The organism is Streptomyces sp. NPDC031379 (genome assembly GCF_055569615.1).
Genome location: NZ_JBVIIT010000003.1, coordinates 278,119 through 368,967 on the forward strand (window position 1 = coordinate 278,119; position 90,849 = coordinate 368,967).

At 71.9% G+C, this 90,849-nt stretch carries 73 protein-coding genes and 3 pseudogenes (1 of these 76 only partly in view); 39 read left to right on the forward strand and 37 right to left on the reverse strand.

Features of this window, described 5'->3' with window-relative positions; all coding sequences use genetic code 11:
* The 3 genes from ACZ5CW_RS06170 to ACZ5CW_RS06180 all read right to left on the reverse strand — a co-directional run.
* Positions 1–607, reverse strand: the 5' end (the start) of a protein-coding gene (locus ACZ5CW_RS06170) for an AfsR/SARP family transcriptional regulator (RefSeq protein WP_468598834.1). The gene continues 1,682 nt to the left of window position 1, outside the view; 607 of the gene's 2,289 nt are visible here — the first part of the coding sequence; it begins with the start codon at positions 605–607; its stop codon lies off the left edge, out of view.
* A gap of 470 nt (positions 608–1,077) precedes the next feature.
* Positions 1,078–2,679 (reverse strand): M4 family metallopeptidase, encoded by a 1,602-nt coding sequence (locus ACZ5CW_RS06175; RefSeq protein ID WP_468598836.1) that lies wholly within the window; start codon positions 2,677–2,679, stop codon positions 1,078–1,080.
* Between the two features lie 146 nt (positions 2,680–2,825).
* A complete protein-coding gene (locus tag ACZ5CW_RS06180; protein ID WP_468598837.1) occupies positions 2,826–3,806 on the reverse strand; it encodes a LysR family transcriptional regulator in 981 nt (326 codons plus the stop codon).
* 862 nt (positions 3,807–4,668) lie between these two features.
* Between ACZ5CW_RS06180 and ACZ5CW_RS06185 the strand changes: the two genes are divergently transcribed.
* Positions 4,669–5,910: a L,D-transpeptidase gene (locus ACZ5CW_RS06185; RefSeq protein WP_468598838.1), complete on the forward strand. Its 1,242-nt coding sequence runs from the start codon at positions 4,669–4,671 to the stop codon at positions 5,908–5,910.
* Positions 5,911–6,141: 231 nt separating this feature from the next.
* On the opposite strand, the gene ACZ5CW_RS06190 is transcribed toward ACZ5CW_RS06185, so the two are convergent.
* The 10 genes from ACZ5CW_RS06190 to ACZ5CW_RS06235 form a co-directional block, all read right to left on the reverse strand.
* Entirely contained in the window at positions 6,142–6,603 is a 462-nt protein-coding gene (locus ACZ5CW_RS06190; RefSeq protein ID WP_468598840.1) for a hypothetical protein, read from the reverse strand.
* Complete coding sequence (locus ACZ5CW_RS06195) at positions 6,590–7,870, reverse strand: Hsp70 family protein (protein WP_468598842.1); 1,281 nt, start codon at positions 7,868–7,870, stop codon at positions 6,590–6,592. The genes ACZ5CW_RS06190 and ACZ5CW_RS06195 overlap by 14 nt, the downstream gene beginning before the upstream one ends.
* On the reverse strand, positions 7,867–10,065 hold the full coding sequence (locus ACZ5CW_RS06200; RefSeq protein WP_468598843.1) for a dynamin family protein: 2,199 nt from the start codon (positions 10,063–10,065) through the stop codon (positions 7,867–7,869). The genes ACZ5CW_RS06195 and ACZ5CW_RS06200 overlap by 4 nt, the downstream gene beginning before the upstream one ends.
* A 6-nt stretch (positions 10,066–10,071) precedes the next feature.
* Complete coding sequence (locus ACZ5CW_RS06205; protein ID WP_468598845.1) at positions 10,072–10,650, reverse strand: hypothetical protein; 579 nt, start codon at positions 10,648–10,650, stop codon at positions 10,072–10,074.
* Positions 10,647–11,468, reverse strand: a complete 822-nt coding sequence (locus tag ACZ5CW_RS06210; protein WP_468598847.1) for a C39 family peptidase — start codon at positions 11,466–11,468, stop codon at positions 10,647–10,649. Before ACZ5CW_RS06210 ends, ACZ5CW_RS06205 begins: the two co-directional genes overlap by 4 nt.
* Entirely contained in the window at positions 11,465–13,168 is a 1,704-nt protein-coding gene (locus tag ACZ5CW_RS06215) for a dynamin family protein (protein ID WP_468598849.1), read from the reverse strand. The genes ACZ5CW_RS06210 and ACZ5CW_RS06215 overlap by 4 nt, the downstream gene beginning before the upstream one ends.
* 4 nt (positions 13,169–13,172) lie before the next feature.
* Complete coding sequence (locus ACZ5CW_RS06220) at positions 13,173–14,432, reverse strand: hypothetical protein (RefSeq protein ID WP_468598850.1); 1,260 nt, start codon at positions 14,430–14,432, stop codon at positions 13,173–13,175.
* Positions 14,429–15,268 (reverse strand): PP2C family serine/threonine-protein phosphatase, encoded by an 840-nt coding sequence (locus tag ACZ5CW_RS06225; RefSeq protein WP_468598852.1) that lies wholly within the window; start codon positions 15,266–15,268, stop codon positions 14,429–14,431. The genes ACZ5CW_RS06220 and ACZ5CW_RS06225 overlap by 4 nt, the downstream gene beginning before the upstream one ends.
* Positions 15,269–15,355: 87 nt before the next feature.
* Positions 15,356–16,138, reverse strand: a complete 783-nt coding sequence (locus ACZ5CW_RS06230) for a vWA domain-containing protein (protein ID WP_468598853.1) — start codon at positions 16,136–16,138, stop codon at positions 15,356–15,358.
* Positions 16,139–16,246: 108 nt separating this feature from the next.
* Entirely contained in the window at positions 16,247–17,314 is a 1,068-nt protein-coding gene (locus tag ACZ5CW_RS06235) for a hypothetical protein (protein ID WP_468598855.1), read from the reverse strand.
* A gap of 386 nt (positions 17,315–17,700) precedes the next feature.
* Here ACZ5CW_RS06235 and ACZ5CW_RS06240 point away from each other — a divergent pair, with 386 nt between their 5' ends.
* The 4 genes from ACZ5CW_RS06240 (at position 17,701) to ACZ5CW_RS06255 (ending at position 25,642) form a co-directional block, all read left to right on the forward strand.
* Complete coding sequence (locus tag ACZ5CW_RS06240) at positions 17,701–21,348, forward strand: CHAT domain-containing protein (protein ID WP_468598856.1); 3,648 nt, start codon at positions 17,701–17,703, stop codon at positions 21,346–21,348.
* 1 nt (position 21,349) lies between these two features.
* Positions 21,350–23,293 (forward strand): caspase family protein, encoded by a 1,944-nt coding sequence (locus tag ACZ5CW_RS06245; RefSeq protein WP_468598858.1) that lies wholly within the window; start codon positions 21,350–21,352, stop codon positions 23,291–23,293.
* A gap of 248 nt (positions 23,294–23,541) precedes the next feature.
* Entirely contained in the window at positions 23,542–24,336 is a 795-nt protein-coding gene (locus ACZ5CW_RS06250; protein WP_468598859.1) for a Crp/Fnr family transcriptional regulator, read from the forward strand.
* The gene (locus tag ACZ5CW_RS06255; RefSeq protein ID WP_468598861.1) at positions 24,326–25,642 is read left to right on the forward strand and encodes a hypothetical protein; all 1,317 of its coding nucleotides are present in this window, start codon (positions 24,326–24,328) and stop codon (positions 25,640–25,642) included. The genes ACZ5CW_RS06250 and ACZ5CW_RS06255 overlap by 11 nt, the downstream gene beginning before the upstream one ends.
* Before the next feature lie 157 nt (positions 25,643–25,799).
* Here the strand turns inward: ACZ5CW_RS06255 and ACZ5CW_RS06260 are convergent, their stop codons facing one another.
* Together ACZ5CW_RS06260 and ACZ5CW_RS06265 are read right to left on the reverse strand one after the other, a co-directional pair.
* On the reverse strand, positions 25,800–26,912 hold the full coding sequence (locus tag ACZ5CW_RS06260; protein ID WP_468598863.1) for a catalase family protein: 1,113 nt from the start codon (positions 26,910–26,912) through the stop codon (positions 25,800–25,802).
* Between the two features lie 189 nt (positions 26,913–27,101).
* Complete coding sequence (locus ACZ5CW_RS06265; protein WP_468598864.1) at positions 27,102–28,775, reverse strand: sigma-54-dependent Fis family transcriptional regulator; 1,674 nt, start codon at positions 28,773–28,775, stop codon at positions 27,102–27,104.
* 293 nt (positions 28,776–29,068) lie between these two features.
* Here ACZ5CW_RS06265 and ACZ5CW_RS06270 point away from each other — a divergent pair, with 293 nt between their 5' ends.
* The 12 genes and pseudogenes from ACZ5CW_RS06270 (at position 29,069) to ACZ5CW_RS06325 (ending at position 45,453) form a co-directional block, all read left to right on the forward strand.
* Positions 29,069–30,094, forward strand: a complete 1,026-nt coding sequence (locus ACZ5CW_RS06270) for an NAD(P)-dependent alcohol dehydrogenase (RefSeq protein WP_468598866.1) — start codon at positions 29,069–29,071, stop codon at positions 30,092–30,094.
* 18 nt (positions 30,095–30,112) lie between these two features.
* On the forward strand, positions 30,113–31,714 hold the full coding sequence (locus ACZ5CW_RS06275) for an extracellular solute-binding protein (RefSeq protein WP_468598868.1): 1,602 nt from the start codon (positions 30,113–30,115) through the stop codon (positions 31,712–31,714).
* 81 nt (positions 31,715–31,795) lie between these two features.
* Positions 31,796–32,674, forward strand: a complete 879-nt coding sequence (locus ACZ5CW_RS06280) for a carbohydrate ABC transporter permease (protein ID WP_468598870.1) — start codon at positions 31,796–31,798, stop codon at positions 32,672–32,674.
* Positions 32,671–33,516 carry a carbohydrate ABC transporter permease gene (locus tag ACZ5CW_RS06285; RefSeq protein ID WP_468598872.1) on the forward strand — a complete coding sequence of 282 codons (846 nt, stop codon included), beginning with the start codon at positions 32,671–32,673 and terminating at the stop codon, positions 33,514–33,516. Before ACZ5CW_RS06280 ends, ACZ5CW_RS06285 begins: the two co-directional genes overlap by 4 nt.
* Complete coding sequence (locus tag ACZ5CW_RS06290; protein ID WP_468598874.1) at positions 33,513–34,601, forward strand: ABC transporter ATP-binding protein; 1,089 nt, start codon at positions 33,513–33,515, stop codon at positions 34,599–34,601. Before ACZ5CW_RS06285 ends, ACZ5CW_RS06290 begins: the two co-directional genes overlap by 4 nt.
* A gap of 1 nt (position 34,602) precedes the next feature.
* Complete coding sequence (locus ACZ5CW_RS06295) at positions 34,603–35,682, forward strand: ABC transporter ATP-binding protein (protein ID WP_468598876.1); 1,080 nt, start codon at positions 34,603–34,605, stop codon at positions 35,680–35,682.
* Positions 35,683–35,887: 205 nt separating this feature from the next.
* Positions 35,888–36,220 carry a putative quinol monooxygenase gene (locus tag ACZ5CW_RS06300; protein WP_468598878.1) on the forward strand — a complete coding sequence of 111 codons (333 nt, stop codon included), beginning with the start codon at positions 35,888–35,890 and terminating at the stop codon, positions 36,218–36,220.
* 130 nt (positions 36,221–36,350) lie between these two features.
* Positions 36,351–36,535: pseudogene (locus tag ACZ5CW_RS06305) on the forward strand (transposase); the annotation flags it as partial.
* Positions 36,536–36,696: 161 nt separating this feature from the next.
* The gene (locus ACZ5CW_RS06310) at positions 36,697–39,594 is read left to right on the forward strand and encodes a helix-turn-helix transcriptional regulator (protein WP_468598880.1); all 2,898 of its coding nucleotides are present in this window, start codon (positions 36,697–36,699) and stop codon (positions 39,592–39,594) included.
* 861 nt (positions 39,595–40,455) lie between these two features.
* Positions 40,456–40,971, forward strand: a complete 516-nt coding sequence (locus ACZ5CW_RS06315) for a hypothetical protein (protein WP_468598882.1) — start codon at positions 40,456–40,458, stop codon at positions 40,969–40,971.
* On the forward strand, positions 40,971–43,274 hold the full coding sequence (locus ACZ5CW_RS06320; protein WP_468598884.1) for a bifunctional serine/threonine-protein kinase/ABC transporter substrate-binding protein: 2,304 nt from the start codon (positions 40,971–40,973) through the stop codon (positions 43,272–43,274). The genes ACZ5CW_RS06315 and ACZ5CW_RS06320 overlap by 1 nt, the downstream gene beginning before the upstream one ends.
* Positions 43,275–43,284: 10 nt before the next feature.
* A complete protein-coding gene (locus ACZ5CW_RS06325; RefSeq protein ID WP_468598886.1) occupies positions 43,285–45,453 on the forward strand; it encodes a bifunctional serine/threonine-protein kinase/ABC transporter substrate-binding protein in 2,169 nt (722 codons plus the stop codon).
* A 693-nt stretch (positions 45,454–46,146) separates the two neighbouring features.
* On the opposite strand, the gene ACZ5CW_RS06330 is transcribed toward ACZ5CW_RS06325, so the two are convergent.
* Positions 46,147–46,785 (reverse strand): hypothetical protein, encoded by a 639-nt coding sequence (locus tag ACZ5CW_RS06330; RefSeq protein ID WP_468598888.1) that lies wholly within the window; start codon positions 46,783–46,785, stop codon positions 46,147–46,149.
* A gap of 514 nt (positions 46,786–47,299) precedes the next feature.
* Here ACZ5CW_RS06330 and ACZ5CW_RS06335 point away from each other — a divergent pair.
* A complete protein-coding gene (locus tag ACZ5CW_RS06335; RefSeq protein ID WP_468598890.1) occupies positions 47,300–48,679 on the forward strand; it encodes an MFS transporter in 1,380 nt (459 codons plus the stop codon).
* 54 nt (positions 48,680–48,733) lie between these two features.
* Here the strand turns inward: ACZ5CW_RS06335 and ACZ5CW_RS06340 are convergent, their stop codons facing one another.
* The 5 genes from ACZ5CW_RS06340 to ACZ5CW_RS06360 form a co-directional block, all read right to left on the reverse strand.
* Entirely contained in the window at positions 48,734–50,653 is a 1,920-nt protein-coding gene (locus ACZ5CW_RS06340; protein ID WP_468598892.1) for a helix-turn-helix domain-containing protein, read from the reverse strand.
* Between the two features lie 76 nt (positions 50,654–50,729).
* Positions 50,730–51,551 (reverse strand): 3-hydroxybutyrate dehydrogenase, encoded by an 822-nt coding sequence (locus tag ACZ5CW_RS06345; protein ID WP_468598894.1) that lies wholly within the window; start codon positions 51,549–51,551, stop codon positions 50,730–50,732.
* 54 nt (positions 51,552–51,605) lie between these two features.
* Complete coding sequence (locus tag ACZ5CW_RS06350; RefSeq protein ID WP_468598895.1) at positions 51,606–52,085, reverse strand: NUDIX hydrolase; 480 nt, start codon at positions 52,083–52,085, stop codon at positions 51,606–51,608.
* A gap of 67 nt (positions 52,086–52,152) precedes the next feature.
* On the reverse strand, positions 52,153–53,763 hold the full coding sequence (lnt, locus tag ACZ5CW_RS06355; RefSeq protein ID WP_468598897.1) for an apolipoprotein N-acyltransferase: 1,611 nt from the start codon (positions 53,761–53,763) through the stop codon (positions 52,153–52,155).
* Between the two features lie 462 nt (positions 53,764–54,225).
* Complete coding sequence (locus ACZ5CW_RS06360; RefSeq protein WP_468598898.1) at positions 54,226–54,405, reverse strand: hypothetical protein; 180 nt, start codon at positions 54,403–54,405, stop codon at positions 54,226–54,228.
* 211 nt (positions 54,406–54,616) lie between these two features.
* Here ACZ5CW_RS06360 and ACZ5CW_RS06365 point away from each other — a divergent pair, with 211 nt between their 5' ends.
* On the forward strand, positions 54,617–55,597 hold the full coding sequence (locus tag ACZ5CW_RS06365) for an O-antigen ligase family protein (protein ID WP_468598900.1): 981 nt from the start codon (positions 54,617–54,619) through the stop codon (positions 55,595–55,597).
* Between the two features lie 40 nt (positions 55,598–55,637).
* Here the strand turns inward: ACZ5CW_RS06365 and ACZ5CW_RS06370 are convergent, their stop codons facing one another.
* Both ACZ5CW_RS06370 and ACZ5CW_RS06375 read right to left on the reverse strand, forming a co-directional pair.
* On the reverse strand, positions 55,638–56,180 hold the full coding sequence (locus ACZ5CW_RS06370) for a hypothetical protein (RefSeq protein WP_468598902.1): 543 nt from the start codon (positions 56,178–56,180) through the stop codon (positions 55,638–55,640).
* A 92-nt stretch (positions 56,181–56,272) separates the two neighbouring features.
* Positions 56,273–57,058, reverse strand: a complete 786-nt coding sequence (locus ACZ5CW_RS06375) for a glutamate racemase (RefSeq protein WP_468598903.1) — start codon at positions 57,056–57,058, stop codon at positions 56,273–56,275.
* A gap of 39 nt (positions 57,059–57,097) precedes the next feature.
* Here ACZ5CW_RS06375 and ACZ5CW_RS06380 point away from each other — a divergent pair, with 39 nt between their 5' ends.
* Positions 57,098–58,291, forward strand: coding sequence for a glycosyltransferase (locus ACZ5CW_RS06380; protein ID WP_468598904.1), 1,194 nt, complete (start codon positions 57,098–57,100; stop codon positions 58,289–58,291).
* A 6-nt stretch (positions 58,292–58,297) separates the two neighbouring features.
* Here the strand turns inward: ACZ5CW_RS06380 and ACZ5CW_RS06385 are convergent, their stop codons facing one another.
* Positions 58,298–59,590 (reverse strand): TerD family protein, encoded by a 1,293-nt coding sequence (locus ACZ5CW_RS06385; RefSeq protein ID WP_468599058.1) that lies wholly within the window; start codon positions 59,588–59,590, stop codon positions 58,298–58,300.
* Between the two features lie 294 nt (positions 59,591–59,884).
* Here ACZ5CW_RS06385 and ACZ5CW_RS06390 point away from each other — a divergent pair, with 294 nt between their 5' ends.
* The 4 genes from ACZ5CW_RS06390 to ACZ5CW_RS06405 all read left to right on the forward strand — a co-directional run bounded on the left by ACZ5CW_RS06390 (position 59,885) and on the right by ACZ5CW_RS06405 (position 64,667).
* Positions 59,885–60,325, forward strand: coding sequence for a DUF6643 family protein (locus tag ACZ5CW_RS06390; RefSeq protein WP_468598905.1), 441 nt, complete (start codon positions 59,885–59,887; stop codon positions 60,323–60,325).
* A 44-nt stretch (positions 60,326–60,369) separates the two neighbouring features.
* Positions 60,370–61,194, forward strand: coding sequence for an MOSC domain-containing protein (locus ACZ5CW_RS06395; protein ID WP_468598906.1), 825 nt, complete (start codon positions 60,370–60,372; stop codon positions 61,192–61,194).
* A 197-nt stretch (positions 61,195–61,391) separates the two neighbouring features.
* Positions 61,392–61,997 (forward strand): Rv1733c family protein, encoded by a 606-nt coding sequence (locus tag ACZ5CW_RS06400; RefSeq protein ID WP_468598907.1) that lies wholly within the window; start codon positions 61,392–61,394, stop codon positions 61,995–61,997.
* Between the two features lie 231 nt (positions 61,998–62,228).
* Positions 62,229–64,667, forward strand: coding sequence for a right-handed parallel beta-helix repeat-containing protein (locus tag ACZ5CW_RS06405; RefSeq protein WP_468598908.1), 2,439 nt, complete (start codon positions 62,229–62,231; stop codon positions 64,665–64,667).
* A gap of 106 nt (positions 64,668–64,773) precedes the next feature.
* Here the strand turns inward: ACZ5CW_RS06405 and ACZ5CW_RS06410 are convergent, their stop codons facing one another.
* Positions 64,774–67,101 carry a hypothetical protein gene (locus tag ACZ5CW_RS06410; protein WP_468598909.1) on the reverse strand — a complete coding sequence of 776 codons (2,328 nt, stop codon included), beginning with the start codon at positions 67,099–67,101 and terminating at the stop codon, positions 64,774–64,776.
* Positions 67,102–67,391: 290 nt separating this feature from the next.
* On the opposite strand from ACZ5CW_RS06410, the gene ACZ5CW_RS06415 reads away from it, so the two are divergent.
* Positions 67,392–68,228: a DeoR/GlpR family DNA-binding transcription regulator gene (locus ACZ5CW_RS06415; RefSeq protein WP_468598910.1), complete on the forward strand. Its 837-nt coding sequence runs from the start codon at positions 67,392–67,394 to the stop codon at positions 68,226–68,228.
* Between the two features lie 68 nt (positions 68,229–68,296).
* Complete coding sequence (locus ACZ5CW_RS06420; protein WP_468598911.1) at positions 68,297–68,758, forward strand: SRPBCC family protein; 462 nt, start codon at positions 68,297–68,299, stop codon at positions 68,756–68,758.
* A 400-nt stretch (positions 68,759–69,158) separates the two neighbouring features.
* On the opposite strand, the gene ACZ5CW_RS06425 is transcribed toward ACZ5CW_RS06420, so the two are convergent.
* Positions 69,159–70,283: a PLP-dependent cysteine synthase family protein gene (locus ACZ5CW_RS06425; RefSeq protein WP_468598912.1), complete on the reverse strand. Its 1,125-nt coding sequence runs from the start codon at positions 70,281–70,283 to the stop codon at positions 69,159–69,161.
* A gap of 314 nt (positions 70,284–70,597) precedes the next feature.
* Here ACZ5CW_RS06425 and ACZ5CW_RS06430 point away from each other — a divergent pair, with 314 nt between their 5' ends.
* Complete coding sequence (locus ACZ5CW_RS06430; protein ID WP_468598913.1) at positions 70,598–70,921, forward strand: hypothetical protein; 324 nt, start codon at positions 70,598–70,600, stop codon at positions 70,919–70,921.
* Positions 70,922–71,152: 231 nt separating this feature from the next.
* Positions 71,153–71,578: pseudogene (locus tag ACZ5CW_RS06435) on the forward strand (ATP-binding protein); the annotation flags it as partial.
* Between the two features lie 335 nt (positions 71,579–71,913).
* Here ACZ5CW_RS06435 and ACZ5CW_RS06440 read toward each other — a convergent pair.
* A pseudogene (locus tag ACZ5CW_RS06440) lies at positions 71,914–73,141 on the reverse strand (ABC transporter permease); the annotation flags it as partial.
* Between the two features lie 147 nt (positions 73,142–73,288).
* Complete coding sequence (locus tag ACZ5CW_RS06445; RefSeq protein ID WP_468598914.1) at positions 73,289–73,579, reverse strand: SHOCT domain-containing protein; 291 nt, start codon at positions 73,577–73,579, stop codon at positions 73,289–73,291.
* Positions 73,580–73,757: 178 nt separating this feature from the next.
* Here ACZ5CW_RS06445 and ACZ5CW_RS06450 point away from each other — a divergent pair, with 178 nt between their 5' ends.
* From ACZ5CW_RS06450 to ACZ5CW_RS06470, 5 genes are all read left to right on the forward strand, one after another.
* Positions 73,758–74,348, forward strand: coding sequence for a TetR/AcrR family transcriptional regulator (locus ACZ5CW_RS06450; RefSeq protein WP_468598915.1), 591 nt, complete (start codon positions 73,758–73,760; stop codon positions 74,346–74,348).
* A 5-nt stretch (positions 74,349–74,353) separates the two neighbouring features.
* On the forward strand, positions 74,354–74,749 hold the full coding sequence (locus tag ACZ5CW_RS06455) for a (R)-mandelonitrile lyase (protein ID WP_468598916.1): 396 nt from the start codon (positions 74,354–74,356) through the stop codon (positions 74,747–74,749).
* Positions 74,750–74,777: 28 nt separating this feature from the next.
* Positions 74,778–75,356, forward strand: a complete 579-nt coding sequence (locus tag ACZ5CW_RS06460) for a DUF4865 family protein (protein WP_468598918.1) — start codon at positions 74,778–74,780, stop codon at positions 75,354–75,356.
* Positions 75,353–76,261, forward strand: a complete 909-nt coding sequence (locus tag ACZ5CW_RS06465; protein WP_468598919.1) for a phosphotriesterase family protein — start codon at positions 75,353–75,355, stop codon at positions 76,259–76,261. The genes ACZ5CW_RS06460 and ACZ5CW_RS06465 overlap by 4 nt, the downstream gene beginning before the upstream one ends.
* A 168-nt stretch (positions 76,262–76,429) precedes the next feature.
* The gene (locus ACZ5CW_RS06470) at positions 76,430–76,660 is read left to right on the forward strand and encodes a DUF1272 domain-containing protein (protein WP_468598921.1); all 231 of its coding nucleotides are present in this window, start codon (positions 76,430–76,432) and stop codon (positions 76,658–76,660) included.
* An 81-nt stretch (positions 76,661–76,741) separates the two neighbouring features.
* On the opposite strand, the gene ACZ5CW_RS06475 is transcribed toward ACZ5CW_RS06470, so the two are convergent.
* Genes ACZ5CW_RS06475 through ACZ5CW_RS06485 form a run of 3 tightly spaced genes read right to left on the reverse strand, consistent with a single transcriptional unit; the run spans position 76,742 to position 79,437 of the window.
* Positions 76,742–77,503: an NUDIX hydrolase gene (locus tag ACZ5CW_RS06475; RefSeq protein ID WP_468598922.1), complete on the reverse strand. Its 762-nt coding sequence runs from the start codon at positions 77,501–77,503 to the stop codon at positions 76,742–76,744.
* Positions 77,500–78,738 (reverse strand): ROK family protein, encoded by a 1,239-nt coding sequence (locus ACZ5CW_RS06480; RefSeq protein WP_468598923.1) that lies wholly within the window; start codon positions 78,736–78,738, stop codon positions 77,500–77,502. Before ACZ5CW_RS06480 ends, ACZ5CW_RS06475 begins: the two co-directional genes overlap by 4 nt.
* A 48-nt stretch (positions 78,739–78,786) precedes the next feature.
* The gene (locus tag ACZ5CW_RS06485; protein ID WP_468598924.1) at positions 78,787–79,437 is read right to left on the reverse strand and encodes an alpha-ketoglutarate-dependent dioxygenase AlkB family protein; all 651 of its coding nucleotides are present in this window, start codon (positions 79,435–79,437) and stop codon (positions 78,787–78,789) included.
* A gap of 79 nt (positions 79,438–79,516) precedes the next feature.
* Here ACZ5CW_RS06485 and ACZ5CW_RS06490 point away from each other — a divergent pair, with 79 nt between their 5' ends.
* Positions 79,517–80,650, forward strand: a complete 1,134-nt coding sequence (locus tag ACZ5CW_RS06490) for a methyltransferase (protein ID WP_468599060.1) — start codon at positions 79,517–79,519, stop codon at positions 80,648–80,650.
* Here the strand turns inward: ACZ5CW_RS06490 and ACZ5CW_RS06495 are convergent.
* The 3 genes from ACZ5CW_RS06495 to ACZ5CW_RS06505 are packed head-to-tail and all read right to left on the reverse strand — an operon-like array spanning position 80,637 to position 83,189.
* Positions 80,637–81,410, reverse strand: coding sequence for a helix-turn-helix domain-containing protein (locus ACZ5CW_RS06495; RefSeq protein WP_468598925.1), 774 nt, complete (start codon positions 81,408–81,410; stop codon positions 80,637–80,639). The genes ACZ5CW_RS06490 and ACZ5CW_RS06495 overlap by 14 nt on opposite strands.
* Positions 81,411–81,412: 2 nt before the next feature.
* Complete coding sequence (locus tag ACZ5CW_RS06500; protein ID WP_468598927.1) at positions 81,413–82,273, reverse strand: class II fructose-bisphosphate aldolase; 861 nt, start codon at positions 82,271–82,273, stop codon at positions 81,413–81,415.
* A 34-nt stretch (positions 82,274–82,307) separates the two neighbouring features.
* Positions 82,308–83,189 carry an SIS domain-containing protein gene (locus ACZ5CW_RS06505; protein WP_468598928.1) on the reverse strand — a complete coding sequence of 294 codons (882 nt, stop codon included), beginning with the start codon at positions 83,187–83,189 and terminating at the stop codon, positions 82,308–82,310.
* A gap of 233 nt (positions 83,190–83,422) precedes the next feature.
* Here ACZ5CW_RS06505 and ACZ5CW_RS06510 point away from each other — a divergent pair, with 233 nt between their 5' ends.
* Entirely contained in the window at positions 83,423–84,202 is a 780-nt protein-coding gene (locus ACZ5CW_RS06510; RefSeq protein WP_468598929.1) for a DeoR/GlpR family DNA-binding transcription regulator, read from the forward strand.
* A gap of 244 nt (positions 84,203–84,446) precedes the next feature.
* Here ACZ5CW_RS06510 and ACZ5CW_RS06515 read toward each other — a convergent pair whose 3' ends face one another.
* Positions 84,447–85,229, reverse strand: coding sequence for a TIGR03084 family metal-binding protein (locus ACZ5CW_RS06515; RefSeq protein ID WP_468598930.1), 783 nt, complete (start codon positions 85,227–85,229; stop codon positions 84,447–84,449).
* Between the two features lie 115 nt (positions 85,230–85,344).
* Here ACZ5CW_RS06515 and ACZ5CW_RS06520 point away from each other — a divergent pair, with 115 nt between their 5' ends.
* Positions 85,345–85,677 (forward strand): transposase, encoded by a 333-nt coding sequence (locus tag ACZ5CW_RS06520; protein WP_468598932.1) that lies wholly within the window; start codon positions 85,345–85,347, stop codon positions 85,675–85,677.
* Between the two features lie 41 nt (positions 85,678–85,718).
* Here the strand turns inward: ACZ5CW_RS06520 and ACZ5CW_RS06525 are convergent, their stop codons facing one another.
* A complete protein-coding gene (locus ACZ5CW_RS06525) occupies positions 85,719–86,114 on the reverse strand; it encodes a luciferase domain-containing protein (RefSeq protein WP_468598934.1) in 396 nt (131 codons plus the stop codon).
* 373 nt (positions 86,115–86,487) lie between these two features.
* Here ACZ5CW_RS06525 and ACZ5CW_RS06530 point away from each other — a divergent pair, with 373 nt between their 5' ends.
* Complete coding sequence (locus tag ACZ5CW_RS06530) at positions 86,488–87,699, forward strand: MFS transporter (protein ID WP_468598935.1); 1,212 nt, start codon at positions 86,488–86,490, stop codon at positions 87,697–87,699.
* Between the two features lie 292 nt (positions 87,700–87,991).
* Positions 87,992–88,732 (forward strand): maleylpyruvate isomerase family mycothiol-dependent enzyme, encoded by a 741-nt coding sequence (locus tag ACZ5CW_RS06535; RefSeq protein ID WP_468598937.1) that lies wholly within the window; start codon positions 87,992–87,994, stop codon positions 88,730–88,732.
* A 6-nt stretch (positions 88,733–88,738) separates the two neighbouring features.
* Here ACZ5CW_RS06535 and ACZ5CW_RS06540 read toward each other — a convergent pair whose 3' ends face one another.
* Positions 88,739–89,137 carry a MarR family winged helix-turn-helix transcriptional regulator gene (locus ACZ5CW_RS06540; RefSeq protein ID WP_468598939.1) on the reverse strand — a complete coding sequence of 133 codons (399 nt, stop codon included), beginning with the start codon at positions 89,135–89,137 and terminating at the stop codon, positions 88,739–88,741.
* An 85-nt stretch (positions 89,138–89,222) separates the two neighbouring features.
* Between ACZ5CW_RS06540 and ACZ5CW_RS06545 the strand changes: the two genes are divergently transcribed.
* Positions 89,223–90,713 (forward strand): MFS transporter, encoded by a 1,491-nt coding sequence (locus tag ACZ5CW_RS06545; protein ID WP_468598941.1) that lies wholly within the window; start codon positions 89,223–89,225, stop codon positions 90,711–90,713.
* The last annotated feature ends 136 nt before the right edge of the window (positions 90,714–90,849 follow it).

The window sequence follows — 90,849 nt, forward strand, 5'->3', positions numbered from 1 at the left end:
CGCCCATTCCCGATATGACGGCGACCCTGGGCATCGAGCCCGGCGCCCTGTCGGCGAGCGCGCGCAGGCGTGCCATCTCCTCGTGCCTGCCGATGAAGTCGGGCAGATCATGGGGCAGTTGGCGAGGTACGGCGCTTGCCGTCGACGGAGTCGGGCCGGCCGTCGCAGCGTCAGAGGGGGCGAGCGCCGCGGAGGGTCGATGCTCTTGGCCCGGCGGCTGGACAGGGGCCGCGTTCTCCCGGACACCGGGGTCGCCGCGCAGTATGGCGCCCTCGAGGTCGACGAGTTCCCTGCCGGGGTCCACCCCGTACTCCTCGATCAGCAGAGTTCGTACGGCGCGGATGACGGCCAGCGCCTCCGTTTGCCGGCCGCTGTAGTAGAGAGCGCGGGCAAGTCGCTCGGCCACGTCCTCACGTTCCGGTGACTCTGCGGACAGGGCGGACAGCTCGGGGATCAGGGCAGGACAGTCCCCCTCGGCCAGTTCCAGGTCGGCGACCAGCATGTGCGCTTGGAACCGCTGCTCCCGGAGCCTGACGCGGGCCGACTCTTCACGCTCTGCGGAGTCGAGGTGACGTCGCGCTTCGCTCACGAGCAGGTCGAACTGCATCGAGTCCAGCACCCCTTGCCGGAGGTCGAACCGATAGCCGGCCGACTCCCAGGACAAGTGGTCGGGGGACGGCAGCAGACGACGGACCGCGGAGACGACCGTGTGGACCTGTGCCCGAGCCGTCTTGGGCGGCTTCTCGCCCCACAGCCCGTCGATCAGCGCGTCCGTGGTGACCAGCCTGCCCGTGTGCAGCAGGAAGAAGGCAAGCGCCGCCTGGACCCGAGGGCGGGCCGGCTCGACTCGTCGCCCCTCGACTCGCAACTCCAGCGGGCCAAGAATTCCGTACTGCAACGAGCCCCCCCGGCTACTCACTCCTGCGCGACGCCGGTTGTTGATGTGAGGCGTGGGCGACTTCGAACGGCCGCCAGAATACACAGCCCATGGCCGGAGCCCGGGCGACGGCGAGGGGGTCCTCGTCGTCACCCGGGCCGGCTCTCGTGGATCAGGCGGTGCGTCGGTGCGTCAGTGCGTCAGACGACCTTGACCGCGCTCCAGGCCGCGGCCACGGTGGCGTACTCGGGGCTGGTGGCGCCGTAGAGGTCCTTCGCCGCGTTCAGCGTCGCGGTGCGGGCGCCCTTGTAGTCCGTGGTGGAGGTCATGTAGACGGTCAGCGCCCGGTACCAGATGGCGGAGGCCTTCTGGTTGCCGATGCCGGTGACGGTGGAGCCGTCGCAGGTCGGGCTGTTGTAGGAGACGCCGTTGATGGTCTTGGCGCCGCTGCCCTCGCTCGCGAGGTAGAACCAGTGGTTGCCGACGCCCGAGGAGTAGTGCACGTCGAGCCGGCCGACCGACTTCGACCAGCAGTCGGCGGAGCCGCCGTCCAAGGACGGCTTGTCGAAGCGGCGCAGCCACGGCGGGGTGGACTGGTCGCTGAAGAGGTAGTCGGGGGTGTCGACCGGGTTGGCGGCGTACCACTCGACCATGGTGCCGAGGATGTCGCTGGTGGCCTCGTTCAGGCCGCCGGACTCACCGCTGTAGCGCAGGTTGGCGGTGGCGGAGGTGACACCGTGGGTCATCTCGTGGCCCATGGTGTCGAGGTCGACCTGCTCGGGGTCGGTGGTGCCGTCGCCGTCGCCGGTCATCATGCAGAAGCAGGAGTCCGACCACTGGGCGTTGTCCCAGTTGGTGCCGACGTGGACGAAGACGGTGGCGCCGCGGCCGTCGTTCTTGATGCCGCTGCGGCCGAAGGTCGTCTTGTAGTAGTCGAACGTCTTCGCGGTGTTGACGTGCGCGTCGACGGCGGCGGTGGCGCGGTCGGTGGAGAACTTCCTGCCGTCGCCCCAGATGTTGTCGGCGTCGGTGAACAGGGTGCCGGAGGTGCTTTTCAGGGACGAGGAGGAGAGGTTGTGCGCGTCCTTGGTGATGTGGCCGCGCACCGGGTCGATCAGGGCGAAGGTGCCGTCGGCCTGCTGGGTGGTGTCGATGCCGACGTCACCGGTGTACTCGGAGTGGCCGGTGCCGGTCGCCTCGCGCTCGGCGTCGTAGTTCTCGATCGCCGCTCCGGTGGTGGCGTCGGTGACGAAGACCTCGCCGTGCGGCTGGCCCTTGTCGCCCAGGCCCTGCACGGTGGTGCGCCAGGCCAGGCGGGGGGTGCCGTCGGCGGCCCACACGATCAGCTCGGGGGTGGACTTGGCGTTGCGCACCAGGCCGTGGGAGCGCTTCAGGGCGCCGGCCGCGGTGCCCTTGGCGTCGACGGCGGGAGCGACGGACTTGAGCGCCACCTTGTGGGCCTTGGCGCGGGTGGATCCCTTGAGGGAGCCGTCCGCCTTCTGGTGGACCACGAAGTCGCCGCCGACGACGGGGAGACCGCGGTAGGTCCGCTCGAAGCGGACGTGCTGGGTGCCGTCGGCGTCGATCACGACGTCCTTCGCCTTCAGCGTCTGGCCCGGGCCGAAACCGAAGGTGTCGGCGTGCCTGGTCACGTTGGCCTTGGCCTGGGATATCGCGGTGTCGCGGACGGAGGTGCCGCCCTGCGCCGCGTGGGTCTGCGCGTGCGCCGATACGGCCATCGCACCCGAGGTGATGACGCCGGCGGCGACCATCGCGGAAAGGGCAAGAAGGGGACGGGGCATGACGGGGTGATTCCTTCGCTCGTCGTGGGGTGACGACGTCCTGGGACGTTGACGCGAAGTGTTCACCAGGTGACATGACCCTGACGTGACTCCATCTGGGATATAACCGCGGAGCTATAGGGCACCGGGAACCGCGGCCCGATCGGTCACATGCCCTCGCCGAGGGCGAACTCCTTGCCCCCGTCCTCCCACCAGGCCAGATACCGGGGCCGCTGCCGCACCAGCGACAGATAGGCGGCCAGCAGACGCTCGCACGCCGCGTCGGCGAGTCCGGGCGGAACCGATTCCGTGTTCCAGGCCAGCAGCAGCCGCCGGTGGAACGGGACGTCCACGAGCGGCCGTTGCACGGTGCCGGGGGCGGAGACATCGGCGGTCGGCCACACGCCGCAGACAGCACGCCGGCCGGCGACCAGGATCTGCGCCACGGACAGGTCCGGCGTCACATGAGCGATGCGCGGGGTGAATCCCGCTGCCTGACAGGTGAGATGGAGGTACGCGTGCACACCGCTCTCGTCGGCCTCGGGCATGACCCACTCCTCGCCCGCCAGTTCATGGAGGCTGACCATCTCCTGGCGTGCCAGCGGGTGGTCCTCGGCGAGCAGGACGAAGACCGGCTCGCGCAGCAGTGTGCGCGTCGCCACCGACTCGCCGACCGGAAGGGGGAAGCCGGGGAACTCGCCGAACACCGCGATGTCGCATTTCGACAGGCTCAGCGATCTCACCAGGGTGTGCACGGAGCGGCGGGCATCAATGGTGAGCCGGCGTTCCGGGACGAGTTCGAAGAGGGCGGAGACCAGCAGGGACACCAGCGCGCCGGCGGTTCCGCCCGCCCTCAGCGGCGCGGCGGCCTGTCTGTCCGCCTCGGCCGCCGATCGCGCGTACTCGCGCATCCGGTCGAAGCCGACGACGAGGTCACGGGCGCAGCGCAGGATGTACTGTCCGTTCTCGTTCGGCGTCACCCCGTCGGCGCCGCGGACGAAGAGCGGGCCGCCCAGCTCGTGTTCGATCCGCTTCAGCTGAGCGCTCGTGGCCGGCTGGGAAAGCTGCAGCCGTGCGGCGGCCTTGCGGATGCTGCCGGCCTCGGCGACGGTGAGCAGGACACGGAGGTGCCGGAACTCGAGGTGCATGAACATTCCCCGCTCAACGCGGAGGGAGCCATACACCCCCCGTGACCAGCAGAACCAGCTGCCCGAGGGCATGGTGACCAAGAATCCGACGGACCCGTGGGGGTGGCAACCACGGGACGGTAAAACCTATGTGCGAAGGCGGCGGTGCGTCACCGGCACCAGATCGCGAGGGAGGTCCTGGTCTCGGAGGGCAGCGGCGGTGCCTCCTTGTACCCGCGGTGAGAAGTACGTGCCCTCGTACGCGACCACGAGACGTCGGCAGCCCTCCTCGTTCGTCGGCCAGGTGGTCGGTGCGGATCGCCGTGGCGAACGCAAGGCGTCGATGCTCCGGCGCAGGGTCCGGACGTCGGGCAGGTGGTCGAAGGCGATGCGGACGGGCCGCGTGGTGCCGACGGTGACGGTGAGCAACAGGTCACTGAGCAACAGGTCACTCGGCCGAGCCGGGTCAGTGTGAAGCGACGGTGTGCGGTGCGTTTGCGCAGCGCGCGCTCCGGAATGGTGATGCGTCGAAGGATCTCCCCGGGGGCGAGGGCATCCGCCCCTGTCCTGGCAGCACCCCCCCAGGCCGGCGACCCCCTCCAGGCACTCCGCCGCCCGAACCGCGGGTTCGACGCCGCGCTCATGTCTTCCGGGGCACGAGCAAGGGAGAGCGCAACCGCATCAAGATCCGCGTGCGGACCGCCATCGACTCCCAGGACCAGTTCCAGGCCCGCGACAACCCCGCGGCGTGTTCGACGATGCGTGGCCTTCACCACAAAATGCTCTTTTCTGGGCACAGCCATGCCCATAAGTGGTTAAAGATGGATGGGCGCCTTCGGCGATCAGCACAGGGATACAAAGACCAGCGGCATGGGAGAAGCGATTGATCACGCTGTGTAAACGACGCACCGGCCTGGTGACTACAGCCGGCGTGCTCGGCGGCGTACTCGCAGTCACGGCCCTGGGTGGTACCGGCAACGCCGCCACCAGCGGCAACGACGCCGGGAACCCCCCGCAAGCGCAGGTGCGCGGAAATCAGACAGGCGCCCAGGAAGCTTCCGACGCCCGAATAGAGATCACGCCCGGGCAAGGTGCCTACAACGTCGGGATCGACGACCCGGTCGATGTCACCGTCAGCAACGGCCACCTCACCAAGGTGACCATGATCGCCGTCGCAACCGGTGCCGAGATCCAGGGCACTCTGTCCGCGGACGGCACCTCCTGGAAGCTGAAAGGCCGGCTGGCACGGGCCACCAAGTATCAGATCGCTGCGGAGGCCGAGGACGCCAAGGGCCGCTCCGTCACCGGTAACGCCACGATCACCACGGTCTCCCCGGCCAACGACTTCATCGGGCACCTCTCCCCCCAGGACGGCTCGACCGTCGGCGTGGGCATGCCGGTGACGGTCAACTTCGACAAGGCGATCAGCGACAAGGCCGCCGTGCAGTCGGAGATACAGGTCAGCTCCAGCAGCGGCCAGCGGGTCGTAGGTCACTGGGTCAATGACCACCGCCTGGACTTCCGCCCCGAGCACTACTGGAAGCCCGGCCCCACCGTCACTGTCGATCTCAACCGCGACGGCATCCAGAAGGCGGTCACGTTCAAGATCGGCCGGAGTCAGATCAGCACGGTCGACGCAAAGACGAAGCAGATGACCGTCGTCCGGGACGGCAAGACGATCAGGACCATCCCGATCTCGTCCGGCAGCCCCGAGCACCCGACGTACAACGGTCAGATGGTGATCTCCGAGAAGTTCAGGCAGATCCACATGAACGGTGCGAGCGTCGGCCTCACGGAGAAGGACGGCAAGCCCTCGTACGACATCAAGGCCGTACCGCACGCCATGCGCCTGACCGATTCGGGCACGTTCATCCACGGCAACTACTGGGGTGCCGACTCGGTCTTCGGCAAGGTCAACACCAGCCACGGCTGCGTGGGCATGAAGGATGTCAGGGGCGGCGGCGACGGCAAGCAGCCCGCCGCGTGGTTCTTCGACCACTCGATGATCGGTGACGTCGTGATCGTCAAGAACTCCGAGGACAAGACCACGCTGGCCCCGGACAACGGCCTCAGCGATTGGAACATGCCGTGGAGCGAGTGGGCCGCGGGCAGCCCAACCACCTGACACCACGCCGTCGAAGTGGGCCGGCTGCTCCGCCGCCAGGTCGCAGTCCTCGCCGACGGTGAGCAGGGCGGCGACCGCGGCGGCGTTCAGCACGAGCGTGCCGCCGTCACGCAGCCCGAGCCGGACGCAGCGCTCGACGGGTGCTGTCCCATCCGGGTCAGCGAGAACGCCTGCATCCCCGAGGTGCTCGACATCACCCACCGGCACGTCCAACGCCTGTGTCAGGATCTCTTACAGCCCGAACTCCCGGTGGCACCAGGTGAACAGATCACGAGCTTCGTCGAGCCATCGGTCGGCCAGCGCATCGAACGCCTGCTGGGACAGCGCACAGACCAGTGGCAGCGTACGGATGCCGCTCAGGTACGCGGGTTGGCCGGCGCCGAGGTTGCAGACCGCGAGCATCGGGGCCAGCCGATCGACGTTCCAGGCATTGGCGGCGGCCGCCGCGAGAGCGATCCGGTCCTCTGTCAGATAGCGGTCGTCCGTGACCAGCACCAGCAGCAGTTCGTTGCGTGTCGTCGTGAACGCCACAGTGATCCTCCGCCGGGCGTCCGCGTGGTCCAACCCGACCGTCACAGAACTCGCATCGGCTTCGAGGGGAAGGCCGTGCCGTGCCCCCCACGTGCGCACCAGCCGATGCCAGTGATCGGCCAGCGCGAGCCCGTCGGACGACGGAACGTCAGGTTCGGACACGTCGTACCGCCTGCAGCACCAAACGGTCGGTCAGACCGGCGTCCAGCAGAGTTCTGACCCCTGCCGGGAGCGTACGCACCGGACGGGGCTGTCCCGGCGGCGCGTCGGGAAGGGACGGCGGGGCGGCCACCCGGGCGGGAACCGCGTCCCGGGCGAGCCAGGCCGCCCCCTTGGCCACCGCGAGTTCCGGCTCGGACACATCCATCACCGGCCGCCCGGAGCGGGCGGCCAGCAGTTCACCGACCATCGGAAGCCGGGAGCTGCCGCCCACCGGGACGATGAGGTCGAGATCCGCCCAGCCGAGGCCGTGGGCCCGCAGCACTCGCTCGCACTCCGCGACAGTGTCCGACAGCAGCGGGCGGATGGCCTCCCTCAACTCGGCCTGGGTGATCGTGACCTCAACAGGAGGATCGAGCATGGTGAGCAGATCGGTGTGCTCCGACGAGACGGACAGCTGCTGCTTGAAGGCTGTGCACACCTCCGCGAGCTGCGTCCTGCGACGCAGCACGCCCGCGCCGCGGCCGGAGGACCGCACCGAATCCAGGGCGGCGGCGGGACAGCGGGCCCTTATCAGGCCGAGGACCGCCTGATCGATGGCCAGCCCGCCGACATGGGGCAGACCGCCGGGGGAGCCGAGAACGGTGAGGCCGTCCCGGGTCCCCCGGCCGATCGCCAGGTCGAACGTGCCGCCACCCAGGTCGTACACCAGGATGGTCCGCTCCCGGTCCATCCCGTGGTCGTGCAGGGCGTGGACGGCGGCCGCCACCGGCTCCGTGTGCACTTCCACCGTCCCCCGCGGAAGGCCCGCGGCTTCGGCGGCGTCCACCATGAGCCCCCTGCGGGCTCGCTCCCATGTGGCCGGAACGCTGATCCCCACCCGGTCCGGCTCGGCCCCGACGGCACGGCGGGCCTGTGCCACCAGGAAGCCGAGAACCCGTGCGGTCAGCTCCTCGCTGGTGAAACGGCGCTCGCCGAGCCGGTGCGGGAACGGCTCGCCGAACTCCCGCTTGAATTCGGCCCGGAAATACTCGGGACGTCGCAGGCGCGCGTTCTGGGCCGCCTGCCCCACCACCATGGATCCGTCGGGCAGCAGACACACGGCGCTGCGTACCGAGGTGGCCCCGTGAGCGCTCACGGGGTCGCGCACCGGCAGCGGGGGGTGCCCCTGACGCAGTACCACCAGGGCGGAGGTCCAGGTGCCGAAGTCGATGCCGTAGACCACGCCATGGCGGTGGCCCGCTGTTTCGCTGGTCGTGCCGTCGGTCATGGTGTGTCGAACTGGTCGGGGTCGAAGGACGCGCCGATCTCCGGCGGCAGGGTGGTGTCGACTCCCGCCGGATCCGAAGGGGAGTCCATCCCGGTGACATGGGTTGCCTCCTGGCCGGGGACGGCGATCGCCGTGTCGGCCGGGACGTCCTGGCCCAGCACGTGCAGTGAAGCATCCAGGGCGAGGTCCACCGCGACCTCGCCGGCCATCGCTGCCGCCGTGGCCCCGGCCATGGCGGCAACCCCAGAGGATGTGGCCGGTGCGGCGTGCGGCGGCACCCCTGGCGGCGCCGAGCGCGGTGCCGGTTCCGTCGGCGCGGGCCGCGGTGCGGAGGGTGCTGCCGACCGCGTGGCCAGGCGGTCCACGCGGGAGCGCAGCCGGTCGAGTTCCCCCTGCAGGCGGCGGTAGCGCTCCTGGCGGGTACGCAGTTCACCGCGCCTGTGTGCGTGGGTCTCCTTGGTCTGTCGGCTCGTCTCCTGGAGTCTGCGGCACGACTCGGTCAGCGACTCCTGCTGGGCGGCGAGTTGGGCGTTCAGTTCCTTGACCATGGACTGGGCGATGTCCCCGTACGCCTGTTGAAAGGATTCGGAGGCGTGCCGCCGGTTGGCGGCGATCTCCTGGCAGACCAGCTGGAGCAGCCGCGCATCGCGCTCGCGCTGGGCACGCTCGCGCAGATCCTGTCGGTGGTTGCGGACGCCGTGGACCAAGCCCATCAGGCCCAGCCCGGTCGCCACCACCATGCCGCTGAACGGTTCGATCATGGCGACGCCGGCTCCCACTCCGAGGCCCGCCATTCCTGTGGACCAACTCGCCCGGATCTGGTCGAAGACGCGGGCCGGCCGGACGTTGAGCGGCACGGTCGGGACCGCGATGCTGGGGGTGAAGGGAGGCTGGGGCGCCTCGGGCGACGTGAGGCGGAGACTGGTCAGCCGGGCGAAGTCCTCCATGATCTGCATGGCCACGCCGGCCAGCCGGTCACGTGCCTCGGTGAGTGCCCCGTGCATGCCGGAGGCGACCTCGTCGATCAGCTCGTCGGAGCCCGGGTCGGCTCCGGCGGACACGTTCTCCTGGTAGCGGCGCAGCACCGTGTCGAAGGCGTCCTGAAGCGCCGCGCGGGCCTGCCGGGTGTCCACCTCGAAGCGCCGGGTCAGCTCGGTGCGCCAGCTCGCGCTGCCGGAACTCAACTGCGTGAGCCGGGCGGTGGTCTCCTCGACCTGGCCGCGGATCCGCCGGAGGGACTCGTCGGACTCCAGCGCGGCCAGCTCGTTCACCAGCGGAGATCCCGCCGTCGTCAGGGCGTCGCCCAGTCCGTCCAGCGCCTGCCGAAGCTGTGTGGCCCAACTCGTGGTGGCGAGCCCCTCCCACAGCTCGTGCTCCAGTTCCGGGAATCCCGAGTCGGCGAGCAACCGGTCGTCGGTGCGGTCCCTGAGCCATTTGAGCTTGCGGAAGGAGGACACCGGCACGATCACCAGGTCGTCGGCCGGCCTTCCGGTGCGTACCGCGAGCTTCTCGCGGGCGCCCGCCACCACCGGGCCGGCATCCCGCACCTTGTCGGTCTTGGTGACGGCGGTGACGACCACCTCGCACTTCTCCAGGGCCTCGCCCAGGAAGTCCAGCTCGTACGTGGCGGGCGGCTCGATCGCGTCGCAGACGAACACCAGTCCGTCGGCTCGCTCCAGGAAGGCGCGGGTGGCCGCCGTGTGTTCACCGTTGACGCTGCCGACCCCGGGGGTGTCGACGACCACCAGGCCCTCTTCCAGTCGCGGTACCGGGGCCTGGATCTCGACCAGCCGGACGTTCTTGTGATTGCCGGGGTTGCCCTGCTCCGTGACATACTCGGCAAGCTCCGGGAGCGGCAGCTCCAGCCGCGTGAGGCCCCCGGCGCCCGTGTCCCCGAGGTGCACCACCGCGCGCTCCTTGGCTCCCCACGCCAGCGTGGACACCACACAGGTGGCCACGTCGACATCCACCGGGAACAGACCGGGTCGTTCCACCAGCGCATTGAGCAGGGACGACTTGCCGCGCTTGTACTCACCGACCACCACCACGTGACAGGTGCCGGCTTCCAGGCGTTGCCTGGACCGCGCGAGCAGCTCCCGCTGCCGGGGGCCCAGCTCGTCCAGCAGTTCGTCGAGGACTTTCGGATAGGCGGCCAGCACGTCGGCGCGAAGACGACTGATGGCGTTGTGCCGCATGGTGGTTCACCCTTCGTCGGGCGGATGGTCGCCGGGCAGGTACTGCCGGAGGAACTTGGGCGCGAGTCGCCGGTAGTAGGGGACGAGACACGGCTCCAGCAGCCGGCCCAGCAACGCGCGGAACTCCGCGGTCACCGCCCCGTCGGGCTGCTGCCCGAGCGAGAACGCGGCGAAGAGTTCGTCGTACATGCCGAACAAACGGGTGCGCAGCGCGCGGTACCCGGCATGGGACAGCCCCTCTACGGCGGGATGGGGGAATCGGCCAACGGGGTGCGCCCACTCCTGCCGCGAGCGGTGCGGCTCCTTGAAGCGCAGGTCGGAGTACTCGACGAGGCGCCCGGTGGACCAGTCCAGGGTGGCAGTGGCGAACGGCGGGAAGAGAGCGGCGCCGCCGGCCGGATCGGGGCGCAGGACGAACAGCGGCAGCCGGGCGAAGACCCGCGGCTCGCCGTCCTGGATCACCGCGATGGGAACGGGCCAGGCGATGCCGCACTCCATGGGCGCGACCTCGCGCATGGTCCGTGAGCGGCGCAGTGTCCTGACGAGATCCTCGCAGCGCGGCAGATCACGACCGGTACGGGTCATGCCGGCACCACCCCGGGGGAACCGGCTGCCACCAGCAGGTTGCCGGAGTCCTGCCACGCCCCCAGGAACTCGTCCAACGGGACTTCCAGGCCCTGTCCGTCCGGATGCCCGGAATCGTTGAGGATCACCATGGGGTTGGCCGGGTCGCTGTGGTCGAACCCGGTGACCCACACGGCGTGGTCGGCACCCTGGCCCGGGATGCCCGGCACACCGCCCACGGGGTCGTCGGCCGGGTCGAAACCGGGGGTCCAGATCTCGCTGGAGTCGAGCCCCACGATGGCAGCCCCGCCGCTCGCGACCACCTGTTCCAGCTGCTCCAGGCTCGCCCCTTCGACATGCTCGACCGGGACACCGTGGTGCTCCAGCAGATTCCCCACGTCGTCGGGCGCGGTACCGGATCCGTCGAACCAGCCCATGCTCTCCGCCTCCTGGGTGAGCTGCTCCTCGCTGAACTCCTGTCCGGTGAGATAGGTGAGGACCATGCCCTGCGCGCCGATGGCGCAGGCGTTCTCACCGGTGTGCGGGCGCCACACCTCCATGGCTTCGCCGGGGTTTCCGGAGACCGCCGTCGGATCGCTCTGCTCCGGATCGAAGTTCGGCAGGTCGGGAATGCCGCCGACGGCCGGATCGAGCGCCGGTGCCGCCGCCCCGCTGTCCTCGTGGGGGACCGCCACAGCAGTCGGGTCCATGGGGTCGCCCAGGAGCATCTGATCCGTCAGGTTGATGGGGGACGCCGGGTCCATGTAGTCGGTGAGGTCCACGTCGACCGCGGGGTCGACGCCGGCGCCGGCGCCCGGATCGTCCGGTTCCCAGCTCATCGCGCGGTCCCTTCATCATCGTCGCCGTACAGCAGTTGCCAGGCCCGGCCGATCTGGTCCGCCACCCGCTCGTAGGAACGCAGTACCACCCGCGCCACGGTCAGGGTGGGCCCGTCGACCAGCGGGTCGGAGCACAGGGCGGCCCACTGGGCGGCGTGGCGGCGAGCCGTCGCCAGCAGCGTGTCGACGGGTGCGCCGACGGGCAGTCCCAGCCGGGCCGCGCAGCTGGTGCCGTGTTCGCCGGTGACCGCAAGCAGTTGCGACTCCTGCTCCGCCGTCAGGTCGAGCCCTCCGTCGTAGTACGCGCGCAGCGCGGCCAGTTCCGCCGGCCCCGGATCGGTGACCTGGAGCCGCTCCAGCACAGTGGCCAGCCGGTCCGCCGCGGCGGGCACCGGCCGCCCGGTGAGCTGCGCCGTGGCCCGAAGCCGGGACACCTCGTCGGCGATCTCGCGGCGGCCGTGGTCCAGCTTGATCAGCCCGGCCCGGTTCCCGAAATGCCGCAGCACCAGATCCCGCAGAGCGAGCACACCACTGCTCTCGAGCAGACTCCGCCGTACCGCGTCTTCTCCCAGACCCTCGCGCAGCAGGCCACAGGCCAGAAAGACCCCCCATGCCCCCATCCGGCCGACGAGATCGGCACGGACGACGGCCGGGACCGGTAGTTGCGGATGGTCACGGCCGCAGAAGTGACCGACGTCCTCCATGAGGTCCGCGAGGTGCCGGGGTGGCACCTTGGCCAGTACCGACAGCGGACCGAACGCCTCGGAAGGCATACGCTGGGCGGCGATGCCGAGGAGGCCGGCGACGGGCACGACCGTGCGGAACACGCGTCGCACGGCGGGCCGTCTCGCGTACGAGTCGGCGATGCGGCGAGCGGTCTCCATCGGGTTGTGGTTCAAGGGGTCGGCGGGCATCCCGTCGCGACCGGTTTCGCCGATCGGCGGCCAGTACTGGTCGCTGCGCGACAGCACCCCGAACGCCTTCAGTGGGCTCACGACCGCCCCGTACGCCCCGGCGAAGCTGTCGACCGCCTGCTGGTCGGCCCGGCCCAGACCACGGCTGAACACGAAGACGACCGCGTCGGCCCGGTCCATCTCGGTCGCGCTCAGGTCGTGCACCGACCGGGCGTCCCGGCCCAGTTCCCCGAGCACCCGGGCGGCGTCCTCGCGCTCCACCGGATCGTCGATGCCGAGGAAGGACAGCGTGTTGTCGGCATCGGTGCCGTGTACGCTGCCGAGCCCCGGAGTGTCCACGATCCGGAAGCGGCGCAGCAGCGCGCTGGGCCGGCCCACCTCGACCTTGCGAATGGCACGCAGTTGCCGCAGCCCCGCGGCGTCATGGACCGTCAGCCGCGACAGCGCATCGGGGGGCCACTCCTCGGCCGGACGTCCGTCCTTGAAGTGGACCAGCAACCGCGGCCGCTCCGCGTGGTGGAACTCGGCGACGTTGAAGGTGAGTTCCAGCTGACCGGTCTCGCAGACTTCCTCGCCGAGCAGGGCGTTGACCAGTGTCGACTTGCCGCGCTTGATCTGGCCGGCGACCGCCACCCGCATGGGCTGTGTCATGCGGATCCCCGCGGCGCGGAGGATGACGGGGAGGTTGCCTGCCTCCGGGCCCGTGGGGCCGAGCTCCTCGGCGATTCGGTCGAACACCCCGCTGTGGGGCCCTTCGACGGACGGTGGAAGGAGAGTGTTCGTCATGCCGTCACACCCTCCAGTGGAGGCGCAGGAGGAAGAAGAGCACCACGGCTGCGCCGATCAGAAGGGGTTTGATCCAGTCCGACCAGGGGTCGTCCCCGTTCGGAGGCGCAGCCTGCTGTCCCGGCGGGTTGACGGGATGAGGCGGCGTGACTCCGTGGACGACCGGCCCTGGGGAGGGCGGCTCAGGCACGGGTGGCGGCCCCATGGGGGGTGGCTGCGGCGTCTGCTCAGGTGCGTTGAAGGCGTCGTGCCCCGTCCCGTCCGCCCGGTCGCACCAAGGACAGCGCGCCAGATGGGCCCCGTGGGCGTGCCTCGGCCGCCGCGGGCAGATCGTGATCGCGCCCTGCGCCCGGGACTCCTCCAGAGCCGCGAGCCACTGTCGTGACGTCGGACGCTGCGCTGTGTCGAGCAGCCCCGATCCGAACGCCTGCCGGGCCAAAGTCAGCACGGCCGGCGGGAGTACCGCCGGATCGACCAGGCCGCGCGGGATGATCATCGATTCCGGCCGTACGACGAACGAGCGGCTGGCTGTGATGTTGTCCGAGATCTGGACGTCGTCCTCGCTGTCCCGGGGCACCCCGCCGAACGGGTGATACCCGGCGGTCAGCAGCTGGTAGACCAGGACCGCCAGCGCGAAGTCGTCGCTCGGCACACTCCCGGGCGCGCCCCGCAGCCGCTCGGGGGCGGCGTAGTCGGGTGTGTGGAGGGTCGCGGGGAATGTCTCACCGGTGCCCGGGGCGGTGAAGCCGATCGAGTCGCAGTCGAGGAACGTCGCGAAGCCGCGCTGGTCGACGACCACGTTCTTCGCCGAGAAGTCACCGATGACCAGGCCCTCGTGATGCAGCCTGGCCGTCATGAACGCCAGGTTCCAGCAGACTCCGAGCAGGAACCGCCAGTCGGCCTCGGCGGGGAACCTGCGCAGCCGCTGCTCCCGGTTGAACAGCGCCATGAGCTGGATGTGTTCCGGCCCCGCGAAGCGCCCCATGCCGTAACCGAGGAAACCGCCGTCCGTTCCGTACGCGAGGCCCACCGGCCAGGCCAGTTCGGGGGGTTGGCCCCCGTCCACCGGGCGTCCCGCCAGGGGGTTGAGCGCCAGCATCCGCCGTAGCCGGTGCTCACGCGCGGCGTCGGGCTGATGGTAGACCTTCACGACCAGGTCGTCGGTGCCCTCCACCGGATGCACGGCCGCCTCCAGGCCCGAGCCCAGCGCCTGCTCCAGGAGCACCACCGGCCTGCCGTCCAGAAGTACCCTCCGCCCCGTCACGGCAGCTCCCCTCCGAACCCCGGACCGTCCGTCGTACGGACCGCCCGCACCAGCGTCTTGTCGTCCGCGTTGAGTGCGGTGAGCCGGTCCGACAGCAGCAGCGCCTGCAACTCCCGTGCGTCGGACCGCGGGTCCGGGCCCGGACGGTCCAGCGAGCGCAGCACCGAGGCGGCGAACGAGCGGTTGGCCGAGAGCACCGGTCCTTGCGTACGCGACAGCGCGGCCTGCGCCAGACCGTCGGTGGAGACGACGACGCCGTCCACGCCGTCGTCCCGCACACAGGCGATCCCCACCCTCAGCGCGGCGTCCGCCGAGCTGAGGAACGTGGTCTCGTTGCCGTACTCGCCCGCGGACTCGGACTGCGGCAGCAGATGGAACTGCGGTTCGCCGTCCTCCTCCCCGGCGCGCAGCACCACGAACCCGTCCCCCAGCGAGGTGTAGCCCAGCCAGCCGGGACCCAGCACCACCACGGTGAGGGTGGTGGCGAAGTCCGCCGGGCCGCCCCGGCCGGCATTGCTGCCCGAGCGGTCGCCGGAGAGCGCCCGGGTGCCGTCGAGGAACGCGTCCAGCACCTCCAGGAAGGCATCCTGCAGCTGCCTGCGAAGGTCCTCGGCGGCCCGCGGCACCCTGTCCCACTCGGCCAGACGCGCCCCGTACACCGACGTGGCCAGCTGGACCGCCAGCTGCGCGCCCTCCTGCGAGCGCGGTCTGCTGCCCGCGCCGTCCGCCACCGCCAGGACCGTGATCCTGGAACGGGGCGGCCCGGTGTGCGTCGTCCCCCAGGCGTCCTGGCACGGCATCCCCTGCTGGGCGTGCCGGTACCCCTGCACGCTCATGCCGTGCACCCGCCACGCCCGGCCCTCGACCGGTCCGGTCTCCGTAGCCCGCGCCACCCGATCGTCCCTCACCCTCGCTGCCCGCCCTCAGGAGTCCCAGGCCGACCGCTGCGTCTTGAACCGGTTGAACAGTTGCTCGAAGGTCTCCTCCTCCGCTCCCTGCTGTTCGGCGCTGGCGCTCGCCGACATGGTCTGCAGCAGGTCGCGGAACGGGAAACCCTTGAGCGTGGCGTGGTACTTCGGCGCCAGCTCCCGGAGCACCTGCTGACCGCGTTCGCTGATCCCGCCGATACCAAAGGCGTAGAAGCGGAAGCGTTTCGCGTCCTGTTCCGCGGCGAGCACCGGGACGAGTCTGCGCCAAAGATCCGTCGCCATCCCCTGGCTGTCGGTCGGCAGACCGTCGGTCACCAGGCAGATCTGCGGGCGGTAGTACTGGAGGCCGGACCGGCGAAGCTCCGTCTTCCGTGCCGCCACCAGGCGCATCCCGGTCTCCACGGCCTCCGTGAGCAGCGTGACGCCGGAGGCGGTCAGCTGCGGCGGCCGGAACTGATGGGCGGTGACGAAGGGACTGGCAGCGGCCCGGGGGTCGAGGAGGTTCGGGCCCTGCCAGACTCCGATCCCCGCGCCCCCGAAGGTCACCACGGCGATCTCGACGCTGGAGCTGAGGCCCACGTCCTCCTGGATCTCGCGCCCCCAGAGGGTCAGCGCCTCGTTGAGCAGCCGGATCGGCTCGCCCGCCATGGAACTGGAGATGTCCAGGCACAGCAGCAGCGGCAGCCGCTGGGCGTTGTTGCCTAGCTCGATGTCCGCGTACGCGGCGGGCAGTCCCTGCGGCTGCGTGGTCGGTGGGCCCGGAATCGCTGGGTTCATGGGACGTGATCCCCTTGTCGTGTCCGTGTTGCGGTGCAGGTGTCGCTCGTTGCGGTTCGGCGCGCGCATGGCAGACGCCGACTTCGGCGCCGGTGTCCGGCTCCCGTGTCAGGTCCGGCGGTCCCCGGGCGCGTAGGCGAGGAGGGCTCCGGGCCGGCAGTCGGTGACGTCGACGGTCGCGCCGGGGGCCGGCGGGGCCAGATACGGTTCGGCCCAACTCGCGCGGTACAGCCAGCCGTCCAGTTCGACGTATCCCTGTGGATGCAGGCCGGTGCGTACGGTCGCCGGGCGGACAGGGCCGGCCGGCACGGCTCGCGAGCCGCCCGGGGAGGGCTCCGCACGGTCCGCGGGCCACGGCCGTCGCGGTGGACATCGTGGCGGCGCGGGCGCGGATGCGGCGGTACGGGCCGGCGACCAGGAGTCGATCGCAGGTCCGGTGGATGGGGGCAGGGCGGCGTCGCGTGCCCCTCCGGCGGCGGACGCGGGCCGGTACCTCGTCCGGAGGACCGCCAGGGCGAACAGCGCGGCACCGGCGGTGAGCAGCGTCACCAGCAGCGTCCCGGCCGGACCGGTGCCGTCTCCGTCCGTGCCGTCGCGCGGGGGCAGCAGGAGCCGGTGCGGCTCGGTGCCCTTGGGGTGGCCGGCATTCCCGAGTGCCGCCTGCTCGTCCGGCGCCATACGCGGATCGGACTCGGGGCCGGGGCCCCCGGCCAGGACGTGCTTGCCGTTGCGCTGGGCGAGGACCTGGCACAGACGGTTCCTGGCCCGGTCACAGCGGTGCAGGTCCCTGGCGGACCGCAGAAGCTCCCGGGGCAGTGTGCTGATGTCGGCGTCCCGGGGGACGACTACGCTGTCCGCGAGCAACAGGAGCAAGGCGCCGCCCGGCCCGCTGTCAGGGCTCTTCTGAACGACCACCAGTCGGACGTCCGGCTTCTTCATGGCTTCGACGACACGCTCCATGCCCGCCCGCACATCGCCCTCGCCCAGGGCGAGCGGCTGCCCGACCGTCACCACCAGGGTGCCGCCCTGTCCCTTGCCCGGATCCATCTCTCTCGCCGTCCGGTCCAGCCAGTCCGGAACCGGGGTGCCGTCGCCCGCCGAAGCTCCCGTCAAGGGAACGGTCAGGAGAAGCACCGCCGCCAGCGTCGCCAGGGCGCGTCCGACCACCCGTGCCATGTGTCCCCCCGAATGCTCCCCCGATGCCGCGCAGGGCCGGTTCTCGCCCCTGCGCGCCGACCGGAACAGAGTGGCAGGACACAGGCGGCCGCCGAGATGGTTGTCGGACAACTTGGGGCCGCGGGCAGGAGTGTGGAGTCTCTTGACGGCGCGCACAAGCGCAGTTGTGCGCCGGGGCGCCGCCCCGAGTCGCGCGAGCGGTAACCCGCTTCTGACGTGCTGAGACGACCGTTCCATGACACTCGCCCCCCTCCGCAACACGGCTCCCGCCCCGGCCTGCACCATGCCATTCACCAGCAGCGGACATCCCGTCGTATTGCGGAATCGGCCACGGGAGTGGTGCGGTATCAACGTCCCGGCTCATACCGCGGGGACAGGGGGAAGGCATGGCCGACACTGAAGGCCCGGGCGTGGCCGGGGAGGCCGGTGGTGCCCACGAACTGCTGATCGGACTGCTGCTGACCGAACAGAGGGGCACCGACCCGGCGACATACCTCTTAGGGGAACCGAGCACCCAGGACCCCACGTGGGGCACATGGCTTCGGCCCGCGGCGGCGCTCGCGGCCGGCGAGCCCAAAAGGGCCCTTGCTCTCCTGGCGCGCTCCGAGCCCGCGGCCCCCGGCCACGCACCGCTGGCCGGGGCGCTGCGTGCGGCCGCCGTGGCGATGGAGCACAACTGGCACCCCGGCGCGGCGCCCCTCCCTCTGCGGCGCGAAGCCTTCCGCGCGCTGACCGATGCCGACTCCGGATTGGAGGAGGCCATCGCATCGATCACAGATCCGCCGGTCCGGCTCTGCGCACATCTCGCCGGGCAGGTCGGCGTCGTGCTGCTCTCCGCCCGCATGGCACTCGGCCACGCCGGGGCCGCGGTCGCGGCGAGGATCCGCACCCTGCGTTACGCAGTGCAGAATCCCTGGACCGAGCGGGAGTTGGCGGACGACATGCTGCAACCGCTGGAGTGGTTCGACGGGCTGTACGAGGCACTCATGGACCTCGGTCACGGGGACGCCTGCGCGTACCACCTGCTGCTCGCGGCCGATCTCCGTGTCCGGGCCGGTGACCGGGCGGCGGCAACACCCCTGCAGCGGCACGCGGAGCAGTACATCACCGGCCATCACGCCGCCGAGGGCTTCGCTGCACTACTCACCGGTGACTGGCAGCTCGGCCCCCCGGGAACGGCGGAACGCTGCGCCCTCGAACCGGCCCCGCCGGACCCGGCCGTGCCGGCGGCGGCTGCCGACAGCTACGAGCGCGCCGAAGCGTCGTACGGTTCGGCGGAATCCTCGCGCGGCCGGGCGGCGGCGCTGCTGCGCCTCGCCCACACGCACCGGCTCGCCGGCCGGCACACGAAGTGCCGCGATCTTCTCGACCAGGCCCTCGGACTGGCGGTCTCCGCCGGCGACGGCGCGTGCACGGCACTGCTCCGCGTCCACCGAGCGCTCGACCTGATCGAGGCGGGGGAGGCCGGGGAGGCCGGATCCGCGGCCGCCGAACAGATCGTGAACTGGGCCACGACGGACGGTAGCTCGTCGTGGCTCCGGGGGCTGCGCCACCTCGTGGAGGACCGATCCCGGTACTGGGGCGCACAGGGCGAGGTCGTCAAGAGCAAGCGGGCCGACCTGCTGGCGAAGCGGCTCACCAGCGAGCCCGCGGGCGACCGGGGACACCGGGCGGCCCGCGCCACGGCGGGCACCTACCAGCGGGCCGGCCACCGCCTCGCCACGTTCGTGCTCACCGGCATGGAACAGCAGGAACACCTCCACCGCATCCAGCAGCGGACCGACCGGGGCGAGCCGCCCGACCTGGCCGATCGCCTCGGCGTCATCCAGTGCGGGAAGGTCCTCCACGACCAGGCGTCCGCCCTGCGGGACCCTGATCTGATCGCCGCCGCACGCTCCTCGACCCAGTCGGCGATCGATGTCGCCGAGAGCCTTCTGACCGCCGCGGACACGAAGGAAACAGACACGGGCGACACCGGCTGGGCCTCCACCGACGCGTTGGGGACCGTGCTCGGCATGCTCGAGTCCGACCTCGTCACCTCCCGTGCCCAGGAGACCTGGTTCCGCTCCCGGCGCGCCCGCTCGGCCGGACTGGACGCGGAAGCCGACCTCCACGCACACCAGACCCTCCGGGAGGCCGAACGGATCACGGACCCGCTGTTCGCGGGACTCGTACGCTGCTCCGCCCATCTCGACCTGCGCAACGGGTCCGCGGCCCGGGCCGAAGTGGCGGCGATCGAGGAGCACCTCTCCGCGATCCAAGCCGCCGCCCTGTGGCTGAACGTGGGCGAGCCCGAGCGCGCCGCACCCCATGTGCGCCGGATCGGCGCCGACGGCCCCGCACCCACACAGCCCTGGGAACTGCCCGCGATCCAAGCGGACCTGGAGCTGGGCAGGGGCGTGTACGACAAGGCAGCCGGCCACGCCGTGCGCGGGCTGTCAGCGTACGAAGAGCGCCGCATCAGGCTGGCTCGCGACGCGCTGCGCGCCTCGGCCGCCGACGATCCGGTGGTCGCCGGCCTTTACCACGCCGCCGTGCTGTCCCTGCTGGAAGGTGGCGGAACCGACGCGGTCGCCGCCTCCTTCGACCTGGCCGAGCGCACCCGCTCCGGCTTCCTCGACGCCGTGCGCGCCCTCGACGCCGTGGGCGACGACCAGGCGGCTCACACCGCGGTCAGGAACTGGCTGGCCGCCGAGATCCGCTGGTCCGCACAGTTCGAGACCGAGGCCGCGGCGGTCCGCCGCAGCGCGGTCACCACACCGACACACGAGCGCAGACGTCGGATCGACGAGGCGGAACGGGCCCTGGACGCGGCCGAGTCGGAGGTACGCAGGCTCGCTCCCGCCGCGTTCACCGCGTCGCACACCACCGAGCCCCCGGACGCCGCCGCCGTTGCCACCGCACTGCCCCGGGACGCCGTCCTTCTCACCTACCACCTCCACGACGACGACCTCGTCGGCTGGGCCATGACCCGTGAGACCCTGCGCCCGCGGCGCCATGCCCGCTGGGCCCACGGCACTGTCGCGAGTGTCCGTCGGTTCCACGCCTGGTGTGCCGGTGAGGACGGCGGCGGTGACGGCGAAACCGACGGCCAGGAGCTCGCCGAGCTGCTGCTGGAGCCGTTCCGCCGACAGCTCCGCGACCGGCGGAAGGTGATCGTGATCCTGCCGGCCGGTCTCGCACTGTTGCCCTTCCACGCGCTTCCCTGGGACGGAGACGTTCTCGGCGCCACCCATGAGGTGTCGTACCTCCCTGCAGCGTCCCTGCTCCCCCGGTTCCACCAACAGCCTCCGGAGCGGCCCTGGTCAGAGCTCGACGCACTCCTGGTGGGCAACCCCGCCATCGCCCCCCGCCTCGGGTTGGCGCCCCTGCCCGGCACCGCGGCCGAAACGGTGGAGATCGCCCGGCTGCTGCCCCGCCACCGACTGCTGACGGGAACTGCTGCGACGCGGGCGGAGGTGCTGCGGGCGGCGAGCAACTGCGAGGTGCTCCACCTCGCCACCCACGGGCTGGTCGACGATCTCGCGCCCCACCGCGGCCGGCTCCAGCTGGCCGGGGACGACCACTTCGGACTCGCCGACCTCCTCGCCGCCGCCCATGCCCCGCAGTTGCTCACCCTGTCCGCCTGCGACACCGGACGCGGTACCGCCACCGCGGGAGGTGACGTCCTCGGGCTGACCCGTGCGGCGCTGATCACCGGCGCGCGGCATGCCCTGGTCTCGCTCTGGCCCGTGCGTGACAGCACTGGCTGCCTGGTGGTCACTCGTACCTACCGCCGTCTCGCCGATGATCCGGCGGCCTCCGTCGGCGCGGCGCTGGCGCAGGCCCAGCTGGAGGTACGGGACCTGTCGGGTACGGAACGGGACGAGGAGTTCCGAGCGCTCAGCGCCCAGGCCGGGGAGTGTCCAGGACCTGCGTACCGCTCCAGGTCCTGGCCCCGCCTCGGGACCAGGGACAGCGAACAGCTGCGCTCCGCGGAAGCGGACGACCGGCACCCGTATCACTGGGCGCCCTTCATCCATGTGGGGGTATGACATGACACTGCGCGCGGTGCTGATCGGTGCCCAGACATACGGTCTGACGGGCGTGCACACCGATGTCGAAGTCATGCACAGGGTGCTGGGGAAGCACGGCTTCACCGACATCCGTGCCCACGTCGAGCAGGAGGCGTCCTACGCGGGCATCACACGGGCGCTGCGGCAGCTGTGCCGGGACACCAGGTACGGCGACGGTGTCGTCGTCTACTTCTCGGGACACGGCGCGCTCCACGGGGAGCTGCAGTACCTGGTGCCCGTCGACATCGAACAGAGCACACCCGACGATTTCAGGGGCTATGTGGCCGCCGAGCTGACCGCCGCGGTCCGTGTTCTCAGCCGCATCACGCCCAACGTCACGTCCGTGCTCGACTCGTGCCACTCCGGCGGAGCGGTGCGCGACGCCGGCCACGAGCCGGGCTGGTGGCGGCTCAAGTCGATGGCCCCGCCCAAGGTGATGCACGACGACGGGCTCGCCCGCGCCGCTGCCCTCGCCCGCCGGAACGCCCCGCTGGTCCCGAATGTCGTCAGGCTTTCGGCTTGTCCGCAGCACGGGACAGCGTTCGAGGCCGAGATCCGCCCGGGCGCCGGACGCCAGGGGGTGTTCACTGCCGCACTGGCCGACGTACTCGACACGCCCGCAGCCCACAAGGTGCCCTGGTCTTCGCTGATCGCCCGCGTGCGCGACCGTGTCAAGCAGCGGCAGCCGCTGCAGTGGCCCGATGCCGGAGGGCCCTCCGGGCGGCTGCCGTTCTCCCTGGAAGAGCGCTCGGACCCGGACCGGCTGCCCCTGGTCCGCAGGGACGGCCGGTTCGTTGTCCCCGGTGGCGCTCTGTTCGGCCTCGACCGCGGGGACACGCTGCGCATGGTGTTTCCGCTCGACGGCCTCGGGCGGGATCCGGTGTGCCTCGAGGCCACGGGCCAGGAGCCCGGAGGCAGGGAGCCGGGCGAGGGCACGGCCGCGACGGTGCAGGCCACCGTGGACATGATGGAGGGGGGCGATGCCGTACTGCGTACCCAGTCGGAGACCGATGCCCCCACCGGTGAATCTCCCCTGCCTGCCGGGCTGTTCACGGCGGAGCTGCCACCTGGCTCGTACGCCCTGCCGCTGCGCGTGCACGATCGCCGGCTGGTGTGCGTCGACGGCCGCGGCCCCGTTGCCGACGCGCTGCGTCGACAGCTCGCCGATTGTCCCCGGCTGGCCGAGAGCCGCGAAGGGGACGCCTTCGCCACCGTCCGTCTCCGCGACGGCACCGCCACCGTGGTGAACGGCGACGACCTGCCCTTCCGGAAGCCTTGGGACGCGGCTCTGTCGCAACTCCCCCGCCTCACCGGGCTGCTGGAGGACTTGGCACGGGGCGATCGGGTACGCGCCCTGCGCGACCCGGAGGGCGGGGCCCTGCTGGCCGCCGAGGTGGAGGTCCGATTCGAGATCGAGGTCCCGGCCCGCAGCGGCACCTGGCGCACCCTGCCGTGGGCGGGCGAGCGCCTGTACGACCGAGACCGTTACCGCGTCACTGTGACGAACCGTTCCGAGGAGCCGCTGTACTTCTGGGTGCTCGGTGTCGGACTGAGCGGTCGTACCGCCCTGGTCACCAACGACCAGCCCAGTGGCTACCGTCTCGAGCCCCACGGTGCCCCGCACCGCAGCGCGCGCACGACGAGGCCCGTCAAGATCACCTGGCCCGCGGACGTCCCGCGGCTGGGCGCGCGACCCGAGACGGTGCACCTCCTCGTCGGTGACCGTCCCATGGACCTGAGCGTGCTTACGTCGGCCGAGGCCCGCCGGGCCGCGGAAGCCACCGAGCCGGCCCTGAAGCCCCTGCTGCAGGAAGTGTGGGGGGCGTTCAGGGATCAAGTCATGGAGGGGGCGGAAGAGTTCCACTACTGCGTCCGCACCGTGCGTGCCGTCGCACTGCCCCACCCCAGGGAGGCCGGCGCGTGAATCCACTGCGCTGAGCGTGCCGCCTCCGACGGTCCGCGGCGCAAGCATGGGGACCCCGTCGTCTTCCAACGGCCGGGTCCCCGTGCCGTCCCTTCGCGCAGCGAGCCTGCGTTCTCGGGAGCGCCTCCCGGCGAGCGGTGCGGAACGCAACTTCCTTGCCAAACAGCGACTTTGACGCTGACGGGAGCATTACGATGCCGTATGCCGCAACTGCCACAAGGCGCCGGTGAGGTCGGGAAGGTACCGCTATGCCGGAGAAGATCCTCACAAGCCTGCAGCCCGAGGGCAACTGGCCGCACGGCACGCTCCTGGCGGAGCTGGCGGGCTCCGGGGAGGCCGTGAAGGCCCTGCTCTCCCTGGGGACACCCCGTACCTACGCCCCCGGGGAGACACTGCTCGGCGAAGGCCGGCAGGAGACATTCGTCCTGCTGTTGATGACCGGCGTCACCAAGGTCACGGCCCTCTCGGAGAACGGCGACACCGCCCTGCTGGCCGTCCGGCTCGGCGGAGAACTCGTGGGTGAGTTCGCCGCGTTGGACAACGGCCCGCGATCGGCCACGGTCACCGCGGCCGGTGTGGTGACCGCCCGGCGCATCGGACAACGGGACTTCCTCGGCTGTCTGGACCGGTATCCCGCGGCCGCCCTGGCGGTGAGCCGGATGCTGGTGCGCAAGAACCGCTGGTCGGTACGGCGCCGGGGTGACTTCGGCAGTTGCCCGGTGGCTACCCGCGTGGCCCGGGTCCTCCTCGATCTCGTCGAGGACTACGGCCGGCCGCAGGAAGACGGCGTCCTCATCGGGCCGCGCCTGACCCAGGCGGAGATCGCCGGGCTGGTCGGCGCCAGGGAACGCCGGGTGCACCACGTCCTCGGCGAACTCGCCCACAGGGGCGTCGTCCAGGTCGGCTACGGCCGGCTGACGGTGCTCTCGCCGGACGAACTGCGCAGGTCCGCCCGGCTGACCGGGACGGCCGAAGGCCCGGAACCGACGGCGGCTGCCGGCAGCCACACAAGCGGCGAGGGGAGCCAGGGCGTTGGGACGTGACCGCACACAGGACGACGAACTGGCCGCCATCGACCTGCTGGCCCGCGACACCGCGGTACCCAGGGGAGGTGAGCCCTTACGCGAACGGATCGGCGGCGCTTCCCTGGGACGCCCCCTGGCCTACGCCCTGCCCCCGGTCGCCGACGGCCTCACCGCGATCGGGGGAGCGCCACGCGACATCCTGCTCTGTTTCCCGTTCGACCTCGAGGAACTTCCGGGCGGCCGCGACTACCGGGAGGCGACCCTCACGGTCCGGCTCGACGACGGCTCGCACGCGGTGACCCTGCACCCGGCCCCCGGCAGTACGGCAGCCGACGGAGCCGAAGTCGCCGCTTTCGGGCTTGGCAAGGACCGGCTCCAATGGGTCTTCCGGGCACCCGGACGCAGCGGTGCGCTGCGCCCCGACGGGCGGTGGGCCCAAGCAGTCGTCCGGCTCCCGGCGGCCGCGACCGAGGTGTCCGGCAGGCTGAGCCTGACAACGGTCACCGTACAGCCGGTGCTCGGCGGTGCGTTCCGGCGCAGGGAGGCGGAGACCCCGCGGGAGACACCGTTCCGGCTCTCGGCCGCCGACCTCTGGCCCGCCGCCGTACGGCCCACCGACCGGCAGGGGGCGCTGCCCGGCGCCTGGGCACTCGCCTCCTACGAGGACACCGCCTCGGCTGCCGGAGAGCGACTGCCACCAGGACTACGGCGCCTGTGCCTCGCCGTGGACATCGAGAAGTACAGCGCCCGCGACAACACCGGCATGATCCGTCTGCAGCGAGTCCTGCTGCGTGCCCTGCGTGAGGCGTGCGCGCGGGCCGGCATCGACTGGCACAGGTGCGGTCGCCAGGCGCAGGGTGACGGCTATCTGCTCGTGTTCGAGCCGGGCGTCGACGAGACCCGGGTGGTGCCGGATCTCCTGGACGGCCTCGCCGCGGCGCTGGCCGAGGCCAATGCCACCGCCCGTCCCCCGCAGCATGTCCGGATGAGGGCCTGCCTGCACCAGGGCATCGTCCACGAGGCGGACAGCGGGTACGCGGGCTCCGCGGTGGTCTCCCTGTTCCGTGTCCTCGACTCCGACCCCGTGCGCCGTGCCCTCGCCGGCACCCCCGCGACCAATCTGGTCGCCGCCTTCTCGGACGGCCTCTACCAAGACCTCGTCTCCCACGGCTACAGCGGTCTGACCGCCGCGGGGTTCCGGCGCGCGGAAATCCACGTGCCGGCCAAGAGCTTCACCGGCGTGGCCTGGATCCGGGCACTCCCCACTCCGGCGCCGCGGGAGAGCCGGGCACGTCAACGCCCGGCTCCGGCAGCGGAAGGATGACGCCGCATTTCGCGACCGCACTGCCGGCAGTGCAGGACGGCGAGGGCGGTACCCGAGCGGCTGGAACAGCTGTCCGCGATCGGTCAGCCACGCCGTCCGCTCGTCCGGCTTGATGCCGGGAACGTCTGGTGTATCGCCGGGGCGCGACCGAGACAGCTCAGCCCAGCAGCTCAGCGCTGCCGGCCGGTTCGCGCCGCTGTTGTCCGTTGATGCGGTGCCGTTCGATGGACGAGCGCCGGTACACCTCCTGCCGCACCCGCTGGATCTCGCCGATGGGCCGGTGGTCCTCGCGTGATCGCCACGGCGTGATCGACGTGGCGTCGGCGGCCGCCAGGTTGTCGTTCCCGTCGATCTCCTGGCGCGGGAGATCCACCCGGGCGACCGTCACCCAGGGGGACAGGTCCTCGGGCCACTTGACGGACGTGTTGTCCACCGGCATACGGGCAAGATCGGTGTTGAGCTGGACCTGGAGTTCGAAGGAGTGGTCCCGCTCCGCAGCCTCGGCCACCAGGGTGCGGCGGAATGCCTCGTTGTCCGCGCGCACGTCCACGATCTGGTGCGTGAGCGAGGCCAGGGACGCGGCGGTCGGCACAGTACGGATCTTGGCGATGTGGTCGCCGTACCGGAAGGCGCCCATGCTGTTGTAGCTGTACGACAGCAGGTTCCTGCGGGGGACACCGGTGAACGACAGCATGGCGAGCAGTTCGTCCCACAGCCAGCTGTCGGGATCGGTGAGCGTCTGCCGACGGGTCAGGAACTCCGCCATCCAGGTCTTGCGGCGGGCTGGGTCCACGAGGGCCTCGGGCAATTCGGCGAACAATTCCTCGATCACCATGTAGTCGTAGGCCGTGTTCGCGAAGAAGACGTCGTTGTTGATCAGGTTGAGGTCGAAGGTGCCGCTGTCTCGTTCGTCGTCCAGCAGCGAGGGGCCGGCAACTCCGAACAGTTTGATGCCCATTCCGCACGCCGCGCCCAGTTGGTGGTCGGGGCGGTCGTGGCCCAGGCCGTTCGAGTAGCGGACGACGGCGTCGTAGGCGGTCGGCCGGGCGAAGATTCCCTGCCGGTAGAAGTCAGGATTGTCACCAACCGTGACCGTGGCCTTGAGGAGGCCGTAGGTCTTGCCGTGAGCCGTGCGGACAGCGCGGCCGACGGTCTCGCGCTCGACCGAGGCGCGAGTACGACGCGCCACCTGGGCGACGACCGCTTCCATCTCCTCCCGGTAGGACGGGCGTTCGGCGGGCCGGTAGTCCTCGTAGCGGACAGGATTCATTGTGCCGCCTCCCTCTCGTGGTGTACTGCCCACAGACGCTAGTGCCCAATTTGATTGTGCGCAATATAGTTGTGGGCGATCACACGTCTCCGGCACAGCTGATGCCTGTCCTCGTCCATGCTCTGTGGCCCCCGAGCGGCGACGCCGAGCAGGCGCCGCACGCCACGGCCTGTGCGCCGGAACGGCCCGTCACGTCAGGCTCGACGGGACGATCCCGTAGCGACGCATCTTGCGGTACATCGTGGCGCGGGAGATCCCGAGGTCCTGGGCGGTCCGCTGGACGTTGGAGTTGCGGTCCATCAACCCACGCAGAATGGCGTCGCGTTCCAGCGCCTCGATGGTGGTGAGGACCTTGTTCGACGACACCCGGCACTCCGGCGGCAGGTCCTCCACGTGGATCGTCCGGCCCGAAGGCCACCGCGCCAGGCCCCGGATGACCGACTCCAGCTGCCGGACGTTCTCCGGCCAGGGGCATCGCTGCAGCATGGTCAGCGCGTCCCGGGAGAACATGCTCTCGCTGCTCGGCCGGTACTTGCGCAGGAAGAATCGCGCCAAGTGCTCGATGTCCTTGTAGCGATGACGCAGGGGAGGCACCGCCACCGAGGCGCCGCAGAGCTGGTCGAGCTGGTCGTCGGCGCCGACCATCGACGGCTGGCTGGTCATGACCAGTTGCCCGGTCGCGCTGCCGTCCAGCCGCACCAGCAGGTCCGTCAGCCGCTGCCGCAACTGGTCGCCCAGCAGGTGGACATCACTCAGGACGAGCACGTTGGACGGCACGACAAGCAGCTCTCCGATGTCGTGCAGCCAGCGCTCGATGACGGCCGGTGAATCCGACAGCGGCGCTTCCGCCGTCACCAGCCGACGTCCTGTGCCGTGAACCCGGTGCAGGGCCTCGACCAGCGTCCTCTTGCCAACGCCGGCTTCACCCAGGAGATGGAGCCATGTCCTGGCGACGAACGCTGTTTCGCTGTCGGCGACCACGCGCAGCCAGTGCGGGGACGAGCCCACCAGTCCCAGGTTGGAGCGGGCGGGCGCGGCGGAAACCGCAGGTGTGGGCTGGGGCCGTCCGATCAGCCGGACTCGGAAGACGGCGCCCGCGTCGCTGCCCTCGCGCCGGCAGCGACTGACCCTGAGTTCGGCGACCCGTCCCGAGGGCAGGGCGATGCTACGGGTCCCCTCCAGCCGGGGATGGTCGGCGATCTCACGGGCGTGGTCGAGCAGAGCATAGTGATCCGGCCCGGTCACGGCGGCGCTGAGCTGCTCGTTCATCATGACGACATCGCGGTTGAGGGCCAGCACGGGTCCCGGGCGCGCCGTGGAGCACGCCTCCATGTAGTCCTGGAAAAGAGCCCGCTCGCGCCGCGAGGTGATCGCCGCGATCTCGGCCTCGATCTGGGCCGCGACCGAGCGGGCGAAGGCCATCAGCATGCCGTCGGAGCCCTGACGGATGGTGGTGAGGTTGAAGGCTCCCAGCAGGGTGCGCCGGGTGGGATGCAGGATCGGTACGGCCGCGCAGCGGAAGTCCCGCAGCGCCTCGACGTAGTGCTGCCTTCCGGCGATCATGACCGGGCGGCCGCTGGCCAGCGCGGTCCCGATGCCGTTGGTGCCCACGTAGCGCTCGGCGAACACATGGCCCGGAGCCAGGTGCACGCGGTTGAGGTTCGTCGTCAGCCCCTCGTGGGAGACCTTCCGGGAGAGGACCACGCCGTTGCGGTCTGTGATCATCGTGGAGACGGGGTCGTCGGCGAGCTGCTCGTGCAGCCTGTCCAGGATCGGCAGCGCCGCCCTGGCGAGGTGGCTGTCCAGATTGGGGTTGTCCAGGTACGGAGCGTCGAGGCTGCCCGGCTTCACCTCGTATTCCATCGAGCGATGCCATGAGGCCACCACGAGCGGTCGGGCGCTTGGATCCTTGGTGACTTCCAGGTACAGCTCTTTGGCTGCTCTCAGTGAGCTTCCGGGTTGTTGGCGGGGCATTAACACTCCCGTACTGCGCGCGTCACAATCCCTCGGTGCAGTGATTGGACCAGTTCGACGGCGTGGCGCCTACGGCGTGTGTCACATTGAGACATTCGCGGACGGATTCTGAGACATCGACCTGCGAGCGGCGGCCTGTGTAATCGGCGCACCACCCACCCGCCGACTCGCAGGGAGCCGCTATGAAAGCCGTGCAGGTCATCGAGTACGACGAGCCGCCTGTGCTCGTGGACGTGCCGGACCCGCAGATCACCGGTCCGCTGGATGTGATCGTGAAGATCGGGGGCGCCGGAGTCTGCCGGACCGATCTGCACATCCTCGAAGGACAGTGGAAGCAGAAGAGCGGGGTCGCTCTGCCGTACACGATCGGTCACGAGAACGCCGGCTGGGTCGCGGAGGTCGGGCAGGCCGTCACCAACGTCAAGGTCGGTGACCCGGTCATCCTGCACCCGCTGGTGACCTGCGGTCTGTGCCGCGCCTGCCGGGCCGGCGACGACGTGCACTGCATGAACTCGGCCTTCCCCGGCATCGACGCCGACGGGGGCTACGCCGAGTACCTGAAGACCAGCGCCCGCTCTGTCGTGCCCCTCGCCCCGTCCCTGGAGCCGGCCTCGGTGGCGGCCCTGGCCGACGCCGGGCTCACGGCGTACCACGCCGTCGCCAAGGCGGCCCGGGTGCTGCGGCCCGGCGACAAGGCCGTGGTCATCGGCGCCGGTGGACTCGGACACATAGGAATTCAGGTGCTTCGGGCCCTGTCACCGGTCGAGATGATCGTCATCGACCGCAGCCCGGAGGCCCTGGCTCTGGCCAAGGAACTGGGCGCCGACCACACCCTCGTCGCGGACGGAAGCGAGGCCGACCGCGTGCGGGACCTCACCGGCGGCCACGGGGCGGAGGCCGTTGTGGACTTCGTCGGCGAGGGGGGCGCCGTCGAGACGGGCGTGGCCTGCCTGCGCCGCAACGGCAACTACTACGTCATCGGCTACGGCGGCCACCTCCACGTGCCGACGATCGACGTGATCTCCTCGGAGATCAACTTCATCGGCAACCTCGTGGGGTCCTACAACGACCTCTCCGAGCTGATGGTCCTGGCGGCCCAGGACAAGGTCACCCTGCACACCCAGCGATACCCCCTCGCCTCCTTCCGGCAGGCCCTGCACGACCTGGACACCGGGGCCGTACGCGGCCGAGCGATCCTGATCCCCTGACACCGCAGGAGAAGCCTCATGCGCAGCAGACCGTACCCGGCCCTGGTCGCCGTCGCCGCCGTCGCGGCCCTGACCGCCACCGCGTGCACCGCCCAGAACCAGGCACAGGAAAAGCCCAAGGACAAGGCCGCGCTCTTCAAGCCCGGCTCGGAGATCAGCTACAAGAAGTACGGCAAGGACTACCCGGCGACGAAGGTCAGGGACGTCCCCGGACCCTGCAGCTACGAGTCGATCAGCAGCAAGGACTACTCCGGACAGACGCTGAAGATCATCAGCCACGCCGTCCCGGTCATCGGTGAGCCGACGCAACTGCATGCCAAGCAGTTCGAGGAGATCACCGGCGGGAAGGTCGAGGTGGTCAACGTCCCCTTCGGCGAGCTGCACCAGAAGATTCTCACGCCCCTCCAGGCGGGCCAGCCGGCGTACGACGTCATGTTCTACCCGTCCCTGTGGATCGGCGACATGGCCCCGTATCTGGCCCCGGTGCCGAAGACGTACCTGAACAGCCCCGGCATGAAGGACGTCACCAAGGCCTACATGGACGTGGCGACCTGGAACGGGAAGGTCGTGCAGTACCCGGTGGACGGTGACCGGCACTACCTCAAGGTCCGCACCGATGTGCTGAAGGACCCCGAGCGGCAGGCGGAGTACAAGAAGGCAACGGGCAAGGACCTGGAGATCCCCAAGACGTGGGGCGAGTACCAGGAGATGGCCAGGTTCTTCAGCGGCAAGGACCTCGACGGCGACGGCAAGTCCAACTACGGCAGTGCCGAGGTGACCAAGCGCGACGACCTGACCTTCTCCGCGTTCATCAGCCGGGCGGCGCCGTACGTGAAGAACCCCGCCGTCAAGGGTGGAGTCTTCTTCGACGTCAAGACCATGAAGCCGCTGATCAACACGCCGGGCTTCGTCCGCGCCCTGGACGACATGGTGAAGGCCAAGTCGACCTGGGCACCCGGCGGCGCCAACTTCGGCCTCGGAGACGAGATCTTCTCCTTCGGAGGCGGCCAGACCCTGATGTCCTACTCCTGGGACGACGCCTTCATCCAGGCCCAGCAGCCGGACAGCAGGATCCGTAACAAGGTCCGGGCCGCGCCGCTGCCGGGCTCCACGGAGGTCTACAACCGCACCACGAAGTCGTGGGACAAGAAGGCGAACCAGGCGCCCTACTTCACGTGGGGATGGACCTCGGCCGTGGCCAAGGACTCGCGCCACCAGCAGATGGCCTTCGACTACCTGTGCTTCTTCAGCAACGAGGCCAACGCCGCCCTCGACCTGACCATCGGCCGATTCGGTGTCAACCCCTACCGCTACGCCCACTTCGACCCGTCGTTCTGGGAGGAGCAGGGTTGGGACAAGGACGTCGCCGAGTCGTACGTGCTCACGCTCTCCGGTATGGAGAAGAGCACCAACCGCGTCTTCGACCTGCGCGTTCCCGGTGTCAACCAGTACATGTCCGCGCTGGCCAACGGTGTCGCCGCGGCTCTGGCGGGACAGAGCCCCCCGCAACAGGCACTGGACGACGTGGCCAAGGAATGGTCCAAGATCACGGACCAGATCGGCAAGGACAAGGTCCAGAGCGCCTATCGCAACGTGGTCGCGCTTGAGGACAACTCCTGATCCGACCGCAGGACGCCCCGGATGGCCGGACCGGACCGGCCGGCCACCCGGGGGCGCCCGCCCCCTTCCGCGAGGAGAACCATGGACGGCCTGCGCCGGCACAAGAGCATGTTCCTGCTGCCGGGACTGCTCACGCTCTTTCTGATCATCATCTTCCCGCTTCTGTTCACCATCCGCGTCAGCTTCTCCGGCTGGAACGTCAGCAGTCCTCAGATGGACTTCATCGGAGGCGCCAACTACACGGCGATGCTGCACGACAGCCGCTTCTGGGCCTCCATCACCCGGCTGATCCTGCTGGCGGGCGGCACGGTCATGATCCAGTACGTCATCGGGTTCGGTATGGCCCTGCTGGTCTGGCGCGAGGCACGCGGCCGCAGATTCTGGCGGGTGCTCTTTCTCGTCCCCATGATGACCACCCCCGTGGTGATGGCCGCCATCTGGCAGACGATCTTCCATGAGTCGCTGGGGCCGGCGAACGATCTGCTGGGGATGCTGGGCCTGACGAGAATTCCCTGGCTCACCGAGTCCGGTCCGGCACTGGTCGCGCTGATGACCGTCGAGGTCTGGCAGTGGACCCCCTTCATGTTCCTGCTGCTGCTGGCCGGCCTGCTCAGCCTTCCCAAGGAACCGTTCATGGCCGCCGCGATCGACGGCGCCGGCACCTGGCGCACCTTCTGGAAGGTGACCTTCCCGCTGATGGCACCGGTCTCGGTCGCGGCGGTCATCATCCGGCTGATCGAGGCGTCCAAGCTCTCCGACAGCGTCTACGTGCTGACGTCCGGAGGGCCGGGGTCCTCCACGGAAACCCCGGGTTACTACCTCTACATCCAGGGGCTCCGCGATCAGCAGACCGGGTACGGCGGGGCCATGTCCTTGACGTATCTCGTGCTGATGATCGTCACGCTCACGGTCGTCGCCGCCCTGCTCACCAGGGCCTTCAAGCTGAAGGGGGACTCATGAGGTCGCGCCTTTATCCCGTATTCAAGTACACCGTGATCGCCCTGTGGGCCTGCTTCGTCGCAGGACCGTTCTTGTGGGCGATGACGACCAGTTTCAAGAACGCCAACGCGGTCCAGGGCGGTCCCACCTACATCCCCTGGGTGCAGTACAAGCCCACCCTCACCGGCTGGCGCAACATCTTCGGCGGAGCCGGCGGTATCGATGTGATCGATCCCTTCGTCAACAGCGCGATCATCACCGTCGCCGCGTCCGCCATCAGCCTGGCCCTGGGATCCCTGGCCGCCTACGCGCTGTCCCGGTACCGGTTCAAGCTGGGCTTCATCAAGAACAGCGACATCGTCTTCTTCTTCGTCTCCCAACGGATCATGCCGCCCGTCGTCCTGGTGATCCCCTTCTTCTACCTGCTGCAATGGGGTGGCCTCCTGGACAGCATCCCGGGCCTGGTCATCGTGACGGTCGCACTGCTGCTGCCGATCGCGGTCTGGGTGATGGTGGACTTCTTCAACGGCATCCCCCGGGAGATCGACGAGATGGCGATGCTGGACGGCTGCCCCCCGTTCCAGACCTTCGTACGGGCGATCCTGCCGAACTCCCTGCCCGGCCTGACCGTGGCGGCGATGTTCTGCGCCGTGTTCGGCTGGAACGACTTCTTCTTCGCCTTCCGGCTGACCTTCACCGAGGTCCAGACCCTGCCCCAGGCCGTCGTCGCCCTCAACTCCTCCATTCCGCCGTGGTGGACGCTGTCCGCCGCCGCGCTCTTCGGCGTGGCACCGCTGATCCTGCTCGCCCTCTGGGTCGAGCGCCTGCTGTCCAAGGGGAACCTGTCGGGAGCCGTCCGATGAAGCTGAGTGCCACTGATCTGTGCCTGACCGTCGACGGCGTCGACCACCTCAAGAACGTGACCGCGACCTTCCAGCCGGGACGGCTCCACACCGTCATCGGCCGGACGATGGCCGGGAAGACGACGCTGCTGCGGGCCCTGGCGGGCCTGCAGAAAGTGGACTCCGGCTCGCTGACCCGGGCGGGAGCCGACTTCCTGAAGACGCCGGTGTGGCGGCGCGACACCGCCATGGTCTACCAGCAGTTCATCAACTACCCGCATCTCAATGTGTTCGACAACGTGGCCTTCCCGCTGAAGCGCGCCGGGCTGTCACGGGACGAGATCCAGCGACGGGTCCGGCAGAGCCTGGCGAGCGTGGGGCTCGCGGACTTCGAGAAGCGCAAGCCCTCCCAACTCTCGGGCGGCCAGCAGCAGCGCGTCGCGATGGCTCGCGCCCTGGCCCGCGGTACCGGCATCCTCCTGCTCGACGAGCCATTGGCGAACCTGGACTACAAGTTGCGCGAACAGCTTCGCGACGAGTTCAAGGCCCTCTTCTCGGACCAGGGCGACACGATCGTCATCTACACGACCACCGAACCCGCCGAGGCGATGATGCTCGGGGACGTGGTCCTGGTCATGCACGAGGGGCGGATCCTCCAGACCGGCACCCCGCAGGAGGTCTTCGAACGCCCGGCCACCACCACGGTGGCGTCCATCATCAACGACCCGCCCATGAACATCTTCGCGGGCCGGACCGAGGGCGGTCTGGTCACGGTGGCCGGCTTCCAGGCCACGCACGTCTCCGCGCACCTGGCCGACCTGCCCGACGGTGCCTACCAGTTCGGCCTGCGCGCCACCGACGTCAGCCTGGCCCCCAGCGGGGTCGAGGGCGAGGTCACCTTCGTCGAGATCTCCGGCTCCGAGACCTTCGTCCATGTGGTCGTCGGCGAGACCCCCTTCGTCGTACAGATCGAGGGCATCCACGATGTCGCCCTCGGCGACCTGGTCAGACTTCGGCTCCGTCCCGACCGGCTGTTCGCCTTCGACGAGCAGGGGTCGCTCGTGCGAACACCTTCATACGATCTCGCTTCAGTGGAAGGGCGTTGATATGGCGCAGTTGGACATCGTCGACGTCGGGCACGCGTACGCGCGGGGGGCCGAGGAGGAGCAGTGGGCTCTCAAGCCGCTGAAGCTGACCTTCGAGTCCGGCAAGACCTATGCGCTGGTCGGACCCTCGGGCTGCGGCAAGACGACGCTGCTGAACATCCTGTCGGGCCTGGTCAGACCATCCCGGGGACAGGTGCTGTTCGACGGCGTCGACGTCACCGCCCTGCCCACGAAGGCGCGCAACATCGCCCAGGTCTTCCAGTTCCCCGTCATCTACAAGTCGATGACGGTCTACGAGAACCTCGCCTTCCCGCTGCAGTGCCGGCGCTGGGACAAGGCGAGGATCGACGCCAAGGTGCAGCAGGTCGCCGAGGCCCTGGACCTGCACGACCGGCTGCGCCAGCCCGCCCGCGGCCTCACCGCCGACGACAAGCAGCTGATCTCGCTCGGCCGCGGCCTGGTCCGTGACGACGTGGCGGCCGTCCTGATGGACGAGCCGCTGACCGTCATCGACCCGCAGCTGAAGCACTCGCTGCGGCGCAAGATCCGTGAGATCACCCAGCAGTTCCGGCCCACGGTGATCTATGTGACCCACGACCAGTACGAGGCGATGAGCTTCGCGCAGGAATTGCTGGTCATGAAGGATGGCCGCGCCGTGCAGCAGGGCACCCCTGAGCAGCTCTTCGAGGCGCCCTCCTCCACCTACGTCGGCTACTTCATCGGCTCACCGGCGATGAACTTCCTGACCGTCGACTGCAACGACGGGCCCTTCGAGCTGGGCGGTCGGAGGCTGTCCGTCGCCTGGGACATCCCCCACGGCACGACCGACGTCCAGGTCGGCGTCCGGCCCGAATACGTCAGGGTCGTCACGGACCCCGGCCCCAACACCTTCCCCGGCCGGCTGCGGGGGGTCAGCGACCATGGCGCGCAGCGCGTGCTCGAGGTGGAGGTCGCCGGGCAACTCGTCAGGGCCAAGTCGCCGCGGGAGGAGGGACTTCCGGTCTGCGAGGAGGTCCTCGTGCACCTGCCGCGCGCCAAGGTCCTTCCCTACGCGGACGGTCGGTTGGTACTCCGGTCGTAACGGTCCGTCGGGTAGGCCCGCGCCACCTGCCCGCTCCACCGCGGCCCGCCGCGGCGCGTGGCGCGCCGCAGCCGTACGGCGGAATGCCGCGACCCGTCCGCTGTCGTGGGCGGGGCGAGCCGGCGACAGCAAACCGAGGTCGTACGATCCGCCGTACGCAACGCCCGTTTGATCCAGAACGAACAGACATCAGCGAAGGAATCCCATGATCTTCATTACCGCCAAGTTCCGAGTCCGTCCCGAGCACGCCGACCGCTGGCCCGAGATCACCGACGACTTCACACGGGCCACGCGCGCCGAGCCCGGCTGCCTGTGGTTCGACTGGTCGCGCAGCGTGGCGGACCCGACGGAGTACGTCCTGGTCGAGGCCTTCCGCGACGACGATGCCGGCGCCGAGCATGTGCAGTCCGCGCACTTCAAGGCTGCGCAGCAGACGCTGCCGCCCCATCTGGTCGAGACGCCGCGCATCGTGAACGCGACCGTTCCTCAGGACGACTGGTCGCTCCTTGGGGAGATGGCCGTCCCCGGGCAGGAGTAGTCAGGAGTAGTTCCCTTCCCGGACGCGCGTCGGCGAGCAGCGCGCTCACGGTATGACCGCTGGGCCTCCCCGCTCCGTGCGCTGCGGTTACGGGGACACGGCAGGACGAGTGCGGTCACTCCGAGACGAGATCCGCGATGACCTTCCGGAATACGTGGCCGATCGGCTCGGCCGACCTGACGGTGTGCTGATCGCGGACGACACCGGCTTCCTGAAGAAAGGCACCGTCTCAGCCGGGGTGCAGCGCCCATACTCGCGGCGGCCGGCCGCACAGAGAACTGCCGGATCGGCGTGTTCGCCGCCTGTGCCTCGCCGAGGTAGCTGTCGGTGCGGGCGGCGGCTGCGGCCACCGGGTCCGGGTCACCTTCACATTCATTGACCCGCGTAAAGGAGGGGCACAAAACCTCCCCTTAGGGTGACCTGTGGGGAAACAAAGATCCACGCAGGTGAGAGATCACCATTGGGGGGACGAGAACGTGGCGGGACTGGTAGGCAGATCGGCGGAGCTCGAACGGCTGGATGCAGTGCTGGCAGGCCTGGGCGGTTCCGGGCTGCCGGAGGTCGTCGACGTCGTCGGTGAACCCGGCATCGGCAAGAGCAGGTTGCTCGACGAGGTGTGCGCGCGGGCCCGCAGGGCCGGGTTCACCGTACTGCGCGGACGGGCCACCGAGTATGAACAGCAGGTTCCTTTCCATCTGTTCACGGACGCGTTCGCCGATGCCGATCCCGGCGCACAGGCAGCCTTCGCCGACCCCGCCTTCGCCGAGGCACACTCGGTGCTGCACGGCGTCCGGCAGGCCCCGGGCGACGGTTCCGTCGAAAGCGCCGCCGCCCGGTTCGGGCTGCATCGTGCGATCGCAGCGTTCCTGACGCAGCTGGGTGAGCGTGGTCTGGTGCTGGCTCTGGACGACGTGCACTGGGCGGATCCCGCGTCACGCGAGCTAGTGGACCACATGATCCGGCACCCCGTGCGCGGACGCGTCCTGCTGGTCGTGGCCCGGCGGGTCCGGCAGACGCCGACAACCCTGACCGCGGCGCTGACGCGCGGCGCGGACAGCGGGACCGTGCTCCACCTCCCCCTGGAGCCGCTCTCCGAACAGGAATCCGTCCTGGCGCTGGCGCCCGACATCGCCGAGGACCAGGCCAAGCGGCTGCACGCCGCCAGCGAGGGCAACCCCTTGTATCTGCTGGCGTTGGGGCACGCCCACCGCACCGGGGCGTCTCTGCCTGGCCACACCCCGGCCACCCACGCCGACGCCACGGACGCCGGCTACGCGGCCGGCGTACCCGGCGGGCTCGCGGCGCTGCTGCTGGACGAGTTGGGGACGCTCACCGGGTCGCAGCGCCGGCTCGTGGAGGCGGTCGCGGCGCTCGGCGACCACGCCTCGTCCGCCCTGCTGGCCGTGGTGAGCGAGCTCTCCGTCCGGGACGTGGAGCAGGAGACCACAGCCCTGGTGGCGCGCGATCTGCTGCGCGCCGGGCCGGGCGGCCGGTGGATGTTGCGTCATCCCTTGGTCCGGGCCCTGGTCTACGAGAGGACCGCGCCGGGGCGGCGTGCCGAATTCCACCGCCGCACTGCGCGGGAACTCGCCCGCCGCGGCGCTCCCGCCACCGAGCGGGCCCACCACGTCGCACGGTCGTTGACCGACTGGGATGCCCAGGCCGCGGAGGTGCTCACCGAGGCTGCCGCACGGTTCGCGTCGACTGCGCCGGCCATCGCCGCCCAGCTGCAGGATGTCGTCCTGACCCATATGCCGGACACTCCCGACCGCTTCACGCGGCGCGGCGAACTGGTCCTGGCGCGCGCCCGCGCGCTCGGCGTCAGCGGGAACCTACGGGAGAGCCGGGACCTGCTGCACTCCCTCATCGAGACCGCCGGCAAGGACCATCCCGAACTGCGGACGCGGGCCGTCGCCCAGTGCGCCGTGATGGAGCGGCACCTCGGCCACTCCCCCGAGGCCACCGCCCTGCTGCGCCGGGAGCTGTCCCGCGATCCCGGCCCGTCCCCCGCCCAGGCGGTCTCCCTGCGCCTGGCCCTCGGCATGTCCTCCCTGCTGACCGCGTCCTATCCGCAGGCACGCGCGGACGTCGCGCAGGCCGTCGCCGTCGCCCGCGCCCACGACGATCCCACCGGTGAGGCGGCGGCGCTCGCGCTCGCCGCCCTGGGCGAGGCGTACGAGGGCGAGACGGATGCGGCGGCCGGGTTCGCCGACTCCGCCGCGTCACTCGCGGACTCGCTGACCGATCCCGGCATCGCCGGTCTGTGCGAGGCGCTGGTCTGGCTGTCCTGGGCGGAAACCCTGCTGGAGCGCTACGCCGATGCCGAGCGGCACATCACCCGGGGGCTGGGCATCGCCCGCCGCACCGGACAACTCCACGTCCTGCCCCATCTGTTGACGAGCAGGGCCTTCGTCCACCTCACCACCTGCCGTCTGCCGTCAGCGCTGGAGGCCGCCGAGGAGGCGGAGTCCATCGCCCGGGCCGCGGGCAGCGACGACCTTCTGGGCTTCACCCTCGCCATCAAGACGCTGGTGCTGTTGCTGGCCCGACCGCTGGGCGACGGAAGCGCCCTGGCCACCGGTGAGGAGGCCACCGCCGCGGCCGGCCGCAGCAGGGGGTGGTGGTCGTCGCTGGCCTGGTGCATGCTCGGGCACGCGGCCTTCGTCAGCGGTGACCCTCATCGCGCCCAGGAGGCCATCACGACGGCAGGCGGCGGCCCCGAACTGCCCCTGCTGCAGCCGTCGATCCGTCCGGGCCAGCTCGACACGCTCGCGGCCGCGGCCCTCACCGCCGGGGACGTCGAGGCGGCCGGCCGCTGGGCCGCCCAGGCCACCCACGAGGCCGACCGGCTCGGCCTCGACGGTCAGCGCGCGGCCGCCCTGCGCGCCCAGGCCACACTGGCCGAGCACCACGGCGAGACGGGCAAGGCCGTACGGCTCCTCGACGCGGCGGCACAGGAATACGTCCGCTGCGGCCAGACCCTGTGGGAGGCGTATTCCTTGCTGCGAGCGGCGCCCTTGGTGCAGCGCACCGGGCAGGGTGCGCGCGCCGCCACGATGTGGCACCGGGCGCACCGCATCGCCGTCGGCGGCGGCGCACGCCTGCTGGTGGACCTCGCCGAACTGATCCGCCCCCAGGTGATGGCGGAGACACCGGAGCTCCCGGCGCAGCTCGCGGAACTGACCGTGCGTGAGCTGGAAGTGGCCGAGCTGGTGGCGCAGGGGCTGAGCAACCAGGACATCGCCGCCCGGCTCCACCTCAGCCGACGCACCGTCGAGACCCACCTGTCCTCGATCTACCGCAAGGCGTCGGTGCCGTCCCGCGCGGCCCTGGCCGGACTCATGACCCGCGTCGGACTGGGAGCCGGGTCGTGAGCGACGCCGGTGGGTCGGTTGTGGGCGCAGGTCTCGGCCGCCTGCGGCTGCGGTGCCAGGATCACCACAACGGCGACGGCGACCGTGGCGAGCCACACCCCGTACAGCACCACCGGGCGTGCCCGGCGCCGTGAGGCCACCCACGTGATCCCTCCTGCCGCTGACCCCGCGGCCGGCACCGCCATCCACAACACGCCCTGCTCCGGTGCGGCAGCACGGAACTGACCGCTGACCTGCGGGTCATCGGCCCAGTAGAACTGGATGAACGCCCAGCACGCGGCGCTGACCACCAGGACTGCCAGGACGTGCGCCGAGTTCCGGGCCCGGGGCGTGCCCGGGAAGGACGCGGGCCGGGGGGGATCCCTGCATCGCCTCAGTGTGGCGGTGCCGTGGGGACTGGCGCATCCGTGGAATTACGTACTCCACGCCACCTCCGCACCGAACACCCTGCGACATGGCGAAACCCGTAGTCGATTACGTGTTTCCACTGAGGCCGCCGCCCCCGCCGCCGTCTACGTTCGACCAGTCGGACAACTCAAGCGGTGCAGAGGGGAATGCGTGAGAGGCAACGCCCACGGCGTACGGGGTAGTTGGGTGACACTCCTGGTGACGGGGAGTCTGCTGGCCGGGTGTTCGGCTCATGGGGCGGACGGCGGGTCCCCGCGGCGGACCGGGGGGTCCGCGCACACCGCCTCGCCGCAAGCCACGGCGCGCCCGTCCGGCGGGTCGACCGCCACCCCCGTCTTCACACCCGACGCGTCCTTCGTCCCCAGAACCTCGAAGGACGGACAGAGGCTGGTGGAGTCGGTGGTGTTCACTCCGGGTGACTGGGGGCGGGGCTTTGTCGCCCAGGATCCTGCCGTGAGCCGGCCGGGCACCTGGGCCGTGCTGGACGACGGCTGCCGCTGGGAGCGGGAGAAGGCTCCTCGGGGAGTGCTGGCCAGCCTGTCCCGCTACAGCCTGCTGCCCGCCGGCGGCTCCAAGGGTGCCGTCAAGGTGACCGCCGCGGCCACGGCACACTCCTCCGCCCTTGGCGCCGACGAACAACTGAGCACCACCCTGGAGGAGGTCCTGCGCTGCCCGGAGCAGCACCCCCGGGCCGACGCCCGGATCACAGGCCTGAACTCGCTCGGCACCCCCTTCGGCGCCCGCGAGCAGGAGTACGCCGATGACTCCGTGCTGGAGGCCGGGCAGTACGTCGAGGAGGACGGTGCCGCGCAGCCGTACCGGTGGATGGTCGCACGGCTGGGCACGGTCGTCGTGGCCGTCTCCGTGACGGGCGCGAAGGGGCACACCGAGCAGGAACTCCAACAACTGGGCGCCGACGTCCTGGGGCAGATGCTGGTGCGCGTCCAGCAGCGGTTGAAGGGGAAGTGATGGAACCGTTGCGTACTTCCGATCCGTCCAGGCTGGCGGGTCATCGACTGCTCGGGCGGCTCGGCGCGGGCGGGATGGGTGTGGTCTACCTGGCCCGCTCGGCGGATGGTTCGCTGGTCGCACTGAAGGTGATCCAGGCCGAGTACGCCGAGGACGCCGGCTTCCGGGAACGGTTCCGCAGGGAGGCGGAGACCGCCCGCCGGATGACCAGTCCTTGGGTGGCGTCCCTCGTCGACGCGGACCCGGATGCGGCGCAGCCCTGGCTGGCCACTGCCTTCGTGCCGGGACCCTCGCTCGGTGAGGCCGTCGTGGCCCACGGGCCGTTGCCCGTACGGGGCCTGCGTGTACTGGGGACGCGGCTCGCCCAGGCGTTGGGGGACCTGCACGGCGTCGGCCTCGTGCACCGGGACGTCAAGCCGGGCAATGTGCTGCTGGCGCTCGACGGGCCCCGGCTGATCGATTTCGGTGTGGCCCGCGATCCGCAGGACACGGCGCTCACCTCGACCGGTGTGGTGGTCGGCACTCCCGGCTTCCTGCCGCCCGAACAGGCCCGGGGCACAGGAGAGTCGGCTGCGTCCGGCGACATCTTCTCGCTCGGCTGCGTGCTGGCCTTCGCGGCCACCGGCCGTCCTCCGTTCGGCACCGGCTCGCTGGACGCGCTGCTGTACCGTACGGTGCACGACGCCCCGGACCTGGAGGGCGTGCCCCGGCCGCTCGCCGAGGTGGTGCGCGGCTGCCTGGAGAAGGACCCGCGGCTGCGGCCCACGGCGGAGGCGCTGTCGGAGACGCTCACGGTCACCGCGTCCGAAACGCCACCCGACCCACGGAAGGCGCTGCAGGCGGTGCGTCCCGCGACCCCGCAGGACACCGACGCGCCGGATGCGGTCGCCGACGGCGAGGCCGAGCAGGCGGCCGACGGGCTACTCCCCGCGGACGACGCCTGGTTGCCCGAGCCGTTGGTCCGGCTGATCGCGGAACGCTCGGCGGCCGGCCTCGCCCTGCCCGCCGTCGACGTGACCGAGGTCGACCCCGCGTCCGCCGGCACCGCCCCGCCGGACACCGCGGCCGCGCGGCCGGCGGCCCGTGCCGTCGGCAGACGCCGGTTCCTGCTCCTGACCGGAGGCGCGGCGGTCGTCGCGGCCGGGGGTGGACTGGCGGCGTGGGCGGGGCTCGACAGGGAAGGCGGCGGCGAGGACGACGCCACGCCGACGGCCACGGGTCCGGTGTACACCCTCGGTCTGCACGCTGATCTGACGGGTGACCAGAAGGCGGTCGGCCGGGCTCAGGATCGAGGGCTGCGGCTCGCGGTCCACGAGTTCAACTCCCGTGCGGGCAAGCCCTTCACCCTCGCCGTGAAGACGGTGGACGACGGTGGCGATCCGACCCGGGCACCCAAGGCGGCCAAGGAACTCGTCGCCGACCGTTCCGTGCTGGCGGTGATCGGTCCCACCACGGACGCCACCGCCCTGGCCTCGCTGGCGACGTACGACGCCGCGTCGCTGCCGCTGATCGCGGTGACGCCCGGCGCCACCGCGCTGCAAGTGATGGGCGGTCGGTCCTTCCTGCACGCCCGGGTGACGGACACGCTGCTGCCCTTCTATCTGGACGCGTACCTGCGCGGTACGGCGAAGTCGCGCACGGTCGGGATCGTCGACGACCGGGCGGCGGACGCCTACGCCTGGGAGATCAGCAGCACCCTCACCACCCTCCTTCGCAAGGTCCCGATGCCTGCCGTGCCCAAGGTGGTCAGCGCACTGCGCACCGACTTCGGGCCGACCCTGGACGCCCTGCTGGACGGGGGCGCCGACTCGGTGGTCTTCGCCGGATACCACGACCGGGCCGCGCTGCTGGCCAGGGAGCTGACCAGCCGTGACTTCGCGGGAGTCAGGGCAGCCGCCCAAGGGGTGCTCGACGCCCGGTTCCTGTCCGCCGCGGGGGACGCGGCCGACGGCTGGGTGATCGTCGCGCCCGCCATGGACGCAACCGTGGCGCCTGAGGCGAAGGCGTTCAGGGCTGCCCACCGCAAGCTCTTCGGAGCGGAGCCGGAGCGGTACGCCGTGGAGACGTACGACGTGGCGCAGTTCGCCGTGAGGACGTTGCGGTCGCTGAGCGTGGGCCGCCGCACGCGGCAGACTCTGACGACGGCACTGCGATCGGGGTCGCACAAGGGCATCGCCCGGAACCTCGCATTCTCCAAGGAGACCGGGGCACTGGTGCCCGACGGCAGCGGAGTCCACCTGTGGAAGGTCGAAGGCGGCAGATTCGCGTACCAGGGACCGGCGCCGTACCAGGTGGCCGGCTGATGGGGCGTTGATGGAGCCGTTGCGCGGAGCCGACCCGGCCAGGATCGCGGATCACCGGCTGCTGCGCCGCCTCGGCGCGGGCGGCATGGGCGTGGTCTACCTGGCCCGCTCCGGTGGGGGTTCGCTCGTCGCGGTGAAGGTCATCCGCGCCGCACACGCGGACGACCCGGGCTTTCGGGCCCGCTTCCGCCGCGAGGTGGAGACGGCGGGCCGGGTGGCGAACCCCTGGGTCGTGCCGCTGCTCGACGCGGACCCGGACGCGGAGTCGCCGTGGCTGGCAACGGAGTTCGTGCCGGGGCCCTCCCTCGCGGAAGCGGTGGAGGAGTGCGGCCCTCTGCCGTACCGGAGTGCCCGCGTCCTGGGGGCGCGGCTGGCCGAGGCGCTGGAGGCGGTGCACGGGGCGGGTCTGGTGCACCGGGACGTCAAGCCCGCCAATGTGCTGCTCGCGGTCGACGGGCCGCGGATGATCGACTTCGGGATCGCCCGGCCGCCGGAGGACACCGCGCTCACCGCCAGCGGGATGGTGGTCGGCTCCCCCGGCTTCCTCTCCCCCGAACAGGCCCAGGGGCGGGGCCGGGAGATCGGGCCGGCCAGCGACGTATTCTCGCTCGGCTGTCTGCTGGCGTACGCGGTGACGGGCGAGCGCCCCTTCGGGTCGGGCTCGGCGGCCCAGGTGCTGGTGCGTACGGTCCACGACGAGCCGGACCTGGACGCCGTACCGACGCCGTTGCTGCCGCTGCTGCGGGACTGCCTGGCGAAGGAGCCCGGCGCCCGCCCCACCGTGCCCGAGGTCCAGGCGGCTCTGGACCGTGCGGGCGAGGCCGGTGGCTGGTTGCCGGAGTCGCTCACCCGGCTGATCGCACGCCGTTCGGCCGCCGTCCTCGCTCTGCCCGCGGTCGAGGCGACCGAGGTGTCCGGCGCCCCGGCAGGCGCCGACACTGTGCCGGGCTCGCAGGAACGGCCGAAGGGCGCCACGCGGCGCCGCCTGCTGATGCTGGGCTCGTCCGCCGGGGTCGTGGCGGCGGGCGCCACGGCCGCCTGGTGGACCGCGGGTCGCCCCCGCCGTGCGCCGGCGCAAGGGGGCGGCACACGGCTTCCGGAGCAGGTGGTCGCCCTGCACGCCGATCTGACGGGAGACCAGAAGACGGCCGGCCTGGCGCAGGAGAACGGTGTCCGGCTCGCCGTCGACCACCTCAACTCCCGTGCCGACCGCGGCTTCGACCTCGCCCTCCAGGTGCACGACGACGCGGGCAGCACCACCCGGGCACAGCAGGTCTCGCGGCAACTGTCGGCCGACGGCCGGGTCCGCGCGGTGATCGGGCCGACCACCGACGCCTGCGCCAAGGCCGTCCTTGAGCAGTACCGGAAAGCGCTGCTGCCCATGGTCTGCGTGTCGGTCGGGCTCGACGGAGTGTCCGCCGGAAGGTACCGGACGTACGCGGCCACCCGGCCCCCCGACCGCAACTTGGCGGCACCCCTGATCGCCCACCTCGTACGCACCGTCCGAACGCGCAGAACGGTGCTGATCGACGACGCGGCCCAGGGCGACTTCAGCTGGGAGCTCTGCGCGGACGTCGCCCAGGCGCTCCGATCCGGACAGCGCACCACGACCCGGCGCACTCTCGCCGCCGAGGACGACACGGCCGACGACTTCCGTGCCCTCGCCGAGACGGTGACCGGCTGGAAGGCGGACGCAGTGCTGTTCGCCGGAGGATTCGAACGCGCGGCGAAACTGGCGCGAGCACTGCGCGCGGCCGGCTACTCCGGAGCCCGGTTGGCCACCCAACGCGCCCTCGACACCCGCTTCTTCACCGTGGCCGGGGACGCCGCCGAGGGCTGGGTCTTCGCCACCGCCTTCCTCGATCCGACCCGTGTGACGGCGGCGAAGTCCTTCGTCGCCGACTACCGCCACCGCTTCGGCACCGCCCCGCCCTGGTACTCCGCGGAGGCCTACGACGCGACACTCTTCGTGGCCCGCGCGCTGACGGCGCTGGGCGCGTCCCTCACTGAACGGGGACCGCTCGTGTGGCGGCTGCGGGAGACCGACTACCGAGGAATCACCAAGCGACTGCGCTACACGGGCTCAAGCGCCGGCTACACCACGAAGGCGATGTACCTCTTCCAGGCGTCCGGGGGCCGCTTCCGCTTTCTGGGCCAGTTCGAGGACGCCACGGCCTGACCCGCGCGGCGGAGCCCGATCGCGTCACGGCTCCTCGGCCGCGCTGTGCGTGATCCTGTCCTCGAAGGCCCCCAGCACGTCTGCAGCCATGGCTCCACCCCCCTTGGCTCCCTCGACCCTGAACCAGATCAGATCGTTGGTCACGAGGATGACACCGGAGGCCAACGGCCACTCGCCGGTTGTGGCTGTTCTTCACGGCCGTCTTCCCCAGCCTCTGAGCCCGGCCTCCCGGCGCATAAGGAAGTGCCGCACACCAGCGCCCGGTTCACCGAGCGCTGATGGTGTCGAGGACCCCCGCTTCTTCGGTCAGACCGACGGGCCGCTGCCGCCCGACGAACACCGCCGACGGGGCATGTCCACCGTCGCCGCACTCGGCACATGACTCATCCGCACCAACCGCAGCCGCAACGGATCCCGGACACACCGGTACGAACACGGGAGCGTCGTCCAATTCCTCCGGACGAGATCGGTGATCTCGCCCTTCAGGGCGGACCCGAGCACCCGCTTGGTCAGCCGCGGGCCCGGTAACCAGCATCGCGACGAGCCGCTCGTCCGACGCGGCCGACGTCATCGCACCACCAGCCGACTCCTCCGCGGACTCGCGCCCGATCATCGTCTCGCTCACGTGGCGTCTCTCCCTTGATCACCAGATCCGCCGCTGATTGGACAGTCTCCAGGCCCCCGCGAGGACGTTCAGCGCTCCGGGGCACCGTCTCCAGCGAGCGCGACGAGGTCCGGAAGCATCTCCGCCAGTTCCTCCAGCAGCCTGTCCATGTCCACCACGTCCGGCAGCGGGTGGTGAACGAAGCAGACCTCGTCCTTCGTCACCGAGACCGCCGGTCCGGCGAGCTTGACCAGGCGCTCGGGCAGCTCCGAGGCATAGAACCGCTCGGTCGTCTCCGCGCGGTCGTCGCTCATCGGCAGGTACGGCGCATCCTTGTGGAGGGTGAGTCCGAGTTCCGCCGCACTCCAATTGCGCTCCAGACGCAGGTTCGGTCCGCTGCCCGGCACCTCGAACACGACGACCAACCAGTGGGCGTCGACCTTGCTCGTCAGGTTCTCGACGAGCCTGGCGACGGTGACCTGGTGTCCATCGAGCGGGCCGGTCACGGTGGTCCCGTGCCGCGCGCGCAGCAGCCAGGGGAAGTGGCTCGCATAACCGGCCCACTGCGCCCCGTCCTTGTCGCGCTTGAGCTGCTCCCAATCAGGACGAGCAGCAAGGGCACGCATCGCCCGGTCCGCCTTGCCGACCCGGCGGGCGGTACGGACCGCGAAGGTCAAGCCGATCAGGGACGGGGCCAAGATGACGGCGAAAAAGATGATCCAGCCCAACACGTGGTCCTTTCGCTCCGGCCCGGGAAGCCCGTTCGCCCCGCATCTTCGCGTCCCGGGTCGCCGCAGGACATCAGGGAAACCACGTAGAGAACCACCGAATCCGGCGCCCGCCCCGGCTCACACCCGGCCGCCGAAGAAGACCTGCACCTCTGCCGGGATGCGGGCAGCCCACTCCTCGCGTACCGGCACTGGTGACCGCCGCCCGAGGGGTGCGCCGCCTTCCGCGCGGTGATCACCGGCCCGACCAGCGACCACTGCCCGTCGGACAGGTCGATCTTGTAGGGCTTGGGCACGCCCACGGCGACCGGCCCAGCCCGCCACGGCCGCCGAGGACAGCATGAATGTGTCTCCTCTTCAAGCCTCTCAGCCACCCCTCCACGAGCGGGCATGGGGGCCCGACGCATAACCCCGCCTCGAACTATGTTGCCCCACCACATGTGCTCCTGACCTGCATGTTCCTACGGTGTGCCGACACATACCCGTCCCCACCGCACACGAGGAAGTGGCGCACATGGCCTCCGCAGCAGCATCCGCTCCCCCACCCCCCGCCAGCCTCCCCCGTATCGTCGCCGCCAGCCTCATCGGTACCACCATCGAGTGGTACGACTTCTTCCTCTACGGCTCCGCTGCCGCCCTCGTGTTCAACAAGCTGTTCTTCCCGGACTCCGACCCGCTCGTCGGGACGCTGCTGTCGTTCCTGACGTACGCCGTGGGGTTCGCGGCCCGCCCGTTGGGGGCGCTCGTGTTCGGGCACTACGGTGACCGGCTGGGACGGAAGAAGCTCCTGGTGCTCAGCCTGGTGCTGATGGGCGGAGCCACCTTCGCCATCGGACTGCTGCCCACGCACGCCACCGTCGGCACCGCCGCGCCCGTGCTGCTCACCACGCTCCGGCTCGTCCAGGGTTTCGCGCTCGGTGGTGAGTGGGGCGGGGCCGTCCTGCTGGTGTCGGAGCACGGGGACGCGCGACGGCGCGGCTTCTGGGCCTCGTGGCCGCAGACCGGCGCACCGGCGGGGCAGTTGCTCGCGACCGGCGTGCTCTCACTGCTCACCGCCGTCCTGTCCGACGACGCCTTCGGCACCTGGGGCTGGCGGATTCCCTTCCTGCTCTCCGGGGTGCTCGTCATCGTCGGTCTGTGGATCCGGCTGTCCGTCGACGAATCGCCGGTGTTCAAGGAGGCGCTGGAGCGCGCCGAGTCCCGCCGGGCCGATGAGGCGGAGAAGCTGCCGCTCGTCTCCGTGCTGCACCACCACTGGCGCGACGTGCTGGTGGCGATGGGCGCCCGCATGGCGGAGAACATCAGCTACTACGTCATCACCGCCTTCATCCTCGTCTACGCCACCACCTCGGCGGGCGTGTCCAAGCAGACCGCTCTCAACGCCGTCCTCATAGGCTCCGCCGTGCACTTCGTGGTCATCCCCGCCTGGGGCGCGCTGTCCGACCGGGTCGGGCGGCGGCCGGTGTACCTGCTCGGCGCGGCCGGTGTGGGCCTGTGGATGTTCCCGTTCTTCTCCCTCGTGGACACCGGCTCGTTCGGCTACCTGATACTCGCCGTGACCATCGGGCTCGTGCTGCACGGCGCCATGTACGCCCCCCAGGCCGCCTTCTTCGCCGAGATGTTCGCCACGCGGATGCGGTACTCGGGCGCTTCCATCGGTGCGCAGTTCGCCTCCGTGGCGGCCGGCGCGCCCGCCCCGCTCATCGCGACCGCGCTGCTCTCCGACTACGGCAGTTCCACCCCGATCGCCCTGTACGTGATCGCCGCCGCGGTGCTGACCCTGATCGCGGTGGGCGTGGCCCGGGAGACGCGGCACCGGGACCTCGCCCGCGTCGAGGGCGAGGAGGGCGAGCCGTCCGACGCGACCCCGGCCGCCGAGGCGCGGACGGTCTGAACAAGCGGCCCCAGCGCCTGCACCGGGCCCCCGTACGGCATGTCCGTACGGGGGTCAGCGTCTTTCCGGTGCCGCCAACCGGTGCAGTCGCAGGGCCAGCTGGATCTCCAGGGCGCGGGCGGGGGTCTGCCAGTCCTCGCCGAGCAGCCGGCCCACCCGCTCCAGGCGTTGGGCGACCGTGTTCACGTGCACGTGAAGCGCGTCCTTGGTACGGGCCGGGCTCATCCCGCAGCCGAAGTACGCGTCCATGGTGCGCAGCAGTTCCGTGCCGCGCCGCTCGTCGTAGGAGGCGACCGGGCCGATGGTGCGGTCGACGAAGCCGGCCACGTCCCGTTCGCCCGCGAGGAGCAGGCCGAGGAAGCCGAAGTCCTCGGCCGCGGCGCCGTCGCCCGCCCGGCCCAGCAGGTGCAGCGCGTCCAGGCAGCGGCGGCCCTCGGCGTAGGCCGCGGTGACCTTCTCCGGGTGCGCGGCCAGACCGGTGACGGGGGCGGAGGCGCCGACCGTGACCGGCTGGTGGACGGCCGTGCCCAGGTGCCGGGCGGCGCGGCGGGCCACGTCCGTGGCGGTGTCGCCGGCCCCGAGCGGCAGCAGCAGGACGGTGCCCCCGTCACGGGCGGCGGCCAGGCCGTGCCGGGTGGCGGCGAGGTGGGACGCGGCGGACCACAGACGGCGGCGGGCAGCCGCCTCCTCGTCCGCGTCGGCCGCCGGGCCGTCGAGGCGTGCGGCGAGCACGACGTGCGGGGCGTTCAGATCGGCATCGAGCCGGGCGGCGCGGTCGCGCAGCAGCCGCGGGTCCCGGTCACGGGCGTCCAGGAGGTCGTCCAGCAGCTCGCCCCGTACGCGTTGTTCGGCCTCGGCGGCGGAGCGGCGGGCGAGCAGGAGCAGCGAGGTCACCATGGCCGCGCGCTCCAGTGTGCGCAGGTCGACGGGGTCCATGTCCGGGTGCCCGCGCAGGACGAGGGCCCCGAGGAGTTCCCCGCCCGCGGTGACCGCGGCGGTCCAGTCGTCTGTGTGCCGTACGGCGTGGCCCTCGGCGCGGGACGCTTCCAGTGCCTCGGCCGGAACCGCATCGGGCTCGGTGTACTCGACGGTGCCGTCGAGGATCTCGGAGACGGCCGCGGCCACGTCGTGGACTCCGCCGCCGCGCAGCACGAGTTCGGCGAGCCGGTCGTGGACGTCGGAGGCGCGTTCGATGACGGCGCTGCGGTCCCGGATGATCTCGTTGGCCTGCTCGAGACCGGCCAGCGCGGCGCGGGTCTCGCTGAGCAGGTTGGCGGTGTCGATGGCGGCCGCGGCGAGAGCGGCGAAGGAGCCGAGCAGCGCGATCTGCTCGCGCTCGAAGACGCGGGCCCTGCGGTCGGCGGCGAAGAGCACACCGATGACGTGCGGGCCGAGCATCAGGGGTACTCCGAGGATGGCGACCAGGCCCTCGTCGCTGACGCCGGAGTCGATGGTGAGCGTGTGCTGGAACCGGGCGTCCTGGAAGTAGTCGTCGGTGACGTACGGCCGCGTGGTCTGGGCGACGAGCCCGCCGAGCCCCTCCCCCATGCCGAGGCGCAGCTGCTGGAAACGGGCGGACACCGAGCCCTCCGTCACCCGCATGTAGGTGTCGCCGCGCGCCGGGTCGTTCAGCGTGAGGTAGGCGACGTCCGTGCCGAGCAGGGAGCGGGCGCGCTGCACGATGGCCTGGAGGACGGCGTCCAGGTCCCTCAGCCCTGCCAGGTCGTGGGCCGTCTCGAACAGCGCGGACAGCTCCGCCTCGCGTCGCCTGCGGCCCTCCAGCTCCGCGCGGACGCGCAGGGCGAGCCGCTTGGCCTGCTCCAGCGCGGCGATCCGGTCGGCGGGCCGGCCCTCGGCGCGGGCGAGCAGCACCGGCTGCTCGTAGGCCTCCACGGAGGCGTCGCGGGCCAGCAGCTCGAGGTACTCGGCCTCGGCGCTGCCACTGGGTGCCGACTGAACGTGATCGCGAGACATGGTCACAGGATCCCGTATCGGCCGGCCGGCCGGTCAGGCCTGTGGAAAAGTCCCGGGCCCGATGCCGCCGGGCCGGTCAGTGGGCCGTCCATCCGCCGTCGAGCACCAGCGAGGTGCCGGTGACGAAGGACGCCCGGGGGCCGCACAGATAGGCCACCGCCTCGGCGACCTCCTCCGGTTCGATGAGCCGCTTGAGCGCGCTGTCCTTCAGCAGGATCTCGGACAGGACGCGCTCCTCGGGGATCCCGTGCGCCTGAGCCTGGTCGGCGATCTGCTTCTCGACCAGGGGGGTGCGCACATAGGCCGGGTTCACGCAGTTGGAGGTCACACCGTGGGGAGCGCCTTCCAGAGCCGCCGTCTTGGAGAGACCTTCGAGGCCATGTTTGGCAGCCACATAGGCGGATTTGAAGGCGGAGGCACGCAGACCATGGACGGAGGACACATTGACGATCCGGCCCCAGCTCTGCGCGTACATGTGCGGGAGGGCACCGCGGATGAGGCGGAAGGGTGCCTCCAGCATCACGGTCAGCACGGTGTGGAACACCTCGGGCGGGAACTCCTCGAGGGGGCGTACGAGTTGCAGCCCGGCGTTGTTGACCAGCACGTCGGCCCCGGCGGCGGCGCCTTCGGCGGCGTCGAGGTCGGTGAGGTCCACGACGTGCGGTACGACGGTGCCCGCGAGGTCTGCGGACTGCTCCGCCTGCTGGGCCAGCTCGGCCAGGCCGGCCGCGTCGCGGTCGACGGCCCGTACCTCGGCCCCGGCGGCGGCGAGCCGCAGCGCGCAGGCACGGCCGATGCCGCCGGCGGCACCGGTGACGACTGCGGTGCGGCCACCGAGGTCGAGGGGGAGGGGCCGGCCGTGGGAGCCGGGACCGGGCAGGGGGGTGGACGAGGTCATGGGCCGACCCTAAGCGGAGCCCAGTCCTCACCACATGTGCTGGCCACCCATACTTCAGCTGGCAGTCATAGGGTCAAACCATGTGGGTGCCTCGGACATGGCCTGCTTGATCCGGAAGAGGGCGAACTCGTGCAACTGAGGCAGCGAGTCCAGCGTGAACCAGCCCACCTCCAGCGACTCGTCGTCGTTGACCCGGGCCTCGCCGCCCACCGCCCGGCAGCGGACGGTGATGTCCATGTACTGGCAGACGTCCCCGTTGGGGTAGGTCACCGGCTCCAGGGCCTGGACGAGGACGATCCGCTCGGCGACGCAGTGCACCGCCGTCTCCTCGAAGACCTCCCGCACGGCGCAGGCGGCGGGCTGCTCGCCCGGTTCCGTGATGCCGCCGATGACCGACCACTGGCGGGTGTCGGTCCGTCGGCCGAGCAGCACTCTGCCCTCGTCGTCGAAGACGATCGCGGTGACCCCTGGCAGCCAGAGCAGCTGATGGTCGATGGACGCCCGCAGCGTGCGGATGAATTCGGGAGTAGCCATGTGCCGACCCTAATGGGCAGGTCCACGGCGCCCCGCCGGATCCGGATGGCGTACGACGGTCGTACGGCTATGCGCCACCGGCGCGCCGACCGCGCACACCGGAGCCGACCGCCCAGCCGATCCCGCCCGCCGCGACCAGCACCAGGGCGATCTCCGGCAGGATGCCCAGCTCGGTGGCCGGGGTCTCGGAGGTGCGCAGCGGCACCTTCTGGACCAGGTAGGCGGGCACGAACATGCCGGTCTTCTGGGTGATCTTCCCGTCCGGCATGATGAACGCGCTGACACCGCTGGTCACCGGCACGGTCACGGTGCGGCTGTGCTCGACGGCGCGGATCCGGGACATGGCGAGCTGCTGGTAGGTCATCTCGCTGCGGTCGAACGTGGCGTTGTTGCTCGGCACGGAGATCATCTGCGCGCCGTGCGTGACCGTGTCCCGCACGGCCCAGTCGAAGGCCGCCTCGTAGCAGGTGGCCAGACCGACCTTGACGCCGCCGATGTCGAACACGCCCGGCTTGCCGCCCCGGCTGAAGTCCTGACGGACCATGCCGGTCCAGTCCTTGTTGATCGCGCCGACGAGCCCGCGCAGCGGGAGGTACTCGCCGAAGGGCTGGATCTGCCGCTTGTCATAGGTCTGCGTCGGACCCTTGACCGGGTCCCACAGGATCTGTTCGTTGAGCAGCTTGCCGTCCCTCTCCACGACGCCGCCGACCGAGATCGGCACGCCGACCGCCTTGGCGGCACCCTCGATGACGGCCGCCGCGTCGGGGTTGGTGAAGGGGTCGATGTCGGAGGAGTTCTCCGGCCACAGCACGTAGTCGGGTTTCGCGGCCTTGCCCGCCTTGATGTCGGCGGCGAGCTTGAGCGTCTCGCGCGCGTGGTAGTCCAGCACGGCCCGCCGCTGGGCACTGAACTCCAGCCCGGCACGCGGCACGTTGCCCTGGATGACCGCCACGGTCGCGGTGCCGTCCTCGGCCTCGTCGCTCACCAGCGCGCGGGCCGCGACCGCCCCCGCCACCGGCACGGCCACGCTCAGCAGCGCGGCCGCCGCCGCACCGCGCGGCACGGCCCGGGTACGGCGCCCCTCGACGAGCAGCCGCCCGGCCTCGTACAGGCCGAATCCGCACAGCACGACCGCGAAGCCGAGCACCGGAGTACCACCCAGCGCGGCGAGCGGCAGGAAGACGCCGTCCGCCTGACCGAACGCGATCTTGCCCCAGGGGAAGCCACTGAAGGGCACACGCGCGCGTGCCGCTTCGCCCGCGATCCAGACGGCGGCCGCCCACACCGGCCAGGCCGGCAGCCTGGAGACGGCGGCGACCCCCACGCCGACCAGGGCGACGAAGACCGCCTCGATGGCGACCAGGGCCAGCCAGGGACCGGGACCGACCTCCACGCCCGTCCACACCAGCAGCGGCAGCAGGAAGCCGAGCCCGAAGAGGTAGCCGAGGCCGAAGGCCGCCTTCCAGCCACGCCCGCGCAGCACCCAGCCGAACCCGGCGAAGGCGGGCAGTGCCAGCCACCACAGGGTGCGCGGCGGGAAGCTGACGTAGAGCAGCACTCCGCAGAGCGCGGAGGCGACGGCCGGGACCAGGCGCAGCAGTCGGCCGCCGAGCGCGCCGGGTGCGGGGGACGGCCGGAGTCGGTCCGGCTGGTCCACGGAAGTTGCGGTGACGGTCACCCGGGTGAGTGTACGGCGGCCTACAGGCCCGCCGACAGCGCGGTCAGACGCCGGAGCCGTCCCGGCCGACCCCGATCGTCGCTGGTGAGCCCCGCCAACGCCGCCCCGGCCCCGACGACTCGGCACCGGCCCGCCAACGCCGCCCCGGTCCCCACGACTCGACACCGGCACGACCCGCACTCCCCCTCCGCTCGCCTCCGGCCCGCCACCGCCGCCGCGCCCCCACCACTCACCGCTCACCGCTCACCGCTCGGCACTGGCACTGGCACTGGCACCGGCACCGGCACCGGCACCGGCACCGGCACGATCCTCGCCGGTCGCACTCGCCCTGCCCGCCCCGATCATTCGGCAGTCGTAACCACTCCGCCCCCCGGTCCCCACCACTCGACACCGGCACGACCCGCACTCCCCCTCCGCTCGCCTCCGGCCCGCCACCGCCGCCGCGCCCCCACCACTCACCGCTCACCGCTCGGCACTGGCACTGGCACCGGCACCGGCACCGGCACCGGCCCGCACGGTGGCCGCCGGGTCGTACCCGCCCCACTCCCCCACGGTCTCGACACCGCCCCACATCCGGCGCCAACCCGGGCAGCGCGGCCGCTTCGGGTGGTGTCGGCGGCGGCGTCGGAATCCGGCGGACATCACGACGTTCCTCCGCACCTCGTCCACAAACGGGGCATCAGCCGTTACGGTGTGCGCAGCCTCGGCAGCGGCCGGATCCGGCGCGCGGCCTTGGCCTGCCACAGGTCGGGGGACCGGGTGCGAGGGGCGACGGGTGGGGTCGACGGGGACGAGGTCCGCGACCGGTGCGGACGCGGAGAACGCCAGACGAAACGTTTCTGACGGCGCGGGCATGATCCTGCTCGGGGCCTGCGCCGGATGGTCACTGATCACCGCGGCGGCCCACGACGGGCGACCCGAGGGCATGCTGCTCGCGGTCCTGGCGGTGGCCGCCGGCTACGCCGCGGGCCGGGTCTCCGGAGCGCTGCTGCCGGTGGCCGCGCCCGGTGCCGGTGCGGCGGCCGGGCTCGCGCTCACCGTGGCGCTGCCCGGCCTCTCTCCCGGACCTCGGTACGCCGTCCCGCTCGGGCATGCCGGGGCCACGGCCGCGCTGCTGGCACTGGCCACGGGAGCCGCCTGCTGTGCCGCCTGGGCGACGCCCGTACCCGCGGTGCGGCTGGGGCTGCGGGCGCTGGCCGCCGCGACCGTGCTGACCGGAGCCGCCCTGGGCTCGGCGGCCGGGTGCGCGGCCAGTGCGGCCGTCCTGCTGTGCTCGCTCGCCGCGGGCTCGGTGCCCCGCCGGGGCGCGGGCCTCGCGGCTCTGGCCGGCGCGGCGGCCCTGGTGACGGGGACGACCTGGGCGGTCGCCGCGGGCTGGTTGCCCGACGGGCTCGCCGGGGCGCTCACCGGCCGCTTCACCCCGCACCGGGTCCAGCTGTGGCAGGACGCCCTGCGGCTGGCCGGCCGGGACAGCGGCCTGGGGGTCGGACCCGGCCGGTTCGGCGAGGTGAGCGGCACCACGCCGCACACCCTGCTGTCCGGCGACGGCAGACCGCACTCGGCCCCACTGCAGCAGGCGTCGGAGCAGGGCTTCGTCGGGGTGTTCCTGTTGGCGGCCGTGTTCTGCTGGGTCCTGCACGCCCTGTGGCGCACCCCTCGTTCCACCCCGGTCGCCCTCACCGCCGGCGCGGCCCTGACGGCACTGGCCGCCCTGGCCTCGGTGGGCAACGCGCTGAGCTTCACCCCGGTGACCGCGGGCGCGGGTCTGCTGGCGGGATGGGCGACGGCACGGCCGTGGGCCGGGGTCGGCGACGGCGACGAAACGCGGGTCTGAGCTGCGCCCCCTCTTGGCGGCGGTCGTCTTCGCCCGGCCCTCAGTGAGTCGACCCCGGTGTCGTGCGCAGCCGGTCCCTGATGACCCGCACCGCCGACTCCGCGTTGTCCACGGTGATCGTGAAGGTGTGGCCGTCCCACAGGCGCAGCACGATGCCCTCGCCACGGCGTACGACGACCGCCGTGCCCTTCTCGGGGCGCCAGCGGTAGCCCCACCCGCCCCAGTGCCGGGGAGTGACGAGGGCGGTGAAGTCGGCGCCGGCCACGTGGGAGAGCGGGATGCGGCGGCGCGGCAGTCCGATGTGACCGCAGCGCACCTCGACGCACTCCTGGTCGAGTCTGAGGTCGACATGCACGAAGGCGAGCGTGCCGAAGATGACCAGCAGGCCGGCCGCGATGCAGCCCACGACGGACATCACCAGCGGGGCGATGCCGGAACTCCAGGCCGAGTCCACGGCCAGCTCGATGCCGAGCGCCAAGCAGGCCGCGCCGACCAGCGCCAGCAGCCACTGGACGCGGTTGGTGGCGCGCCCGGTCCAGACGTCCGAGTGCGGGGCGTCGTCTGCGTGGGGGTGGTCCCTCATGTTTATGAGGTTACTCAGGTTTCGCGGCGCCGGGAGGGCGCGGCTCACGGTGACCGGTCCGCGTGGCGCACGCCGGGCCGGTCGGCCGCCGGTCAGCGGACGGTGCTGACCGTCCGCAGAAAGCGGCCCTCCTCGTAGGCCAGGGCCGTGTCCGGAAGGATCGCCTCGCGACCGCTGAGCAGCACCGTGAGGCCGGTGTCGGCGACGGCGGCCGGATTCGGCTGCGCGCCGATCCTGCGCAGGGCCTGGGCGGCCACCGCTCCGGCGGAGCCGTGCAGGATGAGCGGCGGACGGCCGGGCTGCTGGAGGGCTGCCCGGATGCGCTCGGCGACCAGCTCGTAGTTGGTGCAGCCGAGGACGACGGTGGTCACGTCGTCCGGGGTGCGGGCGGCGGCCGAGGCGATGGCCGCTTCGATCGCCTCCTCGTCCGCGTGATGCACGGCGTCCGCGAGGCCGGGGCACGCCACCTCGGTGACCGCCACGCCGTCGGCGAACTGTTCGATCAGCCCTCGCTGATAGGCACTGCCGGTGGTCGCCGGGGTGGCCCAGATCGCGACCGGACCGCCGCCCGCGGCAGCCGGCTTGATCGCGGGGACGGTGCCGATGATCGGGAGACCGGGCTCGAACCGGGCGCGCATCGCCGGCAGGGAGTGCACGGACGCGGTGTTGCACGCGACGATCAGGACATCGGGCTCGTGGGCGGCGGCGGCCTCGGCCACGGCGATGGCCCGCTCGGTGATGTCCTCGGGAGTACGCGGTCCCCAGGGCATGCCGTCCGGGTCCCACGACAGGACGAGATCCGCGTCGGGCCGCAGTCGACGTACCGCGGCAGCGGCGGGAAGCAGGCCGATTCCGGAGTCCATGAGCGCGATCTTCACCCGGCCACGATAGACGATGCGCTCTTGCGGGCCGGTCGGGTGGGGCAGACTGCGGCCGTGAGCGCCGTCCTGTGGATCTCCGCCGTATCCCTTGCCGCCTGGTGCTGGCTGCTGCTGTGCCAGGGCTTCTTCTGGCGCACGGACGTCCGGCTGCCGCCGCGCCGGGAACCGGAGGAGTGGCCGTCCGTCTGCGTGGTGGTACCGGCGCGGGACGAGGCCGCCGTGCTGCCGGCGAGCCTGCCGTCGCTGCTGGCACAGGACTATCCGGGGCGCGCGGAGGTCTTCCTCGTCGACGACGGGAGTACGGACGGCACCGGGGAGCTGGCCCGCGAGCTGTCCCGCCGGCACGGCGGGCTGCCGCTCACGGTGGGCTCACCCGGTGAGCCGCCGGCGGGGTGGACGGGCAAGCTGTGGGCGGTGCGGTACGGCATCGGCCTGGCACGCGCGCGTGATCCGGAGTACCTGCTGCTGACGGACGCGGACATCGCGCACGCGCCGGACAGCCTGCGCGAGCTGGTGGCGGCGGCCCGCACCGGCGGCTTCGACGTGGTGTCGCAGATGGCGCGGCTGCGGGTGGAGAGCCTGTGGGAGCGGCTCGTGGTCCCGGCGTTCGTCTACTTCTTCGCGCAGCTGTACCCCTTCCGCCGGATCGGCCAGAAGGGATCGCGTACGGCCGCCGCGGCGGGTGGCTGCGTCCTGCTGCGCGCCGGTACGGCGGAGAAGGCCCGCATCCCCGACGCCATCCGGCATGCCGTCATCGACGACGTGGCGCTCGCGCGCGCGGTGAAGGGCACCGGCGGCCATGTGTGGCTGGGACTGGCCGACCGGGTGGACAGTGTGCGGCCCTACCCGCGGCTGCACGACCTGTGGCGGATGGTCTCGCGCAGCGCCTACGCGCAGCTGCGGCACAACCCGCTGCTGCTCCTCGGTACGGTCGCCGGGCTCGCGCTGGTGTACCTGGCGCCGCCCGCCGCGCTGGTCGTGGGCGCGGTCGCCGGCAGCACGACGACGGCCGTCCTCGGTGCGCTGGCCTGGGCGGTGATGGCGGGGACGTACGTGCCGATGCTCCGCTACTACCGGCAGCCGCTGTGGCTCGCACCGCTGCTGCCGTTCACCGCGTTCCTGTACCTCCTGATGACGGTCGACTCCGCCGTGCAGCACTACCGGGGGCGCGGCGCGGCGTGGAAGGGCCGCACCTACGCCCGTCCCGACGCGGTGCCCGACGAGGGCTGAGCCCGGTCACTTACGGCCGGGCGTCCAGTTCATGCCCCAGCCGTAGGCGCGGTCCATGGTCCGCTGCGGGCTCACGCCGCGCTCCGGCACCAGATACCGCGCCTCACGCTGGACGACGAGATCGCCGCCCGTGTTGGTGATCAGGGCGAGCGCACACACCGTGGAGGGCACGGTGCACTCGTCGAGGGAGAAGTCGATGGGGGCGCCGTGCTGCGGCTGGAGGGTGACGGTGGCGTGCAGGTCGGCGAAGGAGCTGGCGCCTTCGTAGACGGTGACGAAGACGAGGATGCGCCGGAAGTCCTGCTTGTGGTCGAGGTTGATGGTGAGGTTCTCGCCGTCGGCCGTCGCGCCGGTGCGGTCGTCGCCGTCGAGGTGGATGTACGGCGGCCGGTTCAGCGACCCGAAGGCGTTGCCGAGGGCCTGTACGACTCCCTTGCGGCCGTCGGCGAGTTCGTACAGGGCGCACAGGTCGAGGTCGAGGTCTCCCTGTCCGCCGCCCCACCGGGCGCCCCAGCCCCGCAGCTGTTTGCGCACCTGCCAGTTGAGGTTGACCCGCATGGTTCCGGAGGTCCCGCCCTGCTTGGCCAGCGAGACGGAGGGTGCCGCCTTGGTCAGGGTGACCTTGGACAGGCGAACCGGCTGGGTCACGGGTGCCGGCGGGGCCGCGGGCGGGGGCGGCACCGTCACGGGCCGCGGCGCCGCCACCGGAGGCGGTGACATCGGGGCCGGAGGCGGTGGCGCGGTCACCGAGGTGCTCGCCGTGGGTGGCGCGGCGTGCTGCGGTTCGTCCACGGTGATTCCGAAGTCCGTCGCCAGACCTTCGAGTCCGCTGCTGTAGCCCTGGCCGACGGCGCGGAACTTCCAGCCGCCCTGGCGGCGGTAGAACTCGCCCAGCACGAACGCCGTCTCCACGGTCGCGCCGGGGTTGTCGAAGCGGGCGGCCACCTGGCCGGTCGCCGGGTCGGTCACCTCGACGTAGAGGTCCGGGACCTGTCCGAACGTGCCGCCGTCCGCGGAGGCGGCGAGGACGATCCGCTCGATCGTGGCCTCCACGCGCGCGAGGTCGACGAAGAGGGTGTCGGTGACACGTCCGCCGGCCGTCCGCTTGCCCTCGTGGCGGACCGCGCCGGAGGGGTGGGCGGGCTGGTTGTAGAAGACGAAGTCCCCGTCGGATCGGACCTTCCCGGCGGCGAGCAGCAGCGCCGAGGCGTCGGCGTCGGGCACGCCGGGCCCGGGGCGCCAGCCCAGTTCGACGCGCAGGGCCGTGGCCGGCACCGGCGTGTTCGATCCCTTCGGCATTGACATGTCCGCCCCCATCGCGTGTCGGTTTCCGGGAGTCCCCGGCGGTCCGGTTCATCCCTACCCGCACAACCTATTCCCGGGCACGGCGAACTCCGATGAGCGGCGCAGGAAGATCGCCGGTCAACCGCCGGTAACCCCGCAGGAACTCGGTCTTTGCACGATCCAAACGTCGAGCGACGTCCATTTTTGCCGAGTTCGCTCGGATTGGGACTCCCTGGCCACTGGCGACACGGAAATCAACCGTCTTATCGGTCTCCCCAACCAGCACATCGTGGGCTTAACTTATGTGCCATGACCTCCCCCCGCTCCACTTATGGCGGCGGCTACTACTCCGCCTCCTTCCCGGACACCCCGATCTACGACTCCCTCGTCGCCGAGCGGGGCACCCCGCAGATCGCCCCGATCCGGGTCCCCGCCGCCTACGACACGGGCAGCAGCCTGCCCGCCCTGCCGTCGGCACTGCCCGCCCTCCCGGCGGCCCCGTCCCCGCAGGCCCCCGCCTACGGCTACCCGCAGACGCCGCAGCCCGCGCCGCTGCAGCATGCGCCCACGGCGTACATCCCGCAGCAGGCGAGCGCCCCGCGGGGTTACCCCGGGCCGCAGGCCCCGCAGCAGCAGCAGCGCCCGATGGCGACGGGCACGGGCTACGAGGCCATGCGTCCGGCCGCGCCGCGGCCCGCGCAGGCTTCGTATCAGGACCCGTACAACAACCAGCAGTACCGGGGGTACTGACCGGCGCACCCCGCGCTGTCGGTGCCGACTGGCACGATGGCGTCATGCGAATCGCCGAAGTGCAGTCGATCCACGTCCATCCGGTCAAGGCGTTCCGGGGCCTGTCGCCCCGGGAGGCCGTGGTGGAGCCCTGGGGCCTGGCCGGGGACCGGCGCTGGACACTGATCGACGACGGGGGAAAGGTCGTCACACAGCGAGAGCAGCCGCGACTCGCGCTGGCCGCCGCCGAGCCTCTGGCCGGCGGCGGCGTTCGTCTGTCGGCGCCCGGTCGGGCGCCGCTGACGGTCGCGGTGCCGGAGCCCGCGACCACGGTGCCGGTGAACGTCTTCGGTACGAAGGTCGAGGCGGTCCCGGCGGCGGCGGCCGCGCATGCCTGGTGCAGCGCCTACCTGGAGGCGGAGGTCCGCCTGGTCCACATGGACGATCCGGCCACCCGCCGCCCGGTCGACCCCGACTACGCCCTGCCCGGCGAGACCGTGAGCTTCGCCGACGGCTATCCCCTGCTGGTCACCACCGCGGCCTCCCTCGACGCCCTGAACTCCCTGATAGCCGAGGGCGACCACGCCCACGAGGGCCCGCTGCCCATGAACCGGTTCCGCCCCAACGTCGTCGTGGCGGGCACCGAGGCCTGGGCCGAGGACCACTGGTCGCGGATCTCCATCGGCGAGGTGGTCTTCCGGGGCCCGAAGCCCAGCGGACGGTGCGTGGTGACCACCACCGACCAGGAGACCGCCGTACGGGGCCGGGAGCCGCTGCGCACGTTGGGACGCCATCGCAGGATCGGCGGCAAGCTGCTCTTCGGCCAGAACCTCGTGCCCCTCTCGTCCGGCACGATCAGGATCGGGGACCCGGTCCGGGTGCTGGAGTAGCTCGCGACGCCGGATCGCGGACCGGTCCGGCGGCCGGGAACACGGGGACGGGTCCCGGTCGTTGGGAGGGCAGGAGGGATCCGTGGGAGTCCGCGTCCGTCACGGGTGGCGGCGGACGTGATGTCGGTCTCTCTTGGGTGGGACCGGGGGTGAGCGCCTGCGCGGGGCGCTATGACGGTGCGTAAGGGGGTGGGGAGATGCGGGCACTGAGGGGGCTGTGGCGCTGGCGGCACAACCCGCTGTGCCGTGCGACCGATCTGGCCGAGGCATGGGTGGCCCTCGTGGCGCTGGTGCTGATCGCCGTGGCCGCACCCGTGGCCGGTTGCCTGGTAGGTGCCGCCGCCCAGGACTCGCTGCAGCGGTCCGTGCGGGAGCAGCGGCACACCCGCCACCTGGTCATCGCCACCGTGATCCGTGATCTGGGCCGGGCCCCCCTGGAGACCGATCCCGACATCAGCTCCGCGCACGAGCCCCGCAGCCGCGTCGTCGCCGACTGGACCGCGCCGGACGGCACCCTGCGGCACGGCACGGTCCTCGCGGATCTCAAAACCGCGCATCCCGGGGACCACTTCAGGGTCTGGACCGACCCGCACGGCCGAATAACGACCCGCCCGCTGGACTCCCCGACGGCGACGACGCACGCGGTGCTCGCCGGGGTCGGCGTGACCCTCGTGGCCGCGGCCCTGGTCGAGGCCGGGCGGCGCCTGGCCGTCTGGCGCATGGTCCGCCGCCGGTACGCGCGCTGGGACCAGGCCTGGGACCGGGCGGGTCCGGACTGGGGCAAGGCGGGCACCGGCAGCTGACGGCCTTCCGGCTCTGGTCAACCCACCGTGCACGCACACGCTACGGTGGACCGGCCGAAGCGCTTTCGGCGACGCCCCGCGGGTGAGCGCATCCCCGGAGCGTGCGGGTTCCCGAGGGCGCGAACGCGCTCGGGTCCCCCGGGGCTGGGCACGCTCGCGGTCCCGGCACCGGCGGCGACGCCCCGACGGGAGCGAGCCATCAGTACGACGAGGTGGGGGCACAGCAACGCCATGGCACAGGGCACGGTCCAGGTGACGCACACCGGTACTTCGCGGTGGCGGCGCCGCACGGGTGAGTACGCATCGCTCGCCGCCGCCCTGGAGGCCGCCGCGGACGGCGACGTCCTCACCATCGCCCCCGGCACCTACCGGGAGAACCTCGTCCTCCAGCGGGCGGTGACGCTCCGTGGGCCCGAGGGCTCCCCCGGCTCGGTGCGGATCGCGCCCGTGGACGGGGTGCCACTGACCGTGCGGGCCTCGGCCGTGGTGCAGGACCTGCACGTGGAGGGCCAGGACGCGGCCGCGCCGGCGCTGTTGGTCGAGGAGGGCACGCCCGAGCTGCTGGACGTACGGATCGTGACGCGGTCCGCCGTCGGCATCGAGGTGCGCGGCGGTGCCCGGCCCACCGTGCGTCGCTGCACCGTGGACAACCCGGCCGGCATCGGCATCGCCGTCCTCGACGGCGCGGGCGGGGTGTTCGAGGAGTGCGAGGTCGTCGCGGCCGGGCAGGCCGGAGTGGCGGTCCGTGGCGGCGCCCATCCCCGTCTGGAACGCTGCCGCGTGCACCACGCCTCCGGCACCGGGCTGACCGCGACCGGCGAGAACTCCGCGCTGGAGGCGATCGGTTGCGAGATCTACGAGGTGCGCGGCTCCGGGGTGCAGGTCACCCAGCGGGCCACGGCGCACCTGACCGACTGCGATGTCCACCGCACCACCGCCGACGGTGTCACGCTGGACACGGACGCGGTGCTCACGCTCGCCGACTGCCACATCCATGACATCCCGGAGAACGCGGTCGATCTGCGTTCCCGTTCGGTGCTCACGCTGACCCGGACGACGGTCCGTCAGTTCGGCCGCAACGGCCTGTCGGTGTGGGACCCGGGCACCCGGGTGGACGCCAACCAGTGCGAGATCTTCGACAGCACCGGTGACTACCCGGCGGTGTGGGTGAGCGACGGCGCCACGGCGGTCCTCGAGTCCTGCCGGGTGCATGACGTGCCGGACGCGCTGTTCGTATTGGACCGGGGCTCCCGAGCCGACGTCGTGGACAGCGACCTGTCCCAGGTGCGCAACACGGCCGTGTCGGTGAGCGACGGGGCGACCGCGCAGCTGGACGACTGCCGCATCAGGGACGCGGCCACCGGCGCGTGGTTCCGCGACCACGGCAGCGGCGGCACGCTCAACAACTGCGCTGTGGACGGCACCCAGACCGGAGTGATCGTCACCAAGGGCGCCGACCCGACCATCGAGCGCTGCACGGTCGACTCCCCTGCCGAGGCCGGCTTCTACGTCTCGGCGGGCGGTCGCGGCAGCTTCCTGAACTGCCGGGTCAGCGGAAGCGGCGGCTACGGCTTCCATGTGATCGACGGCTGCCGTGCGACGCTGCGGAAGTGCCGTACGGAGCGGTGCGCGCGCGGCGGATACGAGTTCGCCGAGGCGGGGCCGGACACCGGTTCGGGGACGGGTCCGGTCGTGGAGGACTGCACCAGCGACGAGAGCGGCAGCCTGCGGCCGCCGGCGGTCCGTGAGACGGCCGTGGCGACGGCGGCACAGTCCCCCGGCTTGCTCGGCGCGCTGCCCGGACAGCGCGCCCGCGAGCACGAACCGTCGGCCGCCGCCGCGGAACCGGCGCAGCCGGTGCGGACGTCGACGGACGTGCTGGGGGAACTCGACGCGCTGGTGGGCCTGGACAGCGTCAAGCGCGAGGTGCGAGCGCTGACCGACATGATCGAGGTGGGCCGGCGGCGGCAGCAGGCGGGTCTGAAGGCGGCCTCCGTCAAGCGGCATCTGGTCTTCACCGGCTCCCCCGGCACCGGGAAGACGACGGTCGCCCGGCTCTACGGCGAGATCCTCGCCTCTCTCGATGTGCTGGAGAAGGGCCACCTGGTGGAGGTCTCCCGGGTCGACCTGGTCGGTGAGCACATCGGTTCCACGGCGATCCGCACCCAGGAGGCCTTCGAACGGGCTCGTGGCGGTGTGCTGTTCATCGACGAGGCGTACGCGCTGTCGCCGGAGGACGCCGGGCGGGACTTCGGCAAGGAGGCCATCGACACGCTGGTGAAGCTGATGGAGGACCACCGGGACGCGGTGGTGGTGATCGTCGCCGGTTACACCGCGGAGATGGAGCGCTTCCTCTCCGTCAACCCGGGTGTCGCGTCCCGCTTCTCACGCACCATCACCTTCGGCGACTACGGCCCCGAGGAGTTGCTGCGGATCGTGGAGCAGCAGGCCGACGAGCACGAGTACCGGCTGACGCCGGGCGCGTCCGAGGCGCTGCTGAAGTACTTCACGCAGATCCCGAAGGGGCCGGCGTTCGGCAACGGCCGCACCGCCCGCCAGACGTTCGAGGCGATGGTGGAGCGGCACGCGAGCCGCGTCGCCCAGCTCCCCGACCCGACCACCGACGACCTGACCCTGCTGTTCGCGGAGGATCTGCCCGAGCTGCCGTGAGCGGCGGTACGTCCGGTACGAGGGCTTCCCCCCCGGCACGCCGAGCGCACGCACCGGACGCCGAGGGGCCGCCCCTCGGGCGACGACGGGAACGTGACGACAGGCCCTAGCCGCGGCCTCCCCGCGGGGCTCCCGGGTCCGGGCGCTGCCCCGGCAGTTCCGGGCGCAGGCGGGTCAGCAGCCGTGCCCGTTCGCGGGTGAAGGCCGGGTCCGCCTGGTAGTCGGAGTGGCCGTGGATCGGGGCCGGCAGCGGGTGGTCGGGGGTGCGGCCGTAGGCGAGCGGGTCCGCGAGGGGCTCGTGGTCCACCGGTGGGATGCTGTCGCCGGGGACGCGCACGGGTCCGCCGATGGGGTCGGTCGGGCGGTGGAGGTTGCGCCAGCAGGCGACGTCGCGGTGCAGTGCCGCGAGCGCCGACGGGCCGAAGTGGGCCGGGAACCAGCGGCCGTACAGGCGCTCCAGCGGGGAGCCGTAGGTCAGCAGGGCGACACGTCCGCGGACCGACGGCGTCAGCTGCCAGGCCGCGGCGGCGGCCAGGACGCTGCCCTGGGAGTGCCCGGAGAGTACCAGCCGGCCTCCGGTGCGCCGGGTCCAGGCCGCCATCCGCCAGGTCAGGTCCGGCACCGCGCGCTCGGCGTAGCAGGGCGGCGCGAAGGGGTGGGCGGCGCGCGGCCAGAAGGTGCCGACGTCCCAGAGGATGCCGATGGTGCGGCGGGCCGAGGCGTCCTTGTAGGCGCGCCTGCCCCAGGTGACGAACAGCAGGAAGCCGAGCCCGATCAGCCAGGAGCCCACGGCCTGTGAGGTCTCGGCCAGGGCTTGTACGGCGTCGGGGGTGCGGTGAGCCGCGCCGCCGGGGGTCTTTCCGGTGGCCAGGGCCCCGGACAGCGCCGCGGCGCCCAGCAGCAGCGTGGTGGCGGTGAGCACGGCGAGGACGAGCGGGGCCCGGTCGGTCAGGGTGGCCATGGCGCGGGCGTGGGCGATGGCGCGGGTGCGGGCCGGGTCCTCGGGTTCGCCGGGGTGCTCGCGGCGGACCCGGTCGCGTTCGGCGCGGGCGAGCCGGGCGGTGCCGAGGGCGAGCCGGGCGGCCAGGAGCAGCAGGACGGCAAGGAGGGGAGGGATCGCGGACGCCTGCCAGGTGAGCAGGACGGGTGGTCCGGGCAGCAGGGCGCGGGTGCCGTCCAGCCAGTCGGCGACGCGCTGGGCGACCCCGCCGGAGATCACCCCGCCGAGCGCGCAGGCGAGCAGCGCGACGGCCGGACCGCCGAGCCCGCGCATTCCGGCGCGCGGGTCGGGGCGGCGTCGGTACAGGTGCCGGGCCACGGCGGCGAGGACGACCACGAGCAGCCCCTGGGCCAGCATCAGGGCGCCGAAGGCCGGGTCACCGGGCAGCCGCCCTTCGGACTGCCAGCCGGGCCGGGTCCAGCCGGCGTACACCAGGGTGAGGAGCAGCAGGGCGAGCGCACCGAGCGGCAGGCGTCGTACGAGGTGGCGGTCGAGTCGCTGGTCGAGGCGGTTCTCGCTGCGGCCACGGCGGCAGACCACGCCCACCGCCGCTCCCGCCCCGGCCGGCAGGGCCGCGGTCAGCAGCCAGCCCAGGGCGTCCAGGGCGGCGGGCCCGCCGGGGCGGTGGTCGAAGCGGACGGCGGGAGTGGCGACGGCGGCGGCCACGGTCAGCAGGCCGGCCGCGGTGTGCGCGGCGCGCAGCCGGGCCACGAGGCGGCGCCCGTACCAGAAGCCGGGCCGGGCGAGGGCGCTGCCGTCGGCGGCCGGTTCGGGGTCGCGGGAGATCGGCTGGTGGGACTCGTAGGCGTTCCAGGTGCGGTGGGAGAGGTACCAGAGCAGGCCGGTGAGCGCGGCCGGGACCACGGCGGCGAGAGCGAGCCGGCGACCGGGCGCGCTCCACCAGCCGCCGGAGGACGGGCCGGGTGCCAGGAAGCCCAGCCAGGAGTGGCGGCCGGCGCAGGCCCGGGACCCGGCGCACTGCCAGGCCACCAGGTCCAGGGCCACCTCGCAGGCGGCGGCCACCAGCAGCACGGTCAGGGTGAGGGCGGCCAGGCGCACGAGGAGGCCGTAGAAGCGGACGGTGCGCTGCCGGCCCGGCGCGGCGGGGCGCATCCAGTGGGCGAGGTTCACGACCATGAAGGGCAGCAGTAACAGCCACAGGGCGCGGCTGCCGTCGCCGGAGGTCAGGTTGCACCAGACGTAGGCCTCCTGGACGGGCCCGTGTTTCCGGCGGCTCCCGGCCTCGGCCTCCGTGGTGCGCCGGAACACGGCGGCCGTGTCGTCGCCGGTGATCCGGACCGTGCGCGGATCACCGAGCATCTTCTCGGGTGTGGTGCCGCCGACCCCGTGCACGAGAAGTTCCAGGTCGGTGTCCGGCTCGTGTCGCGGTTCGGTCGGTTCCTGCCCGTCGGGGCGTTCCTGCGCGCGTTCCACTGTTCTCGCACTTCCCCCGTGACGCCCTGTAGGCCTGTGTCGGTGCGCGCTCCAGGATCTCGGGTTCCGCGCCGGTGCACACCCGTCGTCACGGAATCTCCCCGATCCGTGTGGCGCCGGGCGGTGCGGCCGGGGCGTCAGTGACATGTGCGCGTCGTGTCAGGTGGTGGCGCAACCGGTACCGACCCGTGAAAAGATGGGACGCCCGCGCAGCTCCGACTGGTACGTCCAGGTCGGAGCAGGGGCGCCGGGCGTGTCGGACGGTTGGCGGCGAAAGGACCGGAGCGTACGTGAGCGAGAATCAGAACCTCCTCGCGGAGCAGCGCCGCGCCCTGATCCTGGACGAGGTCCGGCGCCGGGGCGGTGTGCGGGTCAACGAACTGACCCGCAAGCTCGGGGTGTCCGACATGACCGTGCGCCGCGATCTTGACGCGCTCGCCCGCCAAGGCGTGCTGGAGAAGGTGCACGGCGGCGCGGTGCCGGTGATCGAGCCCAGCACTCATGAGCCGGGGTTCGAGGCAAAGTCGGGGCTGGAGCTGACCGCCAAGGAGGACATCGCGCGCGCCGCCGCGCGGCTGGTCACCCCGGGTACGGCGATCGCCCTGTCCGGCGGTACGACGACGTACGCGCTCGCACAGCATCTGCTGGAGGTACCCGACCTGACCGTGGTGACGAACTCGGTGCGGGTCGCGGACGTCTTCCACGCGGCGCAGCGGACCTCGGGGCAGCGGCAGGGCGCGGCCACGGTCGTGCTGACCGGAGGGGTGCGCACCCCGTCCGACTCGCTGGTGGGTCCGGTGGCCGACCAGGCGATCGCCGCGCTCCACTTCGACCTGCTCTTCCTGGGGGTGCACGGCATATCGGTGGAAGCCGGACTGTCCACGCCGAACCTCGCGGAGGCGGAGACCAACCGGCGGCTGGTGCACTCCGCGCGCCAGGTCGTCGTGGTCGCCGACCACACCAAGTGGGGCACCGTGGGCCTGAGTTCGTTCGCCACGCTGGAGCAGGTGGACATGCTCGTCACGGACGCGGGCCTGCCCGCCGACGCGCGCACGGAGATCTCGGAGCACCTGCCGCAGCTGATCGTGGCGGGCGAGCCGGAACCGGTAGCGGACGAGGACATCTGACGGACCGTCAACTACGCTGAGGGCCAACGCCCCGCCTCCGCACGGGACTTCACGAGGGGTTCGTCGCCATGGCTCAGCGTCTACGCCCGGTCGGTCCGGAGTTCGTCGGGACCGCGCCCGTACGGCTGGTGTTCACCCGGGACATGGCCGCCGCGCCGGAAATGGTCTTCCGGGCCCTGGCCGAGGACGTGGCGGGCTGGCCGGAGTGGTTCTCGGCGGTGTCCTCCGCCCGGCCCACGGAGAACGGGCGAGAGGTCCGGCTGCGGGGCGGCATCCGCTTCGAGGAGACGGTGCTGGCGGCCGCGGGGCCCGAGGTGTACGCCTACCGGGTCGACGTGACCAAGACGCCGGGGGCCCGCGCCTGGGTGGAGGAGTGGCGCCTGGCCCCGGCCGGCTCCGGGACCCGGGTGCGGATGACCTTCGCGCTCGACGGTACGGCCGCGTTCCGCCTGGTGTGCCGTCTGGCCCGGCCGGGCGTCGGCCGCGCCTTCCGGGACGCGGTCGCGGCACTGGACCGGCGGCTGGGGTAGCCGACTGCCGGATGTTCGATGCCGCCTGGACTTGAGTCGGGCTCCGGACTCGAGTCCAGACGGGGTCCAGTCGCGCGACGGACTCGAGTCGGTCGACGGGTTCGTCTCGGCCCCGGACTGGATCCAGGCCCGGACTTCCGTCGGGCCTCGGACTTTCGTCACGCGCTGGGCTTCCCTCAGGCGCTGGGCTCCCTCAGGCGCTGGGCTTTCGTCACGCCTCGGACTCCACTCGGGCCTCGGACTCCGTCGGGCCTCGGACTCCAGTCGGGCCCCCGGCTCGAGCCAGGCCCGGGCTTCCGCCACGCCTCGGACTCCGGTCGGGCCCCGGACTTCAGCCACGCCTCCGGACTTCAGTCGGGCCTCGGACTTCAGCCCTCGGACTTCAGCCCGGCCTCGGGCCTCAGTCGGCCCAGACGCCCGTCGTCAGCAGGCTTTCGATCGCCGCCGTGTAGGGCCCGATGTCGAGGCCCTGCTCAGCGAGCCACGCGTCCGAGTAGTACTTGTCGAGGTACCGGTCGCCAGGGTCGCACAGCAGGGTGACCACGCTGCCCCGGCGCCCCTCCGCCACCATCTCGGAGACGATCTTCAGTGCGCTCCACAGCCCGGTGCCGGTCGAGCCGCCCGCCTTGCGGCCGATAGCCCGCTCCAGAGCGCGAACGCCGGCCACGCTGGCCGCGTCCGGGACCTTCATCATCCGGTCGATCGCGCCGGGCACGAAGCTCGGCTCCATGCGCGGGCGGCCGATGCCCTCGATCCGGGAGCCGCAGTCGCAGGTGACGTCCGGATCGCCGCTGGTCCAGCCCTCGAAGAAGCAGGAGTTCTCCGGGTCGGCCACGCAGATCCGGGTGTCGTACTGCATGTAGTGGACGTAGCGCGCGAGCGTCGCAGACGTGCCGCCGGTGCCGGCCGTGGCGACGATCCACGTCGGCTCCGGGAACCGTTCCAGCTCCAGCTGACGGAAGATCGACTCGGCGATGTTGTTGTTGCCGCGCCAGTCGGTGGCCCGCTCGGCGTAGGTGAACTGGTCCATGTAGTGGCCGCCGGTCTCCACCGCGAGACGGGCGGACTCCTCGTACATCTTCCGGGAGTCGTCCACGAAGTGACATCGGCCGCCGTGGAACTCGATGAGGCGGCACTTCTCGGCGCTCGTCGTGCGCGGCACGACCGCGATGAAGGGCACGCCGATCAGCTTCGCGAAGTAGGCCTCGGAGACGGCGGTCGAGCCGCTGGACGCCTCGATCACGGGGCGGTCCGGGCGGATCCAGCCATTGCAGAGGCCGTAGAGGAACAGGGAACGGGCGAGCCGGTGCTTCAGGCTGCCGGTGGGGTGCGTCGACTCGTCCTTCAGGTAAAGGTCGATGCCCCACCGCTCGGGCAGCGGGAAGCGCAGCAGGTGCGTGTCCGCCGAGCGGTTGGCATCGGCCTGGACCTTGCGGACGGCCTCTTTCAGCCAGTCACGGTAGGCGGCGTCGCTGCGGTCGACGTCGAGGGTGGCGCCGGTACGGGTCTGGGGGACGGTGCTCACGGCGGTGCTCCTTACGCTGGGCGCCGACGGCGCTGCGCGCGCCCGACACCTCGAGCATAGGCATCTTTCAGACCTCTTCCCACCTGCATAAACGCTTCTTTGAGTGGCTCAAAGACGCCCTGGGGAACGGGCGTGCGAGGCATCCGGGGGGCGCATTGGCGGGAGTGCTCCGGCTCGCCCGTCGCGGGCGCCCCGTGCGTACTGGTGCTCCACGCCGCATCGGGGCAGACTGCACGCGTCGGGACGATCGTCCCGAACGGGGGCGCACACGGGACCACGGGACCACGGGAACACGCGCAAGGGGGCGGCGAAGGATGGCGGAGCCGGAGTTCACGGCCACAGGCGTGCGGATCGGCAAGCGGCTGCGTTCACTCACCCGCGCCGGACAGGTCCGGATAAGCGACGGCAGGCTCGAGTTGCTCACCAGCTACGGCAGCGAGATCGACAGCGCGCCGGTACAGGCGGTACGGGCGTCCAAGCCGTGGTTCGCGGCGGACGACCGGGCGCTGGCCGACCTCAATGGCAAGCGGTACCTGCTGACACTGGGCGAGCACGACCCCGCGCCGGGCGAGCCGGGGCCGCCCGCGGCACGACGGTTCATCGAGGCGGTGCGCCGGGCGGCGGGACGCGACGGCTGAACAGCGTACGGTCGCTGAACTCTGCGCAACGGCCCGTCGCGGCGAGTTGCGTGAGCGCATCCGCTGCGTCACGCTGGTCTCACGTCACTCTGGGTTTACCGGCGATAACGCTGCGAACCAGCCGCCGGCCACGACAGCAGGCGGACGTTTGGACGCAAGCCACCCTGCTGGATCCGTTGTTCTCCGTGTTCCTCCGGTTCCTCCGGACCTCTACATCGGGGAGTCGCAGCCGTGATCAGTCACCCAAGCAGGCACTGCACGGTGGAGCTCCAAGCCCTGCCGTCGCGGATCGGCCAGGTCCGCAGAATCGTATCTGCGCAGTTGCGCTACTGGCATCTGGACCCGCTGATAGACCGGGCCGCGCTCGGTGTGACGGAGCTGCTGAGCAACGTCCACCGGCACGCCAGGCCCGACAAGTCGTGCACCGTCGAGCTGGAGTTGCTGCCGGACCGGCTCACGGTCTCGGTACGCGATCACGATCCGCGCCTTCCGGTACTGGCCGAGGGCGCGGACGCGCCGGACAACGGCCCGTTGGCCACCTGCGGGCGGGGACTGGCGATGGTCGCCGCGGTGAGCGAGAGCTGGGGTGCGCGGCCGGACGGCGAGAACGGCAAGGTCGTGTGGTTCACGCTGCCCGCCTCGACGGCGGCACGTACCCACGCGGCCCGCGCGCCGCGCCGTACGAAGGAACGGCAGCCGGTGGCGCCCCACCCGACCGAGACATACCCGGCCCCGGCCCCGGCCACCGTGGGGGTGGGCGCTCCGGTCGGCGCCGGATCTCTGGTCGGCGCGGGAACCCCGGTGGGCGCAGCCGCTCCGGTCGCCGCCGTCTCCCCGGTCGGTGCCGCATCCCCGGCCCGCACCGGGCCCCCGGCCCGCGCCGGATCGGCGGGCGGGGCCGCCGTGTCCGCCGTGGCCCGTGTCCTGGAATGACGGCCGGACGCCCCGCCCCCCTCGCGGGGGTGCGGAGCGTGCTCGCTGCCCGATGGTCGTCACTCCGTCGCGATCGCCCGCAGGACGTCCAGGCGGGCCGCGCGCCGGGCCGGGCGCAGACCGGCGAGGGCACCGGCCATGACGCCGACCAGTGCGACCACCGCGAGCCGTGCGGACGGGAGCGCGAAGGCGAACGCCGTGTCGCTCGTGCCGTCGGAGGCCTTCACCAGCACCCAGCCGAGGAAGGCTCCGAGGCCGAGTCCGCCCATGGTGCCGAAGGCGGCGACCAGGACCGACTCCCAGCGGACCATGGACCGCAGCTGGGCGCGGGTCTGGCCGACGGCCCGGAGCAGCCCCAGCTCCCGGGTGCGCTCGTGCAGGGCGAGGGTCAGTGTGTTGGCTATGCCGAGCAGGGCGATGACGACCGCGAGGGCGAGCAGCGCGTAGACGAGCGTGAGCATCATGTCGATGCCGCCCGCCGAGGACCGCGCGTACTCGTCGCGGGTCTGCACCTGCGGATTGCCGTACCGCGCGGCGGCCTTCCGCACGGCCGCCTTGCCCGCGTCCGCGCTCACGCCGTCCTTGAAGGTGACGGCGATCAGGCTGTCGGAGTCCTGGGTGCGGTGCGGGGCCCAGGCGGACCGGGTGACGACGTAGTCCCCGGCGAGTTCGGACCGGCCGTAGAGGGCCCGGACGGTGAAGCTCTGGCTCTTGCCGTCGGCGAAAAGGTGAGCCGGGCGGTGTCGCCGGGGCGCAGGTGCCGCCGGTCGGCCTCCGTCCGGGTGAGCGCGATGCCGTCGCCGCCGAGGGCGCGCAGTGAGCCGGTGACCGTGCCGAGGTCGAAGGCGCGGGCCAGAGCGACGGGGTCGGTGACGGTCAACGCCCTTCCCCTGCCGTCGACTTCGGCGACTCCACGGCCGAGTCCGACGGCGGTGTCGACCTCCGGCAGCCGCTGCAGGGCCGGGGCGAGCCGGGGGCTCAGTCCGCTGCCGCCGGCGCCGAAGGACGGGGTGCTGACGGCCACGTCACCCGCGAAGGACCGCGACACCGTCTGGTCCATCGTGGCCTTGAGCGAGGCACCGAAGACGGTGAACAGGGACACGACGGCCACGCCGATCATCAGCGCGCTCGCGGTGGCGGCCGTCCGCCCGGGGCTGCGCAGGGCGTTGCGGCGGGCGAGGCCACCGGTGACTCCGCGGAGCCGGTCCAGGGGCCGCCGAGCAGCCGTACGGCCGTGGTGGCGGCGACCGGGCCCAGGACCACGAAGGCCGCCAGGGCGAGCAGCGCGTCCCGAGGGGCCCGTGATCGCCGTGAAGCGTCCGGCCGGGAAGGCCACGTCGACACCGTCCAGGGCACGTACGGCGGTGTCGCCACCGCCGTACACCTTCACGGCGTCCACGACGCGGGCCGCTGCCCGCACTGCGGTCGTCGCGGTCATGCCGCACCGCCCTTGCCGAGGCGGCCGAACTGCTCCTCCAGCACGGACAGGCGGCGCCAGTACTCGTCCTCGTCGATCTCGCCGGAGGCGAAGCGGCGGCCGAGGACCGCGAGCGGGGAGTCGCCCGCCGGGCGGCGGCCGTCCATGGGCCGCCAGGGGTCGCCGCGGCCGCGCCAGGCGGTGCGGCGCAGGAGGGTGACGGCGCCGATCACGACGGCCGCCCAGATCAGCGGGAAGAACAGGATCCAGGGACCGGGGCCGCCGTCCCCGTTGGCCAGGGTCTGCATCTCGGGTCATCTCCCTCGTGGTTCGGGGTCGGGGTGATGTCCCGAGGCTCCCTCCGGAAGGGGGTCCGGGTCGTCGTGCGGCCGGCTGCAGTGTGCCTACCTCCGAGGGAGTACGCGGGGCACGCGGGCCTGCTTCCCCAGGGGCGGAACGGCGGACTGGCTTTCTGTAACTACTAGTATGTACAGTGGGCGCATGAGCACCTCGGAACGACTGATCGAGTCCACCCGTGAGCTGCTGTGGGAGCGCGGGTACGTGGGCACCAGCCCCAAGGCGATCCTGGAGCGCGCGGGCGCCGGCCAGGGCAGCATGTACCACCACTTCAAGGGCAAGCCAGACCTCGCCCTGACGGCGATCCGGCGGACCGCCGAGGAGCTGCGGGCCACCGCCGAGGGCCTCCTGCGCGGACCGGGCACGCCGTACGAGCGGATCGAGGCGTATCTGCTGCGCGAGCGTGACGTACTGCGCGGCTGCCCGGTCGGCCGCCTGACCATGGACCCGGACGTGATCGCGAGCGACGAGCTACGGGCGCCCGTGGACGAGACCATCGCGCGGATCCGGGAGCTGATCGCCGAGATCGTCGAAGAGGGCAAGCGGCAGGGACAGTTCGCGCCGGAGCTGGACGGCGGGGAGATCGGCGCGGCCGTCCTCGCCACCGTGCAGGGCGGCTACGTCCTCGCCCGCGCGTCCGGTTCCCCCGCCGCCTTCGACGCCGGCGTCCGCGGCCTGCTCTCCCTGCTCGCACCCCGAACTCCCGGACAGGAGAACTGAGTCACGTGCACATCACCAGACGGCGTCCCGACACCTGGCAGGGCCCGGCGGAGAACTTCACCGGCACGGTCTGGCTGGACGAGATAGCCGCCCCCGCGGCCCCGTCCCGGCTGCGCATGTTCAACGTCCACTTCGCGCCGGGTGCCCACACGGCCTGGCACCGGCACCCACACGGGCAGGTGCTGCACGTCCTCGAGGGCGAGGGGCTGGTGCAGCGCAAGGGCGGTGACCCCGAGGAGATCCGCGCGGGCGACACCGTGTGGATCGAGCCGGGCGAATGGCACTGGCACGGGGCCGGCCCGCGCACCTTCATGACCCACCTCGCGGTCGTGGAGGCCGCCGAGGACGGCACCACCACCGAGTGGGACGTCCACGTGTCGACGACCCAGTACCCCGCCTGAGCGAGCGAGTCACCGCGAAAGGACCGCCATGCACGCCATGCAGTACGAGTTCACCCTCCCCGCCGACTACGACACCGGCATCATCCGCGCGCGGGTCGCCCGCCTCGGGCACCTGCTCGACGACTGGGACGGCCTCGGCCTCAAGGCCTACCTGCTGCGCGAACGCGGGCACCACGGCTCCCCGGTCCACCAGTACGCGCCGTTCTACCTGTGGAACACCGTGGAGGGCATGAACCGCTTCCTGTGGGGCGGCCCCTTCCAGGGCCCGGTCGACGACTTCGGACGGCCCGCCGTACGTCAGTGGACCGGGCTCGCCTGCGCCGAGGGCGCGGGATCGCGCGCCGCGTTCGCGGTACGGCGGCGGGTGCCGGTACCGGACGGGGTCGAGCTGTCCGCGCTGATGGAGGAGGCGGCCGGGGACACGGAGCGGCTGGCCGGCGAGGACGGTGCCGTGCTCGCGGCGGCCGCCGTGGACCCGCACCGCTGGGAGCTGGTGCACTTCTCCCTCTGGGAGCAGGAGAACCCCAAGGCCGACGGGGACGTCTACCAGGTGCTGCACCTGTCCGCGCCGGGCCTCGACCGGCTCCCCCGCGGCCGGCAGTGGTGAGCCGCGTCCGTACGGTCCTCGGCGACCTCGCCCCCGGCGGACTGGGTGTGTGCGACGCGCACGATCATCTCTTCCTGCGCAGCCCGCAGGTGCCGGGACAGGAGCTGGCCGACGTCTTCGCAGCACGTGCGGAACTGACCGCGTTCCGCGCGGCGGGCGGGGCGGCCGTCGTCCAGTGGACGCCGTACGGCATGGGACGGCGGGCGGCGGACCTGCCGGAGCTGTCCCGGTCCACCGGGGTGCGGCTGGTCTGCGCCACAGGGCTCCACCAAGCCGCACACTACGAGCGGGAGTTGCTCGACGGACTGCGGGCCCGGCTGGCCGAGGTGTTCGTCTCCGAACTGACCGAGGGCATCGGCGGCTCGGGGGTGCGCGCCGGTCTGATCAAGGTGGCGGGCGGCTTCCACGGCCTCGACGCACACGCCCGCTGGACCATGACGGCGGCGGCCGAGGCGCACCACGCCACCGGCGCCGCGATCGCCGTCCACCTGGAGCTGGGCACAGGCGCGCTCGACGTGCTCGATCTGCTGTGCGGCGAGTTGGGGGTGTCCGGTGACCGGGTGATCCTGGGGCACCTGAACCGCCTTCCCGATCCGGTGCTGCAGCGGCAGGCGGCCGAGTCGGGCTGCTGGCTGGCGTTCGACGGCCCGTCACGTGCCCATCACGCCACCGACTGGCGGATGCCGGACGCGGTACGGGCCCTGGTCGAGGCCGGTTTCGGGGACCGGCTGCTGCTCGGCGGTGACACGGTGGTCGCCGGGGCACGCTCGGTCGACGGCGGCCCCGGGATGCCGTACCTGCTGCGCCGCGTGCGGCCGCGGCTGGCCGAGGCGGTGGGTGCGGAGCTGGTGGACCGCATCCTCACGGAGCACCCCGGGCGGGCGTTCGCCGCCGACTGGAGGTGAACACCGGCGGGTGAGTCGGAGCGCGGGCGCTGTGGCCCGATCGTGCGGATCTCTGTCCCTCCGGACGGTTTCGGCGCCGGGCCCGTACGGAGGATGGTGAAGGAAGAACCACCGGACCACCGGCCCGAGGCGAACACCGCCGGCCCCGACCCGAGGAGTCGAGACCGCATGCCCCTGGAGATGCGCGACCGCTGCGAGCGCTGTACGACCACCGCCCTGCCGGCGGACGGACCGGCCCGCATCTGCTCGTACGAGTGCACGTTCTGCGAGCCGTGTGCCGAGTCCATGGGCCGGACCTGCCCCAACTGCGGCGGCGAACTGGTCGCCCGGCCGCGCCGCGTGACCGTCGTGTCGGCGGACGAGGAGTCCGGGCAGGGCGCCCTGTCCGCACGGTCCTGACGTCCGCGCGCGACCTTCCGGGCCCGGACCTCTCGATCCCGTACAGGGTGCCGCTGGTGGCGGTGCGGGGACCGCGGCGGCTCAGCCGCCGGCGTAACGGCGTACGACCGGCAGCAGATAGTCGACGTGCGGTCCCGCGAGAGCCGCCAGTCCGTCGGATGAACGGATCACCTCGATGCCGTCGAACTCCGGATCGACGCCCCGTGCCCTCTCCGCGCCGGCCAGCGCCGCGTACCGGTCTCGCAGTTCCTGCGCGGGCAGTGGCGGAGCGCTGAAGAGGACACCGACGGCGCCTCGCGCGCCGCGGATGGTCAGCCAGAGGGTGAGGGCGGTTGCCGGCGTGTCGGAGCCGGTCTCCTCGGCAAGCTCGCGGGCCGCGTGCCCGCGCAGGCCGGCCAGGTCCAACTCGCTCTCGTCGCAGGGCGGTTCCACCGACCCGCCGGGCAGTTGCCAACGGCCGGGGGAAACGGTGGCGGGTGACATCCGGCCGATCAGGAGGCCCCCGTCGTCGGTGGGCTGAAGGACGGAGACGAACAGCGAGGACAGGGCGGGCGCGCCGGGCACCCGGCGCAGCCCCCGGTAGCGGTAGGTGGCCCGCGCCCAGGACAGGACCAGACCGTCCGGCCCGTCCCGCTCCAGCCCGGTCAGGGCGGCCACCGGGCCGTCGAACAGCGCCGGGTTGGCCCGTACCGCCTCGTCCCACAGGCGGTTCATCGCCGAGCGGTGCCGCGGCGACAGTTCCGGTGCGGGTGTCTCCACGAGCCGGATACGCGTGGCGGGCAGGAGTTGCACCCCGGACGGGTCGGGGACCGCAGCCGCCGGGGCCTCCCCGGACGGCGTCATCGCAGTGCCCCCAGCGGGTCGTCCAGTACCGGCTGCCATGCCAACTCCGCCGCACCGACGAGGCTGTTGTGGTCCAGGGTGCACGGCAGAATCGGTACACCGCCGCTCTGCCCCCACAGGCTGCGGTCGGCGACGACCGCCCGCAGGCGGCCGGGGTCGGCGTCCAGGAGGGTGCGGTGCAGGCCGCCGAGGATGATGCGGTCGGGGTTGAGGATGTTGACCAGCCCGGCGAGCCCGAGTCCGAGGCGGTCGATCAGGGCCTCGGCGGCCGTACGGACGGCCGGGTCGGCGTACTGGGTGCGCAGCAGGTCGTTGGCCTGCTGGAGCAGGGACACCTCCGGGCCCGGCTCGCGGCCCGCCTCGACGAGCAGGGCCAGCGGGTCCGCCTCGACGTCCAGGCAGCCCCGGCCGCCGCAGTGGCAGGGGCGGCCCTCCGGATTCACGGTGAGGTGGCCGACCTCCAGGGCCAGACCCGAACTGCCGGTGTGCAGACGGCCGTCCAGGACCAGCGCGCCGCCGACGCCCCGGTGTCCGGTGGCCACGCACAGCAGGTCCCGGGCGCCCCGGCCGGCGCCGTGCCGGTGTTCGGCGAGCGCGGCGAGGTTGACGTCGTTGGCCGCGAACGCGGGGCCGGTGATGCCGGCGGAGCGCACGCACTCCGCGAAGATCCGCCGGACGGGGGCGCCGACGCGCCAGGCCAGGTGCAGGGGGTTCAGGGCCAGGCCGTCGGGTTCGGCGACGGCGGACGGTACGGCGAGTCCGGCGCCGACGCAGCGGCGGCCGGTCGTGCGCAGGAGTTCGGCGCCCGCCTCGACGACCGACCCCAGCACCTTCGCCGGGTCGGCGTCGACGGTCTCGCAGCCCGGCGCCGTCGCGACGATCCGCCCGCCGAGGCCGACCAGCGCGGCCCGGAAGCCGTCGGCGTGGACCTGCGCCGCCAGGGCGACCGGCCCGTCCTCGGCGATCTCCAGCCGGTGCGAGGGGCGGCCCTGGGAACCTGCCGCCGCACCCGGCCGGGCGTCCACCCGGATCAGGCCCAGCGCCTCCAGCTCGGCGGCCACCGCGCCGGCGGTGGCACGGGTGACGCCGAGTTCGGCGGTGAGCACGGCCCGGGTCGGCGCCCGCCCGGTGTGCACCAGCTCCAGCGCGGGGCCCAGCGCACCGCGTCCCCGGTCCAGCCGCGCCCTCGAGGTGGTCCTCTCCCCCGCCGTCCGGGGATCCGCCTTGCCGTTCATGAGGGCGAGTCTCCCATGATCCGCACCCGCGGTGGCCGACACCGCCGACTACAGGCCGCTCACCCGCAGGGTGATGTTCAGCCGGCCGGTGAGGTCCAGCCAGGGCGGGGCCGTGCCCGGGTGGACGCGTGGCACCCCGTGGTACGCGAGCCGGGAGGGGCCGCCGAAGACGAACAGGTCCCCGCTGCGCAGCTCCACGTCGGTGTACGGCTTCGCGCGCGTCTCGGTGTTGCCGAAGCGGAAGACGCAACGGTCGCCGAGGCTCAGCGAGACCACGGGCGCGTCCGCACGCTCGTCTCCGTCGCGGTGCATGCCCATGCGGGCGTCGCCGTCATAGAAGTTGATCAGCGCGACGTCGTAGGGCCCTGCCGGGACGGCCCGCGGGCCGAGCGCGTCGGTCACCGCGCGGCGGGCCAGCTCGTCGAGCCAGGCCGGAAACGGCTTCACGGGCGCTCCGTCGCCGTCGACGGCCGTGCGGGCGTAGGCGTACGGGTACCAGTGCCGGCCCAGACAGACCTGGCGCGCGGTCATCGTGCCGCCGCCCGGGGTGCGGACCGTACGCAGGCCGGCCGGGGGCCGCGCCCACTGCCGGCAGGCGGCGAGCAGCTCGCGCTGCCGTGCGGGCTCCAGCCAGTCCGGGACGTGCACGGCGCCCGGCGCGACCTGCGCGCGCTCCCTGGGAAACAGCTCCACGTCCACGCGCTCCATCCTGCCGTATGCCCGCCCCACCGCCTCTGATCTGCGGCTCCGCTAGCCTGGACGCACGATGAGCGACCGTATGACGACACCGTGGGGCGAGGTCGAGCTGACCCGCTTCCCCGAGGATCCGCGCGACCGGCTGCGTGCCTGGGACGCCTCCGACGCGTATCTGCTGCGCCACCTGGCCGAGCAGCGGGTGCCGCTCACGGGCGCGGTCGTGGTGATCGGGGACCGCTGGGGAGCACTGGTCACGGCGCTGGCACCGCACGGGCCGACGCAGATCACCGACTCCTTCCTGAGTCAGGAGGCGACCCGGGCCAACCTGGCGCGGGCCGGCGTCGAGCCCGGTGCGGTACGGCTCCTCACCACGCAGGATCCGCCGCCGGAGCGGGTGGACGTACTGCTCGTGCGGGTGCCCAAGAGCCTGGCCCTGCTGGAGGACCAGCTGTTGCGGCTGGCGCCCGCCGTGCATGCCGGCACGGTCGTCGTGGGCACCGGGATGGTGAAGGAGATCCACACCTCCACGCTCCGGCTGTTCGAGCGGATCCTCGGCCCGACCCGGACCTCGCTGGCCCAGCAGAAGGCACGGCTGATCTTCTGCGCCCCGGACCCGGCGCTGGAGCGGCCCGCCAGTCCATGGCCGTACAGCTACGCCGTCCCGGACGGCGTCGGCGCGGTGTCGGGGCAGACGGTCGTCAATCACGCGGGTGTCTTCTGCGCCGACCGGCTCGACATCGGCACCCGCTTCTTCCTCCAGCATCTGCCGGGTCCGGGCGCGGGCCGTGTGGTCGACCTCGGGTGCGGCAACGGTGTGGTCGGTACGGCGGTGGCGCTGGCGGACCCGGCGGCCGAGGTGCTGTTCGTGGACGAGTCGTTCCAGGCGGTGGCCTCGGCGGAGGCGACGTACAAGGCGAACGGGGTGCCCGGGCACGCCGAGTTCCGGGTCGGGGACGGGCTGGCCGGGGTGGCGCCCGGCAGTGTGGACCTCGTCCTGAACAATCCGCCGTTCCACTCCCACCAGGCGACGACCGACGCGACCGCCTGGCGGATGTTCACCGGGGCGAAGCGCGCGCTGCGGCCCGGCGGTGAGCTGTGGGTGATCGGCAATCGGCACCTCGGCTACCACGTCAAGCTCAAGCGGCTGTTCGGGAACTGTGAACTGGTCGCGGGCGACCCGAAGTTCGTGGTGCTGAGGGCCGTCAGGAAGAGTTAGCGCGCACGGCCCGCGGAGAGGCGCCGAGTTCACGGCGGCAGGCCTTGTTGAAGGTCTGCAGATCGGGGATGCCGACGGCGGCCGCGATCGCCGGAATGGACAGGGTGGTGGCGCGCAGCAGGTGGTGGGCGCGGTCGAGTCTGCGGCGGCGGACATAGGCGACCACCGTCTCTCCGGTCGCGGCGCGGAAGAGGCGGATCAGGTGGTTGTGCGAGACGCCCGCCGCCCGGGCGATCTCCGGCACGGTGAGCGGCTCGGCCAGGTGCGCCTCGACGTGGGCGACGGCCGCGCTGAACGCGGGGTGCGGTCCCGGCCGTGCGCCGGCGGCGGGGGTCAGGTGGGCGATGTGCCACAGCGCGGTCCAGACCTCGGCGCGGGTCCGTTCGGGTGAGCCGGGCACGGCGGCCACCGCCTGCCGCAGCAGAGCGGTGACGATGGGGAATTCGGGTCCCGTGTCCTGCACGACGGGGATCGTGCGGGGCGGCCCGGCGGCCGGGATGCGCAGGTGCGCGTACAGGTGCTCGGAGCGGCCCCGGTAGTGGTAGCGGACGGTCGTGCCGGGCGGCACGAGACTCACCCGGCCCGGCCGCAGGACGTGTGGGGTGCCGTCGACGACCAGCTCGGCGTGGTAGCCGTACAGGTGCAGCTGCCACAGCTCCGGGAGCCGGAAGACGTCCGTGCGGCTCGCGACGCCGTGCACACCGACGCCGGCGGCGACCACGTCCGGCGGCTCCCCGAGGTGGAGGGTCGTCCGGCGCATGATCAGCCGGGGGTGCGGGAGAGGACGCGGATGATCCGGGCCACCTCACGGGCCATCGCCTCCCGGCCCACGCTGAGGTACTTCCGGGAGTCGACGGCCTCCGGGTGCGCGGCGAGGAACTCGCGGATCGCCTTGGTCATGGCGACGTTGAGGGCGGTGCCGACGTTGACCTTGGCAATGCCGCCGACGACCGCCGCGACCAGCCCGTCGTCCGGCACCCCGGAGGAGCCGTGCAGGACGAGCGGGACGGCCAGCGCGGCGGACAGCCGCTTGAGCAGGCCGTGGTCGAGGGTGGCGGTGCGGGTGGTCATGGCGTGCACGCTGCCGACGGCGACGGCCAGGGCGTCGGCCCCGCTCCCGGTGACGAAGTCCCTGGCCTGGTCGGGGTCGGTGCGGGCGCCCGGCGCGTGCGCGTCCAGTGCGGGCCGTCCGTCCTTTCCGCCGACCTGCCCCAGCTCGGCCTCGAGCCAGAGCCCCTGGGCGTGCGCCCAGTCGGCGGCGGCCCGGGTCGCGGCGAGGTTGTCGGCGTAGGGGAGGCGGGAGGCGTCGTACATCACCGAGCTGAAGCCCGCACCGGCCGCCTGGCGCAGCAGGTCGTCGCTCTGTACGTGGTCCAGGTGCAACGCGATGGGCACGGCGGCCCGTTCGGCGGCGGCGACGGCCGCGCGGGCCAGCGGCAGCAGCCGTCCGTAGCGGAACTTGACCGCGTTCTCGCTGACCTGGAGGACGGCGGGCGCGCCCGCCGACTCGGCGCCGGCGATGACGGCTTCGATGTGTTCCAGGGTGATGACGTTGAACGCGGCCACGGCCGAGCCGGCTTCGGCGGCGCGGGTGACCAGCTCGCCGGTTGACGCGAGAGGCACGTGAGGTGTCCTTCCGGGACGCGGGGCGGCGTGCTCAGGGGGTGAGGATCACCGAGCGGGTGAGGTGGCGCGGCTGGTCGGGGTCGAGGCCGCGGGCGGCGGCGACGGCGACGGCGAGCCGCTGGACGCGGACGAGTTCGGCGAGCGGGTCGAGACTGCCCTCGATCCACAGCGCGTCGGTGGCGCGGACCTGTTCGGCGAGTCCGTCGGGCGCCTCGCCGAGCATCCAGGTGGCCGTGCCCTCGGTGGTGACGCTGATCGGGCCGTGCCGGTACTCCATCGCCGGGTAGGCCTCGGTCCAGGACAGGGATGCCTCGCGCATCTTCAGCCCGGCCTCGTTCGCGAGTCCGACGGTCCAGCCGCGCCCCAGAAAGGTGAACTGGGTGCAGTCGACGAGCCCGTGGGGCAGAGAAGAGGAGAGGGCGGTGCGCGCGTCGGCGACGACGGTGTCGGCGTGCAGGCCGAGGTGGGCGCGCAGAAGGGTGAGGGCGGTGGTCGCGAACCGGGTCTGGACGACAGAGCGCTCGTCGGCGAAGTCCAGGACGACGAGGTCGTCGGCGGCCGTCATGACGGGGGTCTCGGGGTCGGCGGTGACGGCCGTGGTGCGCGTGCGCCCCTTCAGCGCGCCGAGCAGCCCCAGCACTTCGGTGGTGGTGCCGGAGCGGGTGAGGGCGAGCACCCGGTCGTACGACCGGCCGGGCGGGAACTCGGAGGCGGCGAACGCGTCGGTCTCGCCCTGCCCGGCGCCCTCGCGCAGGGCGGCCACCGCCTGTGCCATGAAGTACGAGGTCCCGCACCCGACGACGGCGACCCGCTCCCCCGGCTCCGGAAGGGCCTCGCGGTGGCGCCGCGCCTCCTCGGCCGCCCGGATCCAGCACTCCGGCTGGCTGTTCAGCTCGTCCTCGACATGGGTCATGCCCACACTCTCCCTTGCTGATCGTTCCTGCAAGATATAGCGAGCTTTCGAGCACAATCAAGCATCTGGACCCAAGGGCGGGTGCGCTAGGGTCACCGTGAGACGCAGAGAAGGATCGGCAAACGGTCGGGGAATCGGCGGGGAACGGTCGGGCACTGATCGGCGAGCGATCGGAGCCGGGCCGGAGCCGGACCAGAGCTGCACCGGAGACCGATCGGGAACGGAGGCCGCGGATGTCCCGGGACGCCCGCTGGAAGGCGCTGCTGGAACTGCTCGTCGAGCGCGGCCGGCTGGAGGTCGAGGAGGCGGCCACCGAACTGCAGGTGTCGGCGGCCACGATCCGCCGGGACTTCGACCAGCTCGCCGAACAGCAGATGCTGGTGCGCACCCGGGGCGGAGCGGTGGTGCACGGCGTGTCGTACGAACTCCCGCTGCGCTACAAGACGGCCCGCCGCGCCTCCGAGAAGCAGCGCATCGCCAAGGCGGTGGCCGACCTCGTCGCACCGGGCGAGGCGGTGGGACTGACCGGCGGTACGACCACGACGGAGGTGGCCCGCGCGCTCGCCGTACGCGGAGACCTGTCCACCGGATCGCCGGCGCTGACCGTCGTCACCAACGCGCTCAACATCGCCAACGAGCTGGCCGTACGGCCCCAGTTCAAGATCGTGGTGACGGGCGGGGTGGCGCGCCCGCAGTCGTACGAACTCATCGGCCCGCTCGCGGACGGGGTGCTCGGCCAGATCACGCTGGATGTGGCGGTGCTGGGGGTGGTCGCCTTCGACGTCACGCACGGCGCGGCGGCGCACGACGAGGCGGAGGCCGCGATCAACCGGCTGCTGTGCGAGCGCGCCGAGCGGGTGGTGGTCGCCGCCGACTCCAGCAAGCTGGGCCAGCGGGCGTTCGCCCGGATCTGCGGGGCGGAGCTGGTGAATACGCTCGTGACGGACTCGGCGGTGGGACAGGAGACGGTGCGGCGCTTCGAGGACGCGGGGGTCCGGGTCCTGACGGCGTGACAGCCGACGCCGTCCGAACGCGCCACGCCCTGACGGTGTGACGGCCCACGGCCTACGCCCTCCGCACCCGCCGCGCCCCTGAGAGCCTGTCGGGTGGCCCATTGACTACGCCGAGCATGGGCCGCTGACGGTTCGGAGTTGTCGTACTGTCACACACCGCGTGATCATTCCGGGGCCGTCGCCATGCCTGGAGGGCAGATCGCAACCGTCACGCGTCTCGCTGACCAGGCACCCCGACACGCTTTCAGAGGAAGACGCGCGCCACCTCCAGCCACTTCTGAGCGTCCTCGCCGGTCGCCGTCATGTTGGTCTCGGACCAGGGGCGACGCCGGGTGACACACAGGCAGAAGTCGATAGCGCCGCCCTGTACCCGTTGCGCGGCAGCCTCGGGGCCCCACGCCCAGGTCCGTCCGTCAGGTGCTGTCAGCTCGACGCGGAAGGGGTCCGCCGGCTCAGGCAGTCCGACGGCGGCGAAGGACAGCGCCCGTCCCGACACCCCCAGCGACGCCACATGCTGCAGTCGATCCGTCGGGCGGTGCGCCACGCCCACGGCATCGAAGACGTCCTGCCCGTGTGCCCAGGTTTCCATCAGACGAAGGGGCGCCATCAGGGCCGGGGTCACCTCCGACATGTACCAGGGGAATGCGTGGTCCCATGGCGTGTCGCGCAGTGCCGCCGCCAGTTCCGCTCGACCGGCCCGCCACTCGTCCAGGAGTGCCGACCGCGGTTTGGCCGCTCCCGCGGCGGCGGCCTTGTCTGCGTACCCGCTGCCTTCGGCTTCCGCCCGCCCGAGTTCGGCGCCGAACGCGTCCGGAGTGCGTAAGGCGCTCAGTGCGTTCGCGTCCGCCCACGCGAGGTGGGCTATCTGGTGGGCGACCGTCCAGCCCGGTGCCGGTGTCGGTATGGACCAGTCGTCCACTGCCCTGACCAGGACGTCGAGTTCGTCGCCCTCAGCCACCAGCGCGGACAGGACACCGGCGTCATCTACGTCGGGGACGGCGAGGTTGTAGTTCAACATGTGCGCCATGGTGCCACCCCTTCCTGACCGACGGCGGAGACGAAGTGTGCGGGCAGACTCCGATGTCGCCGGAGTGTGCCAGTGCGACAACTCCGAGGCCGTCAGCGGCCCATGCCATCCCTCCATGCGGGAGGTCATCCGGCCGCCTCTTCCCGTGCGTCACCTGCGGAAAGGCGGCGGGGTGCGTAAGTACGGAGACCGATTGGCGCTCGACTCGATCTTCTACGTACCGCGCTCGGGCTGCCGGTGGCGGATGCTCCCGCGCGACCTGATGCCCTGGGACGCGGCGCACCGCTGGTCCACCAAGTGGCGCCGGACGGCAGCTGGGACCGCATCCACGATGAGCTACGCCGCCGGCTCCGGATCGGGGCCGGACGCAACACCGCGCGGACCAGGACCACCGAAGACCTCATCGTGGCGTAATCGACCGGCCACCCGACAGGCTCTGACGGTGTGACGCCCGGCGTCCTCAGGACGCGCCACGCCCTGCCGGTGCGCTCAGAACGCGCCGAGGTCGGCCTTCACGAACCCCGTGCCCCGCTGGTCGTTGCAGCCGACCAGGGGCCGGTCGGCGGGGTCGGGCCAGCTCTGCTGGGCCTGGAGCGCCACGCTCACCAGGGTCAGCAGCAGGTCGACGTCGCTCGTGGCGTCCAGACGCAGGGTCACCCACTGCGAGCCGGGCACGATCCGGATCGCCCCCGAGCCCTTGAGGTCCTTGGCGAACCGCCGGATGGCGCGGTCGGTCAGCCGCAGGTCGACATCGCGGTCCGAGTGGAAGTGAACGATCTCACCCTGGGCCGAAGTCACCGCCTGTCCAAGGCCGCAGCTCGGGACGGCCTGTCTCAGGTCCGGCCAGGTCGCCAATTGCGCGAGCGCGCGCGAGGCCAACGTCATGGGGCCATCATGGCGCGCTCACCCGCCCGCAACCAGCTCGTGAGCAAGCATTAACCGACCTGTATCCGCCACAGCCACCCCGGCCCACGCAGACGTACGCCCTCCGAACAGGCAACCCACGGGCCCCGGTCGCCGAGACCGCACCTCTGACCGCAACCGTCCCTGAGGTGGTCGTACGCCCTCGGCCCGCAGACCTTCCCAGGCAGCCGCCCCGAACAGCGAGCACCGCAGGTCGCCGCGCAGCAGCCGGCGACGGACCCCGCCCTGCGGGAAACCGGCACGCAGGCGCTCAGGCCCTCCGGCACGGACCCCCCTTGCCCCCCTCCGCGACTCACCCTAGGGTGACTTTGTGCCGCTAATAAACAAAACCCCGATGCACAGCGTCGTGCCGGGCCAGGGTCTTGCCGGGCTGCGCGCGGCGATCACCGCTTTCTTCGCGCTGGACGGGTTCATCTTCGCCGGGTGGGTCGTGCGCATCCCCGACATCAAGCACCAGACGCACGCCTCCGCCGGCGCCCTGGGACTCGCCCTGCTCGGGGTGTCCGCCGGTGCCGTCCTCACGATGACGCTCACGGGCCGGCTGTGCCGTCGCTACGGCAGCCATCTGGTGACCGTCGTGTGCATGGTGGTGCTCGCGCTCAGCGTCGCACTGCCCCCGCTCACCCACTCCGCGCTCGCGCTGGGCGCCGTCCTGCTGATCTTCGGCGCCGCGTACGGCGGCGTGAACGTCGCGTTCAACAGCGCCGCCGTCGACCTGGTGGCCGCCCTGCGCAGACCGATCATGCCCAGCTTCCACGCCGCTTTCAGTCTGGGCGGCATGATCGGCGCGGGTCTCGGGGGGCTGGTCGCCGGCGCCCTCTCCGCCACCCGCCATCTGCTCGCTCTCACGCTGATCGGACTGCTCGTCACGGCGTTCGCCGGCCGCATCCTGCTGCGGCACGAGCCTCCCGCACCGGCGGGCCGCATGCCGTCGTCGCAGGCGGGGACGGACGCGGAGAGGGAGACCGGAAACGTGACCCGCGGGGGGACACGGCGGGGCGGCGGTCGTGGGCTCGTCGTCGTCTTCGGGCTGGTCGCGCTGTGCACCGCCTACGGCGAAGGCGCCATGGCGGACTGGGGCGCGCTCCACCTCCAGCAGGATCTGGCGGCGTCCTCGGGCACCGCGGCCGCCGGGTACGCGTCTTTCGCGCTGGCCATGACCATCGGCCGGCTGACCGGGTCGACGCTGCTGGCGCGCCTCGGCCGGGCACGGACCGTGATCGCCGGCGGCGCCGTCGCGACGGCCGGCATGCTGCTCGGCTCGCTCGCCCCGTCCGTCTGGGCGGCGTTGATCGGCTTCGCCGTCACCGGACTCGGGCTCGCCAACCTCTTCCCGGTCGCCGTGGAGCGGGCCGGCGCCCTCGCCGGCCCGTCCGGCGTCGCGACCGCCTCCACGCTGGGCTACGGCGGCATGCTTCTCGGGCCGCCCGCGATCGGTTTCATGGCCGACTGGTTCTCCCTGTCCACCGCACTCACCAGCGTCGCCGCACTGGCTGCCGTAGCCGCGGTCATCGGGATGTCGACCCGGCGGGTGCTGGGCGGCTGACGTGGATACCCGCGCGGCGAGGCCCGCAGGGCTTGCTGGGCGGTTGAGGTGAGTCTTCCCGCGGGGCCGGAGCGGGGTGCGCCGCGGCAATCGGTGCGTGAACCGCTTACGGTCCCGCGGCCACGTCCCCACGGGGGACGTCCCGGTGCAGCCGCCCTCCGCCGCCACCGCCGATGGACGGTCGCCACCGCCGATGGGCGGTTGCCGGCGCCGATGGACGGTCGCCACAACCACGCGGTACCGGAAGAAACAGGCATTCTTGGAGTGCGCTCCATCCGGCACACTCGCCCCTATGGAGACTGCGGAGTTCCTTCAGACCCTGGACCGGGAGGGCCGGTTGCTGGCCGCGGCCGCCGCGGAGGCGGGGCCCGACGCCAAGGTGCCGACCTGTCCGGAGTGGCAGGTGCGTGATCTGCTGCGGCACACCGGGGCGGTGCACCGGTGGGCCGCCGCGTTCGTCGCCGACACGCACACCGCACCCCGACCCCTCGGCGACCCGCCGGACCTGGACGGTGCCGAGCTGGTGGCCTGGTACCGCGACAGCCACCGGCTGCTGGTCGACACCCTGGCCGGCGCGCCGGCCGACGTGGAGTGCTGGACCTTCCTGCCGGCGCACAGCCCCTCACCGCTCGCGTTCTGGACCCGGCGGCAGGCGCACGAGACGACCGTGCACCGCTACGACGCGGAGGCGGCGCGCGGCGGTACGCCCGCCCCGATCGCGCGGGGGTTCGCGGCGGACGGCATCGACGAGCTGCTGCGCGGCTTCCACGCCCGACCCAGGAGCCGGGTCCGCACCCCGGAGCCACGGGTACTGCGGGTGCGGGCGGTGGACGCGGGGGCGGAGGCGGTGTGGACCGTACGGCTCACGAGCGAGCCGCCGGTGACCGTCCGGGAGGAGGCCGGCGAGGCCGAGGCCGAACTGTCCGGCCCCGCCGACCAGTTGTACCTGGCGCTGTGGAACCGGGCGCCGGTGCCGGCCGTGACCGGGGACCGCTCTCTCGCCGACCTGTGGCGGGAGGAGTCCGGGATCTGACGCCGGTCAGTCGACCTCGTCGAGCATCCGGGCCAGCACCGCGCGCTGCACCGGCCGCACCTCGCCGTGCAGCGTGCGCCCCTTCGCCGTGAGCACCACGCGTACCCCGCGCCGGTCCTCGGCGCACATGGCCCGCTCGACGAGGCCGTCCTTCTCGAGGCGGCCGATGAGCCGGGACAGCGCACTCTGGCTCAGATGGACCCGATCGGAGATTTCCTGCACGCGGTAGGCGCAGCCACCGTCCGCCGCCGTGCCCTCGGCCAGCAGGTCGAGAACCTCGAAGTCGCTGGCGCACAGGCCGTGCCCGTGCAGGGCCCGGTCCAGCTCGCATTGGGTGCGGGCGTGCAGGCCCAGGATGTCCCGCCACTGCTCCACGAGCGCCTGCTCGGCCTTCTTCGCCGCCATGAGCGCACCGTAGCAGAGAAACGAGATTGTTGCATCGTAATTAAATGCTTTTGCATTGAATGCATGCGCATGTAGTGTCCTCGGTATGACCTCTCCGCTCACCACCTCCGCGGCCCCGTCATCGGCGGTTCGCTGGACTCCCCGGCTGTGGGGCACCCTGCTGGTGCTGTGCGCCGCGATGTTCCTGGACGCGCTGGACGTGTCGATGGTCGGCGTCGCGCTGCCGTCCATCGGCTCCGATCTCGGCCTGTCCACGTCGACGCTGCAGTGGATCGTCAGCGGCTACATCCTTGGTTACGGCGGCCTGCTCCTCCTCGGCGGCCGCACCGCCGACCTGCTCGGCCGGCGCCAGGTGTTCCTGGTGGCGCTCGGCGTCTTCGCGCTGGCCTCCCTGCTCGGCGGGCTCGTGGACTCCGGACCGCTGCTGATCGCCAGCCGCTTCATCAAGGGCCTGAGCGCGGCGTTCACGGCACCGGCCGGCCTGTCGATCATCACCACGACGTTCCCGGAGGGCCCGCTGCGCAACCGCGCCCTCTCCATCTACACCACCTGCGCCGCCACCGGCTTCTCCATGGGCCTGGTGCTGTCCGGTCTGCTCACCGAGGCCAGCTGGCGCTTCACCATGCTGCTGCCCGCGCCGATCGCCCTGATCGCCCTCGCCGCCGGCCTGAAGCTGCTGCCGCGCAGCGCCCGCGAGAAGGACCACGACGGCTACGACATCCCCGGCGCCGTTCTCGGCACCTCGTCGATGCTGCTGCTGGTCTTCACCGTCGTCCAGGCGCCCGAGTCCGGCTGGGCCTCCGCCCGCACCCTGCTGTCCTTCCTGGCCGTCGCCGTGATGCTGACCGCCTTCGTCCTGGTCGAGCGGCGTTCACCGAGCCCGCTGGTCCGGCTGGGCGTGCTGCGCGCGGGCAGCCAGGTCCGGGCCCAGCTCGGCGCGATCGCCTTCTTCGGCTCGTACGTCGGGTTCCAGTTCCTGACCACCCTGTACATGCAGTCGCTGCTCGGCTGGTCGGCGCTGCACACGGCGCTCGCCTTCCTGCCGGCGGGCGCGCTGGTGGCGGTGTCCGCCACGAAGGTCGGCGCGATCGTCGACCGGTTCGGCACCCCCCGCCTCATCACGACCGGCTTCACGCTGATGGTCCTCGGGTACGCGCTGTTCCTGCGCGTCGACCTCGACCCGGTGTACGCCGCCGTCGTCCTGCCGTCCATGCTGCTGATCGGCGCGGCCTGCGCGCTGGTCTTCCCCGCGCTCAACATCCAGGCCACCAACGGGGTCGAGGACCACGAGCAGGGCATGGTCTCCGGGCTGCTCAACACCTCGATCCAGGTGGGCGGGGCGATCTTCCTGGCGGTGGTCACCGCCGTGGTCACCGCGGGCGCTCCCGCGCACGCCACCCCGCAGGCCGTCCTCGACAGCTACCGGCCGGGCTTCATCGTGGTCACCGGCGTCGCGGTCGCCGGTCTGCTCATCAGCCTCACGGGTCTGCGCGGCCGTCGCACCCAGCCGACGGTCGTGGTCGCCAGGTCCACCGTGACGGAGACGGAAGCGGAACGCGTGGCGGTCCGCGACTGAGGGGGACCGTCTCCGAACGTGGGGGCGGGGGGGGGTGGGTCCTCCTTGAGGGGGGACGCTTGTTGAAGACCGAGGGGAGGACCGGGCTATGGGCCCCGCCCTCCCCCCCCGGAGAGCGGAGTCAGCCAAATCACCC

What these genes read in the sequence shown, in the direction of transcription:
- ACZ5CW_RS06335 (WP_468598890.1), top strand. Translation starts at nt 47,300, where the DNA reads ATGGCCTCCGCAGCAGCATCCGCTCCCCCACCCCCCGCCAGCCTCCCC.
- ACZ5CW_RS06260 (WP_468598863.1), bottom strand. Translation starts at nt 26,912, where the DNA reads ATGAATCCTGTCCGCTACGAGGACTACCGGCCCGCCGAACGCCCGTCC.
- ACZ5CW_RS06275 (WP_468598868.1), top strand. Translation starts at nt 30,113, where the DNA reads ATGCGCAGCAGACCGTACCCGGCCCTGGTCGCCGTCGCCGCCGTCGCG.
- ACZ5CW_RS06385 (WP_468599058.1), bottom strand. Translation starts at nt 59,590, where the DNA reads ATGCCGAAGGGATCGAACACGCCGGTGCCGGCCACGGCCCTGCGCGTC.
- ACZ5CW_RS06175 (WP_468598836.1), bottom strand. Translation starts at nt 2,679, where the DNA reads ATGCCCCGTCCCCTTCTTGCCCTTTCCGCGATGGTCGCCGCCGGCGTC.
- ACZ5CW_RS06180 (WP_468598837.1), bottom strand. Translation starts at nt 3,806, where the DNA reads ATGCACCTCGAGTTCCGGCACCTCCGTGTCCTGCTCACCGTCGCCGAG.
- ACZ5CW_RS06265 (WP_468598864.1), bottom strand. Translation starts at nt 28,775, where the DNA reads ATGGAATACGAGGTGAAGCCGGGCAGCCTCGACGCTCCGTACCTGGAC.
- ACZ5CW_RS06240 (WP_468598856.1), top strand. Translation starts at nt 17,701, where the DNA reads ATGGCCGACACTGAAGGCCCGGGCGTGGCCGGGGAGGCCGGTGGTGCC.
- ACZ5CW_RS06205 (WP_468598845.1), bottom strand. Translation starts at nt 10,650, where the DNA reads ATGACCCGTACCGGTCGTGATCTGCCGCGCTGCGAGGATCTCGTCAGG.
- ACZ5CW_RS06535 (WP_468598937.1), top strand. Translation starts at nt 87,992, where the DNA reads ATGGAGACTGCGGAGTTCCTTCAGACCCTGGACCGGGAGGGCCGGTTG.
- ACZ5CW_RS06350 (WP_468598895.1), bottom strand. Translation starts at nt 52,085, where the DNA reads ATGGCTACTCCCGAATTCATCCGCACGCTGCGGGCGTCCATCGACCAT.
- ACZ5CW_RS06300 (WP_468598878.1), top strand. Translation starts at nt 35,888, where the DNA reads ATGATCTTCATTACCGCCAAGTTCCGAGTCCGTCCCGAGCACGCCGAC.
- ACZ5CW_RS06225 (WP_468598852.1), bottom strand. Translation starts at nt 15,268, where the DNA reads ATGAGCGTGCAGGGGTACCGGCACGCCCAGCAGGGGATGCCGTGCCAG.
- ACZ5CW_RS06320 (WP_468598884.1), top strand. Translation starts at nt 40,971, where the DNA reads ATGGAACCGTTGCGTACTTCCGATCCGTCCAGGCTGGCGGGTCATCGA.
- ACZ5CW_RS06325 (WP_468598886.1), top strand. Translation starts at nt 43,285, where the DNA reads ATGGAGCCGTTGCGCGGAGCCGACCCGGCCAGGATCGCGGATCACCGG.
- ACZ5CW_RS06540 (WP_468598939.1), bottom strand. Translation starts at nt 89,137, where the DNA reads ATGGCGGCGAAGAAGGCCGAGCAGGCGCTCGTGGAGCAGTGGCGGGAC.
- ACZ5CW_RS06360 (WP_468598898.1), bottom strand. Translation starts at nt 54,405, where the DNA reads ATGTCCGCCGGATTCCGACGCCGCCGCCGACACCACCCGAAGCGGCCG.
- ACZ5CW_RS06530 (WP_468598935.1), top strand. Translation starts at nt 86,488, where the DNA reads ATGCACAGCGTCGTGCCGGGCCAGGGTCTTGCCGGGCTGCGCGCGGCG.
- ACZ5CW_RS06395 (WP_468598906.1), top strand. Translation starts at nt 60,370, where the DNA reads ATGCGAATCGCCGAAGTGCAGTCGATCCACGTCCATCCGGTCAAGGCG.
- ACZ5CW_RS06215 (WP_468598849.1), bottom strand. Translation starts at nt 13,168, where the DNA reads ATGACGAACACTCTCCTTCCACCGTCCGTCGAAGGGCCCCACAGCGGG.
- ACZ5CW_RS06515 (WP_468598930.1), bottom strand. Translation starts at nt 85,229, where the DNA reads ATGGCGCACATGTTGAACTACAACCTCGCCGTCCCCGACGTAGATGAC.
- ACZ5CW_RS06285 (WP_468598872.1), top strand. Translation starts at nt 32,671, where the DNA reads ATGAGGTCGCGCCTTTATCCCGTATTCAAGTACACCGTGATCGCCCTG.
- ACZ5CW_RS06195 (WP_468598842.1), bottom strand. Translation starts at nt 7,870, where the DNA reads ATGACCGACGGCACGACCAGCGAAACAGCGGGCCACCGCCATGGCGTG.
- ACZ5CW_RS06210 (WP_468598847.1), bottom strand. Translation starts at nt 11,468, where the DNA reads ATGAGCTGGGAACCGGACGATCCGGGCGCCGGCGCCGGCGTCGACCCC.
- ACZ5CW_RS06450 (WP_468598915.1), top strand. Translation starts at nt 73,758, where the DNA reads ATGTACAGTGGGCGCATGAGCACCTCGGAACGACTGATCGAGTCCACC.
- ACZ5CW_RS06490 (WP_468599060.1), top strand. Translation starts at nt 79,517, where the DNA reads ATGACGACACCGTGGGGCGAGGTCGAGCTGACCCGCTTCCCCGAGGAT.
- ACZ5CW_RS06365 (WP_468598900.1), top strand. Translation starts at nt 54,617, where the DNA reads ATGATCCTGCTCGGGGCCTGCGCCGGATGGTCACTGATCACCGCGGCG.
- ACZ5CW_RS06445 (WP_468598914.1), bottom strand. Translation starts at nt 73,579, where the DNA reads ATGCAGACCCTGGCCAACGGGGACGGCGGCCCCGGTCCCTGGATCCTG.
- ACZ5CW_RS06340 (WP_468598892.1), bottom strand. Translation starts at nt 50,653, where the DNA reads ATGTCTCGCGATCACGTTCAGTCGGCACCCAGTGGCAGCGCCGAGGCC.
- ACZ5CW_RS06235 (WP_468598855.1), bottom strand. Translation starts at nt 17,314, where the DNA reads ATGGCACGGGTGGTCGGACGCGCCCTGGCGACGCTGGCGGCGGTGCTT.
- ACZ5CW_RS06405 (WP_468598908.1), top strand. Translation starts at nt 62,229, where the DNA reads ATGGCACAGGGCACGGTCCAGGTGACGCACACCGGTACTTCGCGGTGG.
- ACZ5CW_RS06460 (WP_468598918.1), top strand. Translation starts at nt 74,778, where the DNA reads ATGCACGCCATGCAGTACGAGTTCACCCTCCCCGCCGACTACGACACC.
- ACZ5CW_RS06200 (WP_468598843.1), bottom strand. Translation starts at nt 10,065, where the DNA reads ATGCGGCACAACGCCATCAGTCGTCTTCGCGCCGACGTGCTGGCCGCC.
- ACZ5CW_RS06510 (WP_468598929.1), top strand. Translation starts at nt 83,423, where the DNA reads ATGTCCCGGGACGCCCGCTGGAAGGCGCTGCTGGAACTGCTCGTCGAG.
- ACZ5CW_RS06480 (WP_468598923.1), bottom strand. Translation starts at nt 78,738, where the DNA reads ATGAACGGCAAGGCGGATCCCCGGACGGCGGGGGAGAGGACCACCTCG.
- ACZ5CW_RS06470 (WP_468598921.1), top strand. Translation starts at nt 76,430, where the DNA reads ATGCCCCTGGAGATGCGCGACCGCTGCGAGCGCTGTACGACCACCGCC.
- ACZ5CW_RS06520 (WP_468598932.1), top strand. Translation starts at nt 85,345, where the DNA reads ATGCGGGAGGTCATCCGGCCGCCTCTTCCCGTGCGTCACCTGCGGAAA.
- ACZ5CW_RS06430 (WP_468598913.1), top strand. Translation starts at nt 70,598, where the DNA reads ATGGCGGAGCCGGAGTTCACGGCCACAGGCGTGCGGATCGGCAAGCGG.
- ACZ5CW_RS06270 (WP_468598866.1), top strand. Translation starts at nt 29,069, where the DNA reads ATGAAAGCCGTGCAGGTCATCGAGTACGACGAGCCGCCTGTGCTCGTG.
- ACZ5CW_RS06230 (WP_468598853.1), bottom strand. Translation starts at nt 16,138, where the DNA reads ATGAACCCAGCGATTCCGGGCCCACCGACCACGCAGCCGCAGGGACTG.
- ACZ5CW_RS06400 (WP_468598907.1), top strand. Translation starts at nt 61,392, where the DNA reads ATGCGGGCACTGAGGGGGCTGTGGCGCTGGCGGCACAACCCGCTGTGC.
- ACZ5CW_RS06250 (WP_468598859.1), top strand. Translation starts at nt 23,542, where the DNA reads ATGCCGGAGAAGATCCTCACAAGCCTGCAGCCCGAGGGCAACTGGCCG.
- ACZ5CW_RS06245 (WP_468598858.1), top strand. Translation starts at nt 21,350, where the DNA reads ATGACACTGCGCGCGGTGCTGATCGGTGCCCAGACATACGGTCTGACG.
- ACZ5CW_RS06505 (WP_468598928.1), bottom strand. Translation starts at nt 83,189, where the DNA reads ATGACCCATGTCGAGGACGAGCTGAACAGCCAGCCGGAGTGCTGGATC.
- ACZ5CW_RS06420 (WP_468598911.1), top strand. Translation starts at nt 68,297, where the DNA reads ATGGCTCAGCGTCTACGCCCGGTCGGTCCGGAGTTCGTCGGGACCGCG.
- ACZ5CW_RS06345 (WP_468598894.1), bottom strand. Translation starts at nt 51,551, where the DNA reads ATGACCTCGTCCACCCCCCTGCCCGGTCCCGGCTCCCACGGCCGGCCC.
- ACZ5CW_RS06290 (WP_468598874.1), top strand. Translation starts at nt 33,513, where the DNA reads ATGAAGCTGAGTGCCACTGATCTGTGCCTGACCGTCGACGGCGTCGAC.
- ACZ5CW_RS06475 (WP_468598922.1), bottom strand. Translation starts at nt 77,503, where the DNA reads ATGACGCCGTCCGGGGAGGCCCCGGCGGCTGCGGTCCCCGACCCGTCC.
- ACZ5CW_RS06295 (WP_468598876.1), top strand. Translation starts at nt 34,603, where the DNA reads ATGGCGCAGTTGGACATCGTCGACGTCGGGCACGCGTACGCGCGGGGG.
- ACZ5CW_RS06390 (WP_468598905.1), top strand. Translation starts at nt 59,885, where the DNA reads ATGACCTCCCCCCGCTCCACTTATGGCGGCGGCTACTACTCCGCCTCC.
- ACZ5CW_RS06525 (WP_468598934.1), bottom strand. Translation starts at nt 86,114, where the DNA reads ATGACGTTGGCCTCGCGCGCGCTCGCGCAATTGGCGACCTGGCCGGAC.
- ACZ5CW_RS06370 (WP_468598902.1), bottom strand. Translation starts at nt 56,180, where the DNA reads ATGAGGGACCACCCCCACGCAGACGACGCCCCGCACTCGGACGTCTGG.
- ACZ5CW_RS06495 (WP_468598925.1), bottom strand. Translation starts at nt 81,410, where the DNA reads ATGCGCCGGACGACCCTCCACCTCGGGGAGCCGCCGGACGTGGTCGCC.
- ACZ5CW_RS06545 (WP_468598941.1), top strand. Translation starts at nt 89,223, where the DNA reads ATGACCTCTCCGCTCACCACCTCCGCGGCCCCGTCATCGGCGGTTCGC.
- ACZ5CW_RS06280 (WP_468598870.1), top strand. Translation starts at nt 31,796, where the DNA reads ATGGACGGCCTGCGCCGGCACAAGAGCATGTTCCTGCTGCCGGGACTG.